Annotated in this window: 95 protein-coding genes and 2 riboswitches (1 of these 97 running past the window's edge); of the genes, 46 read left to right on the plus strand and 49 right to left on the minus strand. The window is 66.5% G+C overall.

Annotated features, from left to right (window positions below):
• The first annotated feature begins 207 nt into the window (after window positions 1-207).
• A complete protein-coding gene (locus V7066_RS12160) occupies window positions 208-837 on the plus strand; it encodes a hypothetical protein (RefSeq protein ID WP_334183301.1) in 630 nt (209 codons plus the stop codon).
• 144 nt (window positions 838-981) lie between these two features.
• On the opposite strand, the gene V7066_RS12165 is transcribed toward V7066_RS12160, so the two are convergent.
• The 18 genes from V7066_RS12165 to V7066_RS12250 form a co-directional block, all read right to left on the minus strand.
• Window positions 982-1224 (minus strand): hypothetical protein, encoded by a 243-nt coding sequence (locus tag V7066_RS12165; RefSeq protein ID WP_334183302.1) that lies wholly within the window; start codon window positions 1222-1224, stop codon window positions 982-984.
• 55 nt (window positions 1225-1279) lie between these two features.
• Window positions 1280-2044, minus strand: coding sequence for an energy transducer TonB (locus V7066_RS12170; protein WP_334183303.1), 765 nt, complete (start codon window positions 2042-2044; stop codon window positions 1280-1282).
• Window positions 2041-2424: a YbaN family protein gene (locus V7066_RS12175; protein WP_334183304.1), complete on the minus strand. Its 384-nt coding sequence runs from the start codon at window positions 2422-2424 to the stop codon at window positions 2041-2043. The genes V7066_RS12170 and V7066_RS12175 overlap by 4 nt, the downstream gene beginning before the upstream one ends.
• Window positions 2425-2482: 58 nt before the next feature.
• Window positions 2483-3091, minus strand: a complete 609-nt coding sequence (locus tag V7066_RS12180; RefSeq protein WP_334183305.1) for a biliverdin-producing heme oxygenase — start codon at window positions 3089-3091, stop codon at window positions 2483-2485.
• A 26-nt stretch (window positions 3092-3117) separates the two neighbouring features.
• Entirely contained in the window at window positions 3118-4617 is a 1500-nt protein-coding gene (locus V7066_RS12185) for a porin family protein (RefSeq protein ID WP_334183306.1), read from the minus strand.
• A gap of 91 nt (window positions 4618-4708) precedes the next feature.
• Window positions 4709-5482 (minus strand): Slam-dependent surface lipoprotein, encoded by a 774-nt coding sequence (locus V7066_RS12190; protein ID WP_334183307.1) that lies wholly within the window; start codon window positions 5480-5482, stop codon window positions 4709-4711.
• 114 nt (window positions 5483-5596) lie between these two features.
• A complete protein-coding gene (locus V7066_RS12195; protein WP_334183308.1) occupies window positions 5597-8620 on the minus strand; it encodes a TonB-dependent receptor in 3024 nt (1007 codons plus the stop codon).
• Between the two features lie 261 nt (window positions 8621-8881).
• Entirely contained in the window at window positions 8882-9886 is a 1005-nt protein-coding gene (locus V7066_RS12200) for a FecR family protein (protein ID WP_334183309.1), read from the minus strand.
• A gap of 91 nt (window positions 9887-9977) precedes the next feature.
• Window positions 9978-10526, minus strand: a complete 549-nt coding sequence (locus tag V7066_RS12205; RefSeq protein WP_334183310.1) for a sigma-70 family RNA polymerase sigma factor — start codon at window positions 10524-10526, stop codon at window positions 9978-9980.
• Between the two features lie 387 nt (window positions 10527-10913).
• Complete coding sequence (locus V7066_RS12210) at window positions 10914-11948, minus strand: IS110 family transposase (protein WP_334183311.1); 1035 nt, start codon at window positions 11946-11948, stop codon at window positions 10914-10916.
• A 222-nt stretch (window positions 11949-12170) separates the two neighbouring features.
• A complete protein-coding gene (locus tag V7066_RS12215) occupies window positions 12171-13301 on the minus strand; it encodes a CapA family protein (RefSeq protein WP_334183312.1) in 1131 nt (376 codons plus the stop codon).
• Complete coding sequence (locus V7066_RS12220) at window positions 13298-14506, minus strand: CaiB/BaiF CoA transferase family protein (RefSeq protein WP_334183313.1); 1209 nt, start codon at window positions 14504-14506, stop codon at window positions 13298-13300. Before V7066_RS12220 ends, V7066_RS12215 begins: the two co-directional genes overlap by 4 nt.
• Window positions 14503-15705, minus strand: coding sequence for a CaiB/BaiF CoA transferase family protein (locus V7066_RS12225; protein WP_334183314.1), 1203 nt, complete (start codon window positions 15703-15705; stop codon window positions 14503-14505). Before V7066_RS12225 ends, V7066_RS12220 begins: the two co-directional genes overlap by 4 nt.
• Window positions 15702-18173 carry a 2-hydroxyacyl-CoA dehydratase family protein gene (locus V7066_RS12230; protein ID WP_334183315.1) on the minus strand — a complete coding sequence of 824 codons (2472 nt, stop codon included), beginning with the start codon at window positions 18171-18173 and terminating at the stop codon, window positions 15702-15704. Before V7066_RS12230 ends, V7066_RS12225 begins: the two co-directional genes overlap by 4 nt.
• A 1-nt stretch (window position 18174) precedes the next feature.
• A complete protein-coding gene (locus tag V7066_RS12235; protein WP_334183316.1) occupies window positions 18175-19446 on the minus strand; it encodes a CaiB/BaiF CoA transferase family protein in 1272 nt (423 codons plus the stop codon).
• Window positions 19443-20504 carry a TRAP transporter substrate-binding protein DctP gene (gene dctP, locus V7066_RS12240; protein WP_334183317.1) on the minus strand — a complete coding sequence of 354 codons (1062 nt, stop codon included), beginning with the start codon at window positions 20502-20504 and terminating at the stop codon, window positions 19443-19445. Before dctP ends, V7066_RS12235 begins: the two co-directional genes overlap by 4 nt.
• 4 nt (window positions 20505-20508) lie before the next feature.
• Window positions 20509-21813: a TRAP transporter large permease gene (locus V7066_RS12245; RefSeq protein WP_334183318.1), complete on the minus strand. Its 1305-nt coding sequence runs from the start codon at window positions 21811-21813 to the stop codon at window positions 20509-20511.
• The gene (locus V7066_RS12250; RefSeq protein ID WP_334183319.1) at window positions 21810-22322 is read right to left on the minus strand and encodes a TRAP transporter small permease subunit; all 513 of its coding nucleotides are present in this window, start codon (window positions 22320-22322) and stop codon (window positions 21810-21812) included. Before V7066_RS12250 ends, V7066_RS12245 begins: the two co-directional genes overlap by 4 nt.
• 132 nt (window positions 22323-22454) lie before the next feature.
• On the opposite strand from V7066_RS12250, the gene V7066_RS12255 reads away from it, so the two are divergent.
• The 6 genes from V7066_RS12255 (at window position 22455) to V7066_RS12280 (ending at window position 32235) form a co-directional block, all read left to right on the plus strand.
• Window positions 22455-22949 carry a MarR family winged helix-turn-helix transcriptional regulator gene (locus tag V7066_RS12255; protein ID WP_334183320.1) on the plus strand — a complete coding sequence of 165 codons (495 nt, stop codon included), beginning with the start codon at window positions 22455-22457 and terminating at the stop codon, window positions 22947-22949.
• A gap of 229 nt (window positions 22950-23178) precedes the next feature.
• Window positions 23179-25926, plus strand: coding sequence for a TonB-dependent receptor domain-containing protein (locus V7066_RS12260; protein ID WP_334183321.1), 2748 nt, complete (start codon window positions 23179-23181; stop codon window positions 25924-25926).
• The gene (locus V7066_RS12265) at window positions 25926-27479 is read left to right on the plus strand and encodes an alpha/beta hydrolase domain-containing protein (RefSeq protein WP_334183322.1); all 1554 of its coding nucleotides are present in this window, start codon (window positions 25926-25928) and stop codon (window positions 27477-27479) included. The genes V7066_RS12260 and V7066_RS12265 overlap by 1 nt, the downstream gene beginning before the upstream one ends.
• A 35-nt stretch (window positions 27480-27514) precedes the next feature.
• Window positions 27515-29248, plus strand: a complete 1734-nt coding sequence (locus V7066_RS12270) for a CocE/NonD family hydrolase (protein ID WP_334183323.1) — start codon at window positions 27515-27517, stop codon at window positions 29246-29248.
• Window positions 29248-30762 carry a tannase/feruloyl esterase family alpha/beta hydrolase gene (locus V7066_RS12275; protein ID WP_334183324.1) on the plus strand — a complete coding sequence of 505 codons (1515 nt, stop codon included), beginning with the start codon at window positions 29248-29250 and terminating at the stop codon, window positions 30760-30762. The genes V7066_RS12270 and V7066_RS12275 overlap by 1 nt, the downstream gene beginning before the upstream one ends.
• Window positions 30763-30837: 75 nt before the next feature.
• Window positions 30838-32235 carry an aldehyde dehydrogenase gene (locus V7066_RS12280; RefSeq protein WP_334183325.1) on the plus strand — a complete coding sequence of 466 codons (1398 nt, stop codon included), beginning with the start codon at window positions 30838-30840 and terminating at the stop codon, window positions 32233-32235.
• Between the two features lie 35 nt (window positions 32236-32270).
• Here the strand turns inward: V7066_RS12280 and V7066_RS12285 are convergent, their stop codons facing one another.
• Window positions 32271-32681, minus strand: coding sequence for a MarR family winged helix-turn-helix transcriptional regulator (locus V7066_RS12285; RefSeq protein ID WP_334183326.1), 411 nt, complete (start codon window positions 32679-32681; stop codon window positions 32271-32273).
• Between the two features lie 76 nt (window positions 32682-32757).
• Between V7066_RS12285 and V7066_RS12290 the strand changes: the two genes are divergently transcribed.
• Both V7066_RS12290 and V7066_RS12295 read left to right on the plus strand, forming a co-directional pair.
• Complete coding sequence (locus V7066_RS12290; protein WP_334183327.1) at window positions 32758-33591, plus strand: p-hydroxycinnamoyl CoA hydratase/lyase; 834 nt, start codon at window positions 32758-32760, stop codon at window positions 33589-33591.
• A 23-nt stretch (window positions 33592-33614) separates the two neighbouring features.
• Window positions 33615-35747: an acetate--CoA ligase family protein gene (locus tag V7066_RS12295; protein WP_334183328.1), complete on the plus strand. Its 2133-nt coding sequence runs from the start codon at window positions 33615-33617 to the stop codon at window positions 35745-35747.
• 193 nt (window positions 35748-35940) lie between these two features.
• On the opposite strand, the gene V7066_RS12300 is transcribed toward V7066_RS12295, so the two are convergent.
• Together V7066_RS12300 and V7066_RS12305 are read right to left on the minus strand one after the other, a co-directional pair.
• Window positions 35941-36543, minus strand: a complete 603-nt coding sequence (locus V7066_RS12300) for an AraC family transcriptional regulator (protein WP_334183329.1) — start codon at window positions 36541-36543, stop codon at window positions 35941-35943.
• Between the two features lie 191 nt (window positions 36544-36734).
• The gene (locus V7066_RS12305) at window positions 36735-37028 is read right to left on the minus strand and encodes a hypothetical protein (protein ID WP_334183330.1); all 294 of its coding nucleotides are present in this window, start codon (window positions 37026-37028) and stop codon (window positions 36735-36737) included.
• Between the two features lie 428 nt (window positions 37029-37456).
• On the opposite strand from V7066_RS12305, the gene V7066_RS12310 reads away from it, so the two are divergent.
• The 8 genes from V7066_RS12310 to ppdK all read left to right on the plus strand — a co-directional run bounded on the left by V7066_RS12310 (window position 37457) and on the right by ppdK (window position 49630).
• Window positions 37457-37876 (plus strand): hypothetical protein, encoded by a 420-nt coding sequence (locus V7066_RS12310; RefSeq protein ID WP_334183331.1) that lies wholly within the window; start codon window positions 37457-37459, stop codon window positions 37874-37876.
• 268 nt (window positions 37877-38144) lie between these two features.
• Window positions 38145-39011: a MipA/OmpV family protein gene (locus tag V7066_RS12315; RefSeq protein ID WP_334183332.1), complete on the plus strand. Its 867-nt coding sequence runs from the start codon at window positions 38145-38147 to the stop codon at window positions 39009-39011.
• Window positions 39008-39781, plus strand: a complete 774-nt coding sequence (locus V7066_RS12320) for an AcvB/VirJ family lysyl-phosphatidylglycerol hydrolase (RefSeq protein ID WP_334183333.1) — start codon at window positions 39008-39010, stop codon at window positions 39779-39781. Before V7066_RS12315 ends, V7066_RS12320 begins: the two co-directional genes overlap by 4 nt.
• Window positions 39778-40203: a DUF2147 domain-containing protein gene (locus V7066_RS12325; protein ID WP_334183334.1), complete on the plus strand. Its 426-nt coding sequence runs from the start codon at window positions 39778-39780 to the stop codon at window positions 40201-40203. The genes V7066_RS12320 and V7066_RS12325 overlap by 4 nt, the downstream gene beginning before the upstream one ends.
• Before the next feature lie 5 nt (window positions 40204-40208).
• On the plus strand, window positions 40209-42788 hold the full coding sequence (gene mprF, locus V7066_RS12330; RefSeq protein WP_334183335.1) for a bifunctional lysylphosphatidylglycerol flippase/synthetase MprF: 2580 nt from the start codon (window positions 40209-40211) through the stop codon (window positions 42786-42788).
• Window positions 42789-43114: 326 nt separating this feature from the next.
• Window positions 43115-45232 carry a TonB-dependent siderophore receptor gene (locus V7066_RS12335; protein WP_334183336.1) on the plus strand — a complete coding sequence of 706 codons (2118 nt, stop codon included), beginning with the start codon at window positions 43115-43117 and terminating at the stop codon, window positions 45230-45232.
• 236 nt (window positions 45233-45468) lie between these two features.
• Window positions 45469-46761: an MFS transporter gene (locus V7066_RS12340; RefSeq protein ID WP_334183337.1), complete on the plus strand. Its 1293-nt coding sequence runs from the start codon at window positions 45469-45471 to the stop codon at window positions 46759-46761.
• A 190-nt stretch (window positions 46762-46951) separates the two neighbouring features.
• Window positions 46952-49630, plus strand: coding sequence for a pyruvate, phosphate dikinase (ppdK, locus tag V7066_RS12345; protein ID WP_334183338.1), 2679 nt, complete (start codon window positions 46952-46954; stop codon window positions 49628-49630).
• A 151-nt stretch (window positions 49631-49781) separates the two neighbouring features.
• Here ppdK and V7066_RS12350 read toward each other — a convergent pair whose 3' ends face one another.
• Window positions 49782-50669: a LysR family transcriptional regulator gene (locus tag V7066_RS12350; protein WP_334183339.1), complete on the minus strand. Its 888-nt coding sequence runs from the start codon at window positions 50667-50669 to the stop codon at window positions 49782-49784.
• A 209-nt stretch (window positions 50670-50878) separates the two neighbouring features.
• Here V7066_RS12350 and V7066_RS12355 point away from each other — a divergent pair, with 209 nt between their 5' ends.
• On the plus strand, window positions 50879-53035 hold the full coding sequence (locus V7066_RS12355) for a TonB-dependent siderophore receptor (RefSeq protein ID WP_334183340.1): 2157 nt from the start codon (window positions 50879-50881) through the stop codon (window positions 53033-53035).
• A 50-nt stretch (window positions 53036-53085) separates the two neighbouring features.
• Here V7066_RS12355 and V7066_RS12360 read toward each other — a convergent pair whose 3' ends face one another.
• Complete coding sequence (locus tag V7066_RS12360) at window positions 53086-54258, minus strand: amidohydrolase family protein (RefSeq protein ID WP_334183341.1); 1173 nt, start codon at window positions 54256-54258, stop codon at window positions 53086-53088.
• Window positions 54255-55715: an amidohydrolase family protein gene (locus V7066_RS12365; protein ID WP_334183342.1), complete on the minus strand. Its 1461-nt coding sequence runs from the start codon at window positions 55713-55715 to the stop codon at window positions 54255-54257. Before V7066_RS12365 ends, V7066_RS12360 begins: the two co-directional genes overlap by 4 nt.
• Window positions 55716-55807: 92 nt before the next feature.
• On the opposite strand from V7066_RS12365, the gene V7066_RS12370 reads away from it, so the two are divergent.
• Entirely contained in the window at window positions 55808-56644 is an 837-nt protein-coding gene (locus V7066_RS12370) for a LysR family transcriptional regulator (protein ID WP_334183343.1), read from the plus strand.
• 4 nt (window positions 56645-56648) lie between these two features.
• On the opposite strand, the gene V7066_RS12375 is transcribed toward V7066_RS12370, so the two are convergent.
• Both V7066_RS12375 and V7066_RS12380 read right to left on the minus strand, forming a co-directional pair.
• Entirely contained in the window at window positions 56649-58787 is a 2139-nt protein-coding gene (locus V7066_RS12375) for a PKD domain-containing protein (protein WP_334183344.1), read from the minus strand.
• A gap of 144 nt (window positions 58788-58931) precedes the next feature.
• A complete protein-coding gene (locus V7066_RS12380) occupies window positions 58932-61160 on the minus strand; it encodes a TonB-dependent receptor (protein ID WP_334183345.1) in 2229 nt (742 codons plus the stop codon).
• Window positions 61161-61353: 193 nt separating this feature from the next.
• Here V7066_RS12380 and V7066_RS12385 point away from each other — a divergent pair, with 193 nt between their 5' ends.
• Window positions 61354-62331, plus strand: a complete 978-nt coding sequence (locus V7066_RS12385; protein ID WP_334183346.1) for a 3',5'-cyclic-nucleotide phosphodiesterase — start codon at window positions 61354-61356, stop codon at window positions 62329-62331.
• A gap of 192 nt (window positions 62332-62523) precedes the next feature.
• On the opposite strand, the gene V7066_RS12390 is transcribed toward V7066_RS12385, so the two are convergent.
• The 4 genes from V7066_RS12390 to V7066_RS12405 form a co-directional block, all read right to left on the minus strand.
• Window positions 62524-64050, minus strand: coding sequence for a PepSY domain-containing protein (locus tag V7066_RS12390; protein WP_334183347.1), 1527 nt, complete (start codon window positions 64048-64050; stop codon window positions 62524-62526).
• Between the two features lie 4 nt (window positions 64051-64054).
• Window positions 64055-66076, minus strand: a complete 2022-nt coding sequence (locus V7066_RS12395) for a TonB-dependent receptor plug domain-containing protein (protein ID WP_334183348.1) — start codon at window positions 66074-66076, stop codon at window positions 64055-64057.
• A gap of 190 nt (window positions 66077-66266) precedes the next feature.
• Window positions 66267-66507: riboswitch (cobalamin riboswitch) on the minus strand.
• Between the two features lie 107 nt (window positions 66508-66614).
• Window positions 66615-67274, minus strand: a complete 660-nt coding sequence (locus tag V7066_RS12400) for a pentapeptide repeat-containing protein (protein ID WP_334183349.1) — start codon at window positions 67272-67274, stop codon at window positions 66615-66617.
• A 43-nt stretch (window positions 67275-67317) separates the two neighbouring features.
• Entirely contained in the window at window positions 67318-68412 is a 1095-nt protein-coding gene (locus V7066_RS12405; RefSeq protein ID WP_334183350.1) for a glycoside hydrolase family 43 protein, read from the minus strand.
• A gap of 178 nt (window positions 68413-68590) precedes the next feature.
• On the opposite strand from V7066_RS12405, the gene V7066_RS12410 reads away from it, so the two are divergent.
• The 5 genes from V7066_RS12410 (at window position 68591) to cobJ (ending at window position 73674) form a co-directional block, all read left to right on the plus strand.
• Window positions 68591-69946 carry an MFS transporter gene (locus V7066_RS12410; protein ID WP_334183351.1) on the plus strand — a complete coding sequence of 452 codons (1356 nt, stop codon included), beginning with the start codon at window positions 68591-68593 and terminating at the stop codon, window positions 69944-69946.
• 30 nt (window positions 69947-69976) lie between these two features.
• Window positions 69977-70207: riboswitch (cobalamin riboswitch) on the plus strand.
• Between the two features lie 179 nt (window positions 70208-70386).
• Complete coding sequence (locus V7066_RS12415; RefSeq protein ID WP_334183352.1) at window positions 70387-71538, plus strand: cobalamin biosynthesis protein CobG; 1152 nt, start codon at window positions 70387-70389, stop codon at window positions 71536-71538.
• Window positions 71538-72167, plus strand: a complete 630-nt coding sequence (locus tag V7066_RS12420; protein WP_334183353.1) for a precorrin-8X methylmutase — start codon at window positions 71538-71540, stop codon at window positions 72165-72167. The genes V7066_RS12415 and V7066_RS12420 overlap by 1 nt, the downstream gene beginning before the upstream one ends.
• Window positions 72164-72889 (plus strand): precorrin-2 C(20)-methyltransferase, encoded by a 726-nt coding sequence (cobI, locus tag V7066_RS12425; RefSeq protein ID WP_334183354.1) that lies wholly within the window; start codon window positions 72164-72166, stop codon window positions 72887-72889. Before V7066_RS12420 ends, cobI begins: the two co-directional genes overlap by 4 nt.
• Window positions 72886-73674: a precorrin-3B C(17)-methyltransferase gene (gene cobJ, locus V7066_RS12430; RefSeq protein WP_334183355.1), complete on the plus strand. Its 789-nt coding sequence runs from the start codon at window positions 72886-72888 to the stop codon at window positions 73672-73674. The genes cobI and cobJ overlap by 4 nt, the downstream gene beginning before the upstream one ends.
• Here cobJ and V7066_RS12435 read toward each other — a convergent pair.
• Window positions 73638-74399, minus strand: a complete 762-nt coding sequence (locus V7066_RS12435) for a cobalt-precorrin-6A reductase (protein WP_334183356.1) — start codon at window positions 74397-74399, stop codon at window positions 73638-73640. The genes cobJ and V7066_RS12435 overlap by 37 nt on opposite strands.
• Here V7066_RS12435 and cbiE point away from each other — a divergent pair.
• The 4 genes from cbiE to cobF are packed head-to-tail and all read left to right on the plus strand — an operon-like array spanning window position 74398 to window position 77543.
• Window positions 74398-75615, plus strand: coding sequence for a precorrin-6y C5,15-methyltransferase (decarboxylating) subunit CbiE (cbiE, locus tag V7066_RS12440; RefSeq protein WP_334183357.1), 1218 nt, complete (start codon window positions 74398-74400; stop codon window positions 75613-75615). The two genes, V7066_RS12435 and cbiE, sit on opposite strands and share 2 nt — an antisense overlap.
• Window positions 75597-75983 (plus strand): cobalamin biosynthesis protein, encoded by a 387-nt coding sequence (locus V7066_RS12445; protein WP_334183358.1) that lies wholly within the window; start codon window positions 75597-75599, stop codon window positions 75981-75983. Before cbiE ends, V7066_RS12445 begins: the two co-directional genes overlap by 19 nt.
• A complete protein-coding gene (gene cobM / locus V7066_RS12450) occupies window positions 75980-76771 on the plus strand; it encodes a precorrin-4 C(11)-methyltransferase (protein ID WP_334183359.1) in 792 nt (263 codons plus the stop codon). Before V7066_RS12445 ends, cobM begins: the two co-directional genes overlap by 4 nt.
• Window positions 76772-76781: 10 nt before the next feature.
• Window positions 76782-77543 carry a precorrin-6A synthase (deacetylating) gene (cobF, locus tag V7066_RS12455; RefSeq protein ID WP_334183360.1) on the plus strand — a complete coding sequence of 254 codons (762 nt, stop codon included), beginning with the start codon at window positions 76782-76784 and terminating at the stop codon, window positions 77541-77543.
• 344 nt (window positions 77544-77887) lie between these two features.
• Here cobF and ftsH read toward each other — a convergent pair whose 3' ends face one another.
• Window positions 77888-79819 (minus strand): ATP-dependent zinc metalloprotease FtsH, encoded by a 1932-nt coding sequence (gene ftsH, locus V7066_RS12460; RefSeq protein WP_334183361.1) that lies wholly within the window; start codon window positions 79817-79819, stop codon window positions 77888-77890.
• 225 nt (window positions 79820-80044) lie between these two features.
• Between ftsH and V7066_RS12465 the strand changes: the two genes are divergently transcribed.
• Window positions 80045-81556: a replicative DNA helicase gene (locus V7066_RS12465; RefSeq protein ID WP_334183362.1), complete on the plus strand. Its 1512-nt coding sequence runs from the start codon at window positions 80045-80047 to the stop codon at window positions 81554-81556.
• 37 nt (window positions 81557-81593) lie between these two features.
• Window positions 81594-82334 (plus strand): SDR family NAD(P)-dependent oxidoreductase, encoded by a 741-nt coding sequence (locus V7066_RS12470; protein ID WP_334183363.1) that lies wholly within the window; start codon window positions 81594-81596, stop codon window positions 82332-82334.
• A gap of 173 nt (window positions 82335-82507) precedes the next feature.
• On the opposite strand, the gene V7066_RS12475 is transcribed toward V7066_RS12470, so the two are convergent.
• Window positions 82508-83692: an aminotransferase gene (locus V7066_RS12475; RefSeq protein WP_334183364.1), complete on the minus strand. Its 1185-nt coding sequence runs from the start codon at window positions 83690-83692 to the stop codon at window positions 82508-82510.
• A gap of 156 nt (window positions 83693-83848) precedes the next feature.
• Here V7066_RS12475 and V7066_RS12480 point away from each other — a divergent pair, with 156 nt between their 5' ends.
• From V7066_RS12480 to V7066_RS12500, 5 genes are all read left to right on the plus strand, one after another.
• Window positions 83849-84934 (plus strand): sensor histidine kinase, encoded by a 1086-nt coding sequence (locus tag V7066_RS12480; protein ID WP_334183365.1) that lies wholly within the window; start codon window positions 83849-83851, stop codon window positions 84932-84934.
• 84 nt (window positions 84935-85018) lie between these two features.
• Entirely contained in the window at window positions 85019-85501 is a 483-nt protein-coding gene (locus V7066_RS12485; RefSeq protein ID WP_334183366.1) for a UPF0262 family protein, read from the plus strand.
• 14 nt (window positions 85502-85515) lie between these two features.
• A complete protein-coding gene (locus V7066_RS12490; RefSeq protein ID WP_442947325.1) occupies window positions 85516-86244 on the plus strand; it encodes a glycoside hydrolase family 25 protein in 729 nt (242 codons plus the stop codon).
• Complete coding sequence (locus V7066_RS12495; protein WP_334183367.1) at window positions 86241-86690, plus strand: cytidine deaminase; 450 nt, start codon at window positions 86241-86243, stop codon at window positions 86688-86690. Before V7066_RS12490 ends, V7066_RS12495 begins: the two co-directional genes overlap by 4 nt.
• Window positions 86691-86859: 169 nt before the next feature.
• On the plus strand, window positions 86860-87492 hold the full coding sequence (locus V7066_RS12500) for an RBBP9/YdeN family alpha/beta hydrolase (protein ID WP_334183368.1): 633 nt from the start codon (window positions 86860-86862) through the stop codon (window positions 87490-87492).
• A gap of 191 nt (window positions 87493-87683) precedes the next feature.
• On the opposite strand, the gene V7066_RS12505 is transcribed toward V7066_RS12500, so the two are convergent.
• From V7066_RS12505 to V7066_RS12515, 3 genes are all read right to left on the minus strand, one after another.
• The gene (locus tag V7066_RS12505) at window positions 87684-88841 is read right to left on the minus strand and encodes a M14 family metallopeptidase (protein ID WP_334183369.1); all 1158 of its coding nucleotides are present in this window, start codon (window positions 88839-88841) and stop codon (window positions 87684-87686) included.
• The gene (locus V7066_RS12510; protein ID WP_334183370.1) at window positions 88838-89452 is read right to left on the minus strand and encodes a DUF4136 domain-containing protein; all 615 of its coding nucleotides are present in this window, start codon (window positions 89450-89452) and stop codon (window positions 88838-88840) included. Before V7066_RS12510 ends, V7066_RS12505 begins: the two co-directional genes overlap by 4 nt.
• A 75-nt stretch (window positions 89453-89527) precedes the next feature.
• Window positions 89528-90280: a hypothetical protein gene (locus V7066_RS12515; RefSeq protein ID WP_334183371.1), complete on the minus strand. Its 753-nt coding sequence runs from the start codon at window positions 90278-90280 to the stop codon at window positions 89528-89530.
• A 232-nt stretch (window positions 90281-90512) separates the two neighbouring features.
• On the opposite strand from V7066_RS12515, the gene ykgO reads away from it, so the two are divergent.
• From ykgO to V7066_RS12545, 6 genes are all read left to right on the plus strand, one after another.
• The gene (gene ykgO, locus V7066_RS12520; protein WP_004210176.1) at window positions 90513-90638 is read left to right on the plus strand and encodes a type B 50S ribosomal protein L36; all 126 of its coding nucleotides are present in this window, start codon (window positions 90513-90515) and stop codon (window positions 90636-90638) included.
• A gap of 97 nt (window positions 90639-90735) precedes the next feature.
• A complete protein-coding gene (locus V7066_RS12525) occupies window positions 90736-91365 on the plus strand; it encodes an HAD-IA family hydrolase (protein ID WP_334183372.1) in 630 nt (209 codons plus the stop codon).
• A gap of 182 nt (window positions 91366-91547) precedes the next feature.
• Window positions 91548-92984 (plus strand): circularly permuted type 2 ATP-grasp protein, encoded by a 1437-nt coding sequence (locus V7066_RS12530; RefSeq protein WP_334183373.1) that lies wholly within the window; start codon window positions 91548-91550, stop codon window positions 92982-92984.
• 28 nt (window positions 92985-93012) lie between these two features.
• Entirely contained in the window at window positions 93013-93960 is a 948-nt protein-coding gene (locus V7066_RS12535; protein WP_334183374.1) for an alpha-E domain-containing protein, read from the plus strand.
• 14 nt (window positions 93961-93974) lie between these two features.
• Entirely contained in the window at window positions 93975-94838 is an 864-nt protein-coding gene (locus V7066_RS12540; protein WP_334183375.1) for a transglutaminase family protein, read from the plus strand.
• 60 nt (window positions 94839-94898) lie between these two features.
• Window positions 94899-95648 carry a proteasome-type protease gene (locus tag V7066_RS12545; protein WP_334183376.1) on the plus strand — a complete coding sequence of 250 codons (750 nt, stop codon included), beginning with the start codon at window positions 94899-94901 and terminating at the stop codon, window positions 95646-95648.
• A 195-nt stretch (window positions 95649-95843) separates the two neighbouring features.
• Here the strand turns inward: V7066_RS12545 and V7066_RS12550 are convergent, their stop codons facing one another.
• The 4 genes from V7066_RS12550 to V7066_RS12565 are packed head-to-tail and all read right to left on the minus strand — an operon-like array spanning window position 95844 to window position 101672.
• On the minus strand, window positions 95844-97487 hold the full coding sequence (locus tag V7066_RS12550; RefSeq protein WP_334183377.1) for a family 43 glycosylhydrolase: 1644 nt from the start codon (window positions 97485-97487) through the stop codon (window positions 95844-95846).
• A gap of 17 nt (window positions 97488-97504) precedes the next feature.
• Window positions 97505-98506 (minus strand): alpha/beta hydrolase, encoded by a 1002-nt coding sequence (locus V7066_RS12555; protein WP_334183378.1) that lies wholly within the window; start codon window positions 98504-98506, stop codon window positions 97505-97507.
• Window positions 98507-98564: 58 nt separating this feature from the next.
• Window positions 98565-101447 (minus strand): TonB-dependent receptor, encoded by a 2883-nt coding sequence (locus tag V7066_RS12560; protein WP_334183379.1) that lies wholly within the window; start codon window positions 101445-101447, stop codon window positions 98565-98567.
• A 60-nt stretch (window positions 101448-101507) separates the two neighbouring features.
• Window positions 101508-101672, minus strand: coding sequence for a hypothetical protein (locus tag V7066_RS12565; RefSeq protein WP_334183380.1), 165 nt, complete (start codon window positions 101670-101672; stop codon window positions 101508-101510).
• 231 nt (window positions 101673-101903) lie between these two features.
• Between V7066_RS12565 and V7066_RS12570 the strand changes: the two genes are divergently transcribed.
• A complete protein-coding gene (locus V7066_RS12570) occupies window positions 101904-102284 on the plus strand; it encodes a cupin domain-containing protein (protein ID WP_442947326.1) in 381 nt (126 codons plus the stop codon).
• Between the two features lie 3 nt (window positions 102285-102287).
• Here V7066_RS12570 and V7066_RS12575 read toward each other — a convergent pair whose 3' ends face one another.
• The 5 genes from V7066_RS12575 to V7066_RS12595 form a co-directional block, all read right to left on the minus strand.
• Entirely contained in the window at window positions 102288-103181 is an 894-nt protein-coding gene (locus tag V7066_RS12575) for an acyl-CoA thioesterase (RefSeq protein ID WP_334183381.1), read from the minus strand.
• A 5-nt stretch (window positions 103182-103186) separates the two neighbouring features.
• Complete coding sequence (locus V7066_RS12580) at window positions 103187-103564, minus strand: MerR family transcriptional regulator (protein WP_334183416.1); 378 nt, start codon at window positions 103562-103564, stop codon at window positions 103187-103189.
• 71 nt (window positions 103565-103635) lie between these two features.
• The gene (locus tag V7066_RS12585) at window positions 103636-105357 is read right to left on the minus strand and encodes a long-chain-fatty-acid--CoA ligase (RefSeq protein ID WP_334183382.1); all 1722 of its coding nucleotides are present in this window, start codon (window positions 105355-105357) and stop codon (window positions 103636-103638) included.
• Window positions 105357-106655, minus strand: a complete 1299-nt coding sequence (locus V7066_RS12590) for an OmpP1/FadL family transporter (RefSeq protein WP_334183383.1) — start codon at window positions 106653-106655, stop codon at window positions 105357-105359. The genes V7066_RS12585 and V7066_RS12590 overlap by 1 nt, the downstream gene beginning before the upstream one ends.
• Window positions 106656-106714: 59 nt before the next feature.
• On the minus strand, window positions 106715-107161 hold the full coding sequence (locus tag V7066_RS12595) for a DUF2147 domain-containing protein (RefSeq protein ID WP_334183384.1): 447 nt from the start codon (window positions 107159-107161) through the stop codon (window positions 106715-106717).
• A 187-nt stretch (window positions 107162-107348) separates the two neighbouring features.
• Here V7066_RS12595 and V7066_RS12600 point away from each other — a divergent pair, with 187 nt between their 5' ends.
• From V7066_RS12600 to V7066_RS12610, 3 genes are read left to right on the plus strand one after another with little or no spacing between them, the layout of a single operon-like run.
• Window positions 107349-108485 carry a thiolase family protein gene (locus V7066_RS12600; RefSeq protein WP_334183385.1) on the plus strand — a complete coding sequence of 379 codons (1137 nt, stop codon included), beginning with the start codon at window positions 107349-107351 and terminating at the stop codon, window positions 108483-108485.
• Window positions 108482-110809 carry a 3-hydroxyacyl-CoA dehydrogenase/enoyl-CoA hydratase family protein gene (locus tag V7066_RS12605; RefSeq protein ID WP_334183386.1) on the plus strand — a complete coding sequence of 776 codons (2328 nt, stop codon included), beginning with the start codon at window positions 108482-108484 and terminating at the stop codon, window positions 110807-110809. The genes V7066_RS12600 and V7066_RS12605 overlap by 4 nt, the downstream gene beginning before the upstream one ends.
• Before the next feature lie 55 nt (window positions 110810-110864).
• A complete protein-coding gene (locus tag V7066_RS12610; RefSeq protein WP_334183387.1) occupies window positions 110865-112655 on the plus strand; it encodes an acyl-CoA dehydrogenase C-terminal domain-containing protein in 1791 nt (596 codons plus the stop codon).
• Between the two features lie 93 nt (window positions 112656-112748).
• Here the strand turns inward: V7066_RS12610 and V7066_RS12615 are convergent, their stop codons facing one another.
• From V7066_RS12615 to V7066_RS12630, 4 genes are all read right to left on the minus strand, one after another.
• Window positions 112749-113048, minus strand: a complete 300-nt coding sequence (locus tag V7066_RS12615) for a GIY-YIG nuclease family protein (protein WP_334183388.1) — start codon at window positions 113046-113048, stop codon at window positions 112749-112751.
• A 151-nt stretch (window positions 113049-113199) separates the two neighbouring features.
• On the minus strand, window positions 113200-113871 hold the full coding sequence (locus V7066_RS12620; RefSeq protein ID WP_334183389.1) for a cytochrome b/b6 domain-containing protein: 672 nt from the start codon (window positions 113869-113871) through the stop codon (window positions 113200-113202).
• The gene (locus V7066_RS12625) at window positions 113868-114377 is read right to left on the minus strand and encodes a c-type cytochrome (protein ID WP_334183390.1); all 510 of its coding nucleotides are present in this window, start codon (window positions 114375-114377) and stop codon (window positions 113868-113870) included. Before V7066_RS12625 ends, V7066_RS12620 begins: the two co-directional genes overlap by 4 nt.
• A 117-nt stretch (window positions 114378-114494) precedes the next feature.
• Window positions 114495-115343: the 3' portion of a 4-oxalomesaconate tautomerase gene (locus V7066_RS12630; protein WP_334183391.1), read on the minus strand. The gene runs 225 nt beyond the window's last position; 849 of the gene's 1074 nt are visible here — the last part of the coding sequence; its start codon lies off the right edge, out of view — the gene reads right to left on this strand; the stop codon is at window positions 114495-114497.

Here is a 115343-nt window from a genome sequence, read left to right on the forward strand (position 1 = left end):
CCCACTGGCTGCCTAATTTAAGAAAACTGGCCTCCGGCAATCCCGGTGCGGTTCAGGTCGATAAAACGGCGTTCGTCTACGGGGTGGAAGGTCGGGCCTACAATCGCAGTCGACAAGGAAAATCTGGCAGCACTTGGTTGCGCGGATGAAGGAACTGCCGTCACCATAGTTACAAATCGTCGCCTCGTAGAAGTCGAGGGCGCGGGGGTGCGTGCCGTAAAACTCTCTGAGGAATTGCAGCCGCCGTTTGCCATCGGAACGGCGCTGATTAACGGAAACACGATTTGGATTGGTTTCAACGCCGGGGAATGGGGTGGTGGGCTTCGACGGATAACGCGCGGCGAAGGAAAAATCGAAGTCGTTGAGAAGAACCAGTCTGGAGAGCTTTGTGGGGGGCCGCTCAACACAGAGTGCGACCCGGTGAATGGGATCGTCGCCTCGCCCTCAAATCCTTCCTGCGTGGTGGCAGCAGTCGGTCTTGTGCACATGATGTCCCACGGTCGCATCGTCGAGGTGTGCGACGAAACGGTACGACGCCTGTATTTTAAACCGGATAATCCTCAGCCTCCATACGGTAAGCTTGATAAGGGAGAGCCCGCGAGCACAACTGCCTTCTTTGGCCTGACGCGCGCTGGCGATACGGTGTGGGCGCTTGGCACAGATGGGCTTTATCGGTTTGACGGGTCATCGTCGCCCCAGTTTCGTTCGCTTCCAAAGTTTGAAAATAGAGGCGGCTATCAGGTCAGCTTTGACGTGCCCGGTGTTGTTCTGCTGATGACCGATGTGAACCAGCGTCGATCGCTAAGTGGCGCGGTGCCAATTATGGTGCCACGCTGAATGTCAGTAATGCCGGCGGGTCCGGAACGGCACCTTTCAGATTAAAATCATGAAATCCGGTCGTTCCGGTTTCGAGAGGCCAGCACACGGCCTGAAACGCCAAAATTACGGGGAAAGCTGCCGTCGCAAAAAAACTTGCGATGCTTAAATGATCCCAAGAGTTTCTGGAAGATTTGATACAAATTCGACGCGGTCAGGATAAGACCCCACCCAGGATCGGATGCCCTGCGTGAGCGCAGCGCGAGTTTCCGGTGTGGCCATCTGTAAATTGGCTGCCAAATCCTCCAGCGCTGATACGGCGGCGTCAGGGTCGACGATCCGATCATCCGAAAATTCCAAGAACATTGCGACGTCGATCAACGCCTTCGCCACCTGCGGATCAAACATATACAAACTCCTGTGCACGAGACGTTACAAGGCGCAGCGACCGCAACGGCGCGAATTAAGCGAGTTCGAACTGCACCGGCACTGTGAGTTCCACTGTGTCCGGGCGGCCGGAGGGAATGGGAGGTAACGGCTGTGCGCGCCGGAGCGTATCGAGTGCGGCCTGATCCAGTGTGAAGAAGCCAGATTTGCGAACAATGGTGCTGGTCAGCACCGTTCCGCTCCTGTCCATCGTGAAGCGGACGTAGACAACTCCTTGCTGACGTGTGGCACGCGCGCGGGGCGGATAGCGGCGAAAGCGTTCGAGATGGGCAAGCACCGAGGCTTCCCAGTCCGGCCGGGTCTGGCTGGAGAGGCGTTCGGCTGTCGGGGCCGCGATGCTTTTGGGGGCAGTCGTTTGCGGCACGGGCGGGCCGGGATCGTCAATATCCGGCGGTTTGGGCGCAGTCGTTTCCGCAGGTGATGCCGGGCGAAGCACGATGGGCGGCGGCGGGATGTCCTGCTTCGGTTGGGGTTTGCTGTCCTGCCTTTCCACCTGAACCGGCCCCGGCGGCAGTTCCCGCACCGGATCGGGAGGCGCAGCGAGGGGGCGAAACTCGACCACGAGAGGGCGAGAGGGGGCGACGAACGCCGGTCTCACCACCTGCCAGGTGAACAGCAGGGCAAGCGCCGAGAGTCCGGCGATGCAGGACGTTCCCGCGAGGCCCGCGAGGCGGGAACTCCAAGCTGTGGGGTTCTCGCTGTAGCGTCCCCTCGGGTTGCTCGCGGCGGTCGTCGTGAGGCTATTCGGGTAGGTCGGTGCAAAGCGAAGGCCTGGCCTCATGCGTTTCCTCCCGGTTCCACTTTCGGTTCCGGGCGCCGGAGGATCCAAAATGCCCAGAACAGCATGAAGGCGCCGATCGCGGCGGCGGTCAGCGGGCGCGGATGGACGTGGAACCAGAACAGCGCGAAGCCCAGCGTCATACCGATGCAGGCGGCGATCTTGGCATGGCGCGGCACCGCACGCTCCTGCCGCCATGCCCGGAGGCTGGGGCCGAAACGCGGGTGGTTCAGCAACCATGCTTCCAGTCTCGGCGACGAGCGGGCGAAGCAGGGCAGGGCCAGCAGCATGAAGTCGGTGGTCGGCAACAGCGGCACGAAAATGCCGACGAAACCGACCGCGACCAGCGCAAGGCCCAGTGCCAGCCATGCACTGCGTACCATGCGCCCGCTTTTCAGCAGATCCGGCGTCGGTTCCGCTTTTGCGACTTCAGGCGCCACCTCAGGCAAGGTTGGCATCGATGTGGGCCTGAACCCGCGCAAATGCGGCAAGAGCGCCTTCATCGGCCATTGCCTCCTCAGCTTCGGAGAGCGGCACGGCGTCGAGCGCGGCGGTGAAAGCGCGCCAGTGCGGCGCCGGGCCGGCTTCGGCCGGGGCGAGATGGCGGGCGCCGAAGGTGTCCGACAGCGCAAGCTTCTGCGCTTCCTTGCGCAGCAGTGCGGCGCCCATGTTGGAACCCTCCGCGACATAGAGCCAGCCCAGCGCGGTGCCGAGATCGGCCGGGGCATCCAGCGTAAAGGCCGGGGTCTCGGCGGCGGGCAAGTCGAGGCCGAGATCGTCCATGTCGTCGATCACGCGGGCCATGCGGCAGCGGCTGGCGAGATCGGGGAAGGCATCGCGCAGGCGGGCGTCGGCATAGAGCGCCTCGACATCGCGGTGGAACAGGTACTGGATGCGCAGGAATCGTTTGTAGCCGTCGAGCGTGGCAAAGGATGCGGCGGACATGATCGAGCTGTCCACTCCTTCGTGAACGGGGCTGGTGGCGGCCTTGAGGCGCTTGGCCCGGCTTTGGCCGACGTTCTGGGCGGGATCGGTGATGGTCATGGTCATCATGGTCTCCTGGTGCTGGGTGGTTTTCAGAAAGTGCGGCTGAGGCGCAGGCTCGCGCTCGTGCGGCGGTAGGAATAGAGCCAGTCGATGTTGCTCTCGACGCGGGTGTGCTGGAGCACGAGTTCGGGGACGAGCCTTGCGAATTGCAGGGCCGGGAAACGGGCAATGGCGGTGGCGTTGTACTGGTCGTCGCGGCGGCGGGCGGCGAAGACCTCGTTGAAGGCACGGGTGTCGCGGTGGCGCCAGGAGCCGATCAACAGCAGGCTGGCCGCCTTGCCGAACGTCCTGTTCACCCCCAGTCGCGCGCCCCACTGGCGATAGGCATCGACTTTGGCCGGGGCGTCCTTGCTGGCGAAATCCGGCCCGGCAAACAGGCTCCAGCCGGGGAAGGGGGCGTACCAGGCGGTCAGGCTCAGGTCCGTCATCGCACCGTCCTGCGAGCGGAACACGCGCTGGCGATAGCGGTAATCGCGGTAGTTGGCCTCGATCCGCAGCAGCGTTTTTGGCGAAAGGACGTGCTGCCACAGGGCATTGCCGCCCGGTGCCTCGTAGAGCAGCGCGGATCCGAAAGTGCCGAGATCGAGCGAGGGCGACAGCGTTACGGTGTCGCGCGCGGACTGATATTGATAGCCGATCCGCAGCATCAACGTGGACTGCGAATAGCCGTGATGTTGCGGGTAGATGTCGCCGAACAGCAGGGCGTTTGCCCGCAGCGCGTTGTGGCCGGACAGCGGCAGGGTACGGCCCAGCGTGCCTTCGAAATTGAGACCCGTGGCACGGATCGGATCGGGCACCTTGCGCTCGAACAGGCACGATCCGTCGGTGGCGGCCAGCAGGCAGGTATAGCTGGCCGACGACTGGTTGAGGTTGTTGCTGTAGCCGGGGCCAAGCGCGACACTGCCTTGCCAGCCGCGCCGTTGTTTCAGGGCGCCGAGGAAGGCATCGACGGTGGCGAGAACCCCGCGCGTCTGGTCGCCCTGCGCGCTGAGCAGACGGCGGATGTCCTCGAAAGCAAGCCTGGCTTCGCGGTCCTTGCGGTTCTCGAACAGCACGCGCGCCAGGTCCAGCCGGGCGGGCATGAAATCGGGGCTGAGCCTGAGCAGCGCGCGGTAGTGGCGCTCGGCTTCGGCCAGCTGGCCGCCCTGGCGGGCAAGGGCACCCTCGGCGCTGAGGACCAGCATCGGGTCGTGATCGGGATAACGGCGATAGGCGGCAAGGAAGCGGTGCACGTCGCGCCACTGCCTGCGCCCGATCGCGATGTAGAGCGCGCGGCCCATGTCGTCGACATTGTCGCCGACCACATAAGTGGTGCCGTCCACTTCCAGCGAGGTGGGCAAAGTGTCCCAGTCCTCGGCATCCTTCAGGCGCTCGCGTTCGGCTTTGCGCTGCTGCACGTCGGCCTGCTGGTCGAGGCGCAGGCGGGTGTCCTGATCATTCGCGCTTTGCGCTGCCGCTTGGGCGGGCAGCAGCATGACTGCCGGAGCGGCGCAGAGGAGGAGCCGAAAGGATATGGGGTGAAGCATCATGTCTCGTCCGAGGGACGTTGGCGAAGAGGACGGGGCCGGACCGTTTGTGCCGGATTGGCCCGACCCCGCCTCCTCGTTCAGGCCGCCGGGGTTACTGCGTGCCGCCGAAAGCGGTGTCGTACTGGCGGCTGCCCGCGAAGGTCGCGACACCTGCCAGTGCCTGCGCGGCCGAGCCGAAGAACTGGCCGCTGACAGTGCCACCGGAAGCCAGCGTGGCGTTGGTGGCGGCGTTCGAGGCCGTCGCGGTTACGCCGGAGATCTGCGAGCCGAGGATATCGGCGGTGCCGATGTCCACCTTCAGCGAGGCGTTCTGGATCGAGCCGGTGAGCGTGCCGGCACCGAAGTTGGCCGTGAAGTTGCCGGTCAGCTGCGCGCCGCTACCGGCGTAGTTGCTGATGCCCTTGACGGCGTAAGTGGCGGTGCCGCTGGTCGGGACGCTGGCGTCCGCCGTGGCGCCGGTGCCGCCGTAATAGACGGTGTGATCGCCCGCCGTGGCGCTGCCGGTCTGCGACCATTCGCCGTAATAAACGTCATGGGAGCCGACCTTGGCATAGTCGAAACGGCCGTACTTCGAGTGGTCGGTGGTGGCCTGCGTCGTGTTGACGAAGCTGGTCACGCCGTTCGCATCGGTGCCGAGAATGCCCTGGAGGCCCTGGAAGTCGATGTACTGGGTGGGCAGCATGCTGGGCACGTTGACGCCCACGCGTCCCGGAACGTGGATCGAGCCTGCGGAGACGGTGCTGACACCGATCTTCACCTTGGTGGTGTCGCTGGATTCACCGACGACCTGGGCATGGGCAGCGCCTACCATGGCGCCAGAAATTGCAAGGGAGAGACCAAAGGCCTTGAGATGAGAGAATTTCATTCTACTTCTCCTGCGTGTTGGTGCGCCTGATCGTCAGGCGCATTCCTCCAGGGTCGCTGTCGTTGTCCGGGTCTGTCAGGATTGCTGGACGCGGTGGCGGCCCTGAAATTCTGTCTAGAACTTCCCCGTCAGGCTGAGCCGCACCGTCCTGCCCGGAGCGGGCAGCATGGAGCGCGACAGGGGATCGAGATAATAGCGGTTGTTGAGGTTCAGCCCGGTCAGTTCGGCGCTGAAGCGCGCGTTTATCCGGAACTTGGCATAAGCATCGAGCGTGACGATCTCGCCCCAGGTATAGGGGATGTTGAGCGCACACCCGCCCACGCAATCGTTCTCCTGCGTGAATTCCGAAAGCTGCGGATTGTCGTAGGCGCTGTACCAGGTGAGCCGTCCGCCCAGTTCCAGCCGGCGATCGAGGAAGCGCCCGCCCACCGTCCAGTTGAACGAGTCCTCGGGCGTTGCCTGCGTGAGCAGGAACCCGGCAAGGAAGCCGTATTTCACGCAGTCCGGCACCCGTCCGCGCGACGGGTCGAGCTGGGTGGCGATGGATTCATCGCAGGCCTTGTTGGTGGTCATGTGACCGGCGCTGATGTCTGTGAAGAAGCGGCCGTTGTCGAAGCGGGCCTGAAGTTCGAATCCGGCGATCACCTGCCGGTCGAGGTTGGAGAACATCATGTTGGTGCTGCGCTCGATCACGTTGCGCGTGGTATTGTGATACCAGGTGAGCTTGAGGTCGGCGTGCTGGTCCTCTCCGCCGAGGCCCAGCAACGGTCGCAGATCCTGAATGAATGCGGCTTCCCACGAGCGCATGCGCTCCGGCTTGAGTTTCGCCAGCGGATTGATCGAGGCGCCGAAGCCGATCGTGCTTTCGAACATGCTGGGGAAGCGCAGCGCCTGCGCATAACGCACGTAAGCGCGGCTGCTGTCGCTGAAGATGACGGTGGCCGAAGCCGTTGGCGTCCAGCCATGGGCGGACTTGCGCGTCGCTTCGGTGATGGGAACGGCTACGAGGCTGGGGCTGACGACGCATGAACCGGCCACGAGATTGGTCAGGCTGTCGAGCGAACCGTTCAGGCAGATGTTGTCGGCACGCCTATACCGGCCGTTCGCGCCTGCCTCCCATCGCGGGCCGGTATGGGTCCATGTAAATGGCGTCGGGTTGGCGGCGTATCGGGCCACATTACGGGCGATGACGCGCTCGATCGTCTCGGGGTTTGCGCCGCTAGAGGCGTACTGTTCGCGTAGTGACGCTTCATAGGCTGCAACGCCGAATTCGTTGGTCCGGTACGATGTGGTCCAGTCTCCCACCATATAGGTGTTCACCGAGCCGCCTTGCAGCGCGAGATACCTGGGCAGGAAGTCGTCCTTTGCCCAGTAGCCGGAATAGGCAAGACCCGCGTTCAGCTTGAGGAAGCGGGTGGGCTTCCATTCGCCGCTGAAGTTGATGCGATATTCCTCGCGGCGACCGGCGCGTGGCAATTGCCGCCAGCCATTGGCGACGGCATTCGAGTATTCGTCGTCCGAACGCAGCTTCTCGTGCTGCCAGTTGCCTTCCAGCAGGAAGCTGAGCGTGTCGGAGAGCGCGAACTGGTTGCTGGCAGTGAAGCCGAAACGGTTGTTGCGCGCGTTCATGATCGCGCTGTTGATGATGATGGGATCGGCGATCGATGCCGAATTCGGGAAACCGCCGGAGCTGTAGGTGTCGCTGACGGTATGCGTCAGCCAGCCGGTGGCACGAAAGTCCAGCCAGCGGCTGCCCGGCTGCCACTTGTACTCGGCGTTATAGGCCTGCGCGTGAACCTTGCTGAGCGGCCACTGGATGTTGCCGAAGTAATTGCCGTCGGTGGTCATGATGCGCGAGGGCATGATCTCGCCGAATTTCGTGCGGCTGTCGCGGAAGCCGAGTTGCAGAGCCTGATCGTCGGCGATGTGCCAGGTGGCCTTGAGCAGCACCGATTCCAGCTCGCTCGAGGTGTTGGGCACCTCGTTGCCCGGCTCGTAGTTGAGGCCGAGGATACGCACGTAAGTATCGGCGTTCTGCGGCAGACCCTCCTGCTGGTAGTAACCCGCGCCGGTCTTGCCCGAGAAGTAGTTGCCGCGTTCGCGGAAGGCATAGGCACCCATCAGGTCGAGATCGCCCACGCGGCCCGCCACGGCGAGCCTGATCGCGCGGTCGCCGAAGGAGAAGCTTTCGTTATCGTCCGAAGTGCGCAGGTTCACCCGCAGTGAGGAATCGCAATAAGGGAACGTGGGAGAGCCGCCGCTTGCACAGAGGAAGCCCGGCACGTCGTTGTAGTTCTGCCCGGTCAGCAGCGTGGGCAGGCGCGGGTTGGTGGAGTTGTTGCCGCCTTCCAGCCGCAGCTCGAAACCGAAGCTCTGGCCCGGTTGCAGGATGTCGTCGGCATCGAGGGTGTTGATCACCACGGCGCCGCCGGTCGATCCGTTGATCCCGCGCGCCGAGACCGGCCCCTTGAGCACTTGCACGCCCGAGATCAGGCTGGGGTCGATGTAGCTGCGGTTGCTGGCGCCGTTGTAGCCGCGCCATACGGTCAGCGCCTGTTCGGTGCCGTCGATCACGACGGGAACGCGGCCCGGTCCCTGAATGCCGCGAATGCTGGGGTCGATGGCGCCGCCGTTGCGGGCATCGCCGCTGTAGACGTTGACCATGCCCTTGAGCACGTCGGCGGTGTTGACGCCCTTGTAGCGCTCGACCTCGTCTTTGCCCGCGTAGACGGAGGACATGTCCTGATCGTAGACGGCGTCCTTGCGGCGAGCGTCGCGCTCGGCGCCGGTTTCCGAGGTTGCCTCGATGCTCTGCGCCTCGACCCGCAGCGTGCCGAGATTCACGGCGCCTTCCTCAGCGGGCAGATCGGCAGCGGCCTGCCGCACGCGGGCGAGAGTGACGACGTTGCCTTCGATGCGGAACGTGAAACCGCTCGCTGCCAGAAGCCGGGCTAGTGCGTCCTGCGTCGACATTCTGCCGCGAAGGCCCACACTGTGCTGGCCTTGGAGGTCGGCGGCGTTGATGCTGACCTGAAGGCCGGACTGGCTGCCGAAATCCATCAGCGCTTCATCGAGCGCCTGCGCAGGAATGTCGAAGCTGCGGATTGCCTGTGCCGAACCTGTCTGTGCCGCTGCCACGCTCGGCCACGCCAGCACGCTTGTCGAAGCCGTTGCCAGCAGAATTCCTGCAATAGCTCGGACGTGCCCTGACCGCCCGTATTTTCCCCCCGAGATCACACTGTCGCTCCCTGTGCCTGAATGTCGATGCATCAAATGCTAATGATAAGCATTCGCATATCTCATTGACGGGTGGGCGAGAGAAACTTCCGGAAGAAAATGCAAAAAATTTATAAAATCATGATTTAAAACAAGAAAAGTTCTACAAATGGGAGGGGCGACTTACTCCACGGTGACGATTTTCAGCCACGGCGTAATGCGCCTGATGCGGATGGGGTGCGCTTTCCCGAGCGCGGACAGGGCCGCTTCCGGATCGCGAAGATCGTAGATCCCGGTAACCCGGCGCGAAGCCACGCCCGCCCCTCGAACGACCATATAGCCACCGTACCAAGGACGCAGCGCGTCGAGCACTTCGCCGACCGGCCGGTCTTTCACGAACATGCGGCCATCGACCCATCCGGCGACGCGCTCTGCGCGCATCGCGCCGCGTTGGGCATGACCGTCTGCCGCAAGCGAAACCGTCTCGCCCCGGTGCAGCACGGTGCGTGGGTCGTGTCCGGCGTAATCGACCGCGACGATGCCGCGGCGCACGGCCACGGCGGCATCGGCGGAAACACCGTCCACTTCGAACGCCGTGCCCAATACGGTGACCACGGTATCATCGGCCATGACCCGGAACGGACGCGAATCATCGTGCGCGACGTCGAAATAGGCGCGGCCGCGCAGCAGGTGCGCGGATCGCGCCTTGCCGTCGATGTCGAAGGACAAGGCGCTGTCCGGCGCCAGCGTGACGCGGGTGCCGTCGTCCAGCGCGACCGACCTGACTTCGCCTGCGCCGGTCAGTTCCTGCGCGCGAAGGCGCAGCGCCATGTCCGGCGCGAACGCGAGGCAAAGGCAGGCGGCAAGCCCAAGTCCCCCGGCCATACCCCAGCGTTGGTTGGGAAAACGGCGCCGTTCGGTCCGCTGCGGGAGCTTGAAGACGTTGTCCGAAGCTGCCACTTCGTGCGCAGGCGCATTGTCCTGAACGATGATCGAGGGGAACGCGGTTTCGACCGTGGAGGCCAGATCGAGCGCCGCATTCCAGCTCGCCCGATGCGCGGGGCTGCTGTCCAGCCATCCGTCGAACGCGGCGTGCACGTTGTCATCACCCGGCTGGTCGTCGAGGCGTACCAGCCAGTCCAGCGCCTCCCGGTCGAGCGCGCTCATGTTCCTGTCTTCGCTAATCATGGAACCTGCGTCTTTCCCGCCGAATGTCCGAAGTTTTTTCTCTCGTTATCTGGACGACGAATGATGCCGCAATTTTTCCGGAAAAATGTGATCATCGCCGTGGCCCTCCTGGTCGAAGGGCTTTGCGGCAGTGCTCCAGTGCGGAAACGACTAACTCATGAACGAGGCTCTTCGACAGCCCCAGCCGCGTGCCGACTTCGACCAGCGTCAGCCCTTCGACCCGGTGCAAAAGAAAAGCGTTGCGGGTTCGCTCGGGTAGGCGGGAGACGGCATCCATGACATGGGCGAGCTCGCTCGCTGCTTCCACTCTCGCCTGTGCGGAAGGCATGTCGCTGGCGATCCGCTGTGCCGCGTCGATCTCATCCTGTGCAAACAGGCGGCTCTCGAAAGCGCGCCGCCGTCTGGCATCGAGCGCAAGATTGCGGACGATCCGGAATAGCAGGCGGTCGGGTTCGTGGATCGTCTGGACGGCGGCAGCCGCGATGAACCGCGTCCATGCGTCCTGCACGACATCTTCGGCCCACCCGGCGTCGCCGGTAATCGTCGATGCGTAACGGATGAGGGCGACACGGTTCTTGGCGAACACGCCGAGATGATCCCGCGTTTCCGATTCCGCATTGCTCCCGAGGGACTTATCCATTTGCGGGCCACTAGCAGATCACTTGTTGCGAACCAATCGCAAAAACACGAAATCATGCGCGATGACCCTGTCCCCGTTTCGGCACCGGCCGGAACTCCCTATAAACCGCTGCATCAATGAAGGGCATCTGTGGACGCCCCTTCGGATGCAAGCAGTAAATCGGGGTATGTTGGCACGTAGTCGGATGCTGTCATCTGTCCGGCCTCGATGAGCAGCGCCATAAGCTGCGGGCCAGTATGGGAGTTCGCGGACTGGATCCATTACAGGTTTACGCGCTTGGCTAGCGCTCTGCCATTCCCTGGTTCTTCCAGCCCCGTCTCGCCGACTGTTGTGCCATACCCTCCTTCGACCGTCTACGTCCCCGACGCCTCTGACCGCAGTCTTGGCTTACGCCGCGACAGCTGTCGGAGCTCTGTAATTTTCCTTTTTGGTAAGCAGCGCCCAGACCATGCGCGCCATCTTGTTGGCGAGCGCTACCGAGACGAGCATGCGCGGCTTGCGCGCCAGCATCCGCTCAAGCCATGAGCCGGCAGGCGCGCCAAACCGGCATGCCTGGCGTACCATCGAGCTGCCGCCGATGATCAGTAGCCGTCTGATCGTCCGCTCGCCCATCTTCGATATGCTGCCGAGCCGCTGTTTGCCGCCGGTCGAGTGCTGACGGGGGGCGAGGCCAAGCCAGGCCGCAAAGTCGCGCCCCTTACGGAACGTCTCGATCGGCGGGGCCAGCGCGATGATGGCGGTCGCCGCGATAGGACCGATCCCTGGGATGGTCATTAGCCGCCGGGCTGCTTCATCCTCCTTGGCACGCCGTGCGATCTCACGGTCCAGCACGGCAACCTGCTTGTCGAGATCGGCCAGCATGTCGACCATGAGCTTGAACATGGGTCGTGCCGCTGCAGGCAGACTTGAAGTCATTTCCTCATCCTCGAGCAGGTCGGCGAGCATTGTCATATGCGCTGTGCCGCGCGGCGCTACCCAACCATACTCCGCTAGGTGCCCGCGGATGGCGTTGATCAGCTGAGTGCGCTGCCGCACCGCTAGGTCACGTGTGCGGAACACGAGCCCTGCGGCCTGTTGCTCTTCGCTCTTCACCGCCACAAAGCGCATGCCTGGGCGCTGCGCAGCCTCGGCAATCGCTTCAGCATCAATCGCATCGTTCTTGTTCCGCTTCACGAATGGCTTCACGTAAGATGGCGGGATCAGCCGCACATCGTGCCCCATCGTCTGTAGCTGACGCGCCCAATGATGGGCGCCACCGCACGCCTCGAGCGCTACTATGCATACCGGCTGACCTGCGAAGAACTCGAGCAGTTTGCCTCTCGTCAGCTTGCGGCTGAAAACCATCGCGCCCCGCTCGTCAGCGCCATGCGCATGGAAAACGTTCTTCGCGATATCCAGACCGATTGTGGTAACCTGTGACACGGACGCCTCCTCAGTGGTGCTTCAACACCTCCACTTTGCCATAAAGGCCGTCGGGGGGCGTCCACCCCATCAGGTTTCGGGGAGCGCCTTGCCGTCGCCTACGGCAGCTATCTACCGATCTGAGCCGGTGAGGCGCCGCGTAGCCACCCGAACGTCACAGCCTCACGAACTGGGTAAGTTGCACTAACGCATTTGAAGTACGGGCAAGTGAGAGCAATCCGATCACGCTTGTTGCGGCCATCCCATCTTCAGCGACATCCAGGCCCCGTCAAATTTTCCGCTCAAGGGAGCCAAGCCGGCGTTCCTGCCGATCGCGTCGATATAGTCGGCGATCTCGGCGCGCTTAGCCGCGTCGGGCACCACCGGTCGCCCCGGCGGCGCGAACCAGATGGGTAGGAAGCCGGTTTCGACGTTGCCATCGGGATGAATCCGGCATCGACCGACCAACCCGTTGACGGCCTCGGGGTGGAAGGGGGCCAGCGGATAAGCGGGGTCGGGTTCGAAGCCGAACATCGCCTTGCGCCGCTGCGCCCATTCGGCGCGGGCGGGATGGTCCTGGGCGGGCGCCAGTGCACGCGTGACGACGCAGCCGTTGCCCAATCCGTGAAAGATCGGCCGTCCCCGGTGGAACTCGATGCCGCGGGCGATGTGGGCATGGTGACCGATGAGGACATCGGCGCCCGCGTCGACCGCCGCCTGCGCCAGCGGCCGTTCGTAAGGTGCCAGTGCTGCGGGGCGATGCGTGATGCCCTTGTGCAGGGCCACCACCAGGAAGTCAGCCTGCTTGCGCACTTCGGCAATGTCGCGGGTCATCTGCGCCACCGACGCCGGATCGGCAGCGACCAGCTCGGCCTGGGGACGAGAAGGACCGCCATCGGCAGCGAGGACATTGACATAGGCACTGCCCGCCCGCGTGTCGGTGGCCCAGCTGATCTCGGGGCCGACGCAGTTGTAGCTGAGCAAGGCGATGCGCTTGCCGCCGCGACTGACCACGGCGGGCCTGCGCGCCAGCGACAGGTTCGCGTCGGCACCGGCGTGGGCGATGCCGAGGCGATCGAGTTCCGCGTTGGTGTCGGCAATGCCGATCGCGCCGCAATCGGCGATATGGTTTCCGGCCATCGAGAGCATGACGATCCCGGCGCGGGCGATCGCGGCCAGGTGCGCGGGCTCGGCGCCGGGTGCGGGAACGTCGCCCTCCAGTTCCTCGCCGCGCAGGGTATGCGGCACTTCCAGGTGCCCGATCGCCAGATCTGCGGCGCGCGTGACTTCGGCGATGCCCGAAAGCCAGTGGTCCGGTTCGGGCACGTCGAGGATGATGTCGCCCAGAAACAGGATGTCGATCGGATCGCTCATGCCGCCATACCCTCGCCGCGCAGCGCCGCAACGGCAGCTGCGTCGTAGCCCAGTTCCGCGAGGATCGCCTCGCCGTCCGCGCCGAGCACGGGCACACGGCGGAGCGGGGCGGGGGGCGAAGCGCCGTCGGGTTCGCCAGCGGTGATGAAGCCCGGGCCCATCGTCGCCAGCGGCCGGTCGTGACCGGGAAGATCGACCATGTCCAGCGAGCCGCGCTGCACGATGTGCGGATGGGTGACGATGCCGCCGACGTCGCGGATCATCGCGGCGGGCACTTTGGCGTCCGTCAGGGCTTTTTCGAGATCCTCGGCCCGCCATCCGGCCAGGCGATCCGTCAGCCAGGCGCGCACGAAATCGTGGTTCGCCACGCGCGCCGCGTGGTCGGCCATGCGGGGATCGGAGAGCATCGCTTCTGCGCCGAGCGCCCGCAGCAGCGCTTCCACTTGCGTCTGGTTGTTGGCGCCGAGCGCGATCCAGCCTTCGCCGGTCGGGTAGAACTCGGAGGTGGGAACCATGCGGAAGCCGCGATTGCCGCTGCCGCCCGGCGTCTGTCCCGTATAGCTGTGGACGGAGACGGTCTGGTTGGCCAGCTTCAGCGCGGCGTCCAGCATGGCGACGTCGACATGCTCGCCCGCACCGGTCGCGTCGCGGCGGCGCAGGGCGGCAAGCGTGCCGATGACCGCGATATAGCCGGTGAAACTGTCGATGATCGGCAGGCCGATCTTGCGCGGCTCGCCGTCGATGGCGCCGAGCGCGGCGATGCCGGAAATGGCTTGGGCTATGTGATCGTAGGCGCCCCACTGCGCGAGCGGGCCGCTCTGCCCGAAGCCGGTGATCGAGACCACGATCAGGCGCGGATTGCGGCGGCGCAGATCCTCGATCGCGAAGCCCAGTCGGGCCAGAACGCCGGGGCGGTAGTTCTCCACCAGGATGTCGGCGCGTTCGACCAGCTTCCACAACACGTCCCGGGCGGCGTCGATCTTGAGATCGAGCGCGATCGAACGCTTGCCGGCGTTGATCGAGGCGAAGGGAACGCTGAGCAGCGGCTCTCCCGCGTGTTCGGTATAGTGGCGGAAGCCGTCGCCGACATGCGGCGGCTCCACTTTCACCACTTCCGCGCCCAGCTGCACCAGGGCATTCGTGCAGGTGGGGCCGGAAATGGCATGCGTCAGGTCGACGACGCGGATTCCGTCCAAGGCATTCATCGCGAGGCTCCCTGACGGCTGGAAAAGACACCCGCCGCTTCGAGCGCTTCGGCGTCGAAGCCCAGTTCGGCGAGGATGGCGGCATTGTCCGCACCCGGCAGCGGGGCGGGGCGATGCTGGACCGGCGGGCAGGCGGAGAGGCGGAAGGGCGTTCCGACCTGCTCGACCGTTTCCTTCTCTCCGAGGGCCGCCTCATCTCCGATCGGGAGCGTCACATGCATGCCCCGGGCTTTGGCGTGCGGGTGGCGCAGCGCCTGGCCGGGCGTCAGCACCGGCATGACCTGGGTATCGGCCGCTTCCAGCAGCGCCAGCCAGTGCGCCCGGTCCCGGCTTGCGAAAAGTGCGGCGAGGTCTTCATGCATGGCCGGGTGGGCGGCGAGGTCGAACTGACGCGCCGCATAGTCTGGCCGCTCCATGGCCTCGCAGAAGCGCGCCCAGTAGCGCGGCTCCATGTCCGTGGTGCAGAGCCATTCGCCGTCCGCGCAGCGCCAGACGCCGCCCTTGGGATGCCAGTCGCCACTGGGGAAGCCGATCTCGGTCGGGTCCTGCGCACGGCCCAGCGCCACCATCAGCAGCGGCATGGCAGCGTCGGTCATGGCGACATCGACATGCTGCCCGGCGCCGCTCGCGTTGCGGGACTGGAGGGCGGTGAGGACCGCAATGGAGGCATGGGCGCCCGCCAGCACGTCCGCCACCTGGGCACCGGGGAGGGTCGGCTCGGGGGTGCCGTTCAGCCGCGAGAGCGCGCCCGCCAAAGCAAGTGCGGCGGGGTCGTGCCCGGCGCGTCCGGCCAGGGGGCCGGTCTGGCCGGTGAACGAGACCGAGGCGTAGATCAGGCGCGGGTTGATCGCGGCGAGATCCGCGTAGCCCAGCCCCATCGCCGCCATCACGCCGGGCCGGTAGTCCTCCACCAGCACGTCGGCCCGCTTCACCAGCGCGTGCAGCACCGGCGCGGCTTCGGGGTGGCCGGGATTCAGCAGCAGCGAGCGCTTGTTGCGCGTGTAGCTGGGGCGAGCGCGGCGCAGGCGCTCGGCCTGCTCGTCGGCGCCGGAGCCGAACATCGCCTGCGCCTTGGCGAGTTCGCGCGGATGTTCGATGCGGATGACTTCCGCGCCCATGTCGCCCGCCAGCCAGCCGAAGTAGGCGCCGGGCAGGAAGCGGGAGAAATCGAGGACGGTGAGCCCGGCCAGTGCGGTCATGCGGCGGTCCTTCTGCGGTCTTGCGCCATTTGCGCGCACGGCCCCTCGATGAAGGCGGCGATGCGGGCTTCGAGGTCGTTTGCGTCGGCGCGGTCCAGCGCATAGTTGTCGACGCCCAGTTCCAGCACCGGGATCCCGGCGGCGACCAGCGCCCGCAGGACGAAGGGATCGGCATCGTCCAGCGCGACGGCGCCGTCGATGCCGTGGGTCTGCGCCTCGTGGACATGCCAGGGCGCCGCCCAGCTCGGCATGCGCAATTCGTCACCCATCGTCAGGAAGCGGGCGGCGAGTGCGCGCAGCGGGGAGCGGGGGGAATCGCCCGTGCCGCCTTTCGCGTCGAACTGGCGGATGTACCCGTCGGCGGCCAGAGCGAGGTACATCGACCAGACGAAGACGGCGCCGTGGCTGTCTTCCCACTTCTGGTAGAAGGCGGTGTTGCTCCAGAGGCCGCGGCCGACCCACATGAGCCGCACTTTCTCGTCCGCGATGGCGCCGAGACCGGCGGCGGCCCTTTCCGAGACTTCCTCATAGAGCGCGCGGGCGGCGTCCCGGCCCCATTCGGTGCCGCGATGCCACTGGGGAACCATCGTCGCGGGCATGGAATCGACCACCCCGATCGGCGCGGGTACGGTCCGCGCGATCAGGTCGCGGGTCATGCGGTAGTATTCTTCCTGTTCGTTGACGAGGTTCATGACCTCCACGAACCGGTTCTCGTCGAAGCGCTGTCCGGTGGCGCTTTCGACTTCGGCGATCACCTGGCGAAGCTCGGCGACGAGCAGGTCGAGCCGTTCCGGTTCCAGCACTTCGTGCCAGCGGTCGGGCAGGGCCTCCCACCAGCGCGTCTCGATGGCCCAGCGGGGATCGACGGTGCGTTCGTAGACGAAGGCTGCGGCTCCGCTTTCGGAAGCCCAGGCCTCGAAGATCGCGGGCGTGGCGTCGCTGGACGCGATGGCCTGGACGAAGTTGGGGCGCGGCAGTCCGCCCCAGGGGGCCTGCTCGGCGTCCCGGTCCAGCGCAGCCGCGACCCCTTGCGCGCTGTAGGCTTCGGCGTCGGTCGGGTAGTGGCGCGAACGCAGGAGCGCGCGATAACGGCTGCTCTGCTGCTTGGCTGCGACGATCGAGGCCCACCATTGGTTGACCACGAAAGGTATGCCAAGCGCCCGCAGAATCTCCTGCGGGGCATTGGCGTTGACCATGGCGAACGGCGCCCCCGAAGCCACTTGGGCGCGGACCGAGGCGAACCAGTCGCGCTGGTAATCGCCGGAGGAGGCGGAGGCCTTGAGCACTTTGCGGCTGCGCGTGCGCGGGGCGGGGGCGGCAGAAGCGGCTGCTGCGGGTTTGGGAATGGCGGTCCCGGGCGCTGCCTCGTCCTTGCGCAAAGCTTTCACCAGCGGGGCGGTATCGTCGAGCGGGCATTTGAGTGCTGCGACGGCGGGCGCGCCGTCATGCTCCTGCCCGTTCAACGCGCGGTGGAGGGCCGCCACGGTCCACGGCGCGGCCTCGTCTCCGTCGAGGGTCAGGTGCAGGATCCGTTCGACCTTGCGTTCCCGCACGGCGGCCTGCGCTTCCTGCGCCAGCACTTCGCTGCGCGCGGCGGCGGCGGGGATGGTGTAAGCGGGGTCGGCCCACTCCGCCAGCGAGCGCGGGGTCGGGTGCATGGCGCGTGTGATGCCCCAGTCGTGCACTTCGCCGACGATGCGCAGGCCTTCGCGCTCGATCGCGGCATAGTGCAGGTCGGTCTCGTGCGGCGAACCGGCGCAGAGCGTCGCCGTGCCGGAAGCCTCGGGAAGGGCGGCTGCCTCATCGCGCAAGCCGCGCAGCAGGGGGATCAGCTCCTCCGGCGGCAGGATCGCCGCACAGCCGATGCTGCGCAACATATCCGTGCCGGAAAGGCGCGGGCGCAGCCTGTCCAGCTCGCGCAGCAAGGCGTTGACCGCATCGGCGGCCTCGGCCTCCCGCGCGAGGTCCGCCTCGGTGAAGGACGTGCCGCCCTGGGTTTGCAGCCAGTCGCGAAGCTGCGCGAGACGCGCAGCATTGTACGCTCGGCTGGAGGGGCGGTCGATGTGGAGCAGGTCGAGCAGAGTCACCGCCATGCCGGTCGGCGCGCCCAGGCGAGCGTTTTCGCGCAAGGCGGAAAAGACTTGCGCCTGTTCGGCGTCGGCGCGGGTGAACAGGACCGGATCGATCAGCCCCGGATCGAGCAGCCGTTCGGCGAGCAGGTGGGCGCGGCGCCGGGCTGCGGCAGGGCCGAGCAGGGCATCGGCACGCGGCGTCTCGACCATCGGGCGTGGAGCAAGTCGCACCGGCGCGAAGCCGGCGGCGCGCAGCAGCGGCAGCGGCGCGTCGCTGCCGATCGTCCGCAGGACCCGGCGGCCGTCGCCGCGCAGGCGGTCGGCCACGGCATCGGCATCGCCATAGGCGGCGGCGATCGCGGTCCGGATCGCCGAGGGAGCGCTGCCGACCGGCACCTCAGATCACTCCATCGGCGCGCAGCTGCGCGATCTTCTCTTGCGAATAGCCCAGGCGGCCCGCGAGGATCGTCTCCGCATGCTCGCCCACCCGCACGGGCAATACGTCGTCGAACCCGGTGCGCGCACCGGAGAACACGATGGGGATACCGGCGGTGCGCAAGTCGATGTGGGTATCGTAGTGCGGATGGTGGACTTCCATCGTCTCCGCGCGGGCGACCACGCGCGGATCCACCAGCGCGTCCTCCGGGTGCCGCACGGGCGCGACGGGCACGCCTTCCGCTTCGAGCAGGGCGACGACTTCGGCCGTGGGCAAAGCCCGCGACCAGGCGTTGATCATCGCTTCGAGCACGGCCGCATTGGCGACCCGGGCATCGCGGTTGGCATAGCGGCTGTTCTGCGAGAGATCGGGACGACCCATGGCGCGGAACAGGCCCTGCGCCAGCTTCTCGTGCACGGCGACCACCGCGACGTAGCCGTCGGCGCATTCGAAGACCCCGAACGGCGAAAGCCGCTGCACGGTCAGTCCGGTGCGCGCCTGCATCCCCGCCGCCGCCATCGCCGACCAGTTCTCGATCGCCACGAAGCTGGTGAGCGCGCCCAGCATCGATACGTCGATATGCTGGCCCAGCCCGGTGCGGTGCCGTTGCTCCAGTGCGGAAAGGATGCCGATCACCGCGAAGACGGGGGCGAGCATATCGGCGATGGGAATGCCGATGCGCACCGGCGGCTCGTTGTGCCCGCCGCTCGCGAACATGGCGCCGGACAGCGCCTGGATGATGATGTCCATGGCCTTGCCGTCCGCCGCCGTGGCTCCGAAGCCGCTGAGCGAGCAGTAGATCACGCCCGGATTCTCCGCCCGCGCCACCTCGTAGCCGATGCCGAGACGGTCCGCGGTGCCGGCGGTGAAGTTCTCGACGACGATGTCCGCGCCGCGCACCAGGTCGCGGAACACGTCCTGCGAACCCGGCTTCTTGAAGTCCAGCGCCACGCCGTACTTGCCGCGCGCGCGGGTGAGATGGGAGACGGAGACGTCGTCCTCGTGCCGGCGCTCCACGCCGATGCCGTCGCGCCCGACATAGGGGCTGTTCTCCCGCGCGAGGTCGCCGCCGCGCGGGTCTTCGATCTTGATGACTTCGGCACCAAGCCCGGCCAATAGGAGCGTGGCGTAAGGCCCCGCGAGCGCGCGGGTGAGGTCGACGACGCGCAGCCCTTCGAGCGGGCGGCCCAAAGCCGAGAGGTCGGGAGCGGAAGTGGCGGGATCGATGGTCATGGGCGGTTCTCCGTCGGCGCGCAGGCCTTGGCGCTGCCGGTGGTGATGAGGTGCTGTGCGGCCCGGAACACGGGCAGTCCGTCGATGCCCAGTTCGGACAGGCGCTCGGCCTGTCCCAGGGCGTCGGCGTTGTAGAGGCGGTCGAAGCGGGCCTGCTCGGCGGCGGGGAGCGGCGAAAAGTCCACGCCGTCGCTCTTGCCGAAGGCGATGCCGTCGGCCTCGGCCTGGAGCAGTTCGCGGTTCAGCGCCGCTTCCCAGTCCTTGCGGGAACGGACCAGCAAGGCCTGCAGGTCCTCCGGCAGCCGGGCCATGGCGCGATCCGAAATCGCGCGGGCCGGATAGGCGCCGCGGCTGAAGCGGATCGTGGTGAAGTGCTTGGCGACTTCGGAGAAGTGCAGGCTCTTTATGGTGTCGGCCGGAGCGACGACGCCGTCGATCACGCCCTTGGCCAGAGCGGAATAGACCTCGCTCATCGGCATGTTGACCGGATCGGCGCCGAGTTCCTTGAGCACGTCCACGGCATCGCTCTGCGCGCGCAGGCGCAGGCCGCGGAAGTCCTCCAGGTGTCGGATCGGCCGGGTGCGGGTGAGCACGCCCGGGAAATTGCCGCCCTGGACGGCCAGCACGCGCAGCCCGTCAAGTTCCTTGCCGAAGCCGGGGAAGCGACCGGCCAGGCAGTCGTAGACGGCGATCTGCTCGCCGATGTCGCGGACGCCGCCGTAGAAGCCGGACTGCACCCGCAGCAGGTGGGCGCCGCCCTTGGCGTAGATCGGCGTGATCAGCCCGATGTCGGCCACGCCGTGGCGGATTTCCTCCATGCTCATGTCGTTCGAGAGCAGCGCGCCCGACCAGTAGGAGCGGAAGGCGATGCGCCCGCCGCTGTCGCGGGCAACCTTGTCCATCCACTCCCGGTCGGCGCGGCTGAACGGGTGGCTGGGCGGATAGGGGCTGGCATAAGTCAGGGTATGTTCGGCGCGCGTCGTCGGGGCCTCGCCGCAGGAGGCGAGGGGAAGCGCGAGGGCGAGCGCGGCGGGGGCAAGCAGAAGCTTCAGGCGCATCGGATCAGCCTCCCGTCACGCTGGGCAGCCACAGGGTCAGCGCGGGAACGGCGATGATCAGGGCGAGGTGGAAGAAGTCGGCGACGAGGAAGGGCACGATGCCCCGGAAGATCGCGGCCAGCGGGATGTCCTTGGCGATGCCCTGGATGACGTAGACGTTCAGGCCCAGCGGGGGATGGATGAACCCGATCTCCATGGTGCGCGTCAGGAAGATGCCGAACCAGATCGCGCTGTAGCCCAGCTCCTGCGCGATCGGCAGGAAGATCGGGGTGGTCAGCAGCATCAGCGCCAGCCCGTCGAGGAAGGAACCCAGCAGCAGCAGCAGCGCGGCCATGGCGATGATGGCGATCACCGGGCTGGCGTGCATACCGCGCACCCAGTCGGACATGACGTCGGCGATGCCCGTCACGCTGATGAACGTCGCGAAAAGAATGGCGCCGATGATGACGACGTAGATCATGCCGGCCGTGCGCAGGGTGGAGGCCACTGCCTCGCCGATGGCCGCGCGGCTGAAGGCGCCGCGCAGCGCGCAGAGGCCGAGCGCCGCGACGACGCCCACGGAGGCCGCCTCGGTGGGCGTGAACCAGCCGATCATCAGGCCGCCGATGACGAAGACCACCAGGGCGATCACGTCGAGGATGCGGCCGAGGCCGAGGATGCGCATCCGCCAGCCCACGCGCTCCGACTTGGGGCCGAGTTCCGGGCGCAAGTGGCACAGGATGCTGATGGCGATCATGTAGAACAGCGCCTGGGTGGCGCCGGGAATGATCGAGGCGGCGAAGAGCTTGCCGATCGACTGTTCGGCGATGATGCCGAAGACGATCAGCGCGCCCGACGGCGGGATCAGCGAGCCCAGCGTGCCGCCCGCTGCCAGCGCTCCGGCGGCGAAACCGGGCTGGTAGCCGGCGCGGCGCATCTCGGGCAGGGCGGCGGCGCCCACGGTGGCGACCGTGGCGAGGCTCGATCCGCTGATCGCGCCGAAGCCGCCGCAGCCGGCGATCGAGGCCAGTGCCAGGCCGCCCTTGCGATGGCCGACGAAGCGCGCGGCCACGTCGAAGAAGTCGCGGCTGGCTCCGGCGGCGAAGCACAAGTGCGCCATGAGCAGGAACAGCGGCAGGACGCCCAGTTCGTATTTCATGACGGTTTCGAAGGCGACGACGCCGCCTTTGATGACGGCCGCCTCGGGCGAGATCAGCACGGCCAGGCCGATCAGGCCGACGCCGGCAAGCCCGACGCCGATGGGAACACCGACGGCCAACAGGCCGAGCAGCGCGAATATGCCGATAAGGCCGATAACCTCGGGACTCATGGAGCGCTCCGGCGGAAGAGGCTGCGCAGGAACAGCGCGGCGATGAACAGCAGCGCGCCGACCTGAAGCAGGCGCAAGGGCGTGATGGGAATGTGGAGAAGCTCGGTCCGCTCGTGACCGCCCCACAGGTCGTGGATCAGCCAGAGCCCGGCCCCGGCCAGGACCAGGAACAGCACCGCGGCCAGCGCCGCCGAGACCCTGGCAAGGCGCTGGACGGTGGGCGCGCTCAGCCGCTCGGTCAGGATGTGGACGGCGGCATGCGAACCCTTGAGCGTCGCGAAGATCATGGCCGAGGAGGCGATCAGGACGATGCAGCACTGCACGACTTCGATCGAGCCGAGCAGCGTAAAGCCGGTATGGCGGCCCAGCACGGCGACGGCGTCGGTGGCCATGGCCACGAACAGGCCGGTGCCGCCGATCAGGTAGGCGACGCGGGTGGCGCCTCCGGGCACCTCGGGCGACTCGCTTGCCGAGGGCGCTTCGCTGCCCGCGTCCAGGTCGTTCTGCATTTTCCTCTCCTAAGGCGGCCTTATTGACAGCCTTGCGGTTCAACCGTCTAATAACGTGACAGGCAGTATGGTAGATATATTCAACTATCTGTCAACTACACTAAATGAGATTGAGGCAGGGACGAAAACGTGGTGGGCGGGAGCAGCAAACGGGAACAGGCGGAAGCGGAAGAGCCGGGCATCAAGCTGGGCCGACTGGACGAATTCATCGGATTTCGCCTGAGGCGCATCCAGAACCAGCTCTCGCGCGATTTTGCGGCGGCCACAGCCGATCGCAACATGCGTTCGGGCCTGTTCTCGTCGCTGTCGATCGTTGCGGCCAACCCCGGTATTTCCCAGAACGAACTGTCCAAGGCGGTCGGTCTGGACAAGTCGATCACGGTCCAGATCGTCGACGAGCTGGAGAAGCGCGAGCTTGCCGTGCGCGAGCGGTCTCCCACCGATCGGCGGCGCCACGCCTTGTTCGTCACCGATTCGGGCAAGACCTATCTCGATGAGCTGTTCGCGATCCTGACGGAGACGGAAGACGCCGTCCTGCACCAGCTCACCCGGGCGGAACTCGCCCTTTTGCGGGAATTGCTGGACCGCATGTACCTGGCCTACGATGAGTCCAGAATTTCGCTATAAAGAAAAACAATACCGTCCAGTTAAAAGATAGTTGACATTCTCCACGATTGAGTCGCATCATCGGGTTGTCGATGGCGCCAGGAGCGCCTGCGGACGGCGACAACGCCGCTGCGACGAGTGGAGAGGTCATGTCGTGTCCCTAGGGGCACTCCCTGCTGTTGCTCCTTTCGCGCCGGCGCCATCGCCGAAACGATAAATGCCCGGTATTGCCGGGTTGGGAGGTCAATAGATGTCGCGCCTTACCTTGCGTCACCCCGTTTCCCGCCTGGTCTCCTATGGGGCCATGGCCGCTTTCGCGCTGGCGGCGTCTGCTGCGCAGGCCCAGGACCAGGCAGAACAGTCGCAGGCCCCCGTCACCGATGCAGGCCAGGCCCAGCCGGACAGCGCGGAAGACAGCGCCTCGCCGACGATCCAGGAAATCATCGTCACCGGCACCAGCATCCGCGGCGCGGCGCCGGTCGGTTCTCCGCTGGTCGCCGTGGGACGGGCCGAAATCGACCAGTCCGCCGCCACCACCACGATCCGGGTGCTTCAGGAAACCCCGCAGATCACCAACTACGGCGTTTCGGACACGAGCCGCAGCGGTGCGGGCGGAGCGGGCAACGTCGTCTACGGCAATTCGATCAACTTGCGCGGCGTCGGCCCCTACGCCACGCTGACGCTGATCAACGGCCGCCGCGCGGTGCCGCAGGGCACGACCGGTGCCACCATCGATCCCTCCACCATTCCTACCCTGGCGCTGGAGCGTGTCGAGGTGATCGCCGACGGCGCTTCGGCGGTCTACGGCTCGGATGCGGTGGCGGGCGTCGCCAACCTGATCCTGCGCCGCAACTACGAAGGCGCGCAGATCGAAGTGCAGCACGGTGTGGCCGATCACTACTTCGAAAGCCAGGTGGGCATCGTCGCCGGTCACAAATGGTCGGCCGGCCAGGTCACGGCCTCGTTCCAGCATACCTACCGCAGCAATCTGAGCGGCCGCGACCGGGATTTCTACAACGCCGACCTCACCGGGCGCGGCGGCGCGGACTACCGCGTAAGCCAGTGCGCGCCGGGCAACATCGTGACCGGAGGGCGCAGCTACGCGATCCCGGCAGGCGGCGCGACGCCGGGCAACCTCGCCGCGGGCACCGTCAACAAGTGCGACAATCTCAAGGCGATCGACCTCGTGCCGCAGCAGGAGATCAACGCGGGCACGATCAACTTCGACCAGGACATAACCGACGGCATCAGCTTCTACGCGGACGTCTATGCCTCTCGCCGCGACGCCCTGCGCCGGGGCCAGGTGGCTGCGCAGAACCTGACCGTCCCGCGCAGCAATGCCTTCTTCGTGGCGCCCGCCGGAACCAATCCGGCTAGCGAGACCGTGCAGTATTCGTTCGTCAACGACTACGGACCCTATTCGACCTCGGACATCACCTCCAAGACGATCCAGGGCACCGCCGGCATCACCGCCGACCTGTTCGGCGACTGGCAGCTCGATCTCTACGGCAGTTACGGCTGGAACAAGGACCGGGTGTTCACGCAGGGCAGCCAGACCGATGCCGCTTCGCTGGCCGCCGCTCTGGCCAGCAGCAATCCGGCGACCGCATTCAATCCCTTCGGCACTTCGGTCAACGATCCTGACGTGGTTGCGGCGATCATGAACAACGTCAGCACCACGCAGGGCATCAGCCGCATGAAGGCGGCCGAGGCGAAGCTGGACGGCACCCTGTTCACGCTGCCGGGCGGCGACGTGAAGCTGGCGGTGGGCGCGGAATACTACAAGCTGAACTTGCGGACCGGCCAGCTGCGCGGCCGCCTGGAATCGCAGACCGGCACGGATATCCGGCTCTCGCGCAATGTGAAGTCCGCCTATGCGGAAGTGCTCGTGCCGATCTTCGGCCCCGGCAACGCGATCCCCGGCTTCCACAGCCTGCAACTCGACGTGGCCGGCCGTATCGACAAGTACAGCGACGTCGGCACCACCAAGAACCCCAAGATCGGCATCAACTGGGAGCCGGTCGCCGACCTCAAGCTGCACGGCAGCTACGGGGAATCCTTCCGCGCACCACTGCTGACCCAGCTCGTCAGCGCGGGCGGATCGCAGCTCTATATCCAGAACTACTTCGATCCCACCGTCGGCGCGACCGTGCAGGGCGTGGCGCTTTCGGGCGGCAACCTCGATCTCCGGCCCGAGACGGCGCGGACCTGGTCGTTCGGCGGCGAATATTCGCCGGCTTTCCTGCCCGGCGCGCAGTTCAGCGTGAACTACTTCGACATCGTCTACGAAGGCCAGATCAACGGCTATCTGTCGAACCTGAACGTGCTGCGTCAGGAGAACCTCTATAGCTCGATCATCACGCGCGGCGCGGCGGCACAGGCGCGCATCGCCGAGCTGGTCAACTCCGGCCTCACCGTCAACGGCGGTACGGCAGCGAACGCGCTGGCTGCCGGCGTCTTCATCGACGGGCGCCCCAGCAACCTCGGCACCACGATCACGCGCGGCCTGGACTTCGGTCTGGCGGTGCCGATCCGGACGGACAATGTCGGCGACTTCCGCTTCTCGCTGCGCGGCACGCACTTCTTCACCTACAAGGTGGGGATCACGCCTGACAGCCCGGTGATCGATCAGGCGAACAACATCGACTATCCGCTCAAGTGGCGCGCACGCGGCGTGGCAGGCTGGTCCAAGGGCGGGTTCGACGGCAGCGTCGTGGTCGCCTGGCAGAACGGCTACAACAACACTTACGTCGCGCCGGTGGAGCGCATCAAGTCCTACACCACGGTGGATCTGCGACTGGCCTACGATCTCGAAGGAACCGGCATTCCCGGGACCGAGGGCGTCAAGATCGGGCTTGACGTGCAGAACCTGTTCGACCGCGATCCGCCATTCGTCGACCTGGCGCCGACGTCCAACGGCGGCGGCGGCGGCTTCGATCCGCAGACCACCAACGCCATCGGCCGCATGATCTCCGTCTCGCTGAGCAAGACGTTCTGATGCGCCGCACGGCTTGCACCCTTGCGGCGATCGGCGCAGCGACCGGCGCGCTCGTGGCCGCCGATCCCGCACTGGCCGGGATCGACAAAGTCGACGGGCCGATCCCCGTCACCGCCCGGAGCCAGGTCTACAACACGGCCTCGGTCCCCGGCTCTGTGCCCGCGGTGGACCTTGCCGCGCAGGGCTATGTGGAGGAGGAATACTTCCTTCACGGCACCGCCGACGCCTATCGCCACGATCCCTCGGGTGCCTTGGCGGTGCTGGCCAAGGACGTCCCCTACGGCACCCGCATCGTCGTGCGGCGTCCGAAGGATGCGGCGAAGTTCAGCGGCGTGGTCCATTTCGAGCCGATCCACCCCTCGCAGGGGGGAACCTCGCACTGGGTGGCGATGTCGGGCTACATGATGGCGCATGGCGACATCTACGTGGCGGCAGGGCTGGGCGACGATGCGCCGTCCCGCGCGATCTCCGCCAAGGGGCCGGTGCCGACCGCGCAGAGCCAGGTGCTCCAGTGGTTCGATCCGCAGCGCTACGGCGCGATCCAGTGGCCCGCGGAGGACGGCATTCGCTATCAGGTCATGGCGGACATCGGCATGCTCCTGCGCAGCGACACGCCGCAGAACCCTTTGCACGGGCTGAAAGTGCGCCGCATCCTGGTCGGCGGCTGGTCGTTCACCGGCAGCGTCCAGCGCACTTTCATCAACGAGGGCTTTCATGATCGTGCCCGCCTGCCAGGCGGCAAGCCGGTGTTCGACGGCTATCTCATTGGCATTTCCTCGCGCTGGAACGGCGGCGGCTACATCCCGCTCAACAGTGAGGAAGCGGTGACCCGCAACGACGATCCCCGCCGGACGCTGAAGCCGATCGACGTGCCGGTGATCGAGTTCATGTCGGAGTTCGAAGTCGGCACCGGACCCGGCCCGCAGACGCCCGACAGCGATGCGAAAGTGGGCGCGCACCGGCTCTACCAGCTTGGCGCCGTGGTCCACAGTGCCAGCATGATCGACGGCAATCCCCCGCGCGAGAAACGACCGAACTTCGTCCAGCTTGCCGCGAAGGGCTATCCGGTGGCGGGCGTGAAGGGGGAGGAAGCGCTGAACGTCTGCCCTCTGCCGATCAGCGACGTGCCGCATGGCGCGCTCGCCCGCGCCGCCGTGGAGAACCTGCGGCTCTGGACCGACAAGGGCGTGGCTCCGCCCCATGCGCCGCCGCTCGCCTGGGACGGCGACAAGATCCGCCGCGATGCGGTGGGCAACCCGGTCGGCGGCCTGCCGGTGGCCGAGTTCAAGGTGCCGCTGGCGTCCTACGGGCCGTACAAGGGGACGGACTTGCCCGCCTGCACGCCGGCCAAGGGCCGCCCGATCTTCGTGCGTTCCGATCTTGGCGGCGCGGCGCTCAAGGCGCGCTATGGCTCGGCCGAGGCGTTCGTCCGGCAGTACGATGCGCAAGTTGACGGCATGGTCAGGCAGCGCTGGCTTCTTCCCGAGGACGCCGCCGTGCTGAAGGAAAAGGCCCGCCGCGATGCCAGGGCGCAATTCGCTGCAGGCTCCTGACGTCCCAAGGCCAGAAAGTTGAAGGTTCTCCTGACATGATGAAGTCGCTTTCCGTCTCTCTGCTTGCCGCGACGCTCCTTTGCGGCACGGCACAGGCGCAAACCGCACCGGCCAGCTTCGGCCACTACCAACCGGCTGCGACTTACGACGGCATGGTCTCCACCTCGCGCTATGTCGAAATGCGCGACGGGGTGAAGCTGGCGATCCGGGTCGACCGGCCGACCAAGGACGGCAAGCCGGTCGACGGCCGCTTTCCGGTGATCTGGCACCACACCCTGTCGATCTCGCAGCAGACCGCCGACGGCGCGGGCGGGCGCGTGAGCGGCTTCCGGCAGGTCCAGGATCTCACGCGCTACGGTTATATCGTGGTGCAGGTGGCGCGGCGCGGGAACGGCCAGTCGACCGGCGTGCGGCGCGGCTATCATGACCGCAACGAGGCGCAGGACGCCTTCGACATGACGCAGTGGCTCGCAGCGCAGCCCTGGTCGGACGGCAAGGTCGGGGTCTACGGCTGCTCCAACACCGGCGATGCGGCCATGCATGTGATGACCATGCGCCCGCCCGCGCTCAAGGCGGTCTTCGCGGGCTGCTTCTCCTGGAACAAGTACGACGCCTTCCGGCGCGGCGGCATCTTCGCGCAGTGGGGCACCGGCCCGACGCGCACGGTGGAGGACGACATGAAGGTCTCCCCCGTCGATGGCGACGAACGGAAGATCGTGCTGCGTCAGGCGGCGGAGGAGCACCAGCTTTCCACGCCCCTGTTCGACATGTGGAAGCAGCTCCCCTACCGCGACAGCTGGTCCAGCCTGGTCGCGAGCCGCTTCTGGGCGGAAGGCAGCGCGTCCAGCTATGCGGACCAGATCCGGCTCGGCGCGGTGCCGCTCTACATCCAGGGCGGCTGGCGCGACGAACTCCGCGACCAGGGCTTCATCGCCCATGCCAACATCCCCGGTTCGCGGCTGGTGATCGGCCCGTGGAAGCATTGCAACAGCGACGACTTCGCCCTGCTGGAGGAGATGCACCGCTTCTACGACCGGCACCTCAAGGGCATCGATACCGGCATCGACCGGGACGCGCCGATCCACTACTTCACCGTCAACGCCGCGCCGGGCACCGAGTGGCGCGCATCGGCGGATTGGCCGCTGAAGCAGACCCGCATGCAGCGCCTGTTCCTCGACGGCACCCGGCTGAGCGAGAAGGCAGGGCGCAGCAAGCCGCTGACCTTCACCGCCGACTATACCGTGAAATGCCCCGGCGCGGGCGAGGGGTCGCAAGTGCAGCCCTGTCATGTCGCCGGATCCGGAGCCAGCCTGAGCGGTGCCCCGCTGGCCGCCGATACCGAAGTGACCGGCAATGCCCTGGCCGACTTGTGGATCTCGGCCGACCAAAGCGATGCCAACGTCTTCGCCTATCTCGAAGATGTCGCGCCGGACGGCACCGTGCAGGTCGTCACCGAGGGACGGCTGAAGGCGTCGCTGCGCAAGGAGGCGCAGGCGCCCTGGGCGATGCCGCCGGGCGTGCCGTGGCACCGATCCTACCAGGAGGATGCGCAGCCGCTCAAGGCCGGGGAGCCGGTGCGCCTGCGCTTCGACATGATGCCCACGTCATGGCTGTTCCGCAAAGGGCACAGGATGCAGATCACCGTGACCGGATCGGATCATCGCGAGCGCGCGCGGGACATCGCCGCACCGCCGCGGATCACCGTCTATTTCGACCGGGCGCATCCCTCCACGGTCAGCCTGCCGATCATTCCGGCGACGCCCAACTGATGCCGCTGCTGGCGCTGTTCGCCGCCGCGGCGGCGCTGGGGGGAGGAGCCGGGGCGAGCGAAGCCTGCGCCCGGGCGGCGGGGCTGGCAGCGCCGGACGTGCGTATCGTCCGGACCACGCCGATAGCCCCCGGCAGCGGCTTCGTCTCGCCGGACCCCCGGGAGCCCAGGGTCGATGCCGGGTTCTGCCGGGTCGAGGGCGTGATCGAACAGGAGATCGGCTTCGAACTCTGGCTGCCGCTACAGCGCGAATGGAACGGCCATCTGCTGACGGGCGGTGTGGGCGGACAGGCGGGAAGCTTCAATTATCGCGAACTGGCGCGGGCGGTCTCGCGCGGCTATGCCGGTGCCAGCACCGACACCGGCCACAAGGCGAGCGATCGTCACTGGCTGCTGGGCGGGGCCATGCGGGCGGCGAACTATGCCGAGCGCGCCAATCACCTGCTGGCGGTCAAGTCGAAGGCGCTGATCTCGGGCTTCTATGGCAAGCCGGTGCGCCGCGCGATCTTCTCGGGCTGCTCGGGCGGCGGGCGTCAGGCGATGACCGAGGCGCAGCGCTACCCGCAGGACTATGACGGCATTCTTGCCGGAGCGCCCGGCGTGAACACGCCCGCCATGAGCGCCCGGCGCATGTGGGAGATGATCCGGCACCGCCGCCATGCCGGACTGATGTCCGCGGCCGACTGGTCGCTGGTCTCCCGCAGCGGCGTGGCGGCCTGCGACAGCGACGATGGGCTGCGCGATGGGCTGGTGGCGAACCCCGCCGCCTGCCGCTTCGACATGGCCGTTCTGCAATGTCGGCCCGGCGGCACCGGCCAGTGTCTCAGCCCCGAGCAAGTCGCGTTCGCCACGCGCATCTACGCGCCGCTCCACGATGAGAACGGCAAGCGGATCGACGGGGGCATCCTGCCCGGCGTGCCGGTCAGCGCCACGCCGCTGCCCGAGCCGTTCACGCCCGGCCCGCCCTATCTCGCGGTGGCCCTGTTCGGCGACGGGGTGCACAAGGATCCGAACTGGGACGCTGCGACGTTTCGCCTTGCGGACGATCTTCCGGCGATCGACCGGGTGATGAACCTCCATGCCGACGATCCCGACCTCTCCGCGTTCCGCGCGCGCGGCGGCAAGCTGCTGATGTACCAGGGCTGGGCCGATCCGCTGGTGCTGGCGCAATCGACCACCGACTATTTCGGCGCGGTCGGCAGGCGCATGGGCGGGGACGTTTCGGATTTCCTGCGGCTCTACATGGTCCCCGGCATGGATCACTGCGTCGGCGGCGCGGGGCCGGACCTGTTCGGGGCGACAGGGGGCGAAGGGCTGGACCGCGCGCCCGCCCACGACATACTGGCGGCGCTGGAGCGCTGGCTCGACACCGGCATCGCGCCCGGTACGATCCTGGCCGTGAAGCGCGAGGAAGGCGCGGTCACCATGCAGCGCCCGCTTTGCCCCTATCCGCAGGCGGCATACTATCGCGGCAGCGGCAGTCCTCTGCTGGCGAGTAGTTTCGAATGTCGCTGACGAGCTGCTCCGGGCGCTTGCATGGATTTCTCTAATGCTATAATCAATAGCTAAATCTTTGGGAGATTCCATGCCATGAAGTTCGAGCGCATCAACCCGCTGACCGGAGATGTCGCATCCAGCGCAGAGGCCATGACTGCCGGGCAGATGCCCGCCGTCGCGGCTCGCGCGGGGGCCGCCCAGCCTGCATGGGCCGCGCAGGGGCCGAACGCGCGCCGCGCCGTCCTGCTGCGGGCGGCGGATGCTCTGGAAGCGCGAAAGGACGCTTTCGTCGATGCCATGATGGGCGAGATCGGCGCGACTGCCGGCTGGGCCATGTTCAACCTCGGCCTCGCCGCCGGCATCGTCCGCGAAGCCGCTTCGCTCACGACCCAGATCGCGGGCGAGATCATTCCTTCGGACAAGCCGGGCTGCCTGGCGATGGCCATCCGCGAGCCGGCAGGCGTGATCCTGGGCATCGCTCCGTGGAATGCCCCGATCATCCTGGGCGTGCGTGCGATCGCCGTGCCGCTGGCCTGCGGCAATGCCGTGATCCTCAAGGCCAGCGAGCAGTGCCCGCGCACCCATGCCTTGATCATCGAGGCTTTTGCCGAAGCCGGTTTCCCCGAGGGCGTCGTCAATGTCGTCACCAATGCGCCTGCCGATGCGGCAGAGGTGGTCGGCGCGCTGATCGATGCACCGCAAGTGAAGCGCATCAATTTCACCGGCTCCACCGCCGTCGGCAAGATCATTGCCAAGCGCGCCGCCGAGCATCTCAAGCCCTGCCTGCTCGAACTGGGCGGCAAGGCGCCCTTCGTGGTTCTGCATGACGCCGATCTGGACGAGGCGGTCAAGGCCGCTGCTTTCGGGGCCTTCATGAACCAGGGCCAGATCTGCATGTCGACCGAGCGGATCATCGTCGTCGAGGCGGTGGCCGATGCCTTTGCGGAGAAGTTCGCGGCGAAAGTCGGTTCGATGGCGACGGGCGACCCGCGCGAAGGCAAGACCCCGCTCGGCGCCGTGGTCGATCGCAAGACGGTGGATCACGTCAACGCGCTGATCGCCGATGCGGCGGGCAAGGGCGCGCGGGTGCTGACCGGCGGCGAGGCGGACAGCGTGCTGATGCCCGCCACCGTGGTCGACGGCGTGACGTCGGCGATGAACCTCTACCGCGACGAAAGTTTCGGCCCCGTCGTCGCGATGATCCGCGCCCGCGACGAGGAACACGCCATCGAACTGGCCAACGACACCGATTACGGCCTCTCCGCCGCCGTCTTCACGCGGGACACCGCACGCGGATTGGGCGTCGCGCGGCGGATCAAGTCGGGCATCTGCCACGTCAACGGACCGACCGTGCATGACGAGGCGCAGATGCCGTTTGGCGGGGTCGGCGCCTCGGGTTATGGCCGCTTCGGCGGCAGGCAGGGTATCGACAGCTTCACCGAAACCCGCTGGATTACGGTGGAGACGCAGCCCGGTCACTTCCCGATCTAACCGCCCCCTTCACGGCGGGCCTCTCCGGCCCGTGTTCAGCGCCAGATGGCGTTGAGCGCGGGCAGGAGATGGTCGCGGTGCTCGGCGGGGACGCGGTCCAGCAGTTTCCGTTCGAACGCCTCGATCACTTCGGCCAGTTCGGCCACCTTTCCGCTTCCTTCTGCCGTGAGCACGATCGCCAGCGACTTGCCGTCCAGCGGTTCGCGGCGAATCCAGCCCGCCGCTTCCAGCCGGTTGAGCAGCGGGACCATGTTGGCGCGCTGGATGTCGAGCGTCTTGCCGATCTGGCTGCTCGTCAGGTCGGAGCGATCCTGCACCAGCAGCAGCACGGCGGCTTCCGTGATTCGAAAACCCTGGTCGCCCAACAGGTCGCCAAGTTCGCCCATCACGGCATTGGCCGCGCGGCGAAGCGCATAGCCGGGCAGTTGCCCCAGAAGATCGGTCATGGTCCCTCACATTTATGTTATTGACGATAACAATTCGGTTGTTATGAATTACAGCAGTCAAGGAAAGAGGATAGCCATGCAAGAGCGCACCGAACACGATACCGTCTCCTACACCGTCGAAAACCGCATCGCCTGGGTTTCGTTCAACCGGCCCGAGAAGCGCAACTGCATGAGCCCGAGCCTCAACCGGCGCATGAAGGAAGTGCTCGACGAACTGGAGTTCCGCGAGGACGTGGGCGTGCTGGTGCTGACCGGCGAGGGCACCGCCTTCTCAGCTGGCATGGACCTCAAGGAATACTTCCGCGAGAACGAGGAAAAGGGCCTTGGCCATGTCCGCAAGGCGCAGCGCGAGGCCTATGGTTGGTGGGAGCGTCTGCGCTGGTATGAGAAGCCGACGATCGCCATGGTCAACGGCTGGTGCTTCGGCGGCGCCTACGGTCCGCTGTTCGGCTGCGATCTGGCCGTGGCGGCCGAGGACGCGCAGTTCGGTCTTTCGGAAATCAACTGGGGCATCCTGCCCGGCGGCGGCGCCAGCAAGATCATCGTGGAGCTGACCGGTTTCCGCAACGCGATGTACCACGCGATGATGGGCGAGAACATCGACGGCAGGAAGGCCGCCGAATGGGGCCTCGTCAACGAGGCGGTGCCTGCGGACAAGCTGAAGGAACGCGTCACCGAAGTCGCCACCGTGCTGCTCGGCAAGAACCCGGTCGCGCTGCGCGGCACCAAGTGGGCGGTCCGCCGCGTCAGCGAGATGACCTTCGACAATTCGATGGACTACCTCGTCCGCACGCAGGAAGCGGCGAACTTCTTCGATGCCGAAGGCCGCAAGGAAGCCACGCGCCAGTTCATCGACGACAAGACCTACAAGCCCGGTCTGGGCGCCTACGATCTGAACAAGGCGCGCTGAGCGCCAGCCTGGGAGAGGCAGCGATGAACGATACAACCCTTGGCAGGGACGCCGTCGCGCGCCTGCTGCGGCCGCGCTCGATCGCGGTGGTCGGCGCCAGCGACAAGCCGGGCGCGCTCGGCGCCTCGGTGCTGAGCAACCTCGACCGCAACGAGTTCGCGGGCGAGGTCTACCCCATCAACCCCAAGCGCGAGGCGATCGGCTTTCGCAAGTGCCTGGCCTCGGTGGAGGATCTTCCCGGCGGCGTGGATGTTGCCGTGCTGGCGATCCCGCAGGCGGGCGTGCTGGATGCCGTGCGCGGGCTGGCCGCGCGCAAGTGCGGCGCCGCGATCATCTTCTCGGCGGGGTTTGCCGAGGGCGGAGAAGAGGGCAAGGCGCAGCAGGCCGAGATCGCCCGCATCGCCGCCGAACACGGCATGGTGATCGAGGGGCCGAACTGTCTCGGCCTCGTCAACCACGTCGACGGCATCCCCTTGACCTTCGTGGAAACCGATACGGTGGCGCCCGAAGGACGCCGCGCCGTGGGCGTGGTCTCGCAGTCGGGCGCGATGGCGGCGGTGCTCTGCACCACGTTCCAGGCGCGCGACCTGGCGATCAGCTATTCGGTCTCGACCGGGAACGAGGCGGCGAGCGGCGTGGAGGACTACGTCGACTGGCTGGTCGACGAGGAAAACACCCAGGTCATCGCCATGATCGTGGAGCAGTTCCGCCGCCCCGCCCGCTTCCTGGCCGCCGCACGCCGCGCGCGGGCGGCGGGCAAGCAGATCGTGCTGCTGCATCCCGGCAAGTCCAGCGCGGCGCGGGAATCCGCTGCCACCCATACCGGTGCCATGGCCGGCGACTACAAGCTGATGCGCCGCAAGGTGGAGCGGGCCGGCGTCGTCTTTGCAGAAACGCTGGAAGAACTGGGCGACATATCCGAGATCCTGCTGCGCGCGCCCGCGCTGGCGCAGGAAAGCTTGGCGGTGCTCGGCGAATCCGGGGCCTTCAAGGCGCTGACCCTCGATCTGGCCGAGGAGCAGGGCATGGTCCTGGCGCCGTTGAGCGACGGGGACTCGCCCGCCCTGCGCGCCGCCTTGCCGCCCTTCGTTCCGGTCAGCAATCCGCTGGACATCACCGCGCAGGGACTCAGCGAGCCCGAGATCTACACGAACACCCTGGCCGCCTTGCTCGACGATCCGCGGGTCGGCGGGGTGATCGCGGGCATCATCCAGACCGACCCGGTGACGTGCACGATCAAGGTGCCCGCCATCATGGCGGCGCTGGAAGAACGGACGATCGACAAGCCGCTGGTCTTCGCCGGGCTCGACGAGGGCGCACCGATCCCGCCGGAGCACATCGCCGCACTGCGGGCCAAGGGCATCCCTTGCTTCCCCAGCACCGAACGCGCGTTCCGGGCCATGGCCCGGCTCGGCGCCCTGGCGCGCCGGGTTCTCGCAACTGCGGATACCGCAGCTTTGCCGGTGCCCGGCCTTGCCGACCATCACGGCGTTATTGCGGAATATCGCGCCAAGGAACTGCTTGGACCGCTGGGCTTCGCCTTTCCGGCCGGACGTTTCGCGGACAGCGCCGAAGCGGCGGTCTCCGCTGCCGAGGCCCTGGGCTATCCGGTGGCGATGAAGGCGCAGGCAGCCGCGCTCGGTCACAAGAGCGATGCGGGCGGCGTGATCCTGAACCTTGCCGACGCCGATGCGGTTGCCGAGGCCTGGGAGCGGATCCACGCGAACGTCGGCGCCTATGACGCCGCGCTCGTGCTGGACGGCGTGCTGATCGAGAAGATGGGCGAGCGCGGGCTGGAGATGATCGTCGGCGGCCGCAACGATCCCGAATGGGGGCCGGTGGTCCTCGCCGGGTTCGGCGGCGTCACCGCGGAAATCCTCCAGGATGTGCGCCTGTTCACCCCCGACATGCCGGTGGAGCAGGTCGAGGCGGAACTGATGCAGCTCAAGAGCGCGCCGCTGCTGGCGGGCTATCGCGGCTCACCCGCGCTGGACGTTCCGGCGCTGGCGCGGCTGGTGGCGCAAGTCGGCGCGATCCTGGCGGCGGAGCCTGCGCTCGCCGAGATCGATCTCAATCCCGTGATCCTCCATCCCGCAGGCCAGGGTGCCGTCGCCCTCGACGCGCTGATGCTGGTGGAGCGGGAGGAACGTCCTTAGCCATCCATCCCTAAGTTTCTGCGCTTCGGATGCCTCGCTTATGGGGGAACGGTCGCGCAGCGCCATGTCGGGTTGTCGAAGGCTCTGCAAAAAAATGGCCGAGGCAGCGGACTGCCTCGGCCAAGGATTGCCCGTCCGTCGGGGGGAGAGCGGAACGGGTCGGGTCAGGTCAGCGCATGGCGCCGTGCGGCGATTATTGCGTCACCGGGCGCCGGGCCGCGCGGCGCCAGGCGGTCGGCGTGGCGCCCACGGCGGCACGGAACAGCCGGGCGAGATGGGCCTGATCGGTCAGCCCGCAGGCGCAGGCGATACGGGCGAGGGAATCGGGGGTCTCCAGCATGAGGATCTGCGCCCTGCGCACCCGCTGGCGGACGAGGAAGACGTGGGGTGTCTCGCCTGTGCTTGCCTTGAAGGCCCGTGTGAAATGCCCGGCGCTGAGGCCGACGAGCGCGGCAAGATGCTCCGCGAGGATCGGTGTGGCGAGGTTTGCGTCGATGTAATCGACGACGCGGCGTTCCTGCCAGGGGGCGAGACCGCCTTTGCGCTTGCTCGGCCGGTCGGCAATGCCGTCGGAGAAAACGCTGGCAGGAAGAACGCTGGCGGGCAGGAGGTCCCGCTTGCGTCCGGCAGCCCCGGCTTCGGGATGGAGAAGCGCTTCGAGGCGTTCGAGGTAATGGCGTGCCAGAACCGGATCGCGCTCCAGCGAACGGCGGACTTCGGCGACCAGGGTCATGGCCAGGGAGCGCTCGTTCAAAACGGTCCGGCAGATGTCTGGAGTGATCGTCTGGTGCAGCATTTCCCGTTCCCGAATCTTGCGGGAACAGGTTCGCCGATCGGGCGCTGCGAGGAAATCGAACGGCGGGCGAGTTCGCCTATCGCTTTGGGCTGGGCGTTTTAAACCATGGTTTAGCCTTTGGTATCCGCGGTCCATCTTGCAGGAGCAGCCGGAACGACCGGCGTCTCCTGCAAGATGTCCGGGTTCGGGGATTATTTGCGCTGGAGGCAGGCGTCCCGGCGCTGGGCGTTGCAGGGAGGATAGGACGCGGCCGGAACCGGGGGCGGATAGGCGCTTGCAGGGGCGATCGATGCGGCCGTGATGATCTTCGCGTCGGCCGGTGTGCCCGCGGGAAGCGGCGGATTGGCGGGCTCGTAACCGCCGGATGTCTCGACGGCGCGGAACCCGCCGGGGTCGGTGAACGTCCGGTCCTGGGCTTGGGCCGAGACCTGGAAGCAGATCGCGCCGATCGCGGCGACGAGGACGGTGAGAATTGTGCGCTTCATGGGATAGCTCCTTTCGCGTTGTCGAAGTCGGGGATGAACAGACGCGTGCGATCGGCCGGTGCGCGTTCGAGCATTTTCTAATCAGGCGGGATCACCCGATGACTCGGAAAATGCGGTAAAACAAAAACTCTAAATTCCCGGGCCAGGTCGAACCCGAGACCGCGTCTGTAGAAGAGGCATGACGACCGAGCGACTGCCGAGATGTAACTTGGGATCGCGATCAAGGACTTGAAGACAGCCCAAGGTATGGAGCGGACAAAACTGCGGTTGACGGGGGCTTCCGGTACGTTTTTCGGCACGATCTCCAGTCCGCATCGCCTGCCGGTTTGACGGACCTATACTTTGGCATGACGCTACCCTCGTATAGTTCATCGTCATCGCATCGATCTCCACACTGTATTCGTCAGTAACGGTGATGGAGAATTCACATGCGTAAGACGTTTCTTGCCTGCGCCGGTCTTGTCGGTGTCGCCGCTTCCCTCGCCGCCGCCGTTCCGGCATCCGCGCAGCGCCTGGAAAACAGGGGTGCGGACCTCGACGATCCGATCATGCTCATGGCCGAGCAGGACCTTCCGCGAAACCAGTTCATGCTCGACAGTTCCAGCGATGTCGAACTCGTGCGTTTCAGGAAGCCGCACGACCTCGAACTCTGCAATGCCCGGCCCGATCCCAATTCGGTGGACGGCACCCGTCGGGGTTATGCCATCGAGGCGTCCTGGGACAATGACGTGGCCGTCATCATGCCGGGCAACTGCCTCGCTTTCGATGCGCAGCGCCTGAAGGTGAAGGCGGCCGGAAACCTGCCCGACAATGTGATCCTGACCGGCACGGTTCGGGTCATTCGCTGAACCGGCGACGCGCGGCCCGCTTCGGCGGGTCGGCAGCCTGTGCCGATCGGGGAGCACGGACGATGTTGGAAAATGTTTCGAGGGCGCCGTCCGGACGCGCCTCGGCGACCCGTTTGCGGGGGCTGGTGGCCTGCACGAAGGAGCGGCACACGCCGTCCGGTGCGGGCCTTCCGGATGAGGCCGGAGTCCGGCGGACCACATGCAGGATCTGCGGCTGTGCGCTGGTCAGGTCCGGCGTGTCGCGGTGGTATCGCTCGGGATTGATGGGATGAGCAGATACGCGCTCCTCTGTGCGGCGGGCCTTGTCGGCATCGGCGCCTGTCCCGGCGTAGCTCTGGCCGAAACGAAGGCGGATGACGGGCAGAACGCGCCTGTGAGCATGCACGACCGCGTGACCGCGGGCGTGGGACTTGCCAGCGTGCCCAGCTACATCGGCTCCGATCAGAATGTGATCGTTCCAATGGCGGCGGCGCAGGGCCAGATCGCCGGTCTGGGCTTCGAGCTTGAGGGCACTTCACTCTCGCTCGATTTCGTGCCGCATGGCGATGCCAGGGGCTTCAAGATTCAGGCGGGTCCGGTCGCGTCGCTGCGGCTGGACCGCACGACGAAGATCCGCGATCACGCCGTCCGGGCGCTCGGCGAACTGTCCACGGCGGTCGAACTCGGCGGCTGGATCGGCTTGCAGAAGACGGGGGTGCTGACCAGCCCCTACGATACCCTGTCCGCCAGCCTGTCCTACCAGCACGACGTAGCCGGAGCGCACCGCAGCTACATCGTCTCGCCGGAGATCGACTACGACACGCCGCTGTCGCATCGCCTCTACGCCTCGCTGTCCGTTTCCGCGGATTACGTGGGCCGCCGCTTCGGGGCCTATTACTACGATATCGATGGCGCGGGCAGCCGGGCGAGCGGGTTGCCGACTTACTCCGGCGCCCACAAGGCGGGCTGGAAGGACTGGAACGCCAATCTCATGGTGGCCCGTTCGATCACCGGCGATCTCACCCACGGCATGAAAGTCTTCGCCAGTGCCGGCTACGGGCGGCTGCTGGGACGCTATGCCCGCTCGCCCGTGGTCGCGATTGCCGGGCGCCGGGGCCAGCCCAGCTTCGCCGTCGGACTGGGGTACACGTTTTGAGACGCTGGATCATCCCGGCAGCGATCGCGCTGCTGCTGCCGCTCCTCGGCGTGACCGGGTACTGGGCCCATCTCGGCTATTTCAGTTCCGATCCCTTCGTGACGGTTCCCGCGGTCCGCGCGCCGATTCCTGCCCGGAAGGGCGTGGTCGCGGTCATTCTCTCGGGCGACATGGGCTTCAGGATCGGCATGGGGCCGAAAGTCGCTGCCCGGTTGGCGCAGGACGGCATTCCGGTCGTCGGCGTCAATTCGCTGACTTATTTCCGGCAGAAGCGAACCGCCGGGGAGGCCGCCGCGCTGATCGAGGAAGCCATGCGGCGCGCTCTGGCGATGGAGCCGGACGGTCCGGTTCGGCGCGTCGTGCTGATCGGCCAGTCGTTCGGCGCCGACATGGTCAATGCCGGTTCCCCGAAACTGGCGCCCGACTGGCGCGGCCGGGTGCTGACGACCGAACTGGTCGTTCCCACCGACACGATCAACTTCCGCGCCTCGCCTGCGGAACTGCTGAACTGGACGCCGCCGGACGTTTCGGCGCTGCCTTCGGGACGGACACTCGGCTGGGTCCCGACGGTGTGCATATACGGCCGGGAAGAGACCGAAAGCCTGTGCCCGCACCTCCATCAGGCAGGCGTGCGGGTCGTGCCCCTGCCGGGCGGCCATTTTCTGAACAAGGACGTGAATGCGGTCCACGCCGCGCTGCTGAAGGGCATCGACGACGCCCTGTCCGCACCGCGCCGGACGACGACCGCGCATCGGGAGATCGCACGATGAAACCTGCCGTTTCCACCGTTTTCGCCGCTCTGGCGCTGGTCACGGCCATCGCATCACCGATGGTCCAGGCTCAGACTACCCTCGCCCCGGGCGAACTTTCCGGCACTTGGGTCAATCCCCGGGGCAGCGTGAAAGTGAAGACCGGCGAATGCGGGACCGACCTGTGCGGCTGGATCGTCTGGGCCGACGATCAGGCCACGTCGGACGCGCGCGAGGCAGGCGTCGACAAGCTGGTCGGGACGATGCTGCTGAAGGACTACCGCACGGTCAGCCCGGATCACTGGGAGGGGCACGTCTACGTTCCCGACATGGGCGGCACCTATTTCTCGCGCATGGAGCGTCTCGATCCCGAGCATCTCAAGATCAGCGGATGCGTGCTGGGCGGCTGGATCTGCAAGTCGCAGGTCTGGCTGAAGGACTGACGCCCATGCAACTTCCCTCCTGCATCCGGACGGCGGCTTCGCTTGCCGCGCGCCATCGCATGGCGCTCGGCGTGGCCGGCGTGCTGCTTCTGGCCCTCCTGGGGTTGGGCGCCCTGCGGACCCTGCTGCACAGCATCAGGGCCGCCGATATCCGCCATGCCTTCCACGCCATCGCCGCCTGGCGGATCGCCGCGGCACTTGCGCTGACCGGGGTGAGCTATACGCTTCTCACCTTCTACGACGTCTTCGCCCTGCGTGCGATCGGTCGGCCCCTGCCTTACCGGACCGCGGCGCTCGCCTCGTTCACGAGCTACTCGCTGAGCAACAACCTGGGCCTGTCGGTCCTGACCGGCGGCTCGGCGCGCTACTACGTCTACAGTGCGGCGGGGCTGACGGCAGGCGACGTCGCGCGGGTCGTGGTGATCGCCGGGCTGACCTTCTGGTCCGGCATCGCGGCGCTCGCCGGAGCCGCGCTCGCCTTTCATCCGATGGACCTGCCGGGGGTGTGGTCGCTACCGCCCTGGCTCCAGACTTGCGCGGGCGCGGCGATCCTGGTCCTGCTCGTCGCGAGCCTCGCCGCGGCCGGGCAGATGCGCAAGCACGGCTGGGATCTCCGAGGCCTGCCGAAGCCGGAGCCGCGCACCCTGCTGACGCAGATCCTGCTGGCCGCCGCGGACCTGTCGGCGGCCTGCGGGGCGCTTTTCGTTCTCGTGCCCGATCTTGCTCCGGCGATGTTTCCGGCGCTGCTGCTCGCCTATGTTGTCGCGATCGTCGCGACTCTGATCAGCCATGTTCCGGGCGGACTGGGCGTCTTCGAGGCGGTGGTCATCGCGCTCATGCCGGACATGCAGCGGGCCGATCTTGTCGCGGCGCTGCTGGCCTACCGGGCGATCTACTATCTCTTGCCGCTGCTCCTGGCCGCGCTGGTGCTGCTGGTCTCGGCCCGCAGGCGCTGGGGCGCCCCGGTCGCAGGAGCGGTCAATGCTGCACAAGGCCTGCTGCGCCAGATCGCGCCGCCGCTGCTCGCGGCGCTGTGCTTCTGCGGCGGCGCGATCCTGCTGATTTCCGGTTCGGTCCCTCCGGCGGCGACGCGGCTGCATGCCTTGCGCCACATCCTGCCGCTGCCTTTCGTCGAAGCCTCGCACATCGCCGCGAGCCTTGCCGGAACCGGCTTGCTGCTGCTGGCGCCGGGTCTCTATCGGCGGCTCGACGGAGCTTTCGTGGCGGCGCGGGCGCTGCTGGTCGCGGGCGCCGTCTTCGCGCTCATCAAGAGTCTGGATGTCGAGCAGGCCGTGATCCTGCTGGCGATCGCCGCGATCCTTCAGGGCGCGCGCCCGGCCTTCTATCGGCGTACCGCGCTGGCGGCGGGATTCTCGGCGCAGTGGGTCGCGGCCATCGCCGTGGTTGCGGCGGTCATGCTCTGGGCGGGCTTCTTCTCGTACCGCCATGTTCCCTACAGCAACACGCTCTGGTGGCAATTCGCCTGGCGGGGCGAGGCCTCGCGCTTCTTGCGCGCGAGCTTCGCGGTGACCGTGCTGCTGGGCGTGGTCCTGCTGGCGCGCCTGCTGCGGCCGGTGGGACCGGTCGACCGGGCCGAGGGCATGCAGGATCGGGACATCCGCGTGCTCGCCGGAGCGGTGCGGACCGATGCGATGCTGATGCTCACCGGCGACAAGCGGCTGCTGCGATCGGAAAGCGGGGACGCGCTGCTGATGTACCAGGTGCAGGGCCGGAGCTGGATCGTCATGGGCGATCCGATCGGGCCGGTCGAGGAATGGAGCGCCTTGCTCTGGCGCATTCGCGAACTGGCGGATGCGCAGCAGGGGCGGCTCCTGCTCTATCAGCTCAGCGCGAGTGCCCTGCCGATCGCGATCGACCTGGGATTGCAACTCATCAAGTACGGCGAGGAAGCCCGCGTCAGCCTTCCGGCCTTCTCGCTCGACGGACCGGGCGCCAAGTCCCTGCGGGCGGCGGCGCGCAAGGCGGAGCGGCAGGGCATCACCTTCGAGGTCGTGCCCGCCGCCCGGCTGGAGCCGCTGCTGCCGATCTTGCGCAAGGTTTCGGACGCCTGGCTCGCGATGAAGGGCGGCCACGAAAAGTCCTTCAGCATCGGCCGCTTCGATCCCGGCTACATCGCCCATTTCGACTGTGCGGTGGTGCGCTGCGACGGCGAGATCGTCGCCTTCGCGAACATCTGGAAAACCGCCACGCGCGAGGAGCTTTCGGTGGACCTGATGCGCCATGTCGAGACGATGCCGAACGGAACGATGGACTACCTGTTCATCGAACTGATCCGCTGGGGGCAGGCGCAGGGCTACCGCTGGTTCACGCTGGGGCTGGCACCGCTGTCCGGCATCGAAGCCCGGCCGCTGGCGCCGCTATGGGCGCGGGCGGCCGGCTTTCTCTATCGGCACGGCGATGCGTTCTATCGTTTCGAGGGGCTGCGGGCCTACAAGCAGAAGTTCTCGCCGGAATGGGAACCGCGCTACATTGCCGCCGGCGGCGGCCTCGGTTTCGCGCGCTCCCTGCTGGATTTGCAGACCCTGGTCGGCGGCGGCCGCGCGAGCGCCGCAAAGCCGATCTAGCGGGCCGCGCGTCACATCCGGCGCAACGGCGAATTGGCAAGACTTGCCGCGAGCAGGCCGAGCAGGGCGCCGGCGATGATGATGAGTTTCGCCGACTATCTCGTGTCAACCTTCCAGGACGATCTTGCCCGAGCGAACGGCGTGGGCGGCGTTAGGGTGTTCGGCGCGGCGCCGCTGCAATTCTCTGGGGAAGACGCAAGATCGGCGGGACGCCGGGTACTGTGTCAATGCAGCCACAGTTCGGCGAATTCCTGACACGATATTGCGAATAAGTACCAATAGCGTTAACGGCGCGCAATCTGACCTGAGATTGCAAAGGAATTCCGATGGCCTCCGTTCGCGCGCTTGCCCTGTGTGGCGCGGCGATTTTCGCCGTTTCGATGACGACTGCCGCTTATGCGGAGGACGCGCGTTCGGATGCAGTGGATAGCGCCAACAACGAAGCCGACAGCATCGTCGTCACGGCCCCGACCGCAGGCACGAAGACCGACACGCCGATCGTCCAGATCCCGCAACCGCTCACGATCATCACGGCGGACGAGTACCTGTCGCAAGGCGCCATCAGTATCAGCGATACGGTCAAGTATGCGGCCGGCGTTCTGGCCAATCCTTACGGCCGCGATACTCGCGTGGACGGCTTCAACGTTCGCGGTCTCGATGCGCTCCAGTTCCGCGACGGTATGCGCGATATCTTCTCCTATTACGCCAGCATCACGTCGGACCCGTACAATTTCTCCCGCGTGGAAATCGTGCGCGGCCCGGCGTCGGTGCTGTTCGGGCAGGGTTCGATCGGCGGCCTCGTCAATCTCGTGACGAAGACCCCGGACTTCAAAACCGGCGGTGAAGTGAACCTCGTCTACGGCAGCTACGACCGCAAGGAAGTCCTGGGCGACGTCAATGTCGCCCTGGCGGACAACCTGGCAATCCGCGCGGTGGCGCGCGTCCGCGATGCCGATACTTACGTCGATCACGTTCCCGACGACCGCGTGATGTTCGCGCCCTCGATCCGCTGGCAGCCGACGCCCGATACCGACATCGTGCTGACCGGCCTCTATCAGGAAGACGACACCGGTTCGACCTCGCAGTTCCTGCCGCTCGTCGGGACTTTCCGCCCCAATCCCGGCAATCCGTCGGGCAGGCTCGATCCTTACACTTTCGTCGGCAAGCCGGGCTGGGACCGTTATGCCGGACGCTCGCTTCAGGGCGGCGGCTCGGTCGTCCACAAATTCTCGGACACCGTCCGCCTCAGCGTCAAGGCCCGCTACATCGACAGCGACCTCGACTACAACTATCACGGGGTGAACAGCTATTATAATCCCGGCGTCCCCGGTTTCACGGAAAGTTCCATTTTCCCGACCAATCCCTACGGTCCGGACGGCCGCACGGTGATCATGAGTTCGTCCGCCAGCCAGGCGCGGATGAACGTCTTCTCGACCGACAACAATCTCCAGTTCACCTTCAACACCGGTCCGAATATCGAGCACAAGCTGCTGGTCGGTATCGACTACAGCTGGAACAAGGTCGGCAAGCGTTCGGCCAGCGGCGCGGGCCAGCTGGTAGACCTCTACGACATCGATCGCGACGCGCTGGACGAACCCGTCGCCACCGGTCCCTATGCCTATGACTCGCAAAAGCAGCTCGGCGTCTATGTGCAGGACCAGATCCGCTTCTACGACCGCGTCTCGGTCGTGCTGGGCGCGCGCCGCGACCGGGTGACCAGTTCGGCAGGTTCGAAGGACAAGGCCACGACCTTCCGGGCGGGCATCATCGGCGAGCTGGGCTGGGGCTTCTCGCCCTTCTTCAGCTATACCGAGAGCTTCCTGCCCGTCGCCGGTTCGGTCCAGGACATCGACGGCAATCCCCTCTCGCCCTACAAGCCCTTGACCGGCACGCAGTATGAAGTCGGCATGAAGTGGCAGCCGGAGCGCAACACGCTCGTCACCGTCACCGCGTTCAAGATCAAGGAGCAGAACCGCGTCCTCTATGGCGAATTGAGTTCCACCAGCCAGGCGGGCGTGCTGAACACCAAGGGGATCGAGGTCGAGGCCAGCCACACCCTGCCGGGCAATTTCGAACTGCTCGCGAACTACGGCTACAACAAGCTGAAGTCGGAGACGAACACCAATCTCGACTACATGCCGCGCCATACCGCTTCGCTCTGGTCGACCAAGACCTTCGGCCTGTCCGACGCAGCGCAGCTGCGTCTGGGCGGCGGCGTGGTCTATAGCGGCAAGAGCATTTCGACGAGTTCGCTCTGGTCGATCGTGACTCCCTCGCGCACCACGGTAGATGCTTTGGCGGAAATCACCCGCGACAACTGGCGCTTCTCGGTCAACGCGACGAACCTGCTGAACAAGAAGCAGTTCGCGTCCTGCCTCGCGCGCGGCGACTGCTTCGTCGCCGCCCCGCGCAACGTCATGGGAACGATCGGCTATCGTTTCTGATCGGTGTGACGGCAGCAACGGCTGCCGGGATAACCGGATAAACCGGGGGCGGGATCTTTTCGAGGTCTCGCCCCTCGGCATTCCTCGCGGATGAATGCGGGGCCCGATCGGCAGTGCTGTTGGCCTGCCGCGCGGCGGGCCGGAAGCAAAGCGTCTCCTTCGCGATTTGCCAAGTCCGATCGGCCCGTTATCATGGGTCTCATGTCGCTGGGAAATCGCGTGGGCCGCAGGGGCCGATGAAGGCCGACGCCGACATCTCCGGTTTTCCGTTCGGGCAGAAGACATTGTCCAGGCGCTCGATGGCGGTCGCGGCCTTCTCGACGATCGTCGAGTGGTACGACTTCACGCTCTACCTCTATCTCGCCACCGTCCTGTCGCGGGTCTTCTTCGGCGGCGGCGAAGGTTCGCTGGCGACCGTGCTCGGCGGTTTTGCGGTCGCCTACCTGATGCGGCCGCTCGGCGCGGCGGTGTTCGGACATATCGGGGATCGCCATGGGCGGCGGCGGATGATGCTGCTGTCGATGACGCTGATGACCTTGGCCATGCTCGCCACGGCGATGATGCCGACTTACGCGGCGATCGGCCCGGCGGCGGGCTGGTTGCTTCTGCTCCTGCGCTGCGTCATGGCCTTCTCGGTGGGCGGCGAATATACCGGCGTGGTCGCCTACCTGATGGAAGGTGCCCATCGTAATCGGCGCGGCCTGGTGACCTCGTCCGCTGCCGCGGCGAGCGAACTGGGCGGTTTGCTGGCGGCGGGGGTTTCGGCCCTGACGGTCAACGCGCTGGCACCTGACGCACTGGACGCCTGGGGGTGGCGCATTCCCTTCCTGTTCGGCGCCGTGCTCGCCGGAATGGTGCTGCTGGCCCGCGCCACCCTGGAGGAATCGCCCGAGTTCGAGCGGCAGGTGATCGGCCGCAGCGTGCCCGAGCGGCCCTTGCGACAGGTTCTGGCCCGTCACCGCGCGGCGATCGGACGGGGTTTCGCGATATCCGCGCTGGGCTCGATCACGTACTACGTCGGCATCACTTATGTTCCCGCCTTCGTCACGGAATCGGGCGTCATGGTGGAGAGCGAAGCGCTCTGGCTCTCCACGGCGGCGGCGTTCATGGTCATCTTCGTCACGCCTTTCGTCGGCGCTCTCTCCGATCGCATCGGCCGCCGTCCGGTCCTGCTCTGCGTCGGCGTGCTGGCGGTGCTGGTGCCTGCGGCTTCCTTCGCGGCGATGGGCGAGGGGGGCTATGGCGCCGCGCTGATCGGTGCGCTTCTGCTGGCCTCGCTGGGCGGAGCGGTGAGCGCCGTCGGCGCCGTGGCGACCGCCGAGCAGTTCCCCGGCGAAGGCCGCCTCTCCGGTCTTGCGCTGGGAGCGACCGCGGCGACGGCGGTGTTCGGCGGCCTTGCGCCTTTCGTGGCGCAATTGCTGGTGACGGGGACGGGCTGGCAGGCCGCTCCGGGCGTGATGATCGCCGTGGTGGCAGCCTGCGTATTGCCCGTTTTCGTGAAAACACCGGAGACCCGGCCCACCCGCTGAACGCCCGACCTAAAGGACGGCGACGAAACGCCTTCCCAGTCGGACCAGTGTCGGATTTCACAAAATGAGAAATCCGGCTTTGCCATTTGTCGATGGCAGAGTGCCTCGAATCGCGCCATTTACGTCGCCGTATCGCAGCAAAGTGCCGAATCCCGTTCGGACGCTGCCCTGTAACGAGGTATTTCGATCCATGACGGCTTTGACTGAAACGCAGTACGTCTATCGCTTCGGTGGCGGCGTCGACGACGGCGGCAAGGGCGACAAGAACCTCCTGGGCGGCAAGGGCGCGAACCTTGACGGCATGGCCGCGATCGGCCTGCCGGTTCCTCCGGGCTTCACCATCACCACCGAGATGTGCACCCGCTACTACAACGACGGCGGCGTCTATCCCGAGAGCGTGAAGGCCGAAGTGGCGCGGGGCCTGGCCCATGTCGAGCAGATCACCGGCAAGACTTTCGGCAACACCGCCGACCCGCTGCTGGTCTCGGTGCGTTCGGGCGCGCGCATTTCGATGCCGGGCATGATGGACACCGTGCTGAACCTCGGCCTCAACGACGAGACCGTCGAAGGCCTCGCCGCGACCTCGGGCGACGAGCGCTTCGCCTGGGACAGCTATCGCCGCTTCATCCAGATGTATTCGGACGTCGTGCTCGAACTCGACCACGGCGCCTTCGAGGAAGCGCTGGATATCGCCAAGGAAGATCGCGGCTACGACCTTGATACCGAGATGACCGCCGCCGACTGGAAGCTGCTGGTCGCCGAGTACAAGGCGATCGTCGAGAAGCTCTGGAACAAGCCTTTCCCGCAGGACGTGAACGACCAGCTCTGGGGCGCGATCGGCGCCGTGTTCGGCTCCTGGCAGTCGGACCGCGCCAAGGTCTATCGCCGCCTGAACGCGATCCCCGGCGAATGGGGCACTGCCGTCAACGTGCAGGCCATGGTCTTCGGCAACATGGGCGAGACTTCGGCCACCGGCGTTGCCTTCACCCGTGACCCGGCGACCGGCGAAAACGCCTACTACGGCGAATACCTCATCAACGCGCAGGGCGAGGACGTCGTCGCCGGTATCCGCACGCCGCAGTACCTGACCAAGGCCGCCCGCGAGCGCGCCGGGGCCAAGCCGCTGTCGATGGAAGAGGCCATGCCCGAGACTTACGCGGAACTCGCGGGCGTATTCGAGATCCTCGAAAAGCACTACCGCGACATGCAGGACATCGAGTTCACGGTGCAGCAGGGCAAGCTCTGGATGCTCCAGACCCGCTCGGGCAAGCGCACCGCCAAGGCGGCACTGAAGATCGCCGTCGACATGGCCCGCGAAGGCCTGATCGGTGAGGAAGAGGCCGTCGCCCGCGTCGATCCCGCCGCGCTCGACCAGCTTCTGCACCCCACGCTCGATCCCAAGGCGCCGCGCGACGTGCTGACCAAGGGCCTGCCCGCCTCGCCGGGCGCGGCTTCGGGCGCGATCGTGCTCGATGCCGACACCGCCGAGAAGCTGGCCGAACAGGGCAAGGCCGTGATCCTCGTCCGCGTCGAGACCAGCCCGGAAGACATCCACGGCATGCATGCGGCGCGCGGCATTCTGACCGCACGCGGCGGCATGACCAGCCACGCCGCCGTGGTGGCGCGCGGCATGGGCCGTCCCTGCGTCTCGGGCGCGGGCAGCCTCCAGATCGACAACGTCGCCCGCACCATGCGCATCGACGGCCGCGTGCTCAAGGAAGGCGATACCGTCACCATCGACGGCGCGACCGGCGAAGTCATGGCCGGCGAAGTCGCCACCGTGCAGCCGGAACTCGCCGGTGATTTCGGCACGCTGATGGAATGGGCCGACAAGGTTCGCCGTCTCAAGGTCCGCGCCAATGCCGAGACCCCGCTCGACTGCCGCACCGCGCGCGAATTCGGCGCCGAAGGTGTCGGCCTCTGCCGCACCGAGCACATGTTCTTCGACGCCGCCCGCATCACCGCCGTGCGCGAGATGATCCTGGCCCAGGGCGAGGCCGAGCGCCGCACCGCGCTCGCCAAGCTGCTGCCCGAGCAGCGCGACGACTTCGCGGAGATCTTCACGGTCATGGCCGGTCTGCCGGTGACGATCCGCCTGCTCGATCCGCCGCTGCACGAATTCCTGCCCCATGCCGAGGCGGAATTCGAGGAAGTGGCACGCGCCGCCAATGTCAGCGTCGACACGCTCAAGCGCCGCGCCTCGGAACTGCACGAGGTCAACCCGATGCTCGGCCATCGCGGCTGCCGCCTCGGTGTGACCTATCCGGAAATCTACGAGATGCAGGCCCGCGCGATCTTCGAGGCGGCGCTCATCGTCAAGGACAAGACCGGCGAGGCGCCGATCCCCGAAGTGATGATCCCGCTGGTCGCCACCGCCAAGGAACTGGAGCTGATGAAGGCGATCGTCGATCGCGTCGCCGCCGAAGTCTTCAGCGAACGCGGCGCCACGGTGGACTACCTCGTCGGCACCATGATCGAACTGCCGCGCGCCGCGCTGAAGGCGGGCGAGATCGCCGAGCTGGGCGAGTTCTTCTCGTTCGGCACCAACGACCTGACCCAGACGACCATCGGCATCAGCCGTGACGACGCCGGCAAGTTCCTGACGCAGTACGTGGACAAGGGCATTTTCGCCCGCGATCCCTTCGTCAGCCTCGATGTCGACGGCGTGGGCGAACTGATCGAGCTGGCCGCCGAGCGCGGCCGCAAGACCCGTCCGGACATCAAGCTCGGCATCTGCGGCGAGCACGGTGGCGATCCGGCCTCGATCGCGTTCTGCGAGAAGACCGGCCTCGATTACGTCTCGGCCTCGCCCTACCGCGTGCCGATCGCGCGTCTGGCGGCGGCGCAGGCGGCGCTCGCGGGCAAGTAAAAAGGTACAACCGCGTCGGGGAGGAGGAGCTACCTGACCGGGAATGCGGACTGCGCGCGAAAGCGTGCGGTCCGCATTTGCTTTTGGCGTCGGCGTGCTGCCGCGTTACGCATCTTGCTTCGCTACGCTCGGAATGACGAGATAGGCGGGATCACCGCCCGGCGCAGCGCTCCACCAGGAAATCGATCAGCAGTCGCGCCGGGCCGGTCAGGCTGGCGCCGTTGGCGGTCAGCAGCATCTGGCGCTCGGCCCAGGACTCGTCGAGTTCGACCAGCTTGAGACCCATCGGCACGATGAAGTTCTTCGCCGCCTCGCTGGGGAGCACGCCGATGCCGAATCCGGCCTGGATCATCCGGCAGACCGCATCGTAGCTGTCCACGGCGGCGCGCAGGCGGAAGGGCCAACCCTGTTCGTCGGCGGCGCGCGCGAGCAGGCGGGTATTGGCGGTGTCGTAGCCCATCTGCACGAACTCGTGCTCGGCAAGATCCTGGAAGCGCACCGAATGGGTGCCGAACAGCAAGTGCGGCGGCGCGACCACGGCGAGCCGGTCGCAGCGGTACTTCCAGGTATCGAGGCCGACCGAGCCGGGCTCTTCCAGGATGACGCCCACTTGCGCCTCGCCCGCACGGACACGGCCGACGATCTCGGAGGAATAGACTTCCTGGATATTGAGCCGGATCTTGTCGTTGGCATGGCCGAAGGCGGCGAGGTCGGCGGGCAGGAACTGGGTTATCGCCGCCGTGCAGGCGAGAATATCGACGCTGCCCTTGAGGCCGTTGGCATAGTCGGAGAGGTCGGACACCGCGAGGCCCACTTCGCGCATGATCCGCTGGGCATGGGCGAGCAGGGCGTTGCCCGCCGCCGTCGGCATGACCCCGCGCCCGTTGCGGACAAGGAGCTGGACGCCGAGGTCCTGCTCAAGCTGGGTCAGGCGGCGGCTGATCGCGCCGATCGCGAGATTGGCATCGTCCGCCGCGCGCGACAGGCTGCCCAGCTCGGCGACCCGGATGAAGAGTTGCAGGGTCGTCAGGTTGAGCATCGGGTGTCGCGCATATCGGCCATCTGCTGACTCTATAATTCGCAAGCGGAGCGGCGGCTAGGCTCGCTGGTCGGTGCGGCCCGATGTGGCGGTTTTTCCACACTATGACAGGCTTCGTCATTAATTTCGTGGAAACGTCCCAGCAATCTTGCGAGTCAGTCGCACTATCACTAGCAGCGCGAATGCGACTCATTCTCGAAAGGTTAATCATGTTCAGAACGACGGTCCGCGGCCGCCTTCTCCTGGGAGCAGCCACCGGCGTGGCGGCAGTTGCTCTTCTTCCGCTGTCCGCACAGGCTGCGGCGACTGGCTCGGACGACGCCATCGTCGTCAAGGGGGATCGTCCCGCCACCGTCGCATCGTCGGGCACGAAGAGCGACACCCCGATCACCGAAACGCCGCAGTCGATCTCGGTAATCGACGCCGCGACGATCGCCGACCTCGGCATCCAGAATCTGAACCAGGCGCTGCGCTACGTCGCGGGCGTGACCCCGGAAACGCGCGGATCTTCGGCCGAAGTCTACGACCAGTTCAAGCTGCGCGGCTTCGATGCGCCGGTCTATCTGGACGGGTTGAAGATGTTCAGCAGCGGCTCCGGCTATGCTGCTCCGCAGATCGACATGTCCCGCCTCGACCGCATCGAAGTGGTGAAGGGTCCGGCTTCGGCGCTCTATGGTTCGTCAAGCCCGGGCGGTTTCGTCAACGAGCAGAGCAAGCTGCCGATCGACCGCGAGTTCTACGGCGCGGTATCCGGCACCTACGGCAACTACAGCAGCTACCGGGTGGACGGCGACGTCGGCGGCAAGGCCGGCGAATCCGTGCTTTGGCGTCTCTACGGCAGCGTCAACGGTGCCGATGCCCAGCAGCGTTACGGCAAGCGTCGCCGCCAGACCGTCTCGGGCGCAGTGACGTTTGGCGCGGGGTCTTCCACGACCTTCACCGTGCTCGGCGCCTATTCGCACGATCCGTTCAACGGTAACTACGGCGTGTTCCCGGCCAGCGGCACCCTGTTCGACAACCCCAACGGCAAGCTCACAACCAAGTTCTACGGCGGCGAGCCGGGTGACTTCTTCAAGCGCGAACAGGCTGCAGCAACATTCATCTTCCGCCACGATTTCGGCAATGGCTGGGCCTTCCGTTCCTCGGGCCGCTATCAGTATGTGAAGAGCCGCCTGGGCATCGTCTACACTTCCGGCGCCGTCGTCGATGGCAGCGACACCGAATACCAGCGAGCTTCCTATGCGACCAATGAGAAGCTGAACAACTGGACCTACGACAACCAGCTCTCCGGTGAATTCACCACCGGTCCGTTGCATCACTCGGTGCTGTTCGGGGTGGACCGCCAGGTCGCGCATTCGACCGAACTCGCGAAGTTCGGCACTGCGACCACGATCGACGGCTTCGATCCTGTCTATGGCTCGATGCCGACGCCGACGAACCCTTACGAGGTTCCTGGGGTCGACCAGAACGGCAACTTTATCGATCCGGATTACACGGCCACGAAACAGCGCCAGCAGGGCATCTACGCGCAGGACCGCATCTCGGTTGGCGATCTCGACGTGACGGTGAGCGGGCGGCAGGATTGGGCGCGTCTCGAACAGAATGGCCAGGTCCAGCACGACAAGAAGTTCACCTGGCGTGCGGCCGCGCTTTACAAGACCAGCCTCGGCATCGCCCCTTACGTGACCTATTCGACTTCGTTCGAACCGCAGTCGGCGACGCTGGAGAGCGGCGGTCTTGCCAAGCCTTCGCTGGGCAAGCAGATCGAGGCGGGCGCCAAGTATCAGGTTCCCGGAACGGATATCCTGCTGACCGGCGCCTGGTTCCAGATCAACCAGACGAACGTGGTCGTCTACAACCCGCTGACCTTCGCCGCCTTCCAGTCGGGTGAAGTACGTTCGCGCGGTGTCGAGGTCGAGGCCAGCGGCTCGCTGCCCTATGACTTCAACTTCCGCCTCGCCTTCAGCACCCAGAGCGTGAAGACGCTCAAGGACGAGAACGCCGCCAATGTCGGCAAGGGCCTCGCCACGGTCGGCAAGGGCGGTATTTCGGCGAACCTCGCATGGGCGCCGAAGTCCGGTTCGCTCGAAGGCTTCACGATCGGCGGCGCGGTGCGCCATGTCGACAAGGTCTATGCCGGAAGCGACGAAGGCGTGAGCATCTACTCGCCGTCCTACACCGTGTTCGATGGCATGCTTCGCTACAACCTCGGCAAGCTGAGCCCCGATCTCGGCAACGTGACGCTCGGTCTCAACGCCACCAACATCTTCGACAAGAAGTACCTGACGAGCTGCTTCGCGGCTTATAGCTGGTGCTGGTACGGCAACCGCCGCACCGTGCAGGGCACCATCGGCTTCACCTGGTAAGCCAATCGAAAACCCCGCATCGCCCCAAGCGATGCGGGGTTTTCGCGTTTTCAGATCGTCCTATCCGGCGCGGTGCCGCGCCGGAAGACGAGCCGTTCGGACGGCGGTGCGGCGACAGCGGCTGCCGCATTGGCGGCAGGCAGCGCAACGAAGTTGGCCAGCGCGCCCACTTCCAGCCCGCGCCCTTCCAGTCCCAGCGCCCGCGCCGAATCCGTCGTCGCCATGGCCAGTGCGACAGCAAGGTGTTCGTCAGTGTAGAAGCCGGAGCGATAGCCGATCAGCATCGCGCGCTGGAGCATGTCGCCGTTGCCGTAAGGCCACCAGGCATCGCGGATATTGTCGTTTCCGGCAAAGACCCGCACGCCGTGTTCGCGCAGGCGCAGGACCGGCGGGAAGGCGCGGTCGCCCGGGGCATTGGTCATGATCGCAACCCCGGCATCGGCCAGGGCGCAGGCCACAGTGTCGAGCACCGGCTGCTCCACGTCGCCCAGCGCATAGGCATGGCTCACCGTGACGCGCCCGCCGAGGCCCAGTGCCAAGGTGCGCACGGCGATGCGGTGCAACTGCGCGATGCCGGGCAGGCCAGCCTCGTGCAGATGAATGTCGATCTTCGCGCCGCGCCGCTCGGCAATGCCAAAGACGACATCGAGATGGCCGTCAGAATCGCCGTCCATGCCCTCGGGGTCGATGCCGCCGACGACTTCGGCGCCCTCGCGAATGGCTGCGTCGAGGATATCCGCCGTGCCGGGGCAGGTCAGGATGCCCGCCTGCGGGAAGGCGACGAGTTCGATGTCCATGCGGTCCCGCCATGTCTCGCGCGCGGCCATCACCGCATGGAGGTGCGAGAGGCCGGTCGTGGCGTCGACGTCGACATGGCTGCGCATCGCCACCGTGCCGAGGCTGGCGGCCTGGCAGATCAGCACCTCGGCGCGGACGGCGGCCGGGCGAACGTCGGCCAGCATCGCCTTCTCGACGGCGAGCCGTTCGCGCAGGCTGGCGGCGGGGCGATGGGGTTGCCAAGGCTCGCCGAAGAAGCTCTTGTCGAGGTGGATATGGCCATCCACGAAGCCCGGCAGCACCAGTCGTCCGCCGAGGTCGATGCGTTCGGCGGTCTCATCGGCGTCGAGATCGCATCCGATTGCGGCGAAACGTCCGTCCTCAACCGCGAGATCCGCCGCGCTGCCGTCGGGCAACAGGGCATTGGTGAAGAGACGCTCGATCATTGGGCGGTTTCCGTCTTTTCGGCGGCATTCCATGTTGCGACTTTCGCCTTGGTCTCCGTGAGCATCCCGTCGAGCGCGGTGCGGTCGTAGAGTTTGCCGTTCATCACCACGGCGCGGATCGCGCGGGTCGCGGCGATGTCCTTCAGCGGATCGCGGTCCAGCAGCACGAGGTCGGCCGCCTTGCCGGGTTCCACCGCGCCGTAACGGTCGAGCTGGCCGAACCAAGCGGGACCGGCGCGGGTTGCGGCGGAAAGCGCCTCGGCCGGGGTGAGCCCCTTGTCGACGAAGAGGCTCAGTTCGTCATGCAGGCCAATGCCGGGATAGTTGAACGAGTTGAGGAAGCCCGCATCGGTGCCCGCGATGATCGTCACTCCAGCCTTTTCCAGCAGGGGCAGCACGGCGGCCATGCGGTCGAAATGCTCGTGGCGCGCTTTGACGGCGGCGGCATCTGCCTTGGCGGCGCGCTCGACGCGCCAGTCGTAGGTCTTGCGCAGCTTCGGGCCGATATAGGCGAGATAGGGATCGTTCGCGTGATCGTCGGCATCGAGCCAGGCCAGCACGCGGCTGCCGTTGAGCGTCGGGGTGACGAAAACATCCTTCGCGGCGAAATTGCGATAGGACGCCATGGCCGTGGCGGTATCGAACCCGGTGTTAAGGCGGCGATTGGCTTCGGCGCGGTCGATGCGGCCGGCTGCGAAGTCCGCCGCGATCGCCGCCTCGTCTTTCACGCCTGCCTTGTAGGCATAGTCTAGGTGCTCGATCGAGCTGATCCCGGCATCCACCGCCTGGGCGACGGTGAGGTCCATGGGAATATGCCCCGAAGTCCGCAGCCCGCGCGCCTTGGCCTGCGAAACGGCATAGAGGAACAGCTGCGGGTCGAGCGTGCTGTCGGTGATCTTCACGAAATCGACCTTGTCCCGCTCCTGAAGGCGGGCGAGCGCGGCGTCGGCATCGGCTCGGCTGCCGACTTCGATGGTGCCCTTCCAGACCGGCTTGATCCCTTCGATCTTGGCGCCGGAGGTCAGCAGGCGCGGGCCGAACAGCGTGCCGCCGGCGATTTCGCCGCGCCATTGCAGCACTTGCTCGGGAAGGTCGCCCGAACAATCGCGGATGGTGGTCACGCCGTGGGCGACGTAGAGCGGCAGGAGCGCCTTGTTCTCCTCGATCAGGTCCGGCCCGCCGCCGAAGTGGACGTGCATGTCCCAGAGACCGGGGATCAGGAAGCGCCCCTTGCCCTCGACCACGTTCTGCGCCTGCCAGGCGCGGGCGATCTCGCCGTCCTTGCCGACGGCCACGACATCCTTGCCGCGCAGGACGACCGCCTGTTCCTTGACGGCGCGGGCGTGTTCGACGTCGATCACGGTGACGTGACGGATCATCACGTCGCCCTGTTCGGCGGCAAGCGCGGGCGTCGTGGTGGTCATGAGCGTGGCGATCAGCGGGGCGAGAAACTTCATCTTGGGGCTCCTTCCCGGCGACAATACGCCAACTGTATAATCATTCACAAATTAGATGTTGGCATGATAATAATTCGATATAGGCATGATGTATGCTCGATCCCCGACTGCTCCGCAGCTTCGTCGCCATTGCCGATACCGGCCACTTCACCCATGCGGCGGAGCGGCTGGGCATGACGCAGTCGACGATCAGCCAGCAACTCGGGCGGCTGGAGGAACTTTCCGGCCATCCGCTGATAGACCGCGCCGCCCGCCCGGTCCGCCCGACCCCGCTGGGCGAACGGCTGCTCGGCCATGCCCGCCGTATTCTCCAGCTCGACGAGGAAGCGCAGAGCCTGCTGCGCGATCCGGCGGGCACTTCGGCGATCTCCATCGGCCTGCCGGAAGACCTGGCGACGCTCGCCCTTGCGCAGGGGCTTGCCCGCTTCGCTGCGGGCAACAGCCGGATCAGGCTCGACGTGGTGACCGGCCTCAGTCGCGATCTCGCCTCGCGCTACCGGCAGGGGGAGTTCGACATTGCCGTCGTCAAGGAGGATCGGCCGGGCCCCGATTGCCGAGCCAGCTTTCCGGAACCGCTGGGCTGGTTCGCCGCGCCGGATCATGCGGTGGAGGATCGCGATCCGCTGCCGCTGGTGACTTTCCCGATCGGCGGCCTCTATCGCGACACGATGTTCCGCGAACTCGAAGCCGCCGGACGGCGCTGGTATGTCGCCTTCTCGGGCAGCAGCCTGCAAAGCGTGCTGGCGGCGGTTTCGGCGGGCATGGGGATCTCGCTGCTGCCGCTTGCGGTCACGCATGGCCACGGCGTGAGGCGGTTGACGGACCTCGGCGAGACTGCGCCGATGGTGGTCTCGCTCTACGCCCGGGAGGAGCAGGCGCCGATCGGCGATCTCCTCCGCATGATCGCGGCGGCGCTGGAATCCCGTTAGGATCCTACTCCACGACGATCCGCACCCGCGCGAGGTTCTGGATCTGCGCGAAGGGCGTCTTGCGATCGCCTTCGCGCTCGGACGAGGCACGCAGGACCGCGAAATAAGTGCCCGGCCGCGTGTAAGCATGGGTTGCGGTCAGCGCGAGCCTGGCCTTGGTTCCGGCCGGAATCGCGGCGGGGGTTTCGAACTTGCCGTCGCCGTCGAAGTCCCAGGTGGCAGCGGTGATCGATCCGGCGCCGGGAGGAACCTCGATCGTGGCGGCCAGCCTGACCGGCGCCCCGGCCTTGACCCTTGCCAGTGCCCCGCCGTTCGCGGCGAGAGTCACCACCGGCTGAATGCCCTGGCGCGCGGCGGCTTCGGCGGGAACCACGACCTGGCCGTCCGCGATCCGGTAGGCGGTGGAAGCGGGCGGGGTCTTGCCTTGCTCGACCCAGGCCGCGAGATCGCGCAGCGCCTGTTGCAGCACGCCGATATAGGAAACGACGCGCGCGGGATCGTCCTGCACGCTCTGGTCGCCGTGCAGGGCGCGGTCGGTGTACCAGATGCGGAACCGGTCGTCCGCCGCCGCGCCGGCATGGGCCTTGACCCGCGAGCGATACCAGTCGCCCTGCCAGGGCAGCGCCTCGCGGTCCCAGAGGTTCTCGACCAGGATGACCTTGCCGTCGAACTTGCCGGTCGGCACCGCTCCGGCGGCGTTCTGCGTGAACAGCGGGCCGAGCAGCATGCGCCGCTGGGCGTAGAGCGGCTTGCCTTGGGCATCGGTGAACTGCTTCCAGACCGGGTATTCGGCGAGGTCCGGCACCTGGTGGCGGTGATAGTCCTGCACGGCCAGGATGTCGCTGTTGTCCAGCCGCACCGCATCACCCGCCTTGATCGTGGCGAGCAGGCGAGGATCGTTGATGCCCAGCATCGCAAGATCGCCGTGCACGTCCGCGAGCACGGCTTTCTTGCCCGAAGCCAGCACCAGATCGGACAGCATCAGCGCCTTCGAATTGGGGCTGTCGGCCAGTCGCACCGCGACGGGCATTTCGCCCGCCGAATGAAGCCCCATGGCCTGCCATGCGAGATCCGCCGTACCTTTGGCCGTGCCGGGCGTATGGCCGAGATCCAGGCCGAGGCTCTTTGCCTTGTCCGCGCTGATGACCTCCACGACGCGGGTATCGAGCTGGACGCGGTCCGCGCTGTAGAGCTGGGGACTGTCATGCCCTTCGTAGCCGGGCTTGGTCCAGAAATCGGTGAAATAGGCAGCGTCGGCCATGCGGATGCCGCCGAAGAGCAGGGCGAAGGCATGCGGCCCCATCGTGCGCCATGCGTACCAGGACTGCGGCTGGAAGCCCATGGCGGTCACTTCGCGCAATGCCGCCTTCTGTTCTTCGTTCAGGCCCGCATAAGCATCGCCGCTGCCGCCCGCATCCAGGGCATCGACCACGCCGTCCAGCCTGTCGCCCAGCACGCGCATGGCTTTCAGGCGGACGGTGAACATGCTGGGGATCGCCATCGGCGAGCCGAGCACATAGGGCACCGCGCCGTCCCACACGCCCCTGGTATTCTCCAGCGAGCCGAGCGTGCGATAGGCGCCGCCGCTGCCGCCATAGGCATAGCCGTAGATGTGCTTCCTTGCGGGATAGACCTGCGCTGCCACGAAACGCGAAAACCGGGCGGTGGCCGCATTCGCGCGGAAGGCGCCGATCGTCAGGTCTCCGCCGCCCATCGGGTCGGCCGCCTTGGGGCCGCCGCCGTTGGTCTCGATGAAATAGGCGCCGCTCGTCATGGCCGCACCGATGCGGTCTTCCTCGCCGGTCAGGCCCTGGGAGAGCGTCTCGCTGTCGGGGACCGGCGTGATGTACTGGAAGAAGCGTCCCTGCCATGCCTTGGCGAGCGGGAAATAGTAGGAGAAGCGCGTGTCCGTGCCCTCGAAACCGCCATGGACGTAGCGATAGGGCATGCCGTTGTCGGTGCGGGACTCGTCGCGGTCGATAAAGGGACGGGCGAAAAGCGCGTCCTCGTCCTGATAGCCCTGAGCGGAAAGGGTGGTCGCTGCGGCGTTTGCGGCAGGCTCACCGGCCATGGCGGGCGCCGGAGCCGAGAGAGCTGCCGCCAAGATCGCCAGATTTGCTGTCCATTTTCCTGCTCCCGTCACCGTTTCCGTTTCCCTCTGCGCCCCGCCTCGTTCGGGCGGTCGGGGATCTTGTGGCACGGTGCGGGGTGATATGCAGGTGTCAGCCTATCGCGCCGACGGTTTTTGTGTCGGGGGCCATCGACGGATCGACGGCCCCCGATGGGATCAGAAGCGGAAGTTGACGCCCGCGCCCAGCACGCGGGGATCGTTCACGAAGGCCGTGAGGTTGTTGAAGTCGATCGCGCCGATCACGTTCGATTCGTTGGTGATGTTGCGGCCGAACACGAAGACGTCCACCGCGTCGGAAGGCGAACGCCAGCCGATGCGGGCACCGCCTTCGAAGTTGGTGCCGACGTGGAATTCGGTCGCATCGTAAAGGAACAGGTTGAAGTCCTTCTGCGCGACCCAGTCGGTCTGGGCGTAGAGCTTGCTGCCGCTCGCCAGCTCGTAGGTGTACGAGGCGTTGAAGTTGAACAGCCAGCGCGGGGCTTGCGGGAACGGGTTGCCGTTGATCGAGGCGAGGCGAACGCCGTTGCCGGCCACCGGATCGCGCACCGTGCAGTTCGCGTTGGCGGAGCAGTAGGCGACCTGGAGGCCCGGATCGTCGATCTTGGTGTAGTTGTAGGACACGCCGCCGTTGAACTGGAGGCCGCGTACCGGGATGGCAGTGGCTTCGAATTCGACGCCGCGACCCTTGCCGGCCTTCGCGTTGATCAGCTGGTTGAAGTTGCCCAGGCCGCCGATGGCGGTGAACTGCGGGTCCTTCAGGTCGTAGATGTAGCCGGTCAGGTCGACGCGGAAGCGGTTGTCCGGGGTCGCCGCCTTGATGCCCGCTTCATAGGAGGTGATCGTTTCCGAATTCGCCGTCGTCAGGATGTTCGACGTTGCGACGCGGCCTTGGATCGAGGGACCGCGATAGCCGTGGGCGATGCGGCCGAACAGGCTGACCTGCGGGCTGACGCGGTAGAGCGCGCTGACGTCCCAGCTCGGCTGCTTGTCGCCCACATGGCGCGAATCCGCGAAGGGCGTGCCCTTGGTGCGGGCGGCGTCGAGGTCGCGCTGGTCGCGGGTCCAGCGGGCGCCGCCGGTCAGGCGCAGACGATCGGTGAGGTCGTAGTGAACCTGGCCGAAGACCGACCAGCTGTCGCTCTTCTGGCGCAGTTCGGAAATCACCGTGGGATCGATGCCGCCGGTGCCGTTCCAGGTGGCCGAGATCAGTTCGAACTTCTCGCGCCAGTAGAACGCACCGACCTGCCAGCCGAAGCGGGTGTCGCCGTTGCTGGCGAGGCGCACTTCGTAGGTCTGCTGGTCGAGGTCGCTGGAAAGCGTGCCGGTTTCCGAATTGAACGGAATGAAGCCGCTGCCCGCCGTGGTGCCGACGACGCCGCCGTCGATGTCGCCGCGGCCCGAGCTGCTGCCCTGATAGGCCGAGACGATCGCGGTCAGCGTCGCGCCGCCGAGGTCGTAGTCGACGTGCAGCGCTTCGGACGTGGTATCCTGCGCCTGCGGGTTGTTGCGGCCGCCGTCGTAATAGACGGTGTCGCGGTCGTAGCGGTCGTTGAGCTTGTTCGAGCCCTTGGTCAGCACGTTGGCGCGGTTGAGCGTGCCGGTGCCGCGATAGGAGCGGGCCTGGAGGGTCAGCAGGACCGAGAGGCGGTCGTCCGGCTTCCACAGCGCGTGGATGCGGCCGGCGATGTCGTCGAAGCCGCCAAGGTCCTTGCCGGGCTTGGTGAACGAGGCGTCATAGGCGTTGTTCACCCAGTCCTCGCGGTGGTTGACGAGGCCCGCGAAGCGGAACGAAAGCGTATCGGTGGCGGGAATGGTCACGCCCACTTCGCCGCGGATCGTGCCGAGTTCGCCGACCGTGAACTGCGCCTGGCCTTCGGCATGGTCGCCGGGGCGGCGGGTGTCCATCTTGACGACGCCGGCGGGGGTGTTGCGGCCGAACAGGGTGCCCTGCGGACCCTTCAGCACTTCCACGCTGTCGAGGTCGAAGATCGGGAAGCCCTTGAGGTAGACGTTCTCCAGCACCACGTCGTCGAGCACGACCGAGACCGGCTGCGAGGCGTTGAAGTCGAAATCGACGTTGCCGAGGCCGCGGATGTAGAGGCGCGGGGCATAGCGGCCGTTCGAGCTTTCGACATAGAGGCTGGGGGTGCGGCCCGCCAGCGAGAGAATGTCGGCGCCGCCTTCGGCGATGGCGGCGATCTTGTCTCCGCTGAGGACCGAGACGGCGATCGGCACGTCGCGGATGTTTTCGGGGCGGCGCTGGGCGGTGACGACGATGTCGGCGGCGGCGTCGCCGGCTTCCGGTGCAGCGTTCTGGGCCAAAGCAGGCGTGGCGCCGGCGAGAAGCGCCGGCACGCTGGCCAGCAGACAGGTCTTCATCTTCATTTTCACAACCCCTGTGCGAAACCGGTGCAAGAAATCCCGCTTCACCCGCTGGCGGTTGAAGTCGGCTGGGCACCGGCATCTGATCCGAATGGGGCGGCCCTTAGTCACCGATTGTGACATTTCCGATAAACGGCTTTTATCGATCCACAGGAAATCGTAATCCCGCCCAATGTTTACTGAGATGATGACATTTATGCGACAGGTGGGGGCCATCGGGATGGCCGGTCTGGCCTTTGCGATGCCGCTTTCGGCGGCAGCCGATCCGGTGGCTTTCGACGTGGTGCCGCTTGGTGTCGAGGGCGGAGTCGTCGAAGGATCGACCTCGGCCTGGTTCATCGCCCGTCAGGGTCAGGAACAGGGGCTTGCCTGCGATGCCGGCACCCTGGTTCCGGGCATTCGGGCGGCGATCGCCAAGGGCGGCTTTCCCGCCGGTACGCGCGCCAGCGACGTGTTGCATCGCCGGATCGGCGCCTACCTGATAACCCATCCGCATCTGGACCACGTCGCCGGTCTGGTGATGGTCTCGCCGGACGACAGCGCCAAGCCGATCCTGGCCCTTCCGGAGGTGAATGCCGCGCTGGCGGCGGACTACTTCAACTGGAGCGCCTGGCCCAACATGGGGGACCGGGGCAAGCCGCCGCTGTTGAGCCGCTATCGATACCAGGACCTGGAGGCGGGCGGCGTCGCGGCTCCGGTTGCGGAGACGGGGCTGACCGTCACGGCCTATCCGCTCTCGCACGGAGGGGCGCTCTCGACGGCCTTCCTGATCCGTTCCGGGGATGAGGCGATGCTCTGCATGGGCGATACCGGCCCGGATGCGGTGGAGCATTCCACCCGGCTGGAGACGCTCTGGCAGGCCGTCGCGCCGCTGGTCCGTGCCGGGCATCTGCGGGCGATCGTGATCGAGACGTCCTACCCCGACCCCCGCAAGGACAGCGAACTGTTCGGGCATCTCACGCCAAGCTGGCTGCACCGGGAACTGAACCGCCTTGCCGTGCTGGCGGGCGGGAAGGCGCGGCTGAAGGGGCTGCCGGTGGTCATCGGCCACATCAAGCCTTCGGTCGACGGGGCCGGACCGGTCGTGGCGACGATCGCCCGGCAGCTTGCCGAGGGGGATGGGCCGCCGGTGCGCTACGTCATCGCCGAGCAAGGCGTGGGCCTGCATTTCTGACGTTTGTCGGGGAGCGATTACGCTTCGCCGCGCGCCAGTATCAAGTCGTCGAATGCCCCTATTGTGCAAATTTGTACGGAGGCTAAGGGCGCCTCGCGGCCCCGCTTCGCCCCAAATGAGCGGTGCCGTCCTCGAGGAAAGGACCGTCTCGGCCCCCCGGGCGGTCCTTTTTCCTTGCCTCCTTTCCCGCCGTTAACGGCGCAGGCGCCGCGATAGCTTTCTCCACAGTCTGCTCACATCGCGGCGGGCCTTGTTCCAGGCCATCCAGGTTCCCGTTGCACAGACGAGCGTGACCGCCGCCAGCAACGGCAGCACGAGCAGGTCCCACCAGGGCCGCTTGCGCAGAACCGGTAAATCCAGGCTGTGCAACCCGTCCTGCAACCAGCGGAAACCGCGACCGTTGCGGTCGAAGGCGCGCAGCAGGCGTCCGCTCACGGGATCGATGTAGAGCCGTGTGGTTTCCGCATCCGCCAGCGTCGCCCGCCAGACTGGGAGCGGGGCGGGGGACCGGTGGCTGTAATAGTAGGCGTCCTCCTGCTCCATCAGGTCCAGCGCCGCGAGCGACGGCTGGCCCGAGAGCGCGGTGCGCAGGTCCTGCCCGGACAGCGGCGCGGGCCGTCCGGCGACATCGAAGCGCTGCGATCCGCCCTGGGCATCCGCGGCGAGCAGGAAAGTCCGGCCGCCGAGCGGCGCGGTCTCGATGCGCAGGGTATCGGCGGGGAGGCGGTTCAGGGCCGACAGGGCCTGCCGCACCTCGTTCCAGCGCATCGGTCCTGCAAGCCTTTCGCGTTCTGCAAAACCGGCTTCGGAATCGAGGAAACCCCAGGGGTTCATCGAGAACAGCCCGCTGGCCACCCAGGTCAGGGTCAGCAGGCCGAAGAACAGGCCGAAGACGTGGTGCCACCACCAGAGGCCGCGGTAGGGTGATCCCACTTTGCCGTCGCGCTTCCGGCGCAGACGGGCGAGGCCCGCCCAGATGCCGGTTGCCGTGAGGAAGCATCCCGCGAGCGAGGTCCAGACGACGACCTCGTTCCACAAGGCGCCGTCCTGTCGCAGGATCGTCGGGTAGAGCCAGTGCGGCACCGCGCCCAGCCAGTTCCAGAAGCGCTGGAAGCGCGTGGTCTTCTGCACGACTTCGCCGGACTTGCCCGAAATGTAGATCTCGGTTCCCGCCGCATCGTCGTAATCGACTCGGTAGAGCGGGGCGTTGCGCCGGTAGGTCTGGACGGTCCACTGGTCGATGCCGGTCTCGACCGGGACGGCAGGTGCGCCCGCGACGGCGTGGCCCTGGGCGAAGTCGGCCGCGATCCGGCGGATCTCGGCCGGGCCGGGCGGGGCGAGCGGCTGCCCGGTCGCAAGGTCGACGGCGTCGGGGATCGTGCGCATCTGCGGGATCGGGCGGTCGGGGGTCCTGGCTGGAGCCACGCGCAGGACCGGCCTGCCCGCCATCATTTCGATCCGGGCCGAGGAAATCGGCAGGTCGGGCGGCAAGGTTACCGCGTTCAAGGCTTCGACCGACGGCAGTTGCAGGGGCGCGAGCCCCTGCAACTGTGCGGCAGGCTCCAGCCTCGGATAGTCCACGTAGATCATCACGAAGCCCGAAAGGCACCAGATCGTCATCAGCAGGCCGACGAAGACGCCGAGCCAGCGATGGAAGACAAGGATCGGACGCGGCAGCAGGCCACGAGGGCGTCTCGCCCGAGGCTGGAGCGTGGTCATGGCGTCAGAAGCTCAACCCGTAGCTCATCCGCAGCGTGCGCGGCACGCCCCGGTTGAAGTAGAGGAACCGGCTGTTGCTGCCGTCCATCGCGCCTTGGTCGGTCACGGCGGAGGCATAACCACGTGTCGCATATTCCTTGTCGAACAGGTTCTCGACATTGACGCCGAAGCGGTTCCGCCGCGCCGCGCCGTCGAGGTAGAGATAGGCGCCGAAGTCGACGAGCGCATAGTTGCCGTAGTTGCTGCGGCCGAAGCCTGAAGCGGTCGACCAGACGTCGCCGATCCAGTTCAGGTTGAGGCTCGCGCCGAAGGGCCGGTCTTCCGGGGCATAGGAAAGGTTGGCCTTGGCATATTGCTTCGGGTTGCGGTTGAGCTGCGTCGATGTGCCCTTTTCGCGCACGCGGGCGTAAGTATAGCTGGCGGAGACGTTCCAGCCGCCGGGAAGCCCGGCGCCCAGTTCCAGTTCCGCGCCCTGCGAGCGGACCTTGCCGTCGAGGTTCGCATACGTGCCGTTCGGGAAGGCCGGATCGTCGTAGGTCGTATCGATCATGTCGCTGATGCGGCGGTTGAAGTAGGTCGCCTTCCAGCGCAGCTGCGCAGCACCCATCGGCACTACGCCGCCGCCCGAAAGGTTCAGGTTGAGGCTCTGCTCGGCTCTGAGATTGGGGTTGCCGATTTCGCAGCAGGGGTCGTTGCCGTAGAGCTGCGAGGCGTCGGGCAGGACGAACGAGGTGCCGCCGTTCGCTTCCACATAGAGGGCATCGGCGAAATCGTAGCGGCCCGAGACGTTCCAGATCGTTTTCTTCGCGCTGTCCGTGCGGTTGTAGCGCAAACCGGCGGCCAAGCGGCCCTTCGACGAGATTTCGTCAGTGGTGCGGACCTGGAAGATCCCGGCGTGGACCTGTTCGCTGGTAGGGGCGATCAGCAGCACGTCGTCCCGCCCGCTGAAGTTCTGGAAGTCGTAGCCCAGCAGGTATTCGAGGCCGGGGTGCAAATGCAGCTTCGCCACCGCGCTGCCGCCCCAGTCGCGGTAGCCCCAGAACGTGCCCGCCGGGTAGATCACCTGGGGATCATGGTCGGGCAGCGAATTGCGGATCTGGACATAGGCGGTCTTCCAGTCGTGGAAATAGCCCTTGAGGAAGAACTGCACGGTGTCGCTGCCGGTATAGTCGAGCCGCAGGCTGGCGATCTCCTCGTTGCGGTCGTTGCGGCTCTCGCGGATGCGGGTGGGCGAAAGGTTGTCGAGCTTCGCCTGGGTATGCTGGTACTGGGCGTTGAGCGCGAGGTCTGGGGCGATCTCGACCTGGTACTTGAGACCCGCCGACCAGAGGTCGTAGCCGAGATGGCGGTCGGTCAGGCTGGGCTGGTAGGCGCTGAAGGGCAGGTAGCCTTCGGAACGGTTGTGCGAGGCATAGGCCACGAACCGGTGCTTGCCGATCGCGCCGCGCAGATAGCCGTCCAGCGTGGTGCCGCCCCAGGTGTCCACCGAGGCATTGACCTGGCCGCCGAGATCGTCGGTGAAGCTGCGTGTCACCACGTTGATGACCCCTGCCGAAGCCTGGGTGCCGTAGAACAGGCTCTCGCCGCCGCGCAGCACTTCGATCCGCTCGATCATGCTGGCGGGCAGGGTGTCGTTGGGCGAAGTGCCGCCGTAGAGGCGGTTGTTGAGGCGGATGCCGTCCATCGTCCAGAGCACGTCCTGCGTGCGCGAGCCCTGAAGCGAGACGTCGACATAAGTGAACGGCCCGTTGCGGCCGCGCACGTAGAGACCGGGCACCTGCTCCAGCGCCTTGGTCACGTCCACCGCGCCGCTGTCCTTGATCTGCTTCTCGCTGACGGTGGCCACGTCGTTGCCGTAGCGGGAGAGTTCCTGCGGAAGGGTCTCCTCCAGGCTCCGGCCGGTGACCAGGATCGAGGCGGCCTCATCGGCCTCCTCGGCATGGGCCTGTGCCGTATGGGCCTGCGCGGTGCAGGCGAGCGCCAGCGCCGCGGCCAGCGCCGCACGCGAAACGGTTGCGTTTGTCATTTTCATTTCCCTGTCGGGCGCCGGGCGAGCTCTAGGCAGGGGACTGCCGCTCGCGAACGAACGACCGGCGCACCGAGCGACCGGGCGCCCGTGACTGGGACGACCGTTCGGCGCACCGTGCGGCCCCTGCCGCGGGTTCGTCGCTCAGACGGAGAAATCACCGTGCCCCGGCCATCCCCTGGACCAAAGCAAGAGCGACCGGACGCCGGCAGGTCTCCTGGCTCGCGGGTCATCGCTTGATGCACGGCCTTCCCAGGCCCCGCAGGATTTAGCGTCCGGCCCAGTGGCTGCGGCATGGGCATCTGGCCCGCCGCGTGATGTGCATCGCGCTCACCGCTTACAGTTGCAGGGACAGCCCCGGATTCGAGGGCAAGCCCTCTCACCGCGTTCCCTTTTAAGTTCCTTTCGGAACACCGGCGCGATCATTGCCTGCCGCATGCGGATGCGTGCGGCGGACGCGGTTCGTTAGCGCCGGGCGGAATGGGGTGCAAGTCGGCAGGATGGCAAGGGCGCTGTCCCGGCGATGTTTTCTTGCCGATCAGCGCACTTCGAGGCCGAGTTGGGAAAGCAGCTCGGCGGCCTGAAGACGGGAAATCACCGCGCCCCGGAACAGGCGGGCGTCGCGCAGTTCGATGCCGCCGAGGTCCGCGCCGCGCAGGTCGGCCTGTTCGAAACGGCAGCCTTCCAGCGTGGCATTGCGCAGCGAGCAATCCTCGAACCGGGCGCCGCGGAAGTCGGACTTGCGCAAGTCCGCCTCGGAGAAGTCTATCCGCACCAGCTTCGCCTTGCGCAGCGACAGGCCGGGCAGCTTGGCGAAGGCGAACAGGACTTCGGCGAATGTCGCCCCCATCACGCCTGCGTCGGTCAGGTCCGCGCCCGTCAGCTTGGTGCCTTCGAACCGCGCGGAAGTCAGCCGGGCGCGGCGCAGCAGGCCGTTGCTGAAGTCGCACCCGGTCATCACCGCATCGCTGAGATCGGCCTGGATAAAGCTCGCTTCCGGCCCCCGGCAGCGCAGGAACCGTGCGCCGGTGAGATTGGCGCCGTCGAACCGCGCGCGGCGCATGGTGCAGCGCTCGAATGTCGTATCGCCGAGATCGAGGCCGGAAAAATCGCCTTCGTCGAGCGTGCAGTCGGTGAGGGTGCGGGGGCCGTCGGAGGGTTCCAGCAGGGCTTCGCGGGTGACGGTCGCTTCGATCATGCGCGCCTTATGCCGCAGGCGGCGCAGACCGCAAGGCGGAGGTTCAGCGGCACTTGCCCTCCGGCACGCAGTCATGGGTCGGATCCGGTTCCCCATCGAGTTCCGAAGCCTCGCGCACGACGGTCAGGCGGTCGCCCTCGTCGCGCATCTCGTAGAGTTTCCCGCGCGCGTTGCGGAAGGGGCGGTGGACGATCATCATCAGGCGGCCGTCGAAAGCGCGGAACAGCATACCGTGGCCGCTGTCGCGCTCGACGAGGGTGCCGAGCTGTTCCCAGGGTCCTTCGATCCGGCCGGAGGCCGAGCGGGCGAGGCCCTCCACATACCCTTTCGCGTCGTAGCTGGACCACAGCATCAGCAGCTTGCCGGTACGGGTGCGGTAGAGCTGCGGGCCGTCGGTGACATAGGCGATGTCGCCTTCCGGCTGCTTCTGCCCTGCCACCCAGGGGGCGTCGCTGGCACGGAACAGGCTACGTGCCGGGCCTGCCGGGGCAAGCGCGTCGGTCAGCGGCATGGCTTCCATCGTGCCGTCGGTCGTTTGCAGCCATTCGTGGGCGTAGACCAGCCAGGGCTTGCCGTCCGGCTCGACATGGAGCGTGCCGTCCAGGGTCATCGCGGCGGGCGGGACGATCGGCGCACCCTCATCCAGCAGCCGGTAGGGACCGTCCAGCCGGTCCGACACGGCAAGGACGGTGCCGCGGCGATATTGGGGACGGCGGCTTTCTCCGGCGGCTTGTCCGGGAAGGGGCAGGGCCTCGTTGTGGAGCGTGGTGAAGAGATACCACTTGCCCTTCCAGCGATGAACCTCGGGCGCCCAGGCCCCGGCATCGGCCCAGATGCCGGGAGGAATGGCGAAGACCAGGCGCGGCTTCGTCCAGTGCCGGAGATCGCGGCTGGTGTAGACCATCGTTCCGGGCCGGGCATCGCCGGTCATGGCCTTGTCGTTGCCGGTGAAGAGATAGTAGGTCCGGCTTTTCCCGTCGGCAACGATCCAGGGGTCATGGAGCGGCATGGCCGGCATCGCCAGCGGTGCGTCTTCTTGCCGCTTTTCCGGTGCCGCCGCGCCGGATGTCGTGGCGGAGATGGCCAGACTCAGGGCGAGAGCCGCATGAAGCCGATGCTTTCGAAATGGGTTGGGCAACGCGCCTTCCTTCCTCCCTGTCGGTGGCTTTTGCGGCCGCCATGAGAGCAAGCCTAGCCCGGAGGCCAGGAAAGTGAAACGCAATTCCTTTAAATGGGATTCTGGCGCCGATCCTGAGCCGCGCATGAACTGCGTAATAGTCACCTGCCTGTCATAGCGGCGCTTTACGCGCGCCTGTGTGAACCTCAGCGAATCTTCGCGTGTCCGGCGCCGGTCCGGAAATCTCGGCCTTTCCGGTCTGGCGGTGTTTTCGCTCCCCGTGCTGCTGTTCCAGGCCGTCGAACTGGCGTGGCGGTCCTACCTGCCGGCTTTCCTGACCCAGACGGTGGGGATGACGCTGGCGCTCGTGGGGGCGCTCATGCTTGGCGTGCGGGTGCTCGATGCGCTGGCCGACATGGTGCTCGGCTGGGTCAGCGACACGGTTCCCACCCGCTTCGGCCGCCGCGCGCCGTGGATGGTCGTGGGTGCCGTGCTGGTTCCGGCAGGCGCGCTCTTGCTGTTTCTGTCGCCGCCGGGGGTGGGGATGGGCCGGGTGATCGGCGCCAGCCTGCTGCTGCACATGGGCTATTCCTTCATCGTCACGCCGCACGGCGGCTGGGGCCTCGAACTCTCGGACGACGAGAGCGAGCGTACCCGGATCATGGGCGCGAAAGTCTGGTTCGGCGTTGCCGGCTCGATCGGCATGCTCGCGCTGATCGGGCTGCTGGAGGGGCGGTTCGGCTTCGATATCCGCGCGCTGGCGACGACGCTGGGAGTACTTATCGCCGTGGCGGCGCCGGTGACGGTATGGGCCGTGGTGGCGATGTTCCGCGAGCCTTCCCAGCCCGGCATGACGGGGGCGGGCGGCTCCCCCGTCGCGCTGGTGCGGGACATGCTGCGCGATCCGGACTTGCGGCGGATACTGGTCCTCTATCTGCTGTGCGGGACTGCCGATGCCTCGACGGCGGGCACTTTCCTGTTCCTGACCGGGCCGGTTCTCGGACTGAAGGGGCAGGCGGCCCTGTTCATGCTGATCCAGCCGGTCATGACCCTGTTCCTGCTGCCGGTCTGGGCGAAAGTGGCGGACCGGATCGGGCGGCGCAAGGTCCTTGCCATGGGTTTCGGCTGGCAGGCGCTGGTCATGCCGCTGGCCTTGACGGTTCCTGCGGGCAATGCCGGGCTTTTCGGCCTGTTCCTGGCCCTGCGCGGGCTGACTTTCGGCATCGACTACATGCTGCTGCGGGCCATGGTGGCCGATGTCGCCGAACGTGGAGCCAACGCCAAAACCGGGACGGCGCAGGGATCTAGGCCTTCCGGCAGCTATTATGCGCTGAGCAGCGTGACGCTCAAGCTTGCGCTGGGGCTGGGCGGGGGACTCGGCCTGTGGTTGATCGGCGCGGCTGGCTTCCATGCAGGCGAGCAGCCCGATGCCGCCGCCGGTCTTGCCGTGCGGCTGGCCTATGTCGTGCCTTCGGTCGTCTCCGGGCTCTGCGGGCTGTTGCTGGTGGCCGGTGCCCGATCCCCCTTGCGGAGGGCTGCGGCAGCGGCTAGCTGAACCGTTCTTGCGGGCCGCCCTCCGGGCGGTTTGCGGGAAGATCGCGCCGGTGCCTCGATCGAGGCTTAATAGGGAACGCGGTGAGGGAGGTTTCTCCTGAATCCGGGGCTGTCCCTGCAACTGTAAGCGGCGAGCAAGATGCCATGGCCCGCTTCGGCAGGCCGACCACTGGACCCCGCGCCAAGGCGCGCGAACACCGGGAAGGTCGCGCATCGCGCTTTGACCCGTGAGCCAGGAGACCTGCCGGCGTATCGGTCGCTCTTGCCATGGTCCAGGGATCGACCAAGGCTCGGTACTCCGCGTGAGCGACGAAGCCGTGCGGCTGGGGCTGCACCGGCGTTCAGGACGGGCGCTAGCCGCGCTGGCCCGTCGCTGCGCGCGGACCGGCCCTTGGCCGGCAAGCCCCGGTCTTCGTCGCCGTCGCGTGGCAGGATGCCGTGGTGCCCGCTTTCCCGAGGCCTGCCCCTTTCGCCGTGCGCGGCTGGTGCCCCGATGCCTGGTGTCCGATGCTGGCGGGCGACGGGCTGATCCTGCGCGTGAAGCCGCGCCGCGCACGCCTCCTGCGCGCCGATGTCGAACTGCTGTGCGATCTTGCGGGCCGGTTCGGCAACGGCGCGATCGACCTCACCAACCGCGCCAACCTCCAGATCCGGGGCCTTCGCGAGGCGGATATGGCGGAGGCGCTGGCACTGCTGGTGGAGCGGGGGCTGGTCGATCGCAGCCCTGATAGCGAACGGCGGCGCAATGTGCTCGTCGCGCCGGATTGGACCGAGGGTGACGATACCGCGCGGCTGGTGGACGAACTCATGGCGCGGCTGGATGAGCTGCCCGACCTGCCCGGCAAGATCGGCTTTGCGATAGACCTCGGTGCGGCCCCCATCCTGACCGGGGTTTCCGCCGATTTCCGGCTGGAGCGGGCTTCGGACGGGGCCGTGCTGCTGCGTCTGGACGGCCGGGCGACGGGCCTTGCCGTCGCTCTGGATGAGGCCGTGGATCGCATCTTGGAACTGGCGCGCTGGTACGCCGGGAGCGGCGCTGTCGCCGCCGGTCGCGCCCGGCGCTACGAAGGCCCGCTGCCGGACTGGGCGGAAGGTTCCCTGCGCCCGGCGACGCCGCGCCTGCCGTTATCGCCCGGAGCCGGTTCGTCGGAAGGGACCGTCCGGGGCCTGCCATTCGGGCGCACCGATGTGCAGGCATTGTCCCGATTGATGACCGTGACGGGCGCCGAGGCCCTGCGGGTGACACCGTGGCGGGCCGTCGTGACCGAGGGCGGCAGCGCGGACGCGGTGGACGGGTTCCTAACCGACCCCGGCGATCCCCGCCTCTCGGCCGATGCCTGCCCCGGTGCGCCCGCTTGCCCGCAGTCCACCGTCGAGACCCGGGCGCTGGCCGGTCGCCTGGCACCTTACGTTTCCGGCCGACTTCACGTCTCGGGCTGCGCGAAGGGCTGCGCGCGGGCAGCACCGGCCGATGTCACTATTACCGGACGCAGCGGCGCGTTCGACCTTGCTTTCCAGGCGCGTGCCGGCGATCCGCCGGTCCTTTCCGGCCTGACCCCGGAGCGCCTGCTCGCCCATTTCGGAGCTTACTGATGGCATATCTCTACGAGAAAGACGGCGCGGCGATCTACCGGGAGTCCTTCAGGACGATCCGGGCCGAAGCCGATCTCGCGCGCTTCGCGCCGGTCGAAGAGCGGATCGCCGTGCGCATGATCCATGCCGCGGGAATGGTGGACCTTGCCGCGCATATCCGCTTCTCGCCGGGCTTTGCCGAAGCGGCGGTCGCGGCGCTGGAGCGCGGCGCGCCGATCCTCTGCGATGCGCGGATGGTGGGCGAGGGGATCACCCGCGCGCGCCTTCCCGCCGGAAACGCCGTGATCTGCACGCTTCAGGACCCGCAAGTACCGGATCTGGCGCGGGACATGGGCAATACCCGCTCCGCCGCGGCGCTGGAACTCTGGCGGCCACATCTGGAGGGCGCGCTGGTCGCGATCGGCAATGCGCCGACGGCGCTGTTCCATCTGCTGAATATGCTGGAGGACCCCGCCTGCCCGCGCCCGGCGGCGATCATCGGCTGCCCGGTCGGCTTCGTCGGCGCGGCGGAGTCCAAGGCGGCCCTGTGGGAGGTGCAGCCGGTGCCGTGCTGCGTGGTCGAGGGACGTCTGGGCGGCAGCGCCGTGACCGTGGCGGCGGTCAACGCCATCGGGAGCCGTGCGGAATGACTATCGGCACCGTTCACGGCGTCGGGCTGGGGCCGGGCGCGCAGGACCTGCTCAGCGTGCGGGCCGACCGGCTGGTGCGCGGCGCCCGCCACGTCGCCTATTTCCGCAAGGCCGGAAGGCCGGGACAGGCGCGCCGGATCGTCGAGGGCATGCTGCGGGAAGACGTGGTCGAATTCGCGATGGAATATCCGGTGACCACGGAAATTCCCCTTTCCGATCCGCGCTACAACGACTGTCTGGCCGAATTCTACGCGCGCTGTACCGCCCATCTCGATGCGCTGGCCCGCGCGGGCGAGGACGTGGTGGTGCTCTGCGAGGGAGATCCGTTCTTCTACGGTTCGTTCATGCACCTCTACAGCCGTCTGGCGGGATCGGTGCCGGTGGGCGTGGTGCCGGGGATCACCGGCATGTCGGGCGCCTGGACCGCCTGCGGCACGCCGATGACCTGGGGCGACGACGTGCTTACCGTCCTCACCGCGACTTTGCCGGAGGAAGACCTCGCCCGCCGCATCCGCGATACCGATGCGCTCGTGGTCATGAAGATCGGCCGCAATCTCGCCAAGCTGCGCCGCGCGGTGGCGCTTGCCGGGCGCGAGAGCGAGGCCTGGCTGGTGGAACATGCGGCAATGGCCGAACAGCGGGTGACGCCGCTAAGCGAAGCGAGCGAAGTGACGCCTTATTTCTCGATCCTGCTGATCCATGGCCAGGGTCGGCGGCCATGAGTGCGGCGGAGAACGGCGGCTGGGTGGCCGTGGTCGGTCTCGGGCCGGGCAGCGAGGCGCAAGTCACGCCCGAAGTCACCGCCCTCTTGGCCGAGGCGACCGATGTGGTGGGTTACGCGCCCTATGTCGCCCGCGTGGCCCCGCGCGAGGGGCTGGTGCACCACGCCAGCGACAACCGCGTCGAACTGGAGCGGGCCGCCCATGCGCTGTCGCTGGCGGCGGAAGGGCGGCGCGCGGTCGTCGTGTCCTCCGGCGATCCGGGGGTCTTCGCGATGGCCTCGGCCTTGTTCGAGGCCTGGGAGCAGGGGCCGCCCGCCTGGCGGGACCTCGATATCCGCATCCTGCCCGGCATCACCGCGATGCTCGCCGCGAGCGCGCGGGCAGGGGCGCCGCTCGGGCACGATTTCTGCGCCATCAACCTTTCGGACAACCTGAAGCCCTGGGCGCTGATCGAGCGGCGGCTGCGGCTCGCGGCGGAAGCCGATTTCGCGATGGCCTTCTACAACCCGCGTTCGAAGGCGCGTCCGGACAGCTTCGCGCGCGTACTCGATATCCTGCGCGAGACCTGCGGGCCGGAGCGGCTCATTCTCTTCGCCCGCGCCGTCTGCACGGCGGAGGAGCGGCTGGAGATCGTCCCCCTGGCCGAGGCCCGCCCCGAGATGGCCGACATGCGGACGATGGTGATCGTCGGGTCCAGCACCACGCGGCTGGTCGAGCGCGGCCCCGGCAGCGCGCGGCCTCCCGTGCTCTACACGCCGAGGTGGGCGGGCTCATGGGCGGAATGACCCAGCCAGTCCATCACTTCGCCGATCTCGTGGACGGTCGCGCGGGCGGGTATGAAGGGGCGGTCGATCATCAGCACCGGCAGGCCGAGCCGCCGTGCCGCGACGATCTTGGCCTCGGCCCCCGTGCCGCCCGCATTCTTGCAGACGATCAGGTCGATGCCGTGCTCCTGCATGAGCCGCATGTCGCCCTCCACCGTGAACGGCCCGCGATCGACGACGAGGCGGTGGTCCGGCAGTGCGGGCGGGACATCCGGACTGTCCACGAAGCGCAGCAGATAGCGGTGCTGCGGCTGGGCGGCAAAGGTCTCCACATGCATCCGTCCGAGCGCAAGCATCACGCGGCGCGCGGGGCCGGAGAGGGCGGTTACGGCAGCAGCGATGTCCGGCACGCCGTGCCAGCGATCGCCGGGAAGGGGCTGCCACGCCGGACGGGTCAGGGCGAGCAGCGGCACGCCTGCGGCTTGCGCGGCGGCAACCGCATGGGCGCTCATCGTCGCGGCGAAAGGATGGGTCGCGTCGATCAAGTGGGTCACGCGGTGGTCGCGGACATAGCGCTCCAGCCCGGCAACCCCTCCGAAGCCGCCGACGCGGACCGGGATCGGCTGGGCGCGCGGGTTCGCCGTGCGTCCGGCATAGCTCAGCGTGGCGGTGAGGCCCCGTTCCGCCACGGCGGCGGCCAGCGCGCTGGCTTCGCCCGTGCCGCCGAGGATCAGGATATGCTCCATGTCTGACGTTCTCCAGAAGCCGTGGCTCACGATCGTCGGCCTGGGCGAAGACGGGATTTCCGGCCTGTCCGAGGCGGCCCGAGCCGCCTTGGCGGAAGCCGAAGTGGTGACCGGCGCCGTGCGGCATCTCACGCTGCTGGGCGACCTGTTGTCGGGGCTTAGTGCGGAATGCCGGCCATGGCCAGTGCCCTTCGCCGACGGTGTGGCGCCTCTCCTGGCGCTGCGGGGGCGGCGGGTGGTCCTGCTGGCCTCCGGCGATCCTTTCTGGTTCGGTGCGGGAACGGTGGTGACGCGGGAACTCGCGCCCGGCGAATGGACCGCGCATCCGGGGGCTTCGACATTCGCGCTCGCCGCCGCGCGGCTGGGCTGGGCGCTGGAAGCGACGCTCTGCATGGGGGTCCACGCCGCGCCGCTCGCGCGCCTGCGGCCCCATCTGGCGCCGGGCGTGCGGGCGCTCGTGCTGCTGCGGGACGGCACGGCGGTTCACGAGCTGGCGGACTATCTCTGCGCGCAAGGCTTTGGGGAATCCGCGCTCGTCGTGCTGGAAGCGCTGGGCGGCCCGCGGGAACGAGTGCGGCAGGCGACGGCGGCGGGCTTCGGCCTCACGGATATCGCCCATCCGGTGGCGGTGGCGCTGACTTGCGCCGGAGCGGGCCGCGTAGTGCCTTGCGCCTCGGGGATCGACGACGACTGGTTCGACCATGACGGCCAGATCACCAAGCGCCCGGTGCGGGCGCTGGCGCTGTCCGCCCTCGCGCCGCGGCCCGGCGAGACCTTGTGGGACATCGGCACGGGTTCCGGCTCGATCGCGATCGAATGGCTGCTATCGGGGCGGGACCTGAAGGCTCTGGCCTTTGAGCGGGACCCGCAGCGCGCCCTTCGCGCTCGCGCCAATGCCGCGGCGCTCGGTGTGGACCATCTTGAGGTCGTCGAGGGACCGGCGCCCGAAGTCCTCGACGGGCAGCCGCAGCCCGATGCGGTGTTTATCGGCGGCGGACTGTCGCTGCCGCTGGTCGAGCGGTTGCGGCAATTGCGGGCCGGAACCCGGCTGGTCGCCCATGCCGTCACGCTGGAATCGGAAGCGCTGCTGGTGCAGTGCCAGTCCGAAATGGGCGGCAGCCTGCTGCGCATCGAACTGGCGCAATCGGCACCGCTCGGCAACAGGCGCGGCTGGAAGGCCCATTATCCGGTGGTGCAGTGGAGCGTCACGCTGTGATCGTGGCGGGCTTCGGTTTCCGGACAGGCGCGGCGCCGTCCTCGCTGCGCGATGCTTTCGCGATGGCCTGTGCCGATTGCGATAGTGCCGGGGTCACGGCTCTGGCCGCTCCCGCTGACAAAGTGGCGCCTCTCGCATCGCTTGCAGCCGAATTGAGCCTGCCGGTCATCGCCGTCGCACCCGAGGCGCTTGAACGGGTGTCTACCACCACGATCTCTCCCGCCAGCATCGCCGCGCGCCGCACCGGCAGCGTGGCCGAGGCCGCCGCGCTGGCGGCGGCAGGTCCCGGCGCCCGCTTGCTTGCGGCCCGCCGCGTTTCGTCCGACCGCATGGCGACTTGCGCCATTGCCCAGAGGATTTCGACATGACCGTTCACTTCATCGGCGCCGGTCCCGGCGCGCCCGACCTCCTGACCCTGCGCGGGCGAGACCTGATCGCCGCCAGTCCGGTCTGTCTCTATGCCGGTTCGCTGGTGCCTGCCGCCGTGCTCGACCATTGTCCGCCGGGTGCGCGCATCCTCAACACCGCGCCGATGGACCTCGATGCGATCATCGCCGCCATCGCCGAGGCCCACGGCGAGGGCCACGACATTGCCCGCCTCCATTCGGGCGATCTCTCGATCTGGTCGGCCATGGGCGAGCAGATCCGCCGCCTGCGAGAACTCGGCATCCCCTTCACGGTTACGCCGGGGGTCCCTGCCTTCGCTGCCGCCGCCGCTGCGCTGGAGGCGGAACTGACGGTGCCGACGATCGCCCAGTCGCTGGTGCTCACCCGCACCTCCGGGCGGGCCAGCGCCATGCCGGAAAGCGAGAGCCTGACCCGCTTCGCCGCGACCGGCAGCACCCTGGCGATCCACCTTTCGATCCATAACCTCGCGAACGTCGTCGCGGAGCTTCTACCCCAGTACGGACCGGATTGCCCGGTCGCGGTGATCTGGCGGGCAAGCTGGCCGGACGAGCGGATCGTCCGCGCGACCCTTGCCACGGTCGTAGCGGCCGTCGACGGCAGCATGGAGCGGACCGCGTTGATCCTGGTCGGGCCGGGGCTGGACCCGGATGCGGGCGCGGAAGCGCGCAGTCGCCTCTATGCGCAGGACTACGATCGCCGTTTCCGGCCGCAGTCGGCGGAATCGCGGTTCGCCGGAGAGCCGGGTTGAGGACGGCGACATGATCGATCTCGACCTGATCGGCATCGGCACCGGCAATCCGGAGCACCTGACGCTCGCCGCGATCCGGGCTATGAACGAAGCCGACCTGATCCTCCTGCCGCGCAAGGGCGATGCCAAGTCCGACCTGCTCGATCTGCGGCGGACGATCTGCGGCGCCGTGCTGACGGGCACGACGCGGATCGTGGAATTCGACTTGCCGGAACGCGACGGCGATGCGGCCTATCTGGATGCGGTGGACGACTGGCACCAGGCCATTGCCGGGGTCTGGACCAGCCAGATCGCGGCTCATCTGCCGCAGGGCGGCAGGCTGGCGCTGCTGGTCTGGGGCGATCCCTCGCTCTACGACAGCTCCCTGCGTATCGCCGAGCGGCTGCTGGCCGCTGGGACCGCGCTGAACGTGCGGGTCGTGCCGGGGATCACCAGCATCCAGGCGCTGACAGCGGCCCATGGCATCACCCTCAACACGCTCGGCGCCCCGGTCACGATCACGACCGGCCGCAGGCTGCGCCGGGACGGGTGGCCGGAGGGCAGTGATACGCTGGTCGTCATGCTCGATGCCGCCTGCGCCTTCGACACGTTGCCGATGGAGGACACGCATATCTGGTGGGGCGCCTATCTCGGCATGGAGCAGAAGTGCCTCATCGCCGGGGCGCTGGGCGAGGTCGCAGGAGAGATCGTTCGGCGCCGGGCGGAGCTTCGTGCCGAAAACGGCTGGATCATGGATGTCTACTTGCTGCGCCGGACGGTTAACGCATTGTGAAACGCAACTGAAATTGCATGTTTTGCAATTGTGCTGCACCGCAGCATACTGCATAGGGAACGGGCCTTTCAGGCATCCTCTCCCAAGACTTTTCCAAGCCGGCCCTTGTGGTCGGCTTTCTTTTTGTCTGCTTTCCGCGCGGGATAGGCATTTGCCGGCGGTTTCATGCTTTCTTCGTCATTGCGAGCGCAGCGAAGCAATTCAAGGGCGGTTTACGCTGCTCTGGATTGCTTCGCTGCGCTCGCAATGACGAGGAGGATTGGACTTTCAACGCCAAAGGGGCGCAAGACCGCGAAGTCCTACGCCCCTTCCTGCATTCTCCCGAAGGAGAACTGTTGTAGCTCTCAGGCGCCCTGCGGCGTGACGCTGCCCGAAAAGCGGCGTCCGGCCTTGGGGATCGACGAGCCGGTCAGCGGACGCGGGGCGCCGGGGCCGCGCGGTTCGCTGGGACGGTCGATATGGCCGGTCTCGATGAGCTGGTTGATCTCGTCGCCGGAAAGCGTCTCGTATTCGAGCAGGGCCTGGGCCAGCGCTTCGAGCTGCTCGTTGTAATCGCTGAGCAGCTGCGTGGCGCGGGCATGGGCATTGTCGATCAGGATGCGGATTTCCGCGTCGATCAGCTTGTTGGTCTCGCTCGAACCCATGGTGCGCTGCGTGCCGCCCATGCCGAGATAGCCTTCCTGGCTTTCCTCGTACTGGATCGGGCCGAGCTTGTCGGACATGCCCCACTTGGTGACCATGTTGCGGGCCAGGCTGGTGGCATACTGGATGTCGCCCGAGGCGCCCGAGGACACCTTGTCGTAGCCGAAGATCAACTCTTCCGCCACGCGGCCGCCCATCGCGACCGACAGGTTCGCGAGCATCTTGTCGCGGTGGTACGAGTAGCTGTCGCGCTCCGGCAGGCGCATGACCATGCCCAGCGCACGGCCGCGCGGAATGATCGTCGCCTTGTGGATCGGGTCCGAAGCCGCCTCGTGCACCGAGACGATGGCATGGCCGGCCTCGTGATAGGCGGTCATCTTCTTCTCGTCGTCGGTCATGACCATGGAGCGGCGTTCCGCGCCCATCATGACCTTGTCCTTGGCGTCCTCGAACTCCTGCATGGCCACCAGGCGCTTGTTGCGGCGCGCGGCGAGCAGGGCGGCCTCGTTCACGAGGTTGGCGAGATCGGCACCCGAGAAGCCCGGCGTGCCGCGCGCGATCACGCGGGCATTGACGTCGGGTGCGAGGGGCACCTTCTTCATGTGCACGGCGAGGATCTTCTCGCGGCCCTCGATATCGGGCACCGGCACCACGACCTGACGGTCGAAACGGCCGGGACGCAGCAGCGCGGGATCGAGCACGTCGGGGCGGTTGGTCGCCGCGATGATGATGATGCCTTCGTTGGCTTCGAAGCCGTCCATCTCGACCAGCAGCTGGTTCAGCGTCTGCTCGCGCTCGTCGTTCGAATTGCCGAGGCCGTGGCCGCGATGACGGCCGACCGCGTCGATTTCGTCGATGAAGACGATGCAGGGGGCGTTCTTCTTGGCCTGTTCGAACATGTCGCGCACGCGCGATGCACCAACGCCGACGAACATCTCGACGAAGTCCGAGCCAGAGATCGTGAAGAACGGCACGCCTGCCTCACCGGCGATGGCGCGGGCGAGCAGGGTCTTGCCGGTGCCGGGCGAGCCGACCAGCAGCGCGCCCTTGGGGATCTGGCCGCCCAGCTTCGAGAAGCGGGTGGGATCGCGCAGGAACTCGACGATTTCCTCCAGCTCCTCGCGCGCTTCGTCGATGCCCGCGACGTCGTCGAAGGTGACGCGGCCCGAACGCTCGGTCAGCATCTTGGCCTTGGACTTGCCGAAGCCCATCGCGCCCGAGCCGCCGCCCTTCTGGACCTGACGCAGCGCGAAGAAGGCGATGCCGACGATCAGCAGGAAGGGCAGGGTCTGCGCGAGGATGTAGACCAGCAGGCTGCCTTCCTCGGGCGTCTTGCCGGCATACTGCACGCCGCTCTGCTGGAGCAGCGGGGCCAGCGTGGTGTCGTTCGGCACGGGGACGGTACGGAACGAATCGCCGTTCTTCATCTTGACGTCGATGCTGTCCTGCCCGACTTCGACGCTCTGGACGCTGCCTTCGGCAACTTTGGCGCGGAAATCGGAATAGGCGATCATCGGCCCGCCTTCCGTGCGGGTGTTGAACATCGACACCACGATCAGGAGTGCCAGGAAGATGCCGCCCCATACGAGCAGGCTCTTGACCCAGGGATTGCCGTTGGGCTGGTCGTCGTTCATCTTAGGAAAAACCGTCCTTTCGCCCGCCAATGTAGGGTGGGGCGCCTGAATCGCAAGTTTGCATAGCCAGTCAGTGTAATCGTTTCGGCCTTTCGTGTCCGTTCGAAAATGTGAACGCGCCGATTTCCGTTCCTGCCGGGCTGCTGCATCAACAGCCTGTGGATTAATATCGTTCCCCTGTTCGCTTGCTGGCGGGGGGCGAGATGGGGCATGTTGTATCCCCTCATGTCCCAACAAGCCGCCATTGCCCTCGCACCCGAGGCCGAAGCCCGCAGCCTGCCCGCCAACGTCGAGGCCGAAGCTGCATTCCTGGGCGCCGTCCTGATCGACAACCGGGTGATCGAGGAACTGCAGACGCAGCTTTCGCCGACCCATTTCTACGAGCCGGTCCACGCCCGCATCTACGAGCGCATCCTTCAGCTGCTCGATCGCAAGGCGGTGGTGACGCCCGTTACCCTGCGCCCCTATTTCGAATCGGACGAAGCGCTGAAGGCGCTGGGCGGCGTGGCCTACCTGGCCCGCCTCACCGCCGACGGCCAGGGCCTGCTGGCCCCGCGCGAACTCGCAGACCAGATCTACGACCTCGCCCTGCTGCGCGAACTGATCTCGGTAGGCCGCAATCTCGTGGCCGAGGCGATGGACACCTCCGAATCGGTGGAACCGATGGAGCAGGTGGAACGCGCGGAAGCGGCGCTCTACAAAGTGGCCGAAGGCGCTTCGACCGCGAACGAGGCCAAGAGCTTCGCCAGCGCGACCCGCACCGCGATCAGCGCGATCGAGAAGGCGTTCAATTCGGGCGGTCACATCTCCGGCAAGACCACCGGCCTCAATTCGGTCAACGGCAAGATCGGTGGTCTGCACGATTCCGACCTTATCATTCTTGCCGGTCGTCCCGGCATGGGCAAGACCTCGCTCGTCACCAATATCGCCTTCAACGCCTCCGACCGGCTCCAGCGCGATCTGGCCGACGGTATCCCGGTAGAGAAGTCGGTCGGCGCCGCAACCGCCTTCTTCAGCCTCGAAATGAGCGCCGACCAGCTCGCCACGCGTATCCTGGCCGAGCAGTCCGGCATCAGCTCCGAAGCCCTGCGCATGGGCAAGATCAGCCGCGAGGACTTCCAGCAGCTGTCCTTCGCCAGCCAGCGCCTGGCTGAACTGCCGCTCTATATCGACGATACGCCGGGCCTCACCATTGCCGGCCTGCGCGCCCGCGCGCGCCGTCTCAAGCGCCGCCACAACATCGGCCTCGTCATCATCGACTACCTGCAGCTTCTGCAGGGTTCGGGCCGCGCCAACGACAACCGCGTGAACGAAATTTCCGAAATTTCGCGTGGCCTCAAGACGCTCGCCAAGGAACTCCACGTTCCGGTGATCGCGCTCTCGCAGCTTTCGCGTGCGGTGGAATCGCGCGAGGACAAGCGGCCGATGCTCTCCGACCTTCGCGAATCGGGCTCGATCGAGCAGGACGCCGACATGGTCTGGTTCGTGTTCCGCGAGGACTACTATGCCAAGGGCGCCGAGCCGCGCGAACCGGGCGACAACGATCCGCCTGACGTCCACGCCAAGTGGAACGAGTGGCGCGAGCACATGGAGCGCGTCACCGGCCTGTCCGAACTGATCATCGCCAAGCAGCGCCACGGCGCCACCGGCAAGGTGCGCCTGCGCTTCGAGGCGCGGATCACCAAGTTCTCCGACCTCGCCGACGACGACATGCGCGCGGCCTTCGAAAGCGACTGATCTTCCCGCATAAAGGGAGGCCCAATAAAGGACAGGGATGAGCGACCAGAAAGTGCTGCTCCTCGCCGGTGGCAGCGGTTCGATCGGCAGTGCCGTGGCCCGTCAGGCCCTGGCCCATGGCTGGAAGGTCGCTCTCCATGGGCGCACGCAGGAAAAGGTCGCCGCGCTCGTCACCGGGCTGTCCTATCTCGGCACGATCGACGGCTTCATCGCCGACATCTGGGACGAGGGCGCGGCCGAGACGCTGATTGCCGAAGTGGGCGAACAGTACGGCCGGATCGACGCCGTGATAGACTGCGTCGCCACCGGACCGCTCGGCATCACCGGCCTGCTCCCGGAAACCGCGCCCGAGACCTTCGGAGACTTCCTCAATGTCTCGGTGGGCTGGGTGGAGCGACTGGCGCTGGCCAGCTACGGCTTCCTTGAGACGCAGGGCGGCACCTTTATCGCGTTGGTTTCGGACGCCGGGATCTACGCGGCACCGCGCCAGAGCCTGATCGGCGCGGCACGGGCGGGAACCATCGGCTTCATCCGCAACTTCGCCCTCGAAGCCGCCCGTGACGGCATCCGCGCCCACGCCCTCTCCACCAGCTTCGTCGAAGGCAGCGAAAGCGCTATCCGCATGGGCGCGGAACGCATGGCCCGCGCGGCGCGCAAGGCAGGGCTGGGGTTGCCGAGCGCCGACGATATCGCACCGCTGGCGCTGTTCCTGTGCTCGGACGGGGCGGCGAAGATCACCGGGCAGGTTATCAGTGTGAATGGTGGTTTGAACGCTTGAAGGGGGAAGAAGGTTAAGCAGGGGCCATCGCCCCTGCACCCCGTTACTGTCGATGTCGGGCGCCACCTATTCGTCGTGCGCTCATGGCGGCGTCGGGAGACTAATGGCTGCGCCGCAGGGAGCGCACAACGGATAGATCGCGCACGAGGTCGACATTCCGAGGGTCTGGGGGATCATCCCCCAGGACTTAATTTCTTTCTGAACGCCCCAAGCCTCTGAACAGCTTCATCAAGTACGCTATCCGGCTTGGTGAAGCAGAACCGGACGAGATGCTCGGGCACTTCATCGCCCTGATAGAGCGCGGAGACCGGCACTGTCGCCACCCCTGCCTCCAGCACGGCGCGTTCGCTGAAGGCGCTGTCCTTGAGGGCGATGCCCGAGGCTGCGAGATCGACGGTCAGGAACCACGTCGCCGCATTGGGGAGCACGGCATAGCCCGCCTCGGTCAAGCCCGCCTTCAGGCGCGCGCGGGAGGCGGCCCATTCCGCGCGCTGTTCGTCCAGCACCGCATCGGGCAGCGACAGGCCTTCGGCGACGGCCCATTGCAGCGGCACGGCGGTCGAGAACGTCAGGAACTGGTGGGCGCGGGAGAGGGCCGTTGCTAGGTGTCCTTCGGCGATCATCCAGCCGATCTTCCAGCCAGTGAGGCCGAAGATCTTGCCTGCGGAACCGATCTTCACCGTCCGTTCGGCCATGCCGGGAAAGCTCATGAGCGAGCGGTGGGGCTGGCCGTCGAAGCGCACGTCTTCCCAGACTTCGTCGCAGATTGCGATCAGGTCATGCTCTACGCAGACCTTCGCGACCGCGGCCAGTTCCTCGTGGCTGGCGACCGTGCCTGCGGGATTGAGCGGGTCGTTGAGCATCACCGCACAGGTCCGGGACGTGACGGCTGCCGCCAGCGCCTCGGCAGAGTAGCGGAAATGGGGCGGCGAGAGCGGGATCGAGACGGGAATGCCGCCCGCGCGGCGGACGAGCGGCGCATAGGCATCGTAGGCGGGTTGGAACAGGATCACCTCGTCGCCCGGCGTTACGAAGGCGAACACGGCCGCGGCCAGCGCCTCGGTGGCGCCGGACGTGACGGTTACCTGCTCGGGCGAGAGCGACAGTCCCTGCCGACGGGCATAGTAGGCGCAGATCGCCTCGCGCAGTTCGGGAAGTCCGGCGCCCGGCGGATACTGGCTGGACCTTTCGTGGAGCGCGCGGTTTGCCGCTTCGATCAGGGCGGGCGGCGGCGGGCCGTCGGGGAAGCCTTGCCCGAGGTTGATCGCGCCGTGCTCGCGGGCGAGCGCCGACATGCGGTCGAACACGGTGCGTTCCATGTTCGCGTAGACCGGATGGATGCGGCGGGCTGTTTTCATTCGATTGCCTTACGTTCTCGGTGTCGGAATTCATTTTGGACGAACCGTTCCGGAGGGCAAGTAGGTGGGCAGCGGCGGGAACTGCGGCCCGTATCGCGCGTCTTTGCCTTTGCGGAGACATGCCGACTTCCCCGCAAAGCGAAAGACTTGCCCGACGTGAACCGACCCGCCCGTTTTCCGACCCGGTTTCTCGAACGGTTTCCGCTGATTCCCGAACGTCCGCTGGTGAGGTATGGCGCTACCGTCGCGCTGTGCCTGCTGGCGTTCTGGATACGCTGGGTTCTCGACGAGGCTTTTCCGCCGGGCTATCCCTACCTGACGTTCTTCCCGGCGGTGATCCTCTCGTCTTTCCTGTTCGGGCCGCGTCCCGGCATCGTGGCGGCACTGATCTGCGGGCTTTTCGCGTGGTGCGTGTTCATCCCTCCGCGCTTCGGCTTCGCATTCGATTACAGGACGCTGGTGTCGCTGGCGTTCTATCTGGGCGTGGTCGTCGTCGATATCGCGCTCGTTCACCTGATGCAGCGCGCCAATGCCCGGCTTCACCTGGCGCGGGAAGAAGTGCGCAAGCTGGCGGAGGAGCGCGGCGTGCTGGCCGAGCGCACCGAACTGCTGTTCCAGGAGCTTCAGCACCGCGTCGGCAACAATCTCCAGATGATCGGTGCAGTGCTCTCGCTCCAGATGCGGGGGCTGGAGGAACCCATCGCGCGCCGCGCCATCGCCAATGCGGCCGGGCGGCTTCAGGTCATCGGTCGCATTCAGCGCCGGCTTTATCAAACGGACGGGGAGCTGGTGCCGCTCGATCGTTTCGTTCACGACCTGTCGGAGCAGGTCATGGATTCCAGCGGGCGGGAGACCATCGTCTGCCATGTCGCCGTCGAATCGGGCATCGTCCTGCGCCCGGACGCGGCCGTTCCGGTGGCGCTGATCCTGTCCGAGGCGATCGCCAATGCGCTGGAGCACGGGCTAGCCACGCAGGACAGCGGCCTGATCCGCATCGACGTGCGCCGTCACGGGGAGGAAGTATCGCTCACCGTCGAGGACGACGGTATCGGTCTCCCGCCCGGTTTCGAGCCGGACCAGGCCGAATCGATCGGCCTCAGGATTTCGCGCGTGCTCAGCCGCCAGCTCGAAGCCCGGCTGATTCTGGAGAACGTCGCGCCGGAATCGGGCCGGAGCGGCGCCCGCATGCGCCTGCACCTGCCGCCCTGCCGTGTCGCAGCGGCAGGGCAGGGCGGTCGATGACGGCGAAAATCGGGCTTTTACCGGATTTTCGCGAAGACTCTCCCTTGCGACCCCATGCTGCGAACGCGTAAAGAGCAAGGGAACATGTCCGATCCGCGCATCTCCCATATCGAACTGGACGACGCGACCATCCTGTGGCGCAACGCCGATATCGAGCAGGAACGGCGCATCGCCATCTTCGACCTTATCGAGGACAATGTCTTCAAGCCGGTTCGCGCCTTCGAGTCCGGGCACGAAGGGCCTTACCGACTGAAGCTTTCGGTTCGCGACGGGCGTCTCTCGCTCGACCTTGGCGACGAGGAGGGACAGGCGCTGGAAACGATGGTGCTGGGCCTCGCGCGGTTCCGCAGGCCGGTACGGGAATATTTCGCCGTCTGCGAGAGCTACTACCAGGCGATTCGCAAGGCCTCCGCGCAGGAAATCGAGACGATCGACATGGCCCGGCGCGGCATTCACGATGCGGCGGCGGAACTGCTCCTCGAACGGCTCGACGGCAAGGTCGAGACCGATCACCCCACTGCACGCAGGCTGTTCACGCTGATCTGCGTCCTGCATATTCGCGGCTGAGGGGGCTTTTCGAAATGGCACGCAGTTCCGGGAAAGGCTCGGCCGCAAGGACGCGCGCGCGCATCCTTTGGCGAATAGCCGCCGTGCTGCTGCTTTTGGCGATGGCGGCAGGCGCCTGGGGCTGGTGGTACTTGCGCCACTGGACGCCCGAACGCGCGATCTACCCCGTGCAGGGGGTCGAAATCGGTGCGGCCGACGGCGAGGTGAACTGGAAGTCGCTCAAGGCCGTGGGCGTGGACTTCGCCTATATTGACGCCAGCGCAAGCGTCAGCGCCTTCGCCCGCGATCCGCGCTTCGTCGCGAACTTCGTGGCGGCGAAGGCGGCGGGCCTGCAAGTCGGCGCCGTCCATCGCTACGATCCCTGCCAGCCGGCGGACATGCAGTCGGGCAACTTCGTGACCACCGTCCCGCGCGACGCGGCCTTGCTGCCGCCTGCGATCGACCTCGACATCCTGGCCGACGGCTGCCCGACCAACGTCTCCGACGCCAAGGTCGAGAGCGAGTTGATGACCTTCATCAACCAGATCGAGACCCACGCCGGAAAGCCGGTGATCCTCAAGGTCAGCCGCGCCTTCGAACAGCGCTATCGCATCGCCGCCAAGCTCGACCGCAATCTCTGGCTGGTGCGCGACCGCCTGCTGCCGGACTACGGCGGCCGCCCCTGGTCGCTGTGGACGGCCAACCAATCGCTGTCCAACGAGATTGCCCAAGGGGGCCTGCGCTGGGTAGTGGTGCAGCCATGACTTTCAGCACCCAGCAGCGCGACGCCCTGATCGCCGCCGCCCGCGAGGCCGCCACGCGCGCCTATGCGCCCTATTCGAAATTCCATGTCGGCGCCGCGCTGCTGCTGGCGGACGGCTCGGTCGTCACCGGCGCCAATGTCGAGAACGCCAGCTACGGCCTCTCGCTCTGCGCCGAGACGGTCGCGGTGTCGGGCATCCTGTCCTCGGGCACCTTCCGCGAACAGAACGGCAAGCTGGAGGCCGTCGCCGTGACCGGCGGCGCGCCGGGCGCGGCGGGGCAGGGCGATACCGTCACCCCTTGCGGACGTTGTCGCCAGATCCTGAACGAGATCGCGCAGATCGGCGGCACCGATCCGGTCGTCTGGTGCGACGGCGCCGAGGGCGTGCTGGAAACGCGCCTGTCGGAACTGCTGCCCCACGCCTTCGGACCGGCGAACCTCCTGTAATCGGCGGGTGATCCGCAGGATGTCGAAGCCCGCGTCGTTTCGGAGCGACGCGGCAAGGCATCGCTTCGTCGGAATCCTATTGTCAACTTAAACGGTTGAGTTATGGTGCGTGGTGTCGGGACGTAGACAGAGTCGACCGGCGGTTTCCCCAACAGCGTTGGAGCACCCCATGACACACTACCGGTATCCCCGCGCGCAGGACCATCTGCCGCTGATCCTCCTCGTCCCCGGCGCTCCGCTTGCCGAAGGGCACTGGATGAACCGCTGGGCCGGGTGGAGCGAGCATTGCCGCGTGCTGGAACTCGGCCTCTGGGACGAGCCGCACCGCAACACTTGGGTCAACAAGCTCAATCTCGCCATCCGCCGCGCCGACCGCCCGGTGGTGATCGTCACCGACGATATCGCCGCGCTGGCGCTGGCCTGGTGGGTCGAGTTCGAAGGCGTCGGCCCGGAAAATCCGGTGCTCGGGGCCATCGTCGTCAATCCGCCGAATATGGACCTGCCCGGCGCCGACCGCCGCCTCTCCCGCTTCGGTGCCTGCCCGCGCCAGACGCTGCCGTTCACCTCGTTCATGGTCGGAGACCTCGACGCGCCCGCGTCGTTGCAGCGCTCGCTGATCCGGCTGGCCAAGGACTGGGGCTCGTCCCCGGTCTGCGACGACACGCGCGGAGACTGGGCCGGGGGCTGGATGATGCTGCAGGACCTGCTGGGCGAAGTGCCTGCGGCTTCGGTGTCGCCGGCCTGGAGCTATGATGAGAATCTCGCTGTGCGGAAGGCCTTGCGGCAGTGGGCGGGGATTTGAAGAGAAGAGGAAGTTCTGGGGGATGATCCCCCAGACCCTCGGAATGCCATCGTCGCGCGCTGACTATCCGTAGTGCGCTCCTTGCGGCGCAGCCATTAATGTCTTCCGACGCAAGGCGCGCGCCAACGGCTCGGTAGTGCACAACGCCGACAGTAACGGGGTGCAGGGGCGATGGCCCCTGCGTCTTTCCCTTAGTTCTTCTCGCGCTCCACGAACCACTCCAGCAACGCCCCCATGCAGTCCTTGCCGAGCTGCGCCGAACGTTCGGGGCTCCAGCCCTGGCGCGGGTCATCGGCGTCGTCGTGGTCCTTGAACGGCATTTCCAGCGTCATCGACACCGCGCCGAAGCGTTCGGCCAGCTGGTTGGTCGACATCGCCAGGTTGCCCTTGCCGGGCTGCGAGAGACCGTAGCCGAGCTTGGTCTGGAAGTCCGGCGAGCGGCGGTCGAGGATCGCGGTATAGCGGTCGTAGCCCTGCTTCTGTTCGGCCGTGAGCGAGGGGATGCCTTCGAACCCGGCCATGAACACGGCGGGGATGGCTTCGTCGCCGTGGATGTCCATGGCGAAGTCCACGCCGGTTTCGTCCATGGCGGCCAGGATCGCCAGGACTTCGGGCGATTTCTCGGCGCTGGGGGTGGCCCATTCGCGGTTGAGGTTCACGCCTGCCGCATTGGTGCGCAGGTGTCCGCGCGCCGAGCCGTCCGGGTTCATGTTGGGCACGACGTGGAAGGTGCAGCGCTTGCGCAGTTCGCGGCCCACCGAATCGGCGGGATCGGCCAGCACTTCGAGCGCGCCTTCCATCCACCATTCGGCCATCGATTCGCCGGGGTGCTGGCGGGCGTAGAGCCAGACTTGCGCCTCGCCGTCGCCGATCGACAGGCAATCGAGCGGGCGGCCGTCGAGCGTGGTGCCGAGCAGGCGGTATTCCACGTCCTCCACGCCTGCGAGCGAGGAGACGAGGTCGTGGTGGCGCTCCATCGAATAGGGCGCGAAATAGGCGAACCAGGCCAGTTCGCCTTCGGGGGTGTGGCGGATGGTGAGGGTGCCGCCGTCCTTGCCGCCGTCCCAGGTGGTGTCGGTACGGCCCCAGAACTGGCGGTCTTCCGAGGCGCAGGCGCGGTAGCCGGGCCAGCCCATCGGATAGGCCGAACCGTTGAGGCCGGTGATCTTCAGGGTCAGTTCCTGCCCGGCGATGGACTGGCCGGGCGCCGCGCTGACGCGGAAGTGGAACCACTGGAAGAAGTCCGAATCGTGGTCGCGCCGGATCGCGAGACGGGCCGTGGTGCCGTCAACGGAGAGGACTTCGATGTTGCCGGAATCGAAAGCGGAGGAAATCTGGATGCTGGTCATTTCACGACGATAGTTTCGCCCGACTTGCCGGGGAAGCCCCTGAACAGAGCTTCGGCCATTTTTGCGGCGCCGAGCGAGGTCTGCGCCATCGGCGACTTCGAGCCGACGGTGAAGGCGGCGCGGCCTTCCCAGAGGGTGCGGCCTTCGGGGCGTTCCTTGATCATGACCTGCAAACGGGTTTCGATCTGGTCCTGCGGCTTGCCCGCGAGGTTGATCCCCAGCCCAAGGCCCAGGCCGGAACCGTAGCTGCCTGTGCTGCCGCCCACGCCGACCGAGACCGGGCTGCGTTCGCGTCCGGGCTGGTAGACCTGCCGCTCGATCGAAAGCACCGCGACCTGGGTATCGCGCACGGTTTCGCCGGGAAGGGCCTGACGGTAGCCGACTTTCGCCAGTTCCTGCGCGACGGCAGCGGCGTAAGTGCGGAATTCGAGGCTGGAGGCGTCCTGCGGGTTGGCCGGATCGACACGGATCACGCCGCGCCCGAGCGCCGGGGCGTCCGGCGCGCTGAACCGGGTCACTTCCACCGGCCCGACTTGCGCCGCGCAGCCGCCGAGAACGAGGCTGCCCGCGAGGCAGAGGGCCGTGAGAGCGAGGGGTATCGGGCGGGTCATGTCAGGCTCTCCGGAAGGTAACTATCTACACGATAAACCTTATTGCGTGGTCCGGCCAGACCGTCTGCCTGCACCTCAGCCCTGGGGCGCTTCCAGGCCGACCGGATCGGCCTTGGGGAAGCCGTCGAAGAGCGCCGACGCGAGCTTTCCGGCAATACGATAGTCGGGCCACTTGTCGTCGCCTTCGCGGGTGGCGATCGTGGCATAGCCTTCCCACAGCACCTTGCCGCTGGTCTTGTCGACGATCCGCGTATCGAGGCGGGTGCCGATCAGGGCGGTGCGGGGCTTGGTGAGATCGACGTTCACGGCCAGACCGTAGGCCGATCCGCGATTGCTGACGCCCATCGCGGCGGTACCGCTGACCGGGCTGCGCTTTTCCTCGGCGGGCGTGAGGACCTGGCGGCTGATCTTGAGTTCGGCGACCTGGCCGCCCTTGTCGTCCTTGTGCTGGGTGTCGTAGCCGGCGCCGACGAGCGCCTCGACGATGGCGGCTTCGTAGGCGGCGCGCTCGGCGCCGGGTACCCACTGGCCTTCACCCGAATCGGACTGGACCGCGACGATTCCCTTGCCGAGCTGACCAGCTTCGGGACCCTGCGCCACGAATCGGCTGACTTCGACTCGGCCCTCGCGCGAATCCTGCGTGCGATTGCGCGAGGAAATAGGGGAGCCGACGGGGCCGCCCATCAGCGGATCGTCCCAGGAATTGCCCCAGCCACCATAACCGCCGCCCCAGGGCGAACCCCAGCCGGGTCGGGCTTCGAGAGCGGGTGCGACAAGGAGGGCTCCGGTGATGCCGGTGGCGAGAATCGCGGCTTTTAGCGTTTTCATGGTGTTCCGGGTCCGAAGAATCGATTGTCGAAGAATCAGTTGGGTCGCACCCGAACCTGAGTTATGAGCCGCTGCGATTGCCCGTGGATGAACGGGAAAAGCACGGGTCAGGCCACGAGAAATGGCCTCTTGTGCTTGACTTTGCAAGCCGTGACCCGTAACGGCGCCACTTCAATTTTCAGGCGGCCAGCCCTTCCGGGCCCACCGCCGGACCACGCAGACGAGACAAGACATGAAGATTCGCAACAGCCTGAAGTCGCTCAAGGGTCGTCACCGGGACAACCGCGTGATCCGCCGTCGCGGCCGTACCTACGTCATCAACAAGACCAACCGTCGCTTCAAGGCCCGCCAGGGCTGATTCGTCTGCCTGTCCCCGCTATCTGGCGGGGATTTCTAGGCGGACGGGCGATTACGTCTGATGACATAAGGCCCCCGCCATTCGCGGGGGTCTTGTCATGTCTGCTCTTCACGCAAATCATCCGGTGGATGCTGTCGTCTTCGACGTGGGACGCGTCCTCGTCGAATGGGACATGCGGCTGCTGTTCGCCAAGCTGATTCCGGAAGCGGAGCGGCTCGACTGGTTCTGCTCGACCGTCATCACCGAAGAGTGGCACTTCCAGCATGACGCCGGGCGCGATCTGGCGGAACTGGTCGCCGAGCGGAAAGCGGAATTCCCCGGCAACGACCTGCTGATCGACGCCTACGCGACGCGTTTCCTGGAAACGATTCCCGGCAATGTGCCCGGCACTCATGAGATCGTGCGCGGGCTTGCGGCAGGCGGCGTGCCGCTTTTCGCGATCACCAACTTCGCCAGCCCGTTCTGGCGGGAATATCGCGCCACCGAGCCGCTGTTCGACCTCTTCGGCGATATCGTCGTGTCCGGTGACGAGAAGCTGGCCAAGCCCGATGCCCGCATCTTCGACCTTGCCGCGCGCCGCTTCGGCCATGCCCCGCAGGCGATGCTGTTCATCGACGACAACGCCGCGAACATCGCCTCCGCCCGCGATCTCGGCTGGCAGGTGCATCACTTCCACGGCGCGGATGCCTTGCGGGCCGATCTGAGCGCGCGGGGGCTGCTCGATTAGCCAACCGCACTTAGCACTTGCAGCAGGGCGAAACCCTGCCGGGATTGCCCAAAACCTCTCGTAGCCGACCAAATCGGTCCGATTTCCGCCGATCCGCGCAGGAATTTTTCTTTCGCAGTTGCAGCGTAGCCGCTTGGCAAGTCCGATTCCATGTTGCATCACATGGACAAACGGGAGTCACAATGACGGCTGCGGGCAGAACCAACTACGACGAAATGCTCAACGAGGACGGGTCGGTGAGGCCTGCCTACGCAGACTTCAGGAACTGGTACGACTCGCAGGACAAGGCCTGGCTGAAACGCCAGGATGCCGAGGCCGAACGCTTCTTCCGCCGCATCGGCATCACCTTCAACGTCTATGGCAACGAGGCCGCCGAAGAGCGCCTCATCCCCTTCGACATGATCCCCCGCATCATCACCGCGCGCGAGTGGCGAAAGCTCACCCGGGGCATCGAGCAGCGGGTGCGGGCGCTGAATGCCTTCCTCCAGGACCTCTATCACCGGCAGGAGATCATCCGTTCGGGCCGCCTGCCGATCGGCGCCCTGCGCGATAACGAGGCCTTCCTTAGCCAGATGATCGGCATGACGCCGCCGGGTGGCGTCTATACCCATATCGTCGGCATCGATCTCGTCCGCACCGGGCCGGAAGAGTTCATGGTGCTGGAAGACAACGCCCGCACGCCTTCCGGCGTCTCGTACATGCTCGAGAACCGCGAGACGATGATGGCGATGTTCCCGGAACTGTTCACGAAGATCCCGGTGCGGCCGGTCTCGGACTATCCGCGCCGTCTCGCCCGCTCGCTGCGGGCCTGCGCGCCGCCCGCCTTCAAGGGTTCCGGACGCCCGACGGTGGCGGTGCTGACGCCGGGCATCTACAACTCGGCCTATTTCGAACATGCCTTCCTGGCCGACCAGATGGGTGCGGAACTGGTGGAGGGCAGCGACCTGCGCGTGGTCGACGGCCGCGTCGCCATGCGGACGACCACCGGCTTCAAGGCGATCGACGTGATCTATCGCCGGGTCGACGACGACTATCTCGATCCGCTCAGCTTCCAGCCCGATTCGGTGCTGGGCGTGGCGGGGATCATGGACGTCTACCGTTCGGGCGGGGTCACCATCGCCAACGCGCCCGGCACCGGCATCGCCGACGACAAGGCGATCTACAGCTACATGCCCGAGATCGTCGAATTCTACACGGGCGAGAAGCCGATCCTCTCGAACGTGCCGACCTGGCGCTGTTCGGAGCCGGATGCGCTGGCCTATGTGCTCGACAACCTGTCGGAACTGGTGGTGAAGGAAGTCCACGGCTCGGGCGGCTACGGCATGCTGATCGGGCCGACCTCCTCGAAGAAGGAACTTGCCGATTTCGAGGCCAAGCTGCGGGCGAGGCCGGACAACTACATCGCCCAGCCGACGCTTTCGCTCTCCACGGTGCCGATCTTCACCAAGGAAGGCCTGGCGCCGCGCCATGTGGACCTGCGGCCTTTCGTACTGGTCTCGCCCGAAGGCATCGACATCACGCCCGGCGGCCTGACCCGCGTGGCGCTCAAGAAAGGATCGCTGGTGGTGAATTCGTCGCAGGGGGGCGGCACCAAGGATTCCTGGGTGTTGGACGAATGAGGGGTGTTGGACGAGTGAGGGCGCGCTGATGCTGGGACGGGCCGCCAACGGCGTATACTGGATGAGCCGCTATCTTGAACGCGCGGAGAACACCGCGCGGCTGATCGACGTGGGCTTCCACCTCGCGCTGACGCGGGGCAACAAGCATTCGCAGGACGAGGAATGGAAATCGGTCCTGACCACCACCGGGCAGGTCGACGACTATTGCCGCACGCATGGTGAGTTCACCGGGCCGCAGGTGTTCAATTTCCTCCTGCGCGACAGGGACAATCCCGGTTCCGTCCTCGCCATGGTCGAGAACGCGCGGACCAATGCCCGCATGGTGCGCAACAGCCTGACCAATGCGGTCTGGGAAACCACCAACGAAGGCTGGATGCACCTCTGCGACCTGCTTTCCAAGCCGGTGCGGGAAACCAACCTGGGCGAAGTGCTGACAACGATCCGCCGCACCGGGACCCTGGTGCGCGGGGCGCTGGAAGGCACGATGCTGCGCAACGAAGTGTTCAACTTCGCGCGCATCGGCACCTTCATCGAACGGGCCGACAGCACCGCGCGCATCCTCGACGTGAAGTATTACGTGCTGCTGCCCTCGGCGGCCTGGGTCGGGTCCAGCCTCGACAATGTGCAGTGGGACACGCTGCTGCGCTCGGTGGCGGGGAACCGCGCCTATTCCTGGCTCAATGCCGGGGCGATGGATTCGCGCGGGATCGCCCGGTTCCTGATCCTCGATGGGCAGTTCCCGCGCAGCCTGGTGTTCTGCTACGACAAGATCCGCAGCAACATGGCCGGTCTCGCCAAGGAGTACGGCGGGGAAACGCCCGCGCACGACCTCCTGCGGGCCACCGGCAAGGCCCTGCACGAAACCTCGATCGAGGCGATCTTCGACATGGGCCTGCACGAGTTCCTGCAGGACTTCATCGGCAAGACGAGCAGCCTCGGCAATGCCATCGCCGCCGATTACCGCTTCATCGAATAGAGGACGGCTTTCCCATGCTGCTGACCGTCAGCCACACCCCCCGATATGCCTTCGCCGATCCGGTCGCGCATGGCTTGCAGCGGCTGCGGCTGCGGCCCAAGACCACCCACGGCCAGGAGGTGCTCGACTGGCGCATGGACCTGAGCGGCGCCCGTCTCGAAGCGGAATACGACGACCAGCACCATAACCACACGGCGCTCGTCTCGATCGAGCCGGGGACTACCGAAGTCACCGTCACTTGTACGGGCACGGTGCGCACCATGGACAACAACGGCATTACCGGCGCCCATGCCGGACATACGCCGCTTTGGTGTTTCCTGCGCCAGACTCCACTGACCCGCGCGGACCATCGCGTGCGTGCGTTGCTGGCCTCGGTCGATGCCGATCGGTCGGACATGCTGGGCTTCCTCCACGCGCTGTCGGCCGCAGTCGCCGCCCGTGTCGAATATGCGCCGGGCACGACGGATGTGGGAACCACGGCGGAACAGGCGCTGGCGGCGGGGCAGGGGGTTTGCCAGGACCACGCCCATGTCTTCATCAGCGCCGGGCGCCTGCTCGATATTCCGATGCGCTACGTCGGCGGCTATCTGCGCATGAACGACCGGGTGGAGCAGGAAGCCGGGCATGGCTGGGCAGAGGCGCATGTGCAGGGCCTCGGCTGGGTCGGTTTCGACGTCTCCAACGCGATCTGCCCGGACGAGCGCTACATCCGGGTCGCCAGCGGCTGCGACTATGCGGAAGCCGCGCCGGTAACGGGCGTGGCGACGGGGGCGGGGGAAACCCGGCTGGACGTGCATTTGTCCGTGGACGAGAACCTGCTAGGACAGCAGCAACAGCAGTCCGCAGGCGGCGGACAGCAGCAGATGCAAGGCGGCTGAAAAGGCCGCAGCCCCGCGAAAGGTCGCGCGGGGTAAAGGATTTCAGGGGTTACTGGTTCCATGACCTATTGCGTGGGCATGATGCTGGATCGCGGGCTCGTGCTGATGAGCGACACCCGCACCAATTCGGGCGTCGACAATATCTCGACCTTCCGGAAGATGTACCACTGGGAAATCCCCGGCGAGCGCATCATCACCCTGATGACGGCGGGCAACCTCGCCACCACCCAGGCCGTCGTCAGCCAGCTTGAGGAACGCAACAAGGCGCCGGCCGAACGGCACAACACCCTGCTCGAAGCGCCGACGATGTTCCAGGTGGCCACGGTCGTCGGCAACCTGCTCCAGGACATCATCAGCGAACGCGCGAGCGACAACGGCCAGAGCGCGGCTTCCGGCACCTTCAGCGCCTCGATGATCGTGGCGGGCCAGATCAAGGGCATGGAGCCGCGCCTGTTCCTGATCTACCCCGAAGGCAACTTCATCGAAGCCAGCTTCGATACGCCCTTCTTCCAGATCGGCGAGACCAAGTACGGCCGCCCGATCCTGATCCGTGGCTACGACCCGGAGATGAGCTTCGAGGAAGCGGTGAAACTGCTCTGCGTTTCCTTCGATTCGACGGTGAAGGCGAACCTCTCGGTCGGCCTGCCTCTGGATTTGCTGGTGCTGGAGCAGGACCGCTTCACACCGCTGCACGAACGGCGGATCGAGGCGGGCGATCCCTATTTCCAGTCGATCTCGGATGGTTGGGGAGAGGCGCTGCGGCAGGCTCTGGATGCCTTGCCGGATTATACGATGAAGAGTTCGAAGTAAGAGGAAGTCCTGGGGGATGATCCCCCAGACCCTCGGAATGTCTACCTTGCGCGCTACCTATCCGGTGTGCGCTCCTTGCGGCGCAGCCAATAAGTCTCCCGACGCAAGGGGCGCGCCAACGGATAGAGCAGGGCGCGACATCGACAGTAACGGGGTGCAGGGGCGATGGCCCCTGCTTATTCCTTGTTCTTCAAATCAATCTTCCAACGCCGTGAACCGGAAATCGCGGAACGTCGCCTCGCCCGGCCCGGCGGCGTAGAGGCCGGGGCGCAGCATCAGGAAGCCGCCGCGCACGTTGTGGTGATAGCCGGAGACTTCCATGCCCCGGTCGAAGCGTTTCCACGTCTTCCCGCCGTCGCCCGAGGTATGGAAGGCGACGATGTGGCGGCGGTTGGTCAGCCGCATCTTCATGCGGCGGCCGTGCGGGTTGGCCGGGCGGCCGCGTTCGATGCCGTATTGGTGGGTGACGAAGCGGGTCTCGTCGAAGCCGAGGCCTGCGTAGAGCTTGTCATCGTAGAACAGCACCAGGCCTGCGGTGCCGCCCGGCGCCAGTTCGATGTCGCATTCGAACTGATAGCTGGTGTCTCCCGCGATCAGCAGCAGCGGCGATCCGCTCGACGGGGCGAGGCCTTTGCCCGCGAAATGAAGCGCGCCGTCAGACACGCGGAGGCGGCGGGTCTCGTCCGGCGCAGGGCGGAAGAACGACCATTTGGAACCGAGCGCCAGCGGTGCGGAGAAGTTATCCGAAAGCGGCATGCCGTGCGGCACCGGTTTGGACACTTTCGGCACGGGCAGGGGCTGGGAGAGGTCGCCGCCGGTCATGTGAAACCAGCCGTCGTCGGTCCACGCGATGGTGTCGAGCAGGCATTGGCGGCCGAGCGTCCAGTAGCCGTTCTCGAAGCCGTGGTAGAGGGTGTACCATCGCTTGTCCGGCCCTTCGACCAGCGAGGCATGGCCGCGCGACCACCAGGCCTCGGACTGGTTTTCGGTGCGGACCAGCGGATTGCCGGGGTGCTGTTCCCATGGCCCGTGGATCGAGCGGGCCCGGGCGGCGATCACCATGTGGCCGGTCGGCGGACCGGCGGTGCCGCCCACGGCGGTGAGCATGTAGAACCACTCGCCATGGCGATGGATCTTCGGGCCTTCGGGCGAGAAGCCCTCGACGTCCCAGTCGTCCGGATAGTGCCAGGGATCGTAGACGTGTTCGACCTTGCCCGCCAGCGAGAGGCCGTCGTCGGAGAGGCGCACGCGGTCTCCGCCCGAAAGGAACAGCCAGCGGGAGCCGTCTTCGCCCACGGCATGGCAGGGGTCGATATGGTCGTGCAGGCCCAGCGGCTTCGGGTCGCTCCAGGGGCCGTCGATGTGATCGGCCCAGATCACGTAGATCTCGTTGGGTTCAGCCTTGACCGGGATGTAGAGGAAGTAGCGGTCTTTGTACTTTTCGAGGCTGACTGCCCAGACCGAGCCGATATTGCGGGTGAGCGCCGGTTTGCGCGGCTGCCAGTTCACCAGGTCGCGGCTGTGCCAGATGGTGAGGCCGGGGTAGGAATCGAAGCTGGAGAAGGTGAGGTAATAGTCCTCACCGTCCTTCAGCACCGCCGGGTCGGGCCGGTCTCCGGAGAGCACCGGGTTGAGCATCGTGCCGTTTCCGAGATCGGAAATGCGCTGTCCGTCGAAACCGCGCCGCCATTTGCGGACGGGAGCCGGGGCGGGGGATGGAGGAGGTGTCCCCGCTCCCGGCTCCCTTGCGGCAGCTTCTCCCCCCGCGAGAGCAGGTGCCGCAAGGCCGATGCCGCCAAGCAGGGCGGTCTTGAGTGCATCGCGTCGATCGAAGGTCATTCTGTTTGTGCGTCCTTTCAACCAAGACCGACCGAGCGCGCCCAGGCGCGCCAGAGTTCGGGCCATGCCTCCACGGGTTTGCCGATCGTGCCGCGCAGGCCGAAGCCGTGGCCGCCCTGCGCGAAGAGGTGGGTTTCCACCGGAATGCCCTGTGCTTTCAGCGCGGCGCGCAGGCGCAGGGTGTTATCGACCGGGACGGCCGGGTCGTCCTCGGCATGAAGCAGGAAATGCGGCGGTGCGTCCTTGGGGACGGTGCGGTCGGGCGAATGGGCAGCTTCGATGTCCGCCGTGGGCGCGGGGCCGAGCAGCAGGTCGCGCGATCCGGCATGGGCGATAGCGGGGTCCATCGAGACCACCGGATAGACCGGCGCCGCGCAAAATGGGCGGGCGAAGAGTTTGTCGGCCGCGTCGACCGGTGCGTAGACTTTCGCGTCGAAGCGGGTGGAGAGGCAGGAGCAGACATGGCCCCCCGCCGAAAAGCCCATGGCGGCGACGCGCTCGGGCTGCACGCCGTAGTCTTTCGCGCGGAGGCGGATCAGGCGCATGGCGCGCTGGGCGTCTGCCAGCGGCACGTCCGGTTGATTTGCCCAGCCTTCGCCCGGCAGGCGGTAGAACAGGACGAAGGCGGTGAACCCGCGCGCGGCCAGCCAGCGGGCCATTTCGTAGCCCTCCTTGTCGATCACGACGAGGCGGTAGCCGCCGCCCGGCGCGATGAGCACGGCGGCGCCGTTGGGGCGGTCCGGCCGGAACACGACCAGACGCGGGCGGGTGATGCCAGTGACGGAACGGTCGTTGACCTGCGCCGTGGTGGAGCGTTCGGTGACGGTCTCGACCGGGGGCTTGGCGGGCAGGCCCGGTGCGCCTTTCGGCCAGAGGTCGATGGTCTCCGCCGGTTCCGGAAGGCCTGCGGGCGCCGCCTTGGCGCTGTCGAAAGGCGGAGCGGTCTGCGCGGCGGCTCTGCTGGATATCAGCCCGGATACAAGGGAAGCCGCCATGAACGATCGGCGGTCGATGGTCATGGCGGCTTCCTCTTCGTTATTTCAGGTCTTGGTATTCGGCCAATTTATCGGCTGGACGTCAATACTTGGCCCGCGCGCCGAACAGGATCGTGCGCCCGAAGTGGTTGTTCTCGTAATTGCGCGAGGCATAGATGTCGTTGGTGCGGTAGCGGTAGGCGTCGGTCAGGTTGTTGCCGTCGATCGACAGTTCCAGCCATTCGGTGGCCTTGTAGCGGATGGCCGCGTCGACGCTGGTGTACGAACCATAGCCCTCGAAGATGTTGCCGGTGGCACTCGTACCGTCGTTGAAGGGGCCGCGATAGCTCACCGAGCCGCGAATGCTGAACTTGCCGTCGTCGTAATAGAGCGTGGCATTCCAGGCCCTTTTCGACACGTTGAGCAGGGGCTGGGTGTACACCGCCGAAACGCCGGTAAGTGCGCAGGCGCCGGTCGTGGCATTGCGGGTACAGGCCGAAGTCGCCGGGCCTGTGATCGTGTAGTCGGCGTTGCTCTGGATGAAGGTGGCGTTGCCCTGGAAGCCTGTATGCTTGAGCGGTCCCGGCAGGAATGTGAAGGGCAGTTGCAAGGCCACTTCCACGCCCTTGAGCGTGGCACCCTGGCCGTTGACCTGCGAGGACACCACGTATTCCTGGTTGGGATCGTAGTTGATGTAGGCAGGGGTGCTCTGTCCCAGCACGTCGCGGCCGAGGCCGAGCTGCGGCAGGGTGGCGACGTAGGTTCCGGCAACCGGGAAGCTGTCGATCTTCTTGATGAAGCCGGCCACCGAGAACAACGCCTGCGGGGCGAAGTACCATTCCACCGCGGCATCGAAGTTGGTGGCGCGATAGGGTTGGAGGAACGGATTGCCGAACGTCACGCGGTAGTTGAACCCGTCGACCGAACCGCCGGGATTGAGGTTGCCCAGCGAGGGTCGGGTGATGACCTTGGCGATGGCGCCGCGCAGGATCACGTCGTGGCGGGGATAGAGGGCGATGTTTACCGCCGGGAGCCAGTCGTCGTAGCTGCGCTCGACGGTGGCGGCGACGCCGGCCGTGTAGCCGGTCGACTTCTGGTTGGTGTGGGCATAGCGAATGCCCGCGTTGCCGGCGTATTCGAGTCCGAAGATCTCGCCCTTGACGTCGAACTGGAGATAGCCGCCCGACGTCGTTTCCTGCACGCGCCGATTGGAGCCGAGGTCTTCGATGGCGGTGCGGTTATAGAGGTTGGTGTAGTCCGCCGCCTTGTCGATGTCGGCGACCAGCCAGGAACTGGTGGTGCCGCTCGGCTGACCGGCATCGCCCAGGTTAATGATCTGCGAGATGTCCGAAGTGACCGGCAGCCCGTAGACCGAACTGGAGCAGGTGACCTGGCCGAGGATCAGATCGCGCGTGCCGTTGGCCCCGCAGGCGGCGGTGTCGCGCTGGAACAGCTGGGTACGGAAGTTGTAGCGCCGCCAGACCGCGCCGGTCTTCACGGTGACGCCGTCGGTCAGGTCCCATTCGGTGCGCAGCTGCGCGGTCTTGAAGCGGTTCTTGACGTAGGAGGGGCGGTCGCGGATTTCGGCGAGTTGGAAGTTCGCCGGGTTCGTCACGTCGAGGCCATAGCTCAGCACCGGCGACTTCATGTCGGAATAGTCGTAGCTGAAGCCGTTGGCGTTGCGGTTGTCGTAGGCGAACGTGGTTTCCACCGGGATATCCGCGTTGGACTGCGACATGCCGCCCAGCAGGGTGAAGCGGAAGGTGTCGCTGACGTCCTGGTCCCAGGTGGCGCCGACCTGCCAGAATTCGGTTTCCGATTTGCGCAGGTAGCTTTCGGTGCGGACATAGGCATTGTTGAAGGTCGCGCTGACCATGTTGCCCTTGTCGTCGTAGGTCGGGTTGACCACGTCGAAGCGGCGTTCGTTCGAGCGGGCGAGCACTTCAAGCCACTGCTCGGCGCGGTCTTCCTTGAACGAGGAGTAGAGACCGTCGATCGAGAACTTGGTCTTGTCGCTCGGTTCGAACTGGATCGAGCCGGTCAGGCCCAGGCGGCGGCGGTCATGCTCGACCACGCCATAGCGGGGAATGCGGGGGTGGAACGAGAGCGAGGCGGCGTCGCAGCTTGCCGAGGGGCGGTAGCTGCCGCCGGTGCTGACCGGGTTGCCGCCGGTGGCGCCGGGAACCGAGTAGAAGCACGGGTTGCCGTTCACCGAGTTGAAGTAGGCCTGGGCCCAGCGCACGGTGTTGTTGCCGCTCTCGATCGTGTCGGTGTGCGAATAGGCGGCGGAAAGGTTCACGCCGAAGGTGCCCGCATCGTTCCGCCAGGACAGCAGTCCGGCGAGGCGCGGACCGACGTTCTTCGACAGGTCGTTGTACGAGCCCTGGGCGTTGAGAACCGCGGTCAGGCCGGCCTTGCCCGTCAGCGGATTGCCGGTGTTGAGATCCACCACGGCGCCCAGCGAGCCTTCGTCGAGGCTGGCTTCGGCGGTCTTGTGGACGACGAGGCTGCTGAACAGTTCGGAGGCGAAGACGTTGAAGTCGAAGGCGCGGTCGCGGTTGGCGCTGGCGCCGTCGGAGCTGGTGGCGATCGTTTCGAGGCCGTTCACGCGGACGCGGGTGAACTGGGCGCCCAGGCCGCGCACGGTGATCGCGCGGCCTTCGCCGCCGTCCTTCTGAATGGAGATGCCGGGAATGCGCTGGAGCGATTCCGCCAGGTTCTGGTCGGGGAACTTGGCCATGTCCTCGGCGACGACGGCGTCCACCGCGCTGACCGATTCCCGCTTCACGTTGAGCGCGGCTTCCAGCGACTTGCGGAAGCCGGTGACGATGATTTCCTCAGCCGCAGGGCCTTCGGAGGCGGGTGCGACGGCGGTCTGCTGCGCATCCGACGCATCCTGCGCGAAGGCGCCTTGCGGCAAGGCGAGCGCGCTGCCCGCAACCAGAGCGGCCTTCAGTATCGAAATCCTGGAAACATGCCCTTGCATGATCACTCCCCCTCGGCCTTATCTGGCCCTCATGGCCTTTTTAGCCAATTGATACCGGTGTCATGAGTGTTTGCGCCTGTAGCGCTCCCTTTCTCCTGCACCTGCTCCCGACGCCTTTTGGGCGCCTTCCTCCACGCCTTTCGGCGCTTTTCGTTCGATCGGTTCCTTCGACAGGATACCGATCGCCGGTTCTTTGTTGCCGGTTTTGGTAACCGGTGTCATCATGTTTGCCGCAGGGATGCCACCCTGTCAAGAACCTGTACGAAGGGGAGATGCAATGAAGATCGAGGCTCGGAATTCTCATCCGGTCCCGGCTGTTTTCGTCCGGTTTCCGGCGGTCCGGACCCAACCGGAAACAGCCTGCGCGAAAGTGCTGCGGTCAAGGCGCGTGCGAATCGGGCGAACCCCAAAGCTGGTGCGCGAAAGCACCGTGCAGTGATCGCGGCGCTCCTGCTCATGGCCGCCGCACCTGCCCCGCCGATGGCGGTGATCGACGAAAAGGACACCGTGCGCGAGGAGGCTCCTCCGCATGGCGCCATCGGCATGAGCACGGCCTACCGCATTTCCGATGCCGCCCCGGCGCCGCGGACGATGGAGTTCCGTCGCCGCGTGCTCCACAAGGGTGCGGCGATCGGCGAGCATCCGATCGCGCACGACGAAGTCTACTACGTGCTTTCGGGAGAGGGCGAAGTGGTGTCCGACGGCAAGCGCGCAGGCCTGCGAGCGGGCATGACCGCCTATCTCTACAACGGTGCGGTTGTCGGCATCTGGCAGCGCGGCGAGGAACCGCTCTCGCTGATCATCGCTTATCCCAATCCGCCGACTGCGGGGAAATAGGCGCTATTCTCCGCTCTGCGGCTTGACCCGCAGCAGGCCTTCCTGCGCCACGCTCGCCACCAGTTCGCCGCCGCGCGTATAGATCGCGCCGCGTGCGAAGCCGCGGGCGTGGCCGGACCAGGGGCTGTCCATCGTGTAGAGCAGCCAGTCGTCGACCGGGGGAGTTTGGTGGAACCAGATCGCATGGTCGAGGCTCGCTCCGGAAACGCCCGGAGAGAAGAAGCCGAGGCCTTGCGGCATCAGCGCGGTGGAGACGAGCGCGAAGTCGCTGGCATAGGCCAAGATCACCCGCTGCATCACCGGGTCTGCGTCCAGCTGCTGGACATCGGGTGAACGGGCATCAGGTGAACAGGCTAGGCGAAACCACTGGCGGCGCTGGGGCAGGTCGCCGCCGTGCACCGGGGGGCAGGGGCGGATTTCGAAGGAGGCCAGGCGGTCGATCAGGAAGGGCGGCAACCTCTGCCCGGCGGCGGCAAGCGCCTCCCGGAAATCCGGGCACTGCTCGGGTGCCGGCACCGGCGGCATCGCCACGGCGTGGGACAGGCCTTCTTCATGCCGGTGGAACGAGGCCGCGAGGTTGAGGATCGGCTTGCCGCCCTGCATGGCGACGACGCGGCGGTTGGAGAAGCTGCCGCCGTCGAAATCGGGGAGGACGCGGTAGATGATCGGACGGCCGGAATCGCCCGCGCGCAGGAAATAGGCGTGCAGCGAATGGGCCTGCCGCTCGGGATCGATCCCGCGCGCGGCGGCGGCAAGCGCCTGCGCCACGACCTGCCCGCCATAGACGCGGCCGGGCTGCTCGGCCGAAGCGGCGCCGCGGAAAATCCCGGTGTCGATTTCCTCGACGGTGAGCAGCTTGCGGAGTTCCTCCACGGCGAGGCGGGCGGGTTCGGTCATCGGCTTCATTTCCCGTCGGGCATGCCTTGAAGCCAGTCGAGCGACTGGCGTTCGATGGAGAGCAGTTCCTCAAGGGTCTGCTCGATGGCGGTCTTCTGCTGGCGCAGTTCGTCGATGCGGTCGGTGACTTTGACCAGCAAGGCGCGGACCTGTTCGTGATGTTCGGGATCGACGTCGTAGAGGTCGAGGAATTCCTTGATCTCGCGGATCGAGAAGCCGAGCCGCTTGCCGCGCAGGATCAGCTGCATCCGGCCCATCTCGCGCTTCGAATAGATGCGCGTGGTGCCGACCCGCTGCGGCGCGATCAGCGCCTTGTCCTCGTAGAAACGCAAGGTGCGCATCGTCACGCCAAGCTCGGTCGCGGCTTCCTGGATGCCGAGCATGTCGCCGTTCGGGCCGACTGCCGGGCTCGCCAAAGTCGTCTCGTTGGGAGTCAGAGAGGCTCCGGTTCCGCTCACTCGGCCTGTCCCCGAGGCTTGTCGGCAGCGCGGCGCGCGGCTTCCTCTTCGACCAGTTCCTTCTTGGAGAGCTTGCCGACCAGCGTCTTGGGCAGGCTGTCGCGGAACTCGATCGTGGTGGGCATCTCGATCTTGTTGAGCCGCTCCTTGAGGAAGGCCATCAATGTATCCTCGTCCAGGACATCCCCCGGATGCAGCGCCACGAAGGCCTTGGGGGCCTGGCCGCGATAGGCGTCGGGAACGCCGATCACGATCGCCTCGTGAACCATCGGATGCTCGTAGAGCGCATCCTCGATCGTTCGCGGATAGACGTTGTACCCCCCGCACAGGATCATGTCCTTGATCCTGTCCACCAGGAACAAATAGCCGTCTTCGTCGAGATAGCCGACGTCGCCGGTGCGCAAGGCGCCGTAGATGAAGGTCTTTTCCGATTCCTCGGGGCGGTTCCAGTAACCGGACATGACCTGCGGTCCGCGCGCGCAGACTTCGCCGCGCTCGCCCTGGGGCATGACGCGGTGCGGATTGTCGGGATCGCGGATTTCCAGCACCGTGCCGGGGAAGGCTGGGCCGCAGGAATTGCTCTTCACTTCGCCTTCCAGCGGATTGCAGGCGATGATCGGCGAGGCTTCGGACAGGCCGTAGCCTTCGACCACCTTGACGCCGGTGCGCTGCTCGAACTTCTGGCGCACTTCCAGCGGCAGCGGCGCCCCGCCCGAGATGCAGACACGCACGTTGTCGAACTCGCCGTGGAGCGGCTGGTTGTTGAGCGCGGTGTAGAGCGTGGGCACGCCGAAGAACTGCGTCGGCCTAGTGCGCTTGGCCGTGGCGAGGAACGACTGCATCTCGAAGCGCGGCAGCAGGATCATCTCGGCGGCGGTGTCGACCGAGTAGTTGAGCACCGTGGTCAGCGCGAAGACGTGGAACAGCGGCAGTACGCCGAGGGTGCGCTCCTGCGTTTCCGGCATGTGGCCGACATGGGCGATCATTTGCGCGGAATTTGCCGCGAGATTGGCGTGGCTCAGCATAGCGCCCTTGGGCACGCCGGTGGTGCCGCCGGTGTACTGAAGCACGGCCAGGTCGGAGGGGGAACGCTCGACCGGATCGGGATCGGCGTCGCGGGCGATCAGGTCGGCATAGCGCAGGAAGCGCAAGTCGTGGGGTTCATGCGCGATGTCCTTGCGCTTGAGCAGGCGATAGGCGCGGCCCTTGAGCTTGGGCAGGGCATCGGCGATCGGGCAGACGACCACGCGGCGCAGCGAGCCCTTGCCGTTCTTGGCGCCGACCAGCGGTTCGATCTTGGGCAGCGAGAGCGCCAGATCGGAAGCGACCATGAATTCGGCGCCCGAATCCTCGACCAGATGCGCCATCTCACGCTCGGTGTAGAGCGGGTTGAAGTTCACCACGATCCCGCCGATGCGCAGGATCGCGAAGTAGCAGATCACGTAATAGGGCGTGTTGGGCAGGCAGAGGCCCACCCGCGTCCCCCGCTTGACGCCGAGGTCCTGGAACCCCCGCGCCGCGCGGCGGGACAGCTCGCCGATCTCCCTGTAGGTCCACTTGCGGCCCATGAAGTCGATCGCCGGCCAGGTGCCGTGGGCTTCCACGGCATGGTCGAGCAGGTCGGTGAGCAACCGCGGCGCGATCGGCGGCATCTCTTCCGGGTGTTGGGAGGAGGTTTCCGGGGCGGAGTGACCGCCGATCGTCGCCGCGGCGCCCATCAGAAGGCCACCCGCGCGCCGAGCGAGAACACCAGCGCCGAAGCGTCGGTCAGGCGGCCATTGGTGATGACCGGGGTCTGGGCGGCGGTGCCGGCATAGGCGGCGGTGATGCGGTCGATCGGAGCGTCCTTGAAGGTAATGTACGAAGCGGCCGCGTCGATCGCGATCTTCTCGCTCATGTTATAGGTTGTACCGGCCGAGAAGTTCCAGCGGTTGCTATCGGGCACGCGGGCGTCGCGATTGCCGTTCGAAGTCGGGGTCTCGCCGTACTGGATACCGCTGCGGACCGTCCACTTCGGATTGACGTCGTAGTCCACGCCGAACGCGTAGGAGAAGCCGTCCTTGTAGTTTTCGGGCAGCGACTGGTTGATCGGCGCGCCGAGATCGATCGAATCGAACTTGCTCCAGCCATAGGCCACGACCTGGGCGTTGAGGGTCAGTTGCTTGGTCGCCTTGATGCGGCCCGACATGATCGCCTGCCACGGGGTGGAGAACTCGGCGGTGGCGTCGAGCGTACGGTTCTGCGCGGCGAGCGGGCCGAGCAGGCCGTCGATGGTCAGCGTGCCCTTGAGCTTGTGCTTCACGGCCGACTTGTAGGCGACGCCGATCGAGGCCGGGCCGTTGTGATACTGGGCGCCGACCGACCAGCCCACATCCCAGCCGTTGCCCTTGAGGTTCTGGTGGCCGTCGGCCAGCAGCGGCGAGAGGTTGGGCAGGTAATTGCCGAGGGCGGCATCGACGTATTCCACATTGGCGGCGGCGCCGACGTAGAAGCCTTCGAAGGGCTGGAAGGCGACGCTCGGCTGGATGTCGATCGTGCGCAGCTTGGTCTTGTCGGCGGAATAGCGTGCCCAGCTGTCGGAATCGTAATTGGTGGTGAAGGAGTAAGGCGAGGTGACGGTCAGGCCGAACGCGAACTTGCCGGTGCCGTAGGCGATCGAGCCGGAGGGCAGAACGCCCTTGTTGATCGGGTTTTTGGCGACGCCGTTGCCGCCGACCGGGGCCGGGGCCTGGCCGGGACGAACGATCACGGTGCCGTCGTCCACCACTTTGCCGCGCGGGATGATGACGCTGGCGTGGATCGAGGCCTGGCCGCCTTCGAGGCCGCCGATCGCGGCGGGGTTCCACCAGAGCGAGTCGACGCCGGTATCGGCGGCCTCGCCCGAGAAAGCGCGTCCCTGCGCGCGTACCGACTGTTCCTGAAGATAGAATGCCTGGGCATGGGCCGAACCGGCGAAGCCGAGCACGACGGCGGATGCGGTGCCTGCGAGAAGAATGCGACCCGAAATGCGTTTCATATCCTTGAACTCCCTAACTCTTTTATGTCCCTGAAGCTTTGTCGTTTTCCCGGCACGCCTCAGGGGATGCGCGTCCAGGTCTGGGTCTTGCACAAGGGCCAGACGATGCAGCCCTTGAGCTTGAGGCTGTCGGCCCCGGCAGGCGTTATCGTTGCCTTGTAGGTGCCGCCGTCCTCAGGGTTGTAGATCTGTCCTTCGACCCATTCGTTCCCTTTGGCCTTGAAACCGCCGACAATTTGCAGGCCCTTGATCTTGCGGGTGCGCTTGGTTGTGTCCTTGTTGTTCGCATCGCGCAGGTCCGGGTTGGTCTTCAGGCCGTCCGAATCGACTAGCCGTCCGCACAGCGATTCGCCGCAGCGGCTGAGTTCGACGACGCCGTGCTTGGACGGCGTGCGCCACTTGCCGACGACCGCGTCGTTGCCCGCCGCAAAGGCCGGATTCAGGCCAAAGAGCAGCGGCGCGGAACCGGCAACCAATGCCAACCCCATGCGTTTCCAATTTTTCATGAGCGACCTCTCCATCGTCTCTCCAATCGGACATCTTCTCACCGGCGGGACGGGGTCCTTGGGTAGGATGCTGATTTCTCGTAACCCAAAATTTGCTTGACGTATAGGGAAAGAATTGCACCCTTAGGGAAGAACACGAGGCAGCCCCGGGAAGAGCCTGGGGCGCATCGGCCCATGGAGAGAGTGCATGCAAAGTGTCGTGATTGCGGGTTACGCCCGTTCGCCCTTCCACTTGGCCAACAAGGGCGCGCTGGCGCGGGTCCGCCCCGACGACCTTGCCGCCCAGGTGATTCGCGGCCTCATCGCCAAGACCGGTGTGGAAGCGGCTGATATCGAAGACGTAATCGTCGGCTGCGCGTTCCCCGAAGGCGAACAGGGCTTCAACATTGCGCGCCTCGTCGCGCTGCTGGCGGACCTGCCGATCTCGGTCGGCGGCATGACCGTGAACCGTTTCTGCGGCTCCTCGATGAGCTCGATCCACTACGCCATGGGCCAGATCGCCATCGGCGCGGGCGAGGTCTTCGTCTGCGCGGGCGTCGAATCGATGAGCCGCGTGCCGATGATGGGCTTCAACCCGCTGCCCAACCCGGCGCTGGCGGCGAAGAGCGCCGCTTACATGTCGATGGGCGAAACCGCCGAGAACGTCGCCACCAAGTACCAGATTTCGCGCGCCGATCAGGAAGCGCTGGCCGTCTCCAGCCAGCACAAGGCTTCGGCCGCGCGTGACGCGGGCAAGCTGACCGACGAGATCGTGCCGATCCAGACCAAGGGCGGGATCGTCAGCGAAGACGGCACCATCCGCGGCGAAACCACCGCAGAGGGCCTTGCGGGCCTGAAGCCCGCGTTCGACGCGGCCGGATCGGTCACCGCAGGCACCTCCTCGCCGCTGACCGACGGCGCCAGCGCCGTGCTCGTCACCACCGAGGAATATGCCCGCGCCCACGGTCTGCCGATCCTCGCCCGCATCAAGTCGGTCGCGATCTCGGGCTGCGCGCCGGAAACCATGGGCCTTGGCCCGATCCTCTCCAGCCAGAAGGCGCTTGAGCGCGCGGGCATCGCTGCCGCCGATCTCGACGTGGTGGAACTGAACGAAGCTTTCGCTTCGCAGGCTCTGGCCTGCATCAAGGACCTCGGCCTCGACGTGGCCAAGGTGAACATCGACGGCGGCGCGATCGCCATCGGCCACCCGCTGGGCGCCACCGGCGCGCGCATCGTCGGCAAGGCGGCCTCGCTGCTGAAGCGCGAAGGCGGCAAGTATGCGCTCGCCAGCCAGTGCATCGGCGGCGGTCAGGGCATCGCCACGATCCTGGAGTCGGTGGAATGAGCGATACGATCAAGAAAGTCTGCGTGATCGGCGCCGGTACCATGGGTGCCGGGATCGCCGCTCAGGTCGCCAATGCCGGTGTTCCGGTGCTGCTGCTCGACATTGTTCCCAAGGACGCGACCAATCGCAACGTCGTTGCCGAAGGCGCCGTGGCGAAGATGCTCAAGACCGAGCCTGCGCCGTTCATGAGCAAGTCCGCCGCCAAGCTGGTCGAAACCGGCAATATCGAAGACCACCTCGACAAGGTTGCCGAGTGCGACTGGGTGATCGAGGCGGTGATCGAGCGTCTCGACATCAAGCAGGGCCTCTACGCCAAGCTGGAAGCGGTGAAGCGTGACGGCACCGCCGTTTCGTCCAACACCTCGACGATCCCGCTCGCCCATCTGGTGGAAGGGCGTTCGGACGCGTTCAAGCGCGACTTCCTGATCACGCACTTCTTCAACCCGCCGCGCTACATGCGCCTGCTGGAGATCGTCACCGGCCCGGCGACCGACGCTGCCGTCGCCGCCAAGGTCGAGCAGTTCGCTGACGTCTCGCTCGGCAAGACGGTGGTGAAGGCCAAGGATACGCCCGGCTTCATCGCCAACCGCATCGGCACTTACTGGATCCAGCTGGGCCTCAACGCCGCGTTCGACATGGGCATCACCATCGAACTGGCCGACGCCATTGCCGGCAAGCCGATGGGCGTGCCCAAGACCGGCGTGTTCGGCCTTGTCGACCTTGTCGGCATCGACCTGATGCCGCACTTGCAGGCCAGCCTCACCTCGACGCTGCCCGCAGGCGACCTCTACCACGGCATCGCCCGCGACATCCCGCTGATCAACAAGATGATCGGTGACGGCTATACCGGCCGCAAGGGCAAGGGCGGCTTCTATCGTCTGAACAAGGAGGCCGGTCGCCGCAAGGAGACCATCGACCTTCAGACCGGCGAATACCGTCCGACCATAACGGCACAGGGCCCGCGCGGCGCTGCTGCCAAGGGCGACCTCAAGGCACTGGTCGAAAGCAAGGGCGACATCGGCGCCTACGCATGGGCCGTGCTGGGCGACACGCTGGCCTATGCCGCCAGCCTCGTGCCCGATGCCGCGTCGGACGTGGTTGCCGTCGATGACGCGATGAAGCTGGGCTACAATTGGAAGGCCGGCCCGTTCGAGATGATCGACACGCTGGGCGCCAAGTACCTCGCCGAACGCCTCGCCGCCGAAGGCAAGGTCGTGCCGGAAATCCTGACCGTCGCGGGCGACCGCACGTTCTACCGGATCGAGAACGGCAAGCGCCAGTTCCTCGGCCTCGACGGCGAATACCGCGACATCGTCCGCCCCGACGGCGTGATGCGTCTGGCCGACGTGAAGCTTTCGTCCAAACCGATCATCCGCAATGCCTCCGCCGCACTGTGGGACATCGGCGACGGCGTCGTCTGCCTTGAGTTCACCGGCAAGATGAACGCGCTCGACGGCGAAGTCATGAAGCTGATCGGGCAGGCCATCCCGCTGGTGGCGGCGCAGTACAAGGCGCTGGTCGTCTACAACGATGCCGATACGTTCTCGGCGGGCGCCAATCTCGGCCTCGCACTTTTCGCGGTGAACATCGCCGCCTGGGGTGAGATCGAGAAGCTCGTGGCGGGCGGACAGCTGGCCTACAAGGGCCTGAAGTACGCACCGTTCCCGGTGGTCGGCGCGCCTGCCGGCATGGCGCTCGGCGGCGGCTGCGAGATCCTGCTCCACTGCGACGCGATCCAGGCCCATGCCGAACTCTACTGCGGCCTTGTGGAATGCGGCGTCGGCCTCGTTCCCGGCTGGGGCGGCAATGGCGAGATGATCGACCGCTGGAGCAAGGCGCCGGGCATGCCCAAGGGCCCGATGCCGGCGGTGGCCAAGGTGTTCGAGATGGTCTCGACCGCGCAAGTCTCCAAGTCTGCCCAGCAGGCGCGCGAGATGATGATCCTGCGCAAGGATGACGGCATTTCGATGAACCGCGATCGTCTGCTGCATGACGCCAAGCAGAAGGCGCTGTCGCTGGTGGAAGGCTACACCCCGCCCGAAGCGCCCGAGTTCAAGTTGCCCGGCGCCGGTGGCCGCACCGCGCTTGGCCTTGCGGTCGAAGGCTTCCACAAGCGCGGTATGGCGACCGACTACGACGTGGTCGTCTCCGGCGTGCTGGCCGATGTGCTGACCGGCGGCGACGAGTTCGACCTCGTCGATACGGTCAGCGAGGGCGAACTGCTCAAGCTGGAGCGCGACGCCTTCATGGGCCGCCTGCGCGATGGCCGTTCGGTCGCCCGCGTCGAGCACATGCTCGAAACCGGCAAGCCGCTTCGCAACTGATAAGCTATGAATGCGCGCCCGTCGGTGATCCGGCGGCGCGCGCGAGGAGAGTGACATGCAAGTCTACGAAGCGCCCCTGCGCGACATGAAGTTCGTGCTCCACGAACTCCACACCGACGACGGCTTCGGCAATCTCGAAGCGCTGGCCGAATTCACCCCCGACCTTGTCGACGCGGTGCTGGAAGAGGCCGCCAAGGTGGCACAGGAAGTCCTGCTGCCGCTGAACCGCAGCGGTGATATCGAGGGCTGCACGCTGGAAAACGGCGTGGTCCGCACCCCCAAGGGCTTCAAGGAAGCCTACGACATGTTCCGCGAAGGCGGCTGGTGCGCGCTGGCGTCCGATCCCGAATGGGGCGGGCAGGGGCTTCCCGAAGCGCTGAACAAGCTGACCGAGGAGATGATCTGCTCCTCCAACCTGTCGTTCAGCCTCTACCCCGGCCTCACCCACGGCGCGACCACCGCGATCGAGGGCTATGCCAGCGACGCGCTGAAGCAGGCCTACCTGCCCAAGATGGTCGAGGGCACCTGGTCGGGTACGATGTGCCTTACCGAACCGCACTGCGGCACCGATCTTGGCATGCTGCGCACCAAGGCGGCTCCTCAGGGTGATGACAGCTACAAGATCTCCGGCGCGAAGATCTTCATCTCGGCGGGCGAGCACGACCTGACCGAGAACATCATCCACCTCGTCCTCGCCCGGCTTCCCGATGCGCCCGAAGGCGTGAAGGGCATCAGCCTGTTCCTGGTGCCGAAGTACCTGCCCAAGGAAGACGGCACGCCCGGCCCGTCCAACGGCGTTTCGGTCGCCGCGATCGAGCACAAGATGGGCCTCAAGGCTTCGGCCACCTGCCAGCTCAACTTCGACGATTCGGTCGGCTGGCTGGTCGGCACCGCGAACAAGGGCATGGAAGCCATGTTCAAGATGATGAACACCGAGCGTGTTTCGGTGGGCATCCAGGGCCTTGGCGTGGGTGAAGCGGCCTATCAGTCGGCCGTGTGGTACGCCAAGGAGCGCGTGCAGGGCCGCTCGCTGTCGGGCGTGAAGAACCCCAAGGGTCCGGCCGATCCGATCATCGTCCACCCGGACGTGCGCCGCATGCTGATGACCGCGCGCGCCTACAACGAAGGCAGCCGCGCCGTCGGTGCCTGGGTCAGCCGCGCGCTCGATGCCGAAAAGCATGCGACCGATCCGGCCGTGAAGGCCCGCGCGGAAGACTTCATCGCGCTGATGACTCCGGTGGTGAAGGCGCTCTTCACCGACTGCGGCTTCGAAAGCGCGAACCTGGCCGTGCAGGTCTACGGCGGCCACGGCTATATCGCCGAAAGCGGCGTGGAGCAGTTCGTGCGCGATGCCCGTATCGCCATGATCTACGAAGGCACCAACGGCATTCAGGCGCTCGACCTTGTCGGTCGCAAGATGCCCGCGCATGCGGGGCGCTATCTGCGCTCGTTCTTCCACCCCGTCTCGGACTTCATCGAGGCGAACAAGGCGGACGAGACCTTCGGCAAGATGATCGAAGGGCTGGAAAAGGCCTTCGGCGCGCTCCAGCTCTCGACCGGTACGATTGCCCAGAAGGGCATGAAGGACCCCGAGGAAGCCGGCGCCGCCGCGACCGACTACCTGCGCCTGCTCGGCCTTGTCGCCATGGGCTACACTTTCGCCAAGGCGGCGCTGATCGCCAAGGCCAGGCTCGACGAAGGCACCGAGGACGCGGCGTTCTACACCGCCAAGATTGCCACGGCGCGGTTCTTCTTCGACCGTCTGCTGCCGCAGGCGACTGCCGCGTTCCTCGCCATCAAGTCGGGCAAGTCCTCGATGATGGCACTGGAAGTCGAGATGTTCTGAGCTTTCAGATCAGGCACATACCATCGTCATTGCGAGGAAGCGAAGCTGACGAAGCAATCCAGAGCGGCATAACGCCCCCTTCGGATCGCTTCGTCAGCCGCAGATGCTCTCAAACAGATCATCCCAAAGCGGATTTTCCGCCTCGATCAACGCGGTCTTTCGCTTGCGGGAGCCGCCTTTGAGTTGCTTCTCGCGCACGATGGCATGCTCCATGGTGGAATGCAGTTCGAACCATACGAGGCGCTTGCAGCCGTAGCGCTTGGAAAATCCATCGATCACGCCTTCACGATGCTGGAAAGCGCGTTTGGGCAAATCAGATGTCACGCCGACGTAGAGCGTACCGTTGCGGGCGCTTGCGACAATGTAGACGGCGGGCTGGAAGTCGCGCTGCATCGCTCTGGATTGCTTCGTCGCTTCGCTCCTCGCAATGACGAAGGGGTTATAATGTTGAAATGGTCCCGTGCGAACCATCGCGTCACTCTCAACATTCGTCATTGCGAGCGTAGCGAAGCAATCCAGAGCGGCTAGGCGCGACTTCCAAACCTCATGCCGCCCCGACCCAGACCACCCAGCCTACCAGCCAGGCCACGACGATGCAGGCGATCAGCCGCCAGACCGGCGCCTTCACCAGTCCGTCGGCGCTGGCTGGAAGCGGCTTCGATCCGGTAATCATCGGCGCAATCAGGTTGTCGCGCTTGATGACGCGGTAATAGACGATCGCCGCAAGGTGCAGCACGATCATTGCAAGGATCAGGTAGAACACGATCCCATGCAGTTCGGTCGCGCGTCCGGCCGTTGTCGAGGAGACGAGGTGGTTCAGGGGGCCCGTCGTGCCGTCGTCCGGATCGCCCGCGACAAGCCCCAGCGCGACTTGCAGGGCCATCAGCCCGAGCAGAGCGAGTACACTCCAGCCGCCCGCCGGATTATGGCCGACCGAGGGTTCTTCGGCAGGTGACCGCAAATGCGCGAAGACCGCGCCCGGTCCCCGCACGAAGGACGAAAACCGCGCGGTCGATCCACCCACGAAGCCCCAGAGCACACGGATCACCAGCAACTGCATCAGCACCGTGCCGATCACGGTGTGCCAGCCCATCTCGCCGTTCTCGGCCGTCCACCAGAGCGCCGGGATCAGGACCGCGAAGCTCCAGTGGATCAAGCGGACCGGCCAGTCCCACAGCGGGGTGCGGACGGTCGCCGCACCCTCGTGGAAACTCACTGCTTCTTCTCGCGGAAGGTATCGTGGCAGCCCTTGCAGGCGCCGCCGATCTCACCCATCGCTGCGGTCGCCGCCTTGGCGTCCTTGGCATCGGCTGCCGTCTTGAGCGCACCGGCTGCGGTGGCCAGCTTCTCGGCCGCCGCCTTGAACTCGGCGGGCTTCTCCCAGATCGTGGGGAGCGCCTGGGTCTTCTCGCCCGATTCCTTGCCGCTGCCCTTGGGGAAGAGGTCTACGATCTTGCCGGCGTCGGTCTGGATCGAGGTTGCCGCTGCGGAAACGGCGGCGAAGTCGGGCGTGCCGGCTTCCAGCGCGGACTTGGCGGCCTTGTTCGCCTTGCCGATCGCCTTGAAGTTGGCTTCGCGCGCCTTGATCGTCCCGGCAACGTCCACGGCCTCGCCGGAGGCATTGGTGGTCGTTGCGGCAGGTTCGGAGCCCTTGCAGCCGGTCATGGCGGCGGCGAGGGCCAAAGCGGCTAGGGTGGTCGTCACGAGAGTCTTCGATGCCATGTCGCTGCTCCTGGCGGTTATCTTTCGAGCGGGAGGCCGTCTGTTTTTGCCCGTCGGCCCTAATCCCAAGCACTTGATAACCGCTGTTGTTGCTTTGCAGCGAATGGTTTTTGATGCCTACCCGAAAACGATTCCGTCCATGAGCTTGCGAGCGGTGCGAAGGAGGGCGGCGCTGGTTACGGCGCCGCCCTCGTCCGTTTCGAGGACACAGGACATCTCGCCGGTCGGATGTTCGACCGACAGCGTCTTGCGGCGACCCTCGGGGATATTGGCGACTTCGGCGGCGGGCGAGCCTTCGATCAGGCAGGCCGTCGCCACCGAGACCGCGCCGAGCACGCCGATCGTGGCGTGGGCGCGGTGGGGAATGAAGCTGCGTACCGTCACCGCGCCGCCATGCTTCGGCGGGGCGACCAGCATCATCTTGGGAACCGACTTGTCCTTGACGTCGCCGAGGTTCATCCGCTCGCCAATGGCCAGACGGATGGCTTCGATCTTCGCCTTCAGTTCGGTATTGGCGTCCAGACTCTCGCGGTCCTCGTAGCCGGTCACGCCGACGTCCTCGGCCTTCATGACGACGCAGGGCATGCCGTTGTCGATTAGCGTCACGCGCACGCCGTTCACTTCGTCGACCGCGTTGCCACTGGGCAGCAGCGCGCCGCAGGAGGAACCGGCCGTGTCGCGGAATTCGAGCGGGATCGGGGCATGGGTGCCCGGCACGCCGTCGATCGCGGCTTCGCCCTTGTAGGAGACCGTTCCGCCCGGCGTCTGCACGGTGGCGACGGCGACCTGCCCGGTGTTCTCCATGAAGATGGCGACCGGGGTTTCCTCGCCCTTGGCCGCGATCAGCCCGCGCTCGATCGCGAAGGGGCCGATCCCGGCGAGGATATTGCCGCAGTTCTGCTGGTCGCTGACGAGCGCCTGATCGACGAAGACCTGGAGGAACAGGTAGTCTACGTCGATGCCCTC

Source organism: Novosphingobium sp., from assembly GCF_036820275.1.
Taxonomy (GTDB): domain Bacteria; phylum Pseudomonadota; class Alphaproteobacteria; order Sphingomonadales; family Sphingomonadaceae; genus Novosphingobium.

What these genes read in the sequence shown, in the direction of transcription:
- V7066_RS12490 (WP_442947325.1), top strand. Translation starts at nt 85,516, where the DNA reads ATGGCACGCAGTTCCGGGAAAGGCTCGGCCGCAAGGACGCGCGCGCGC.
- V7066_RS12400 (WP_334183349.1), bottom strand. Translation starts at nt 67,274, where the DNA reads ATGATCGAAGCGACCGTCACCCGCGAAGCCCTGCTGGAACCCTCCGAC.
- V7066_RS12380 (WP_334183345.1), bottom strand. Translation starts at nt 61,160, where the DNA reads ATGAAGATGAAGACCTGTCTGCTGGCCAGCGTGCCGGCGCTTCTCGCC.
- V7066_RS12360 (WP_334183341.1), bottom strand. Translation starts at nt 54,258, where the DNA reads ATGATCGAGCGTCTCTTCACCAATGCCCTGTTGCCCGACGGCAGCGCG.
- V7066_RS12550 (WP_334183377.1), bottom strand. Translation starts at nt 97,487, where the DNA reads ATGACCTTCGATCGACGCGATGCACTCAAGACCGCCCTGCTTGGCGGC.
- V7066_RS12585 (WP_334183382.1), bottom strand. Translation starts at nt 105,357, where the DNA reads ATGGGCGCCGCGGCGACGATCGGCGGTCACTCCGCCCCGGAAACCTCC.
- dctP (WP_334183317.1), bottom strand. Translation starts at nt 20,504, where the DNA reads ATGCGCCTGAAGCTTCTGCTTGCCCCCGCCGCGCTCGCCCTCGCGCTT.
- V7066_RS12310 (WP_334183331.1), top strand. Translation starts at nt 37,457, where the DNA reads ATGCGTAAGACGTTTCTTGCCTGCGCCGGTCTTGTCGGTGTCGCCGCT.
- V7066_RS12285 (WP_334183326.1), bottom strand. Translation starts at nt 32,681, where the DNA reads ATGACCGATCTTCTGGGGCAACTGCCCGGCTATGCGCTTCGCCGCGCG.
- V7066_RS12365 (WP_334183342.1), bottom strand. Translation starts at nt 55,715, where the DNA reads ATGAAGTTTCTCGCCCCGCTGATCGCCACGCTCATGACCACCACGACG.
- V7066_RS12485 (WP_334183366.1), top strand. Translation starts at nt 85,019, where the DNA reads ATGTCCGATCCGCGCATCTCCCATATCGAACTGGACGACGCGACCATC.
- ykgO (WP_004210176.1), top strand. Translation starts at nt 90,513, where the DNA reads ATGAAGATTCGCAACAGCCTGAAGTCGCTCAAGGGTCGTCACCGGGAC.
- V7066_RS12500 (WP_334183368.1), top strand. Translation starts at nt 86,860, where the DNA reads ATGACACACTACCGGTATCCCCGCGCGCAGGACCATCTGCCGCTGATC.
- V7066_RS12495 (WP_334183367.1), top strand. Translation starts at nt 86,241, where the DNA reads ATGACTTTCAGCACCCAGCAGCGCGACGCCCTGATCGCCGCCGCCCGC.
- V7066_RS12595 (WP_334183384.1), bottom strand. Translation starts at nt 107,161, where the DNA reads ATGAAAAATTGGAAACGCATGGGGTTGGCATTGGTTGCCGGTTCCGCG.
- cobI (WP_334183354.1), top strand. Translation starts at nt 72,164, where the DNA reads ATGACTATCGGCACCGTTCACGGCGTCGGGCTGGGGCCGGGCGCGCAG.
- V7066_RS12535 (WP_334183374.1), top strand. Translation starts at nt 93,013, where the DNA reads ATGCTGGGACGGGCCGCCAACGGCGTATACTGGATGAGCCGCTATCTT.
- V7066_RS12260 (WP_334183321.1), top strand. Translation starts at nt 23,179, where the DNA reads ATGTCGCGCCTTACCTTGCGTCACCCCGTTTCCCGCCTGGTCTCCTAT.
- mprF (WP_334183335.1), top strand. Translation starts at nt 40,209, where the DNA reads ATGCAACTTCCCTCCTGCATCCGGACGGCGGCTTCGCTTGCCGCGCGC.
- V7066_RS12215 (WP_334183312.1), bottom strand. Translation starts at nt 13,301, where the DNA reads ATGAGCGATCCGATCGACATCCTGTTTCTGGGCGACATCATCCTCGAC.
- V7066_RS12370 (WP_334183343.1), top strand. Translation starts at nt 55,808, where the DNA reads ATGCTCGATCCCCGACTGCTCCGCAGCTTCGTCGCCATTGCCGATACC.
- V7066_RS12295 (WP_334183328.1), top strand. Translation starts at nt 33,615, where the DNA reads ATGAACGATACAACCCTTGGCAGGGACGCCGTCGCGCGCCTGCTGCGG.
- cobM (WP_334183359.1), top strand. Translation starts at nt 75,980, where the DNA reads ATGACCGTTCACTTCATCGGCGCCGGTCCCGGCGCGCCCGACCTCCTG.
- V7066_RS12420 (WP_334183353.1), top strand. Translation starts at nt 71,538, where the DNA reads ATGGCATATCTCTACGAGAAAGACGGCGCGGCGATCTACCGGGAGTCC.
- V7066_RS12220 (WP_334183313.1), bottom strand. Translation starts at nt 14,506, where the DNA reads ATGAATGCCTTGGACGGAATCCGCGTCGTCGACCTGACGCATGCCATT.
- cbiE (WP_334183357.1), top strand. Translation starts at nt 74,398, where the DNA reads ATGTCTGACGTTCTCCAGAAGCCGTGGCTCACGATCGTCGGCCTGGGC.
- V7066_RS12265 (WP_334183322.1), top strand. Translation starts at nt 25,926, where the DNA reads ATGCGCCGCACGGCTTGCACCCTTGCGGCGATCGGCGCAGCGACCGGC.
- V7066_RS12165 (WP_334183302.1), bottom strand. Translation starts at nt 1,224, where the DNA reads ATGTTTGATCCGCAGGTGGCGAAGGCGTTGATCGACGTCGCAATGTTC.
- V7066_RS12225 (WP_334183314.1), bottom strand. Translation starts at nt 15,705, where the DNA reads ATGACCGCACTGGCCGGGCTCACCGTCCTCGATTTCTCCCGCTTCCTG.
- V7066_RS12570 (WP_442947326.1), top strand. Translation starts at nt 101,904, where the DNA reads ATGGCCGCCGCACCTGCCCCGCCGATGGCGGTGATCGACGAAAAGGAC.
- V7066_RS12515 (WP_334183371.1), bottom strand. Translation starts at nt 90,280, where the DNA reads ATGAAAACGCTAAAAGCCGCGATTCTCGCCACCGGCATCACCGGAGCC.
- V7066_RS12615 (WP_334183388.1), bottom strand. Translation starts at nt 113,048, where the DNA reads ATGCAGCGCGACTTCCAGCCCGCCGTCTACATTGTCGCAAGCGCCCGC.
- V7066_RS12235 (WP_334183316.1), bottom strand. Translation starts at nt 19,446, where the DNA reads ATGACCATCGATCCCGCCACTTCCGCTCCCGACCTCTCGGCTTTGGGC.
- V7066_RS12395 (WP_334183348.1), bottom strand. Translation starts at nt 66,076, where the DNA reads ATGACAAACGCAACCGTTTCGCGTGCGGCGCTGGCCGCGGCGCTGGCG.
- V7066_RS12610 (WP_334183387.1), top strand. Translation starts at nt 110,865, where the DNA reads ATGCAAGTCTACGAAGCGCCCCTGCGCGACATGAAGTTCGTGCTCCAC.
- V7066_RS12385 (WP_334183346.1), top strand. Translation starts at nt 61,354, where the DNA reads ATGCGACAGGTGGGGGCCATCGGGATGGCCGGTCTGGCCTTTGCGATG.
- V7066_RS12335 (WP_334183336.1), top strand. Translation starts at nt 43,115, where the DNA reads ATGGCCTCCGTTCGCGCGCTTGCCCTGTGTGGCGCGGCGATTTTCGCC.
- V7066_RS12555 (WP_334183378.1), bottom strand. Translation starts at nt 98,506, where the DNA reads ATGACCATCGACCGCCGATCGTTCATGGCGGCTTCCCTTGTATCCGGG.
- V7066_RS12350 (WP_334183339.1), bottom strand. Translation starts at nt 50,669, where the DNA reads ATGCTCAACCTGACGACCCTGCAACTCTTCATCCGGGTCGCCGAGCTG.
- V7066_RS12390 (WP_334183347.1), bottom strand. Translation starts at nt 64,050, where the DNA reads ATGACCACGCTCCAGCCTCGGGCGAGACGCCCTCGTGGCCTGCTGCCG.
- V7066_RS12510 (WP_334183370.1), bottom strand. Translation starts at nt 89,452, where the DNA reads ATGACCCGCCCGATACCCCTCGCTCTCACGGCCCTCTGCCTCGCGGGC.
- ftsH (WP_334183361.1), bottom strand. Translation starts at nt 79,819, where the DNA reads ATGAACGACGACCAGCCCAACGGCAATCCCTGGGTCAAGAGCCTGCTC.
- cobJ (WP_334183355.1), top strand. Translation starts at nt 72,886, where the DNA reads ATGAGTGCGGCGGAGAACGGCGGCTGGGTGGCCGTGGTCGGTCTCGGG.
- V7066_RS12605 (WP_334183386.1), top strand. Translation starts at nt 108,482, where the DNA reads ATGAGCGATACGATCAAGAAAGTCTGCGTGATCGGCGCCGGTACCATG.
- V7066_RS12600 (WP_334183385.1), top strand. Translation starts at nt 107,349, where the DNA reads ATGCAAAGTGTCGTGATTGCGGGTTACGCCCGTTCGCCCTTCCACTTG.
- V7066_RS12270 (WP_334183323.1), top strand. Translation starts at nt 27,515, where the DNA reads ATGATGAAGTCGCTTTCCGTCTCTCTGCTTGCCGCGACGCTCCTTTGC.
- V7066_RS12300 (WP_334183329.1), bottom strand. Translation starts at nt 36,543, where the DNA reads ATGCTGCACCAGACGATCACTCCAGACATCTGCCGGACCGTTTTGAAC.
- V7066_RS12525 (WP_334183372.1), top strand. Translation starts at nt 90,736, where the DNA reads ATGTCTGCTCTTCACGCAAATCATCCGGTGGATGCTGTCGTCTTCGAC.
- V7066_RS12325 (WP_334183334.1), top strand. Translation starts at nt 39,778, where the DNA reads ATGAAACCTGCCGTTTCCACCGTTTTCGCCGCTCTGGCGCTGGTCACG.
- V7066_RS12275 (WP_334183324.1), top strand. Translation starts at nt 29,248, where the DNA reads ATGCCGCTGCTGGCGCTGTTCGCCGCCGCGGCGGCGCTGGGGGGAGGA.
- V7066_RS12280 (WP_334183325.1), top strand. Translation starts at nt 30,838, where the DNA reads ATGAAGTTCGAGCGCATCAACCCGCTGACCGGAGATGTCGCATCCAGC.
- V7066_RS12560 (WP_334183379.1), bottom strand. Translation starts at nt 101,447, where the DNA reads ATGCAAGGGCATGTTTCCAGGATTTCGATACTGAAGGCCGCTCTGGTT.
- V7066_RS12305 (WP_334183330.1), bottom strand. Translation starts at nt 37,028, where the DNA reads ATGAAGCGCACAATTCTCACCGTCCTCGTCGCCGCGATCGGCGCGATC.
- V7066_RS12185 (WP_334183306.1), bottom strand. Translation starts at nt 4,617, where the DNA reads ATGATGCTTCACCCCATATCCTTTCGGCTCCTCCTCTGCGCCGCTCCG.
- V7066_RS12290 (WP_334183327.1), top strand. Translation starts at nt 32,758, where the DNA reads ATGCAAGAGCGCACCGAACACGATACCGTCTCCTACACCGTCGAAAAC.
- V7066_RS12200 (WP_334183309.1), bottom strand. Translation starts at nt 9,886, where the DNA reads ATGATTAGCGAAGACAGGAACATGAGCGCGCTCGACCGGGAGGCGCTG.
- V7066_RS12545 (WP_334183376.1), top strand. Translation starts at nt 94,899, where the DNA reads ATGACCTATTGCGTGGGCATGATGCTGGATCGCGGGCTCGTGCTGATG.
- V7066_RS12205 (WP_334183310.1), bottom strand. Translation starts at nt 10,526, where the DNA reads ATGGATAAGTCCCTCGGGAGCAATGCGGAATCGGAAACGCGGGATCAT.
- V7066_RS12475 (WP_334183364.1), bottom strand. Translation starts at nt 83,692, where the DNA reads ATGAAAACAGCCCGCCGCATCCATCCGGTCTACGCGAACATGGAACGC.
- V7066_RS12530 (WP_334183373.1), top strand. Translation starts at nt 91,548, where the DNA reads ATGACGGCTGCGGGCAGAACCAACTACGACGAAATGCTCAACGAGGAC.
- V7066_RS12580 (WP_334183416.1), bottom strand. Translation starts at nt 103,564, where the DNA reads ATGCTCGGCATCCAGGAAGCCGCGACCGAGCTTGGCGTGACGATGCGC.
- V7066_RS12315 (WP_334183332.1), top strand. Translation starts at nt 38,145, where the DNA reads ATGAGCAGATACGCGCTCCTCTGTGCGGCGGGCCTTGTCGGCATCGGC.
- cobF (WP_334183360.1), top strand. Translation starts at nt 76,782, where the DNA reads ATGATCGATCTCGACCTGATCGGCATCGGCACCGGCAATCCGGAGCAC.
- V7066_RS12175 (WP_334183304.1), bottom strand. Translation starts at nt 2,424, where the DNA reads ATGGTACGCAGTGCATGGCTGGCACTGGGCCTTGCGCTGGTCGCGGTC.
- V7066_RS12590 (WP_334183383.1), bottom strand. Translation starts at nt 106,655, where the DNA reads ATGAAACGCATTTCGGGTCGCATTCTTCTCGCAGGCACCGCATCCGCC.
- V7066_RS12625 (WP_334183390.1), bottom strand. Translation starts at nt 114,377, where the DNA reads ATGGCATCGAAGACTCTCGTGACGACCACCCTAGCCGCTTTGGCCCTC.
- V7066_RS12565 (WP_334183380.1), bottom strand. Translation starts at nt 101,672, where the DNA reads ATGATGACACCGGTTACCAAAACCGGCAACAAAGAACCGGCGATCGGT.
- V7066_RS12470 (WP_334183363.1), top strand. Translation starts at nt 81,594, where the DNA reads ATGAGCGACCAGAAAGTGCTGCTCCTCGCCGGTGGCAGCGGTTCGATC.
- V7066_RS12505 (WP_334183369.1), bottom strand. Translation starts at nt 88,841, where the DNA reads ATGACCAGCATCCAGATTTCCTCCGCTTTCGATTCCGGCAACATCGAA.
- V7066_RS12540 (WP_334183375.1), top strand. Translation starts at nt 93,975, where the DNA reads ATGCTGCTGACCGTCAGCCACACCCCCCGATATGCCTTCGCCGATCCG.
- V7066_RS12170 (WP_334183303.1), bottom strand. Translation starts at nt 2,044, where the DNA reads ATGAGGCCAGGCCTTCGCTTTGCACCGACCTACCCGAATAGCCTCACG.
- V7066_RS12465 (WP_334183362.1), top strand. Translation starts at nt 80,045, where the DNA reads ATGTCCCAACAAGCCGCCATTGCCCTCGCACCCGAGGCCGAAGCCCGC.
- V7066_RS12190 (WP_334183307.1), bottom strand. Translation starts at nt 5,482, where the DNA reads ATGAAATTCTCTCATCTCAAGGCCTTTGGTCTCTCCCTTGCAATTTCT.
- V7066_RS12340 (WP_334183337.1), top strand. Translation starts at nt 45,469, where the DNA reads ATGAAGGCCGACGCCGACATCTCCGGTTTTCCGTTCGGGCAGAAGACA.
- V7066_RS12250 (WP_334183319.1), bottom strand. Translation starts at nt 22,322, where the DNA reads ATGCAGAACGACCTGGACGCGGGCAGCGAAGCGCCCTCGGCAAGCGAG.
- V7066_RS12575 (WP_334183381.1), bottom strand. Translation starts at nt 103,181, where the DNA reads ATGACCGAACCCGCCCGCCTCGCCGTGGAGGAACTCCGCAAGCTGCTC.
- ppdK (WP_334183338.1), top strand. Translation starts at nt 46,952, where the DNA reads ATGACGGCTTTGACTGAAACGCAGTACGTCTATCGCTTCGGTGGCGGC.
- V7066_RS12245 (WP_334183318.1), bottom strand. Translation starts at nt 21,813, where the DNA reads ATGAGTCCCGAGGTTATCGGCCTTATCGGCATATTCGCGCTGCTCGGC.
- V7066_RS12435 (WP_334183356.1), bottom strand. Translation starts at nt 74,399, where the DNA reads ATGGAGCATATCCTGATCCTCGGCGGCACGGGCGAAGCCAGCGCGCTG.
- V7066_RS12180 (WP_334183305.1), bottom strand. Translation starts at nt 3,091, where the DNA reads ATGACCATGACCATCACCGATCCCGCCCAGAACGTCGGCCAAAGCCGG.
- V7066_RS12355 (WP_334183340.1), top strand. Translation starts at nt 50,879, where the DNA reads ATGTTCAGAACGACGGTCCGCGGCCGCCTTCTCCTGGGAGCAGCCACC.